The sequence below is a fragment of the Dactylosporangium sp. NPDC000244 genome, assembly GCF_040300725.1.
Lineage (GTDB): Bacteria > Actinomycetota > Actinomycetes > Mycobacteriales > Micromonosporaceae > Dactylosporangium.
Map to the genome: position 1 here is coordinate 1 of NZ_JBEPEH010000055.1, position 86,562 is coordinate 86,562.

Genomic DNA, 86,562 nt, shown 5'->3' on the forward strand with positions numbered 1-86,562 from the left:
ATCGCCGCCGCGGTGTCCTACGCGCTCACCGCCCCCTATCTCACCGGGACCGAACTCGTCCTCGACGGCGGCGCGAGCGCGGCCCAGACCGCCGCGCTGCTGCGCCCCGGCCCACGAGCCAAGCTCGGCCTGCCCCCACTCCAGGAGGGACCGCCATGACCCTGACCCGACGCACCGCCATCGGCCTCGCCGGCGCCGTGATCGGCGCCTCCGCCCTCGCCCGCCCCGCGAGCGCGGCCGCCACCGACTACGTCATCCGCCACGACCAGCCCCGCCAGACGATCCTCGGCCTCGGCGTCGAGATCCAGTCCGACTCGATCGGATCGGGCAACAACGGCCTGCCCGCCGCGACCACCTCGGTGCCGCACGACCTGGTCGCCACCGAGCGCACGCGGATGTACCGCGACCTGCTGAAGATCCGCGACGACCGCGGCTTCCGCTACCTCCGCCTCGCGCTCGGGCTCTACCTGCGGGGCCTGGACCCGGCCCAGAAGCAGATCGTCGGCCGCTGGTCGACGCAGATGAGCGAGCTGGCCGAGCTCGTCGCGCAGTCCGGGATCGAGGGCGTCTCCGCCGAGTACTGGTCGCCGGCCCCCGGCTGGAAGTCCAACGGCAGCTACGTCGGCGGGACCATCGCCTCCACGGACCCGGGCTGGCTGGACCAGTTCGGCGACGCGATCGTGCGCGACCTGACCTACCTGCGCGACAACGGCCTGCCGGTCAAGATGTTCAGCCTGCAGAACGAGCCGAGCGTCGCCGGGGTCGCCTACTCCTGCTGCGGCTACAGCAACGACCAGTACTACAAGGCGTTCAAGGCCGTCGCGCCCAAGGTGCGCGCGGCGTTCCCCGACGTGTTCATCCACGCCGACGCCGACAACGGCCAGCGGGGCCGCGGCGGCGCGCTCATCCGCGCCGACGCGACCGCGCTGTCCTACATCAACGGGTGGTCGTTCCACCGCATCGGCTCCGACAGCAATGACCAGCTGCAGAACGACTACACCAGCGACGCGGCCGGCAAGCCGGTGTTCTCCAACGAGTTCGAGTACCAGGTGCCGACCAGCGACTGGAAGATGGTGAACACCGCCCAGTCCATCATGAACTGGATGACGTTCCAGAACGCGCCGACGTGGTTCTGGCTGCACGCCCTGAAGCCCACCTACAACTCCGAGTCGTCGGGGTACTCGCTGGGCTACTGGCGCCCGTACGACGACGACGATTTCACGAAGTTCGCGGGCATCGCCAAGGGGCACTGGGACTACAACCCGCAGAACTTCAACGGGATCCACGGGTTCGTGAAGTACCTGCCGTGGAACTCGGTGCGCTACGCGGTCGACGAGGCCACGGTGCGCACCGACCAGCGGATCATGGCCTGGAAGACGCCCCAGGGCAAGCTCGTCTTCGCGTTCACGAACCGGGGGACGTCGACGGTGACGTACACCGTCGACACCGGCTCGACGCGGGCGTTCCAGGGGCAGCAGTACACGCCGACGTCCCGCAACGCCAACCTGGTGGACAAGACCGGCCCGGTGCTGACCCTGACCCTCCCGCCGACGTCCGTCCAGTTCTGGATCGAACGACTTTAGTGCTCGATGGTGTACCGCAGGTGCGTCACCATCGACGTCTGCCGGGCCGACACTTGGGTGAGCCCGATCCGGCCGATGCCCTCGAAGAGCCGCTCGCCCCGGCCGAGCAGCACCGGCGCCACGTGCAGCCGCAGCTCGTCCAGCAGGCCCGCGGCCAGGAACTGGTTGACGGTCGAGGCCCCGCCGGCGACGGAGATGTCCCGCTCGCCGGCGACCTTGCGGGCCTGCTCCATCGCCGACTCGACCCCGTCGGTGACGAAGTGGAACGTGGTGCCGCCGTCCATCTCCAGCGACTCGCGCGGGTGGTGGGTGAGGACGTAGACGGGGGCGTGGTACGGCGGCTCCTCGCCCCACCAGCCGCGCCAGTCGAGCTCCCACTCACCCCGGATCGGCCCGAACATGTTGCGGCCCATGATGAACGCGCCCGCGTCGGTGATCTCGGCGAGCTCCGCCGCGTTCTCCTCGCGCGCCTCGAACATCCACTTGTGCAGCACGCTCTCCGGGCCTCCGAAGACGTCGTCGCCCATCGGGTGCTCGAGGGTCTGGTTGAGCCCGGCGACGTAGCCGTCCAGCGACGCCGCGATGCTCGTGAAGACCTTGCTCATCTGGGTGTTCCTCTCCCTTGGGGTGCCGGTTCACCATCCGGTCGGAGCCGCTAGCCGATCCTCGACATGCTCGCGCGGCTTTTTTCGGGCGGCAACTCGGCGCCGCGGCGTTCGGACCATTCGCTGAGGGCCGAGCGGCAGGCATGGTCCAGGTGGTGTACCGCCGAAAGGTCGACCTCCACCGCCCGCCCCTCCGGCACCGAGTCGAGGGTCCGCAGCAGCTTCGGCAGCCGCAGGAACGTCGCGTTCCCGCTCAGCACCACCCGCACCGCCTCCGGGTCGCGCGCGCCGCGGCCGACGGTCACCTGCAGGTGTGACGTCTCCCAGGCGGTCTTCGCGATCGCCAGGGCCAGCCCGATCAGGACGCCCTCGAACATGTTCACGGCGAGGATCGCGCCCGCGGTGACGATCAGGATCCAGGCCTCGCCGCGGTGCGTGCGCCACAGCCGCGCCAGCTGGCCCATCGGCAGCAGTCGCCAGCCCGCGTGGATGAGCACGCCGGAGAGGGCCGCGACCGGGATGAGGCCGAGCACCGCGGGCAGCAGCGCCGCGAACAGCAGCAGCCACACGCCGTGCAGCACCCGCGACGCCCGGGTGCGCGCCCCGGCCTGCACGTTGGCGGCGCTGCGCACCACGACCGCGGTCATCGGCAGCGCGCCGAGCAGCCCGCACACCGTGTTCCCAGCCCCCTGGGCGACGAGCTCGCGGTCGTAGTCGGTCCGCGGGCCGTCGTGCATGCGGTCCACGGCCGCGGCGCAGAACAGGCTCTCCGCGGACGCGATGAGCGTGAGCGCGACCACGGTGCCGGCCAGTGCGAGCCCGTGCTCTCCCACATTGCCGAATTCCGGCAGGTGTACCGCCTGCAGCAGCCCCTCCACCTCGACCATCGGCACCCGCAGCCCCGCGGCGGACACCACCGCCGCGGCGAGCACGACGGCCGCGAGGGGCCCCGGCACCCGCCGGACGGTGGCGGGCATCCGCGGCCAGACGGCGAGCACGGCGATGGTGCCGGCCTCGACCGCCACGGCGGGCAGCAGCGCGTGCCCCGGCACTCCCGGCAGGTGCAGCAGCTTCCCGTGCCCGGAGGCGGGCGCGGCGACGGCGCTCATCGTGTACACCTGCCCGACGATCAGCAGCAGCCCGATCCCGGCGAGCATGCCTTCAACGACCGCGACGGAGATCGCCCGGAACCACTGCCCGAGCCGCAGCGCGCCGAGCGCCACCTGCAGCAGCCCGGCCGCGGTGACGAGCACCCCGAGTGCCGCGATGCCGTACGCGTCCACGGCCTCGGCCACGAGCACCGTCAGCCCGGCCGCGGGCCCGGACACCTGCAGCCGGCTGCCGGGCAGCATCCCGGCGACGAGCGCCCCGACGATCCCGGTGACGAGCCCGACCTCGGCGGGCACGCCCGAGGCGATGGCTACCCCGACGCACAACGGCAGCGCGACGAGGAATACCACCACCGAGGCACGCAGGTCGGCGGGGGAGAGAGCACGCAGGCGCGGCATGACGGGACGGACCTTCCGATCGACGACGACGAGCGACTGGGCGGGTCCGTGCCTCAGCGTCGCAGCACGCCCAGGGCCGCCAGGCTGACCGCCCAGGCGCGCGTTTGAAGCCGACCCTAACGGGGCCGCCGCGGCCGCACGGGGTGATCGGCGGTTTCACACCTGGGCGAGTGGACGATTTGCACAGGTGAACTGCGCAGGTAGGCTGCGGATATGGTCGACGATCACCCCTCCCCGTCCGCCGTGGACGCCTCGCGGGCCGTCCGGGCCGTCATCGGCCGGCTGCGGCGCCGCATCCGGGCCGCCGGGGACACCGGCGACATCAGCCTCACCCAGGCCACCGTCCTCGCCCGGCTCCTGGACCGCGACGGCCTCGCGAACAGCGACCTCGCCGCCGCCGAGGGCATGCGGCACCAGTCGATGGCGTCCCAGGTCGCCGCGCTGGCCGACCTCGGCCTGGTCGAGCGGCGGCCCGACCCCGGCGACGGCCGCCGCCAGCTGATCGCGCTCACCCCCGCGGGCCGGCAACGGGCCGAGGCCGGCCGGCAGGCGCGCGGGGAGTGGCTGGCCGCCGAGTTCGAGCACCGCTGCACCGAGGAGGAACGCCTGACGGTCATCGCGGCCATGGCCGTGCTGGAGCGGCTCGCCCATGCGTGAGCCGGCGAGCGGGCTCGACCGCCGGCTCGTCCTGCTGATGATGCTCGGCTCGATCCTCAACCCGATCAACTCGACCATCATCGCCGTGGCGCTCATCCCGATCGGCGCCGCGTTCGGGGCCCCGCCGTCGCGGACCGCCTGGCTCGTCTCGGCCCTCTACCTGGCCACCGCGCTCGGCCAGCCGATCGTGGGCCGGCTCATCGACCTCTACGGCCCCCGCCGCCTGTTCCTCGTCAGCACCGCCCTCGTCGGCGTCGCGGGCATCGCCGGCACCCTGGCCCCGGACTTCGGCGTGCTCATCGCCGCCCGCGTGGTGCTCGGCTTCGGCACCTGCGCCGGCTACCCCGCGGCGATGGCCCTGCTGCGCCGCGAGGCCGAGCGCACCGGCCGGGACAGCCCGGCGGGCGTGCTCGCCGCCCTCGCCGTGGCCAACCAGACCGTCGCCGTGATCGGCCCGCTGCTCGGCGGCCTGCTCATCGGCCTCGGCGGCTGGCGGGCCACGTTCGCGGTCAACATCCCGCTGTCGGTCCTCGCGGTGACCCTCGGCGCGCTGCGGCTGCCGAAGGAGCGCGGCACCAGGCGCGAAGAGGCCCGCGACCAGGGCAATGCCGACCAGGCCTCGCTGGCCGCCCGGATCGACCTGGCCGGCATGGGCCTGTTCGCGGCCATGCTCGTCGCGCTGCTGCTGTTCCTCATGGATCCGCACCCCGCCGCCTGGTACCTCGCGGTGCTCACCGCCGCCTTCGGCGCCGCGTTCACGGTGCGGGAACTGCGCGCGCGGACGCCGTTCATCGACCTGCGGGTGCTCGGCGGCAACCTGCCCCTGGTCGCCACCTACGGCCGGTCGCTCGTGGCCTACGTCGTGTCCTACGCCTTCCTCTACGGCTTCACCCAGTGGACGGAGGAGGGCTACGGGCTCTCCCCGCTGGGCGCCGGCCTGGTGCAGATCCCGATGTTCCTGGTCGGCATCGGCTTCTCGGTCACCATCGGACGGCGCCCGGGCGTGCTGTCGAAGCTGCTGCTCGGCGGGGCCGGCCAGCTCGCCGCGTGCGCGCTGATGCTCGCGCTCACCGCGGCCAGCCCGCTGTGGATGCTCGTCGCCGTCTCCGTGCTCTTCGGCATCCCGCAGGGCGCCAACAGCCTGGGCCTGCAGAACGCCGTCTACTTCCAGGCCGACCCGGAGCGCATCGGATCGTCGGCCGGGCTGCTGTGAACGTTCGGCTACCTCGGCTCGATGGTCGCCTCGGCCGCCACCGCCGCGTCGTTCGGCCGGCACGCGAGCACCGGCGGCATGCACCACCTGGCCTGGATCATGTTGGGCGCGGCGGTGCTGTTCCTGCTCGTCACGGTGTTCGACCGGAGCCTGCGCCGGGTGGCGGCGTCGTAGCGGCGGCGACCGTCACCGCCTCGATGCCCCGCGCGCATGCCTCCAGCGCCCCCGGCGGGATGTGCCCGGTGTCGCCGCAGATGTCCAGGTGCACGGTGCCCGGCTCGGCGGCGATCGTGACGAACATGCGCTCGTTGGGCCGGTCCTGCTTCGCGATCCAGCGGAACGCGGTCGCGGGCAGCGCCGCGCGGATCTCGGCCGCGGCCGGCACCGGGCCGTCGGCCGGGGCGGGCGGGCGCCGGTCGTTGAAGTAGCAGGCGATGTCGACCTCCTCGCCGCGCTCGGCGTTGACGCGCCGGACGAGCGCGTCGAGGTCATCGGGGTCGTAGTAGGCGTGTTTGTACGCCGTGAGCGTCCGCCGCCCCGTGAGCGCCACGGCCTCGTCGAAGGGCAGGCCCGCGACGTCGAGCACGCACAGGGCGGGCTGGCTCACCGGGCTCACGGAGCCGGCGAGGGCGCCCCGGAAGCGGTTGCTGACCACGACCCGCACGACCACGGGATGGATGCCGGTCTCGGCCGACAGCGCCACGGCGAACGCGGTCAGCAGCACCGTGGTCCGGTCGGTGCCGGTCCGCCGCGCGATCACCTGGGCGGCCAGGTGCAGCGCCGGCGACGCGAGGCCGGCCTGCCAGTGCCGCGGCCGCCGCACGTCGACGGGTCCGGGGAAGCGCCGCGGCGCGATGGCCCGCAGCGTCTTCTCCCAGTGCCGAAGCGCCGAGGCGGACTGCCGCCGCCCGGCCTCCGAGCGCTGCCACCGGGCCTGCTCGAGCGGTGACATCGCGTCCTCGAGCGGTGGCATCGCGTCCTCGAGCGGTGGCATCGCGTCCGAGGGCGCGACGAGCCCGCCGGCGCGGTGCCAGCGGGCCACCTCCTCGGCGAGCACGAGCCCGCCGAAGCCGTCGTTGACGAGGTGGCACACGACGGTCACCTGGTGGGTCAGCGCGCCCCGGTGCCGGACCACGGCGGTGCGCACGGGCCAGTCGCGCTCGAAGTCGAACACGGTCTCGTGCAGGCGCCGGCTCACCTCCGCGGCGACCGCGGCCGGGTCGGCGTCCTCGGCGGCGTCGACCAGCTCCACCGCCACCTCGCCGGCGGCCGCCACCACCTGCTGGGGCGGCCCGTCCGGGCGCAGCCGCAGCCGGGTGCGCATCGACGGGAAGCGCTCGAGGATGAACCGCAGCTCGGCGGCCACGTCCTCGGCGGTCGTCCCGGCGGCCAGCGGCAGCACGAGCCCCATCGGCATCCAGGTGCGCTGCCGGACCATGCCGCCCCACAGCTCGCGCTGGCCCCAGCTGAGTTCCTCGACACCCTCGCCGTCGCCGCGGAAGGCAACGATGAACGTCTCTGGCACGCCGGGAGTCTACGGCGGCCGGCGGGGATCCCCGGCAATCACCGTGAAAACCGGACACCGGTTTTCACGGGCGCGCTCAGGTTTTCACGGGCGCGCTCAGGCCGGGCGGGCGGCGCGGCAGCCGCCCGTCACAGCCGCCACTGTCGCCCGACGTGACGCGGTGGCGCCATCTGGTAACCGGCCGGATTCGCGGCAACCGCATCGCACCGTCGCGCGAACTGCGGTGCGCCGCGCGCGTCCGACGGTTGGTGAGTCCACGCACCGACCGCCCGACAGGAGTCGCTCATGTTCCCCGGAATCCGGCGTACGCTCGCCACCGCCCTCGCGGCGACGTTCGTCTCGCTGACCGTGGGGGCCGGCGTCGCCGCGGCCGCGCCCGCCGACGGCCCGATGTTCTCGTGCCGCTCGCACAGCGGCGACTGCCGCCAGCCGGGCTCGCCGCCGGTGATCCTGCCGGAGCCGAACGGCACCATGGGCCAGGAGGAGTTCATCGCCGCGTCGGTGCCGGGCGCGCAGCAGAGCCAGCGCGAGCACGGCGTGCCGTCGTCGGTGACCCTGGCCCAGGCCATCCTCGAGTCCGGCTGGGGCAAGAGCGCCCTGTCCACTGTGGACAAGAACTTCTTCGGCATGAAGTGCAACGGCCAGGGCTCGTACGCGATCGGCTGCGCGAGCCACAACACGAGCGAGTGCACCCCGGCCGGGCAGTGCTTCCCGACGACGGCGTCGTTCCGCACGTACGGCAGCGCCGCCGACTCGTTCCGTGACCACGGCGCCACGCTCGCGTCGCTGAGCCGCTACAGCGTCGCCTTCCAGTTCAAGAACGACCCGAACCGCTTCGTGGCCGAGATGCACAAGGCCGGCTACGCGACCGACCCGCAGTACACGGTCAAGCTGACCGGGTTGATGGCGAAGTACAACCTCTACCAGTTCGACCTTGCGGCCTGACCTGCCTTGCGGCCTGACCTGCCGAAGCCTGGCTACCGACATGGTGGCCAGGCTTCACCGCGAGCTTCACCGCGAGGTGAGGGACCTACTGGCGCCGGCCCGCGAGGTCATCGTCGTCGGACCACTCGCCGGAGTCCTCCATCGGCTGGGCGGCGGAGTGTGGCTCGCCGCTCAACTCGTGCTCCAGCGCCACGAAGTCGGTCGGCATGCTGAAGTATTTCAGCTCGCGCGCGATCTTCGTCTGCTTGGCCTTGGCCCGTCCGCGTCCCATGGCTGCCCCCATGTGCACAAGTCTCGAAGTCCATTCGTGCCCGCAACAATAGCGCGCCGCTCGCAACCAGGCGACCCGGTCGCCCGGACGTCCCTCGCGGTGTGCGCGGAGGCCCGCCCGGGGAGCCGAGGCGCCGTCCGGGCGCGGTAGGGTCGCCGATGGTGATCAACCGGGTGAAAGGACGGGCGATGGGCTGGCTGGGACGCCGGCGGGGCGAGAACGGGGCGGTACACGCGCCGGGGGCCTTCGCCGGGCTGCGCGCGATCGAGATGAAGGTGCGGCCCGACTTCCGCAAGACGATCGTGTTCGGGACGCTCGCGCTCGCCTTCCTCATCACCGGGCATGACATCGGGGGCGTGCACGACCCCGAGCTGCGGATACGGCTGATCGCCTACGGGTGCGCGCTGCTGACGGCGATCTGCGGGGTGGCCGCCAGCCGTACCGCCGCGCGCGAGGTGCAGCGGGTCGCCGTCGCCCGCGCCGGGAACGCCGCCGGCACGCCGCTGCGCCTGTTCGTGCTGCTCGCCGGCTATCTGATTGCCGTCCTCGCGGTGTGCGACCTGCTCGGGGTGCAGCTTCGGCAGGTGCTCGTCGGCGGGGCGATCACCGGCATCGTCGTCGGGCTGGCGGCCCAGCCGATCCTCGGGAACCTGTTCGCGGGGCTGGTCCTGCTCTTCGCCCGCCCGTACGTGCCGGGCCAGCAGGTCCGGGTCATGTCCGGCGCGCTCAACGGGCCGCACAAGGGGATGATCGTCTCGGCGGGGCTGCTCTACACGATCCTGGAGACCAAGGACGGCCCGCTCAACATCCCGAACTCGGCGCTGCTGGCCTCGGCGGTCGGCCCGGCCCCGGCCGATGAGGACGACGAGGAGGAGCAGCCCGCCGCCGTCTCCGAGCCCGCCCTGGACGGCGCCGCGCTCGCCACCGTCGCCGCCGGGGCGGAAGCCGGCTCCGCCGACGAGCGCAAGCCTCCCGGGATCTGATGACGACCTTGTTGTGGGAGCAGCACTGCTGCCTGCCGCTGACCGTCGGGGCGGACGTCGGCGAGCTCGCCCGCTACGCGCGTCCGGGCGGCAGCTTCGTGTCGGTGAACGTCGGGTACGCGCCGCACAGCGCGGACCTGGTGCTCGCGATCCTCGACGACTGGCGGCGGCGGATCGCGGCCGACGACCGGCTGCGCCTCGTGTCCGGGGTCGGCGACATCGGCTCCGAGGGGGTCTCGGTCGCGTTCGACCTGGAGGACTCCGGGCCGCTCGAGGGCGATCTGGACCGGGTGCGGCAGTACTACGACCTCGGCGTCCGCACGCTGCTGCCGACGTACAACGAGCGCAACGCGGCCGGCTGCGGGTGCCTCGACGCGACCGACGAGGGGCTGAGCGCCTACGGCCGGGACCTGGTGCGGGAGATGAACGCCGTCGGCATGGTCCCCGACGGCTCGCACTGCAGCGCCCGGACCGGCCTCGACCTGTGCGAGGTGTCGGCGCTGCCGGTGGTGTACAGCCACTCGTGCATGCGCGCGCTCTGGGACCATCCGCGCAACATCACCGACGAGCAGGCCCGCGCGTGCGCGGCGACCGGCGGCGTCGTCGGCATCGCGGGCGTCGGGATCTTCCTCGGCCCGAACGACCCCTCGATGGAGGCGCTGATCCGGCACATCGACTACGCCGTGGAGCTCGTCGGCCCCGAGCACGTTGGGCTCGCGACCGACTACTCGTTCGACCACGCGGACCTGAACGCGGAGATGGTCGCGAACCCGTCGCTGTTCCCGGAGTGCTACACCCGCTGGGGCCCGATCAGGTTCATGCCGCCGGAGGGCCTGCTCGGGGTCGAGGCGGCGTTGCTGGAGCGGGGGTATCCGGCGGAGGCGGTCGCCGGGATCCTGGGCGGCAACTTCCGGCGCGTGGCGGAGCTCAGCTGGCGCTAGGCCAGGGGATCTGCGGCGAGCGGTAGAAGTTGATGCCCTGCGCCCGCCAGCGGGGCGCCTGGGCGGCCAGGCGCAGCCGGAACGCGGCCCAGTCGTGGGTCGACGCGGGCGACCAGCCGAGTTCCGCGATCGCCGGCAGGCGCGGGAACGCCATGTACTCGAGGTCGGCCGAGGTCCGCAGCGTCTCGGTCCACAGCGGAGCCTCGACGCCGCGGATCGCGCTCGCCGGCGCGCCGGTCAGGTAGCTGCCGGGGTCCCAGCCGTAGGCGTCGGAGACCTCGATCAGGGCGGCCCAGTCCTGCCCGAGCGGCGTTTCGGCGTTGTACTTCATGTCGAGGTACGCGAGGTTCGCGGGCGACAGGACCACGCCCGTCCCCCGCTGGGCGGCCGCGGCGACCTGCGGGTTGTCGTTGGTCGTGTCCCAGTACTGCGCGACGGTCGCCGGCAGCGGGGTGGCGCTCACGATCTGGTGCCAGGCCAGGACCTGCTTGCCGTGCGCGGCCACGATGCCCTGGACCCGGTTCATGAACGTGATGTAGTCGGCCTGGCTGGTGGAGTGGGCCTCGTCACCGCCGATGTGCAGGTACTTGCCGGGGGTGATGGCGGCGAGCTCGCGGATGACGTCGTCGAGGAAGCGGTAGGTGATCTCCTTGCCGACGCACAACGAGCTGAAGCCGACCTCGGTGCCGGTGTAGAGCGGCGGCGCGACGCCGTCGCAGTTGAGCTCGGCGTAGGAGGCGAGCGCGGCGTTCGTGTGGCCGGGCAGGTCGATCTCGGGGATGACGGTGATGAAGCGGCTCGCGGCGTAGGCGACGATCGCGCGGTACTGGTCCTGGGTGTAGTAGCCGCCCGGGTCGCCGTCGACGGCGGTGCTGCCCCCGTAGGTCGCCAGGCGCGGCCAGCTGTTGATCTGGATGCGCCAGCCCTGGTCGTCGGCCAGGTGCAAGTGCAAAGTATTGATCTTGTACTGCGAGAGCTGGTCGATGTACCGCTCGACCTGCGCGACGGTGAAGAAGTGCCGGGCCACGTCGAGCATGGCCCCGCGGTAGGCGAACCTCGGCGCGTCGCTCACGTGCCCGGCCGGAATGGTCCCGCCGGTGATCAGCTGCCGCAGCGTCTGCACGCCCGCGAAGAGCCCGGCCGCGCGCCCGGCGGTGATCGTGACGGCGCCGGGGGCGGCGTCGAGCCGGTAGCTCTCGTTGCCCTCGTCACGCCCGGCGAGCACGAGCCGGATCGTGTTGCCGCCGCGGCCCGGCCCGCGCACGGGCAGCCGCAGGACCCCGCCGAGGTAGTCGGCGACGCCGCCCGCGCCCGCCCCGGCCGTGATCGTGGTGTGCCGGTCGATCGTGAACGTGCCGCGGTCGGCGCGCGCGGACACGGGTGCGGGGACGATGCCGGCGTAGGCGGACCGGTCGGGCGCCGCGGCGACGGGCTCGGCCACGGCGACGGCGGACATGCCGGCGGCGACGACCGCCGCGAGGGCCACTCGGCCCAGCTTCCACCGCATGGCCCGCCTCCGCACTGTTAACAACGCTATCTAATCGACAAGCGTCACCATATGACCGGCGTCCGCCCAGCGCAAGGCGGTGCTGGAAGTCTAAAGCCCCCGCACGTGGGGCCGGGCCGAACGACCCGCCTCGGACAGGTCGCCCGCCTCCTGCGCCCGGCCGCCCGCGCGGCGCATGGTGAAGGCGAGATGGTGGCGGCGAGGAGGTCGAGGACGATGCGGCAGCGGGACGTGCGGGTAGTGATGTTCGGCGCGGGCGTCGCGGCGCTCGGCGTGGCGATGAGCGAGCTCCTGGCCCGGCTCACCCGGAGCGCCGATGCCGGGGACGCCGGAGTTGCGGCCGCCGCGCGGCGTCAGCGGTAGTACATGTTGTCGGCCTCGGCGGTCTTGTTCTTGGCCGGCCGCTTCGTGGCGAGCGCCTGGCCGTGCCCGGCGAACGTGGTCGTCGCGACGAACGTGGGCTTGTCCTGCAGCTCCATCTCGACGCGGATGGAGGTCACGTTGCCCTGGTCGTCGGTCTCCAGCGTGAACGGCGCGTTCTTGGTGTAGAAGGCGATGACGCTCGGGCGCCCGACCGGCAGGAACTCCTCGCTGCTCTGCATCGGGGCGAAGAGGCCCTTGTACGCGTGCGGGCCGCTCGCCGTCGCCGAGACGACGCTCTTCGTGAACGTGGCCAGGCCGGTGGGGTTGTCCATGTTCACGCCGTCCAGCGCCTGGCTCTTGAGCCTCGACAGATCCAGGTGGACCCACGTCTGCGAGTCCTTGTCGCGGCTGTAGAGGTCGTGACCGAACACGATGCGGTGCCGGTGACCGTCGGTGCTGCCGGTGCCGGTGACCGTGACGTCCTCCTCGAACACCTGGCCCGCGTGGTCGTAGCCGCCGGTCGCGCTCACCTTGCCGGTGGCCTCGTCGGGCAGGTTGCTCTCCACGTGGTACGTGTACTGCGCCTCCATCAGCTTCGTCAGCAGCGCGACGACGTCGTCCTTGGCCGGCGGTGGCAGGGGCGAGCGGCTGGCGGAGGGCCCGGCGGCCGGGCGCGCGGGCTCGGATTCGGGCTCCGGCAGGCCCAGGCAGCCCGAGGTGGCGAGGGCGGCGCCGGCCAGGACGAGGACGGCGAGCAGCGGTGAGCGACGTGGCATGTGACATCCCCCGTGGATCGAAACAGCCGTATCAACGGCCGCGACGATAGCTCAGGTTCGCAACGGCCGCCACGAGGCCCGCGGCGGCGGGACGTTCGACCCTGCCGCGGCGACGGGCCGCGGGGTCACAGTGATCGCGGAAGACAGCGAACCGGCCCGAAGGAGCACGCCATGCCGGCCATCGAGCACCAGACGCAGATCGAGGCGCACGCCGTCGAGCACCTCACCGAGCGGTTGATCCGCCGGTACGCCGCGCGGCACGACGCCGCCGCCGTGCGCGCCACCGTCGAGCGGGTCGCCAAGCGGTATGCGACCGTCGGCGTGCACGCGTTCGTGCCGGTGCTCATCGAGCGCGACGCTCGCCGCGAGCTCGACGAGACGGCGCACGGGCTTCCGCGGGCGTGACGGGCGGGCTGACCGCGATGTCCGCCGGGCCGGGGGAGAAGGAGCCGACGAGGACCGTGACGCCCTCGTGCTCGCCGACGAGCAGCGGGGTGCCGTGACGGGGTCGCGGGGCACGACGTCGTGCGCGGCGCACCACGCGGCCAGCCCCGGCCGGGCGAGCGCGACCCGGCACAGCAGCCTCGTCACTTCTGCCGGACGCTGGGGACGGTCGCGCGCGAGGCGCCGCAGGGCCGCGACGGCCGCCGGGGATCTCCGGTCGGCCGCGGCGCGCAGCCGGCGCCAGGCCGGGCCGGACCAGTCCGCGGGCACCCGGGCGGCGAGCCACCACGCGGCGAGCCGGTTCACGGGCCCAGCTCGATGTCGGTGGGGCCGGGCACGAAGACGCCGAGCCCGACCTCGTCGGCGAAGCGCAGCCGCAGACACTCCCGCAGGGCCTCCAGCAGCGGCCGCGCGGGGAGGCCCGGCGGGCCGGTGTCGAGGACGCGTTCGAGCTCGTCCAGCGCCGCCGGCGCGATGGCGCCCATCGGCGTGGACAGCAGCCGGTACACCGGCGCGAGGCCGACCGTGACGTCCGTGTTCTTGTAGCCGTGCTCGCGGGTGATCGTGAAGCGGCCCCGGGCGCCCCGCGGATAGTGGTCCGGCTCCAGCCCCGCGGCGCCGGGCGGCTCGACCGGCTCGAGCGTGACGCCGTCGCGGAACACGACCGTCGCGCCGTCGGGGCTCTCCAGCGCGAGCAGCGTCGTGTCGTCGACGCCGTCGAGGTTGCGGCCGCCGTCCAGCGCCGCGGCCGCCTCCCGCACCAGCTCCCGGCCGGCGACGCGCCACCGGGTCAGCGACACCGCGGTGCCCTCGGCCGCGCGGGTGCGCTCCAGGACCACGAACGCGTCCGGGGCCACGAACGCGACGCCGGAGAAGCCCTCGTAGCGCTCCTCGTCGCCGTCGGGCCGGCGGTCCGCGTGCGGCCGCGGCAGGAAGGTCGCGACGGGGGCGCCGGACGGGTCCAGCACGGCGAGGGCCTCGGGCACCGACAGGGCGAGGTGGGCGCCGCCAGGGCTCACGGCCAGCCAGTGGCCGTAGGCGTACTCCAACCGCCGCCGGTGCCGCCGCAGCTCCTCGGCCGCGGCGTCGGTGTGCCGGTCGACGCCGGCGGCGGTGCCGAAGTACAGGCGGCCGTCGCCCTGGTCGGCCACGAAGCCGTCGCCGGTCCGCAGCACGTTGGCCCAGACGTCGCCGCGCAGCAGGATGCGCCGCCGGCCGCCCGCGTAGTGGCACAGGCCGGCCTTGTCGATGCCGATGACCGCGTCGCCGAGATGGGCCAGCATCCGGGCGGACGCCTGCCAGTGCGGGACCCGGTACAGGTGGGCGTTGTAGGAGTACTCGAAGCGATACCGGTGCTGCTGGCCCGTCGTCACGTCGATGTCGTACAGCGTGCCGTCGGCGAGCACCGCGACGCGCCCGCCGTCCGGCGCGAGCGCGACGTCCTGCACGTCGGCCGGGAGGCGGCGCTGGAACGGCGCCGGCAGCGGGTCGCCCGCCGCGGCCAGGCCCGCGGTGAGGATGTCGAAGAGCCGCCGGTCGCGGCCCGCGCGGGGTCGCCAGCCGCCGAGCCGCCCGGCCGCGGTCACCGCCTCGGCCGGGGTCAGCCGCCAGATCATGCGCCACAGCTCGGGCTCGGCGCCGGCGACGGTCACGAGGTCGATGTCGTCGGCCGCGGCGACGGCGGCGAGCAGCCGTTCGCGCCGTTCGGGGCCCGCGGCGGCGAACGCGGCCGAGAGGTGGTGGCCGCCGGGGTCGATCGCACGGTACCGCCGCTGCTGCCCGGTCACGAGGAACAGCACGGCGGCCGTCGCCGGGTCGTCGGGGACCACGTCGTTGGCGGCGCACCACGCGGCGAGCCCGGGCCGCTGCGGGGCGAGGCCGCCGAGCGCCTCCAGCACGGCCGGGTCCCGCGACTCGAGGATGCGCCGCCGGGCCGCGTCCGCCGCCGGGTGCCCGTCCTCGCGGCCGGCGAGCTCGACCGCGATCCGGCGGTGCTCGTCGGTGTCGAGCCGCTCGGGCCCGTCGGCCCCGGCGAGCCAGGCGCGCACCCCGCCGGTCCGGCGCATGTTGTGCCACAGCCGCGGGTGCGGGTCCGGCCGCGTGAGCACGAGCGCCCACAGCGCCTCGGCCACGGACTCGGTCGGCGCCGGCAGTCGCCCGGCGAGCCGTGCGATCGCGGCGACGGCCGCCCGGTCGCCGCCCTCGGCCGCGGCGAGCAGCCGCCGCCAGTGCGGCCCGAGCCAGTAGCGCGGCACGCGGGACGCGAGCCACCACGCGGCGAGCCGGTTCACCACCCCAGCGTGCCGGACGGGCGCAACCGCACCGGCTCGGCGGCTTTTGTGCGGTTTCTCTCAGCCGGTCCGACGACGGAGCCGATGGGACGTACGACCTCATTGCCGGGCAACGTGCGAGGAGCGGCGAAGCGATGACGAGCATGTCCACCACGGCCACGGCGCGCCCGCCGCGGGCGACGATCGGGCTCAAGCTGGGCGTCATCTTTGTCGGCATCGCGGTGGTGTTCGGGGCCGTGTGCACGGTGGCGTACCTCTCCGTCGACTCCCTCGTCGAGAACACCGGCAAGGTCCGGCACACCTACGAGGTGCTGAGCCGGCTCGACGCGCTGAACTCCAGCCTCAAGGACGCCGAGACCGGCCAGCGCGGGTTCCTCATCACCGGCGAGGACTCCTACCTGGCGCCGTACACCCAGGCGCTGCAGGACCTCGCGGCCGAGCAGCAGGCCCTGCGCACGCTCACCGCCGACAACGCCCGCCAGCAGCAGCGCCTCGACCAGCTCGCCCCGCTCGTGACCGACAAGCTCAACGAGCTCAAGCAGACCATCGACCTGCGGCGGGCCTCCGGCTTCGACGCGGCCCAGAAGGTCGTGCTCACCAACGCGGGCAAGACCGTGATGGACCAGATCCGCACGATCACCACGGCGATGGGCGGCGAGGAGTCGAGCCTGCTGTCGGTGCGCGCCGCCGCGGCCAGCTCGGCCGAGAACCGGACGAAGACCTCGATCGTGGTCGGCGTACTCGTCCTGCTCATCGGCATGACGGTCGCCGGCGTGATGATCACGCGGCAGACCAGCCGGCGCGTGAACCGGGTGCGGGACACGATCGCGGCCCTCGCCGCCGGGAACCTGACCGCGACGTCGAACCTGTCCACCAACGACGAGTTCGGGCGGATGGGCCAGGACCTCGACACCGCGATGGCCTCGGTCCGCGCGACTGTGCAGGATCTGGCCGGTACCGCCGCCACCCTGACCTCGGCCGCGGCCGAGCTGTCGAAGGTCAGCGGCGATCTGAACCTCGGCGCGACCGAGGCCTCCGGCAAGGCGACCTCGGCCGCGCAGGCCGCCGACGAGGTGAACACCAACGTGCAGTCGGTCGCGGCCGGGGCCGAGCAGATGACCGCGTCGATCCAGGAGATCGCCACCACCTCCTCGCGGGCCGCGGAGGTCGCCAACCAGTCGCTGGAGATCGCTCGCGGCACCACCGAGCAGCTGACCACGCTCGGCCAGGCCAGCACGCAGATCGGCGAGGTCGTCCGGCTCATCACCTCGATCGCCGAGCAGACCAACCTGCTCGCGCTCAACGCCACCATCGAGGCGGCCCGGGCCGGCGACGCGGGCAAGGGCTTCGCCGTCGTGGCGAGCGAGGTCAAGGACCTGGCCCAGGAGACCGCCCGGGCCACCGAGGACATCACGAAGCGGATCGGCGCGATCCAGGCCGGCAGCGACGGGGCGAGCGCGGCGATGGTGCGCATCGAGGACGTGATCGGCCAGCTCACCGAGTTCAGCCACACGATCGCGGCCGCCGTCGAGGAGCAGTCGGCGACCACGAACGAGATGACCCGCTCGATCAACGACGCGGCCCGCGGCGCCGGCGAGGTGCAGGCGAACTTCTCGGGGGTGGCCGAGGTGACCACGGCGACCTCGGGCTCGGCCAAGCACAGCCAGCGCGCCGCCGACGACCTGGCCGGGCTGGCGGTGCGGCTCAACGGCATGGTCGCCAAGTTCACCTACTGAAAACCGAGGCAGCTGTGACCGATGTGACCACGGGGCCGTACGAGATGTCGCGCCCCGATCTCGCCGAGGCCCGCGAGTCCCTGCACCGCCTCTACGGCGCGGGAACCGAGCAGCTGTGGAGCGACCTGCTGCGCCAGGCCCAGCTCACCGGCCGGGAGACGGATCCGGCGGCGCTGGAGCGGCTGATCGCGGCGATGCTCGCCGCCGACCCCGTCACCGCGCTGTGCGGGCGCAGCCTGGCCATCCGCGCGGCGACGTTCGTGCGGCTCTCGGCCGTGCACGACCTGATCCGCGAGCGCGAGCGCGATCTCGACGCGTCGGCCGCGGTTCCGGGCGGCGGGCCGGGGTAACCCTGTGTGAGCAGGCACCGCAGAACGGGGGACGCAGATGGACCGGCACAGTGAGAAGATCGCCAACCTGGAGCGGATGCGCGGGCTGGCCGCGTACGACCTGTTCCATCCCGGCCTGGGCGAGCGCCTGCAGGCCATCTGCCGGCACAGCGCCGAGCGCCTGGGGATGCCCATCGCGGCCGTGCAGGCCGTGCTCGACACCGCGACCGCCACACTGGCCGCCACGGCGACGATCGGCGCCTCCGACGGCGAGCACCTGCTGGTCGCCACCGGCGGCGGGCCGAACGAGTTCGCGTTCTGCCCGCAGGTGGTCCTCGACGGCGCGCCGTTCATCGCCGAGGACCTCGCGCAGGACCCGGCCCACGGCGCGAACCCGATCGTGCGGGCGGGCCTGATCCGCTCGTACGCGGGGGTCCCGCTGCGGCTGCCGGCGGGCCACGTGCTCGGCTCCCACTGCGTGATGGGCGGGGACCCGCACGCGTTCACCGACGCCGACGTGGCCGACCTGACCGCGGCCGGCGACGAGGTGATGGCCGCGATCCGCGACTACGAGCTCGTGCGAGCCTGACCCGCCCGGCCCGGCCTTGCCGGCCTGACCCGCCCGCCCGCCCGCGTCCCGCCGCTGGCATGATCGCGTCGTGCCATTGTTCAAACGCCGTCCGCTGCCGCCCGTCCAGCGGCTCATGGCCGCCGCCGGGCTGCCCACCGCCGGCGGCGAGATCCCGGTGCCGGACGTCGTCATGGAGGTGCTGCGCCGCCAGGGCGGACGCATCGCTCCGGCGCTCGCCGCGGCCGAGGACCTGCTCGGCGGGGACGAGGTCGCCCAGCGCGAGGCGCTGCGCTTCATCGAGGGGCTGCAGAACGCCGCCTCGCACGGGTCCGCGGACCTGCTGAGCACCGACGAGCTGCTGCCGCTGCGCGGGCCGCGGACCATCGAGGCCTGGGCGGCGATCGAGCGGTTCTGGGCCGCCGTCGTCGCCTGGTGCGACGAGCAGGGACACGAGCTGGACTCCAGCGAGTCGCTGCGGGTCGTGCAGAACCCCAGGCTGCGCGAGATCCTGTGGCCCGGGTGCCGGAGCCTCCCCGACGGGCGGCGGGTCCAGCTCGCCGAAGTGCTGCGGTACGAGCTGGCGACGGGCGAGTCGATGGCCTGGCTCGGGCCGCACCCGGCCTGAGCCCGCGCGCGGGCCGTGCAAGAGTAGTCCGATGGAGCTTCAGCCGCTGCTCGCCGCCATCCCCAGCCCCGCGCGGGGCGTGTGGCACCTCGGCCCGGTGCCGATCCGCGCCTACGCGCTGTGCATCATCGCCGGGATCATCGTCGCCGTCTGGTTGACGCAGCGGCGGTGGGTGGCCTCCGGCGGCCGCCGCGAGGACGTCGTGGACGTCGCCATCTGGGCGGTTCCGTTCGGCATCGCCGGCGGGCGGATCTACCACGTCATCACGGACCCGGAGTTGTACTTCGCCGAGGGCCGCAGCCCCATCCGCGCGCTGTTCATCTGGGACGGCGGCCTCGGCATCTGGGGCGCCATCGCACTCGGCGCGGTCGGTGCCTGGATCGGCTGCCGGCGCCTCGGGATCTCGCTGCCGTCGTTCGCCGACGCCGCCGCGCCCGGAGTGGCCCTCGCGGAGGCGATCGGCCGGCTCGGGAACTACTTCAACCAGGAGCTCTACGGGCGTCCGACCAACCTGCCGTGGGCGCTGCACATCGACCCCGCGCACCGCCCGGCCGCGACCCGGGACATCGCCCTGTACCACCCGACGTTCCTGTACGAGGCGCTATGGTGCCTCGGCGTCGCCGCGCTCGTGATCTGGGCCGAGCGCCGCTTCCACCTCACGAACGGGCGCGCCTTCGCCCTGTGCGTGGCCGCGTACACGGTGGGCCGGGGGTGGGTCGAGATGCTCCGCGTCGACACCGTGAACCACATCCTGGGCCTGCGCCTGAACACCTTCACGAGCGCGATCGTCTTCATCGCCGCCGTCCTCGTGCTGTGGCACACCCGCCCCCGGGCCAAGGCGGAGCCCGACCTCGTCGGCGCCCAAAGGTCCGCAGGAGATTCAGGAAGCCCAGACCCAGAATGATCACGACCATGGCCGGCCGGGAACGGTCACGGCCTGAATATGTTCGCCATATGCGCGACCGCGGGGGCGACGATCGTGGTTCCGGTCGCATTCTGGGATAATTCTTGCCATGGGGCAGATGCAGTTGTTCAGCCCGCGGGAATTGGCTGCCATGCGCGATCGAACGAAAGCCAGGAATTGGTGGCCGGGGAAGGACGAGTTCCGGAAGGAAACGCAGCGACGGCGCGACTGGGGGCTGGTGAGACGGCATGCGGAGAAGCTGCGCCGCATCCACGGCCTCGCGGAACCCACACGGACCCCCGTAGAAGCTACCCCCGTCAACACACAGTCCGCCCCCGCCACAAACACCACCACACAACCGGCCGCCGCATTTCCCGAGGGCCGCGGCCGCGCAATTCCACCGACCCATTCCATCACCCGGGCGCATCCCGCAGAAGCGTGGCACCACCCGGCACCGAGGCGCGATCCGGAAAGCGACCGGGACGCCGCCGCCCGCGCACCCGTCCCATTGGCGACCGTCACTTGCCCCGGGCCGGGCAGGCGGGACAGTGGTCCGGTGATGCCTCCGATCGCCAGGCTCAAGGCGGCGCTCAACGGTGGCCGGGCGCCCGGCGAGCGCCCGGGCCTGCCTGCTTCCCCGCCGGGTTCGCCGACGCCGCGCAGCGCGCGGTCGTGGCCGGGGCCGAGGCCGTGCATCTGCGTCCGTGCGGCAACGCCGGGGTGGAGTCGCTGGCGGTGGCCGATGTGGGCGTGGCGGTCGGGGCCGAGGCCGTGCATCTGCGTCCGTGCGGCGATGCCGGGGTGGAGTCGCTGGTGGTGGCCGATGGGGGCGTGGCGGTCGCGGCCGTGCGCCGGACCTGCCCGGACACGCCGGGCGGGGTCACCGCGGGGCTCGACGAGGTCGGGGTGGCCGGCGAGGGTCCAGCGCGGCCAGGCCTGCTCTTCGGCCCGCCGGTGCCGCCCGAGCTCCTGCGCGATGCCTGCCAGCCGGTAGCCGCGGGGTCGGACCTGGTGCCCAAAGTAGTCGGCGGGCGCCGCCGGGGCGCGGGATGCTCTATGGTGACTCATCGTGTTCGATCCCTCGTACCAGCCGCAGCCCTGGGTCGTTCCGGCTCCGGTTCCGCCCGTCGAGGTCGTCGCCGAGCCCAAGCGGGCCGGGCTCGGGCGCCGGCTGCTCGGATGGTGGATCGACTACCTGATCGTCATGGTGCCCGGGCTGGCGCTCGTCGCGTTCGCGTTCTGGGAACTGGTGCGCGGGCTGCCCGAATACGTCGGCGGGGTCGCGGCCCAGGCCGGCGTCACCCGGCTGGTCGGGCTCGTCACGCACCGCGGCGCGGGCGAGGGCGGGCTGCGGGCGGTCGCCTCCGGCCGGTGGTTCGAGCTGGCGCTGCCGCTCATCCTGGCCGTGCTCGCGGTGCCGGTGCTGCAGTTCGCGTACCAGGGGTCGATGCTCGCCTGGCGGGGCGCGACGCTCGGCAAGGTGCTCGCCGACACCAAGGTGGGCGCGGCCGGCGCGGGCGGGCGGTTCGCGCTGCGGCGCGCGTTCGCCACGGCGCTGGTCGAGACCGGGCTGGTCGGGATCGGGCTGGCGCTGGCGGTGTACGGCGAATTCTCCTTCGGTGTCCTCGTGCTCGCCGTCGCCACGCTGGTGTGGTGGGTGAACCTGCTGCCCGCGTTCGGGCCCCGGCACCGCACGCTCGTCGACCGCGCGGCCGGCACGGTCGTGGTCCGGCGCGCCCTCTACGCGCAGGTCGCGGCCCGCACCGCCGAACTGGCCCGGCGCACCTCCGGCGCCGCGCTGGTCGCCGGTCAGCGGGCCTCCGGCGCGGCCCTGGTCGCCGGTCAGCGCGCCTCGGGCGCGGCGGTGGTCGCCGGTCAGCGCGCCTCGGGTGCGGCGGTGGTCGCCGGGCGCATGAGCGCGGACGCGGCGGCGGTCGCGGCTCAGGTCGCGGCGGAGGCGGCGGCCGCGGCCCGGCGCCGCAGCGCGGAGCACCTGCCGGAGGCGGCCCGGCGGACCACGGACGCGGCGGCGGCCGCGGCGCGCAAAACGGCGGCGGCGGCGGCGGACGCGGCGGCGGTCGCGGGGCAGGCGGCGCGGCAGGGCGCGGAGCGGCTCATCCAGACCGCGCCGGTGCAGCAGGCGCTCAACTCGAAGGTCGGCCAGCAGTCGCAGGCCCTCGGCGCGGCGGGGGCGAAACGGGCGCGGGAGCTCGGGGACCGCACGGCCGGGGTCGCGCGCAAGGTGGGCGGCCGGACGCAGCAGCTGTGGCAGGAGCGCCAGGCCGCCCGCGCCGCGGCGGCAGCCCCGACCCCGCCGCCCGACTCGACTCCGGCGCCTTCGGCGAACCCGGCCCCGGACCCGGCGTCCGCCTCGACCCCGGTCCCGCCGTCCGCTTCGACCCTGGACCCGCCGTTCGCTTCGACCCCGGACCCGCCGTCCGCTTCGACCCCGGTCCCGCCGTCCGCTTCGACCCCGGTCCCGGCGTCCGTCTCGACCCCGGACCCGGCTTCGCGACCGGCGCTGCCCGCTCCGGAGCCGCACCCGGCGACGCCGCTGTGGGCTCAGGCCGAGCCGCGGGATCAGCAGCCGGGGTAGGCGTCGGTCGTCCGGGCCCGTCGGAACAGCACGCCGAGCAGGTGCGCGTAACCGCGGGCATCGTCGATCGCGCGGTGGGTGTGCGCGATATCGCCGAACCATGCTGAAGGCAGGTTCTGCGGTGACACGTCGGCGACCGGGCGGCCCGTGACAGCTGCCGCATAGCTGCGAAGACACAGGCCGGGGCCGTTGAAAAGGACGTCCTCTTCGTAGGGACCCTGGACCAGGCCGTAGCGGGTGAAGCGTCGGAGGTAGTAGTCCATCCAACTGCCGTCGAAGGCGATCGGTGAGGCTGCGAACATGCGCGGTCCGGGCAGGTCGCGAACCCAGGCCGCGAACTGGTTCATCACCAGCTGCACGGGCTGCGGGTCGGTCGTCGCCGCGGCCCAGGCCTCGGGCTGGGTCTGAAACCACGCGTACGTGTCGGGGTTCGGGGCCGCACCCGGGAGAGGCTCGAGGACGGCTTCAAAGATGCCGCACTCCTCTCCGTTGGCGGTCACGGCGACGGAAGCGAACGACCGCATCGAGTTCGGACCTGGCCATGGGCCGTCGACCTCGATGTCCGTGACGACGTAAATCCACTCGTCCCGGCCGCCGGTCGTGTCAGTCAAGGCGAGGCTCCTCTCAGCACGTTCAAGGTCGCCGGAAAGTGTGCCATGTCGGCTTGGCTTGGTGATTGACGTACACGACTTTGTGAACGTTTCACGCCGAAAGGTTTTCGGCGCATGCGGGCTGACTTTGGTGGCGGTTAAGTCTTGGCACAAGTCGTCACAAGCATTGACTCGCGGCGATCGGTGCCGCCAGGGTTTTCGAAAAGGGTTTCGTCGATGTCTCCCATATGGGGCAATCGACGTTCGTCTCACCCTGGGAAGGGAGATCGCCTCATGCCCAGATCCGGACCCACACGGATCATCGTCGCCGTGGTCGCCGCCGTCGGCCTCGTCGTCACCGGAGTCCTCGCCGGCACCGCCTACGCCGGCGACCGGACCAGCCGGACCGCCGACCTCACGGCCGTGCCGGCCGACGAGCCCGCGAAGGGGCTTGTGTACAACGGCCTGCAGCGCCGCCCCGCCGGACCGTGCGGCGCCGGCCTGCTCGAGGTCAAGGGGACCAGCCCCGTCATGTGCACGCACGGCCCGGACGCGCCGCCGGCCGGGCTGCAGGTCAAGTCGAGCGTCCAGCCGCTGGCCGCGGCCGCGGCGTCCACCCAGGCGCTCGCCGTCTGCGAGGGCGACGGGACCAGCGGCAAGCGCGTCGAGGTCCTCTACGTCCACGGCTCGACCAGCCGCTACGCGCAGTACCTGGAGACGTTCCGCACCCTGGCCGAGGGCGTCGACACGATCTTCAACGAGAGCGCGAAGGAGACCGGCGGGGAGCGGCACGTGCGGTACGTGACCGAGACCGTCAACGGCGCCTGCCGGCCCGTGGTCCGCGACGTCAAGATCGCCGACTCTGCCCTGAACGCGAACGACTGGGCGCCGCTGCTCAACGCCGTCAAGGCGGCCGGGTACACCCGCACCGACCGCAAGTACCTGCAGTTCGTCGACGCCAACGTGTACTGCGGCATCGGCGGGCTCGCGGGCGACACCACGAAGAGCGACGCCAACCGGTCGAACACCGGCCCGGAGTACGCCCGCGCCGACAACGGCTGCTGGGTCGCCGGCGTGGCCGCGCACGAGCTCGGCCACACCCTCGGTGCCGTCAACAACAACGCGCCCAACGCGTCCGGCTTCGGCCACTGCGTCGACGAGTGGGACGTCATGTGCTACCAGGACGACCCGAGCGTCGTCATCCGCACGGTGTGCACCAACCGGTCCCACGACGACCGGCTGGACTGCAACCACGACGACTACTACAGCACCAACCCGCCGGCGGGCTCGTACCTGTCGAAGTACTACAACGTCGCCGACAACCTGTTCCTGATCAAGGGTGGCCAGTCCCAGCCCGGCAGCAACCTCGCGCGCTCGGCGACACCGTCGGCGTCGTACACCTCGCCGTGGGAGTCGGTGAACGCCATCAACGACGGGATCGACCCGCCCTCGTCCAACGACAGCGTGAACCCGCGCTGGGGGACGTGGCCCAACAGCGGGCAGCAGTGGGCCGAACTGCAGTGGACGGGCGCACAGACGCTCAAGCGGGCGCAGGTGTACCTGTTCGACGACAACCAGGGCATCGACGTGCCCTCGAGCTGGAAGCTGCAGTACTGGACCGGCAGCGCGTACGCCGACGTGCCCGGGGCGAGCGGCTACCCGGTCACCGCGAACGCGTACATCACGGTGACCTTCACCCAGGTCTCCACGACCCGCCTGCGGGTGCTGCTGCAGTCCAACGGCACCAGCTCGGTCGGCCTGCTCGAGGTGAAGGCCTACGCGAGCTGAGCCGAGCTGAGCCGCCGAGCGGAACCAGGGGCGGGCGCGGCGCTCTCCGGCCGCGCCCGTCTCAGGCGTCGGGGAGGTAGTCGTCCAGGTTCAGCTCGGCGTGGGCGAGGTGGCGGGCGAACCACTGCGCCGCCGCGCCCGCGACCTGGCCGAGCGTGCCTGGCTCGGAGAACAGGTGCGTCGCGCCCGGCACGACCCACAGCGCCGACTCGCCGCCGAGCTCGCGATCCGCGGCGCGGTTGAGCTCGAGGACCGCCTCGTCGCGTTCGCCGACGATCAGCAGTACCGGTGCCGTGACCTCGGGCAGGCGGGAACCGGCGAGATCGGGGCGGCCGCCGCGCGAGACCACCGCGCGCACCTGGCCGGGGCGCTCGGCCGCGGTCAGCAGGGCGGCGGCCGCGCCGGTGCTCGCGCCGAACAGCCCCAGCGGGAGCCGGCCCGGCACCGCCAGGCCGGCGACCCAGTCGGCGACGCCGGTGAGTCGCTCGGCGAGCAAGCCGATGTCGAAGCGGGCGTCGAGCGGCGACTCGTCCTCGTCCGCGGTGAGCAGGTCGGTCAGCACCGTGGCGAGCCCGACGCCGTTGAGGCGCTCGGCGACCATGCGGTTGCGCGGGCTCAGGCGCGAGCTGCCGCTGCCGTGTGCGAACAGCACCAGCCCGCGCGAGTCCGGCGGCACGGTCACGTCGGCGTCGAGCACGACCCCGGCGCACTGGATTGCAGTGCTCATGGGATTCCGCCTACCCGCCGGCCGACCGATCACGCATGGCCGCGCCCGGAGCGGGTAGAGGGTTCTGTACCGCCTGAGGAGGCCGCGATGCTGTTCGCCGACCGTACCGAGGCCGGGCGGGCCCTGGCCGTGGAGCTGCAGCGGCAGGGGCTGGCCGGCGATGAGCCGCTGGTGCTGGCGCTGCCCCGCGGTGGGGTACCCGTCGCCGTGCCGGTGGCCGAGCGCCTGGGCGCCGAGCTCGACATCGTCATCGTCCGCAAGATCGGGGCGCCCGGGCACGTGGAGTTCGGCGTCGGCGCGATGGCCGAGGACGGGCCGCCCGTGTTCGACGACACCGCCCTGCGCTACCTCGGCCTGACCGCCGCCGACCTTGCCCCGACCGTCGCCGCCGAGCGGGCCGAGCTGGACCGGCGGGTCGCGCGCTACCGCCGGCGGCGGCCGGCCCCGGCGGTCGCCGGCCGCCACGTGGTGCTCATCGACGACGGCCTGGCCACCGGGGTCACCGCCCACGCCGCCGTGCGCTGGCTCTCGGCGCGGCGCCCCGAGCGGATCGTCCTGGCCGTGCCCGTCTGCTCGGAGCAGGCCCGCGAGCGCCTCGCCGAGGCCGTGACCGTCGTCTGCCTGCACACGCCCGAGAACTTCGCCGCGGTTGGGCAGTGGTACACCGACTTCGCCCAGCTCACCGACGCCGACGTGGACGCGGCCCTGAGCCGGCACGCGCACACCTGAGCCGCACCCGGGCGCGGCCCCGCGGCGGCGCGCGGCGGCGGCAGCGGGCAAACCGGGTCGCGTGCGCGGCCCCGCGGCGGCGCGCGGCGGCGGGAGCGGGCAGACTGGTCGCATGCACGTCGAAGACAAGGTCGGCACCATCGGGCTCGTGCTGCATCCGCGCAAGCCGGTGGCCGACTCCATCGCGGCGATCCTCGCGGCCGCTGGTGACCATCCCGTCCGGGTCGTCGCGCGCGAACGGGACCGGGAGCGGCTGCCCGACGCCGTCGGTACCGTCGCCGACGACGCGTTCGTGGCGGACGTCGACGGGCTCATCGCGCTCGGCGGGGACGGCACGATCCTGGGCGCGATGCGGCTCGTCGTCGACCGGCCGGTGCCGATTCTCGGGGTCAACCACGGCAATCTCGGGTTCCTCGCCGAGGTCTCGCCGCCCGAGCTGCCCGCCGCGCTCGCCCGGCTCGCGGCCGGCGACTTCACCATCGAGCGGCACGCCGGGCTCGAGGCGAGCGCCGACGGGCAGGCGCTGGCGACCGGGTTCGGCTTCAACGACGTGGTCCTCGCGCGGGCGGTGCGCACCGGGGCCGTCTCCGTCGACCTGGCCGTGAACGACGTGCGGTACGGCTACTACAAGGCCGACGCCGTGGTCGTGGCGACGCCGACCGGCTCGACGGCCTACAACTACGCGGCCGGGGGCCCGGTGCTGTCGCCGTCCTCGGACGCCGTCGTCGTCACGCCGGTCGCCCCGATGGCGGGCATCAGCCGCGCGGTGGTTCTCGGCGCCGGCGACCGGGTGAGCCTGACCGTGGCCCCGGACAGCGCACCGATCGCGGTGGATGTCGACGGTACCGCCGCCGCCACCCTCGGCCCCGGCGACCGCATCACCACGACCCTGCGCCGCGCCGCGGCCGAGATCGTGCGCTTCTCCGCCGCCGAGCACGCCAGCCGCAGCCGGGTCAAGCTCAGCCTGCTGGATCTGCCCCTGCGCCCCGACCAGCTCCTGGAACTCATCCCCCCGGCCGTGCGCCAGCGGGCCCACGACGCTCTCACCAGCGGTGATACAGAACGCTGACAGCCGGACAGTGTCCCGTTGCTGACGGCCGGTCACGAATCGGTCAACATAATTGGAGGGCATGTCCGACAATCAGCGACACGCCATCGTGCTCGGGGGCAGCATCGCGGGGCTCACCGCCGCCCGCGCCCTGCTCGACTCCTTCGAGCGCGTCACCGTTTTCGACCGTGACACCCTGCCCGACGGCCCCGAGCCGCGCCGCGGCGTCCCCCAGGCCGAGCACGCCCACGGTCTCCTCGCGCACGGCCGGCAGGTGATCGAGGGGCTCTTCCCCGGGATCGTCGACGAGCTCGCCGAGCACGGCGCGGTTCCGCTCGACCTGCAGCGCGACGGCGTCTGGGTCTTCGGCGACCGGCCCGCACCCCGCGCCGTCTCCGGGCTCGCCGGGCTCTGCGTCAGCCGGGCCCTGCTCGAGTCCGTGCTGCGGCGGCGGGTCGCGGCGCTGCCCGGCGTCGTCGTGCTCGACGGCCACGAGGCCACCGGCCTGCTCTTCGACGGCACCCGGGTCACCGGCGCGACCGTCCGGCCCGCGCACGGCGCCGAGCACGAGGTCCACGCCGATCTCGTCGTCGACGCCACCGGGCGCGGCAACCGGGGCGTGACCTGGCTCGCCGCGCTGGGCTTCGAGCGGCCGGCCGAGGAGCGCATCGACGCCGGCACGGTGTACGTCTCCCGCGAGTACCGCCGCGTGCCCGGGCGCGAGGACTTCGCGGCGATCCTGAACGCGCCCGGCGGGCCCGCGCGGCCCTACGGCGGCATCGCCCTCGGCGTCGACGGCGACCGGTGGATGGTCACGCTGCTCGGCGTCGGTGCCGAGCAGGCCCCGCCCACCGACCCCGACGAGTTCCTCGGGTTCGCGGCCAAGCTGCCCGACCCGCGGCTGCACCGGCTCCTGGCCGCGTCGGAGCCGCTGGGCGACCCGGTGCGGCTGCGGCTGCCCGGCAGCGTGCGGCGGTACTACGAGCGGATGACCCGGCTGCCCGAGCGGTTCGTGTCGATCGGGGACGCGGTGTGCGCGTTCAACCCGGCGTACGGCCAGGGGATGACGGTCGCCGTCGCGCAGGCCCGCGCGCTCGGGCTCGCGGCCCGCGACGGCATCGACGGCCTGCCGCGGCGCTTCTACGCGCGGGCGGGGCGGATCGTCGACGTCCCCTGGGACATGTCGGCCGGCGGGGACCTCGCCTACCCGGACGTGGAGGGGCCGCGGACGCGGCGGATGGAGATGCTGAACGCGTACGTCGCCCGGGTCCAGCGCGCGACCGGCGTCGACGCGGCCGTGGCCCGGCGCTTCCTCGAGGTCTCGAACCTCATCCGCCCGCCGCAGTCGCTGCTGACCCCGGCCATGATCGCGCGTGTGCTGCTGGCTCAGCGCGCCAGCAAGGCCCAGAGCGCGACGAGCGCGAGCAGCAGGGCGACCGCCGCGATCGGCCAGTAGTTGCGGGAGACGTCGGCTTCGGGTGCCGGCTCGGGCTCAGGGGCTCGGACCGGCACCGGAGACGTCTCCACGGGCGGCGGGGGTGCCGGTACCGGGATCGGGATCGGGATGGGCATCGGCGCCTGGGCGGGGACCGGGCCCGCCTCCTGGGCGCGTCTGATCAGGCGCGCCACGCGCTCGCTGGCGGCGCGCAGCCGGGCCGCCTCCTTGCCGGTCAGCTTCCGGCCCGCGATGATGCCGCAGGCCTGGGCGACGGCGACGACCAGCACCGGGTTGCCGACCAGCTCGCGGTGCCCGGTGAACAGCGCGGCGATCATGTTCCGGTCGACCCGCAGGCCCGGCGCGAGGCGGTGCGAGCGGATGACCTCGGCCAGGTAACGGCGGGCGCTCTTGCTGCGCCGCTTCGGCAGGTCCCGGCCCCGCGGGCGCTTGCGGCTGCTGCGGTGCTCGGCCCGGGCGACCAGGGCGCTCAGGGCGGCCACGAGGGACTCGACGGCCTCGTCGGCTTCCTGCCACCGCCGCGTTACAGCATCCGACAACCCCCGTGCCCCCTTTCCCGGATCAACCTTCCAGATTCGGGGGCGTATCGCCAATCGGCAGCCACATCAGGGTGGCGGGGTAGAGGGCCTCGGCGGTGGTGAGGGCGTCCTGCGCGGAGCCGAACACGGCCACCTCGATGCGCCCGTCGGCCAGGAACCAGCTCGTCACCGCGTGCCCGGCCAGCTCGTGCCCCCAGGCGACGACCGATACGTGGCCGTCGTCCTCGGGATCGGCGACGATGCCGAACAGCCGCGGCGCCTTGTCCAGCACGGTCACGCTCACAACCCCTGTTCGTCTCGGCAAGATGCACATGCAAATGCAGAGTACGACGGGAAAAGGCGCGTTGCCCGCCGCGCGGGCGGGACGCGGCGCGCTGGAGTAATGCGTGTCCCTCTCACGTGTCGGCGTATCAGTAATCGCGCCTCCCCGGCTGCGCGCGAGTCAACTTGGCTGCGGAGGGTATCGATGGGTGCATGGCAGAGAGCGAGAGCAGCAGCACCAGGACCGTCGTCGTGGCCGCGGGCGCGAACCTGGCGATCGCGGTGGCGAAGGCGGTGGCGGCGCTCCTCACCGGGTCGGCCGCCCTGTGGGCCGAGACCATGCACTCGGCCGCCGACACCGGCAACGAGGTGCTGCTGTGGCTCGGTCTGCGCCGCTCCAGGCGCGAGCCCGACCGCCGGCACCCGTTCGGCTACGGGCAGGAGCGGTACTTCTGGGCGTTCCTGGCCGCCCTCGGGATCTTCCTCGTGGGCGGGATCCTGTCGATCGCCGAAGGCGTGCGCAGCTGGCTCGTGCCGGAGCCGCTGCAGAGTCCGTGGATCGGCATCGGGGTGCTCGTCGTGTCGGCGGGGTTCGAGGGGTACAGCTGGCTGACCGCACGCCGCCAGCTGCGCTCGGACGCGAAGGCCCGCCGCCGCTCGGTCCGCGATCACCTGAAGCGCGCGTCCGACCCGAGCGCCACGACCGTCTACCTCGAGGACTCCGCCGCGCTCATCGGCATCGCCCTGGCCCTGATCGCGCTGGTGCTGCACATGGTGACCGGCTGGGCCTGGTGGGACCCGGCGGCGAGCATGGCCATCGGCGTGCTGCTCGCGGTGGTGGCGTGGCTGCTCGCCCGCCGCTCGAAGGCGCTGCTCATCGACGCCGCCGCGCCCGACGACGTGATGGAGACCCTGCGCGACGAGATCGGGCCGCAGCCGTGGATTCACGAGGTGCGTGAGCTTCGGGCCGTGTACGTGGGCCCGTCCCAGCTGCTCGTCACCGTCAACGTCGAGCCGTGCCCGGACGTGCGCGCCCGCCCCGGCGCCGAGCTCGTCGACCACGTCACCGACCTGCGCTCCCGGCTCCTGCGCAACCCGGCCGTCGCCGACGCCGTGATCACCGTCGTGTGACCGCCGCGTGGTATCTCTAGCGGATGCCGCAGACGGTCCTCTATCTCGTGCTGCTCATGACCGCCGGCGCGGCGGGCGCCGGCCTGGCCGCCGGTCGGCGTCTCCCGCCCGCGACCGCCGTGCTGTTCGGGCTGGTCGCCGTCGTCTCCGGGCTGCAGCTGACGGTGGCGCCGGGCCTGTTCGAGGCGCTGCGCCGCGACCGGTCCGCGATCGCGCACGGCGAGGTGTGGCGGCTCGTGACGTCGTGCTTCGTCCAGGACGGCGGCTGGCCGGGCACGATTTTCAACCTGCTCGCCCTGGCCGTGCTCGGCACGATGGCCGAGCGGCTCTGGGGCACGGCCCGGTGGCTGCTGCTGGCCCTCGTGGTGCAGGTGCTCGGCGGCCTGTGGGGCCTGGTCGTCCAGCCGGTCGGCGGTGGCACCTCGCTGGTCGACTTCGGCCTGGCCGCGTCCCTGGCCGTCGGGGCCCTGACGCTCGGATCGGGCCACCGGCCGCGCGTGGCCGCCGCCGTGACGCTGCTCGCCGCGCTGGCCCTGCTGGTGCTGGGCGACATCCACGGCGGCGCGGCGACGGCCGGAGCCGCGGGCGGCGCGCTGCTCGCCCTCGAACGCCGCCGCGCTACGCTACCCCGATGGCCGAGATCACCGGGGCGTTCGAGATCCATGTGACCGTCGAGGCGCGGCACGGCGCGGATCTCGCCCGGTTCGCCGAGCGGTACGACGTCAAGTTCGTCCACATTGTCCTGGACCGCGGCCAGAACTCGTCCCAGCCGATGCTCAGCCTGCCCGCGCAGGGCACCCTCGCCCAGGCCCGGAAGACGGCCGCCGAGTGGCAGGAGCGGTTGCGCGAGCGCGGGCTCGTCGCGGCCCGGCTGAAGATCGAGGCGGCGCCGTGGTGCGACGGGCTGCCGCGGACCGAGGACGAGGCCGCCGGGGAGCCCTCGGGGCGCTACTTCGAGCACCACGTGAAGCTCGCCCTGCCGGCCGCGCCGGTCGCGGCCATGCAGACGGCCGCCGAGGTCGGCGCGGCCCACGACGCCCGCCTGTCGCGCAACGCACGCCGCCGCCACGACGGCGGAGGGCAGGAGCGGTTCCTCACCCAGCGCTGCCACCACGTCGGGCTGGACACCGCGACGCAGCGGCTCGAGCGGCTCACCGCCGCGCTGCGCGACGCGGGCCTCGACGTGGTCGAGGTCGAGCAGGAGTACGTCGTCGAAGACTCCAACCTCGGCCACGACCGCGGCTGGATCACGCGCCGGCCCGAGTCGGGGCGCAACCACGCCCGCGAGGCCATGATGCGCTCCGCGCCGGCCGGCTCCGCGGACTACCCGCCCACGTACCTGCCGGTGCCGGAGGACGAGTCGGTGCGGCAGACCGCGGCGTTCGACCCGGCCGTGCAACAGTACCCGAACGCCTACCGGGCCGGTGAGCCCGCCTTCGCCGACGAGGGCACCGGCCGGCGGTGGCGGCGGGCTCGCCGCGCCGCTCTCGAACACGCCCTCGGCGCGATCGCCCGCAGCCGCTGGGCCGGCCACCTCGTGCTGCGCGGCAGCGTCACGATGGCCGCGTGGGTCGGCGACGCCGCGCGCGACCCCGGCGACCTCGACTTCGTCGTCACGCCGCACACCATCACCAGCGGCAGCGATCAGGCGCGGGAACTGCTCGACGGCATCACCGCCGCGCTCGCCGCCGAACCCGGCGCCGGCCTGCGCCCCGACCGCGTCGTGCACTCCGAGATCTGGACCTACGAGCGCGCCGACGGCCGCCGCCTCGCCGTACCGTTCGCCATCGGCGACGGCGGCCCCAGCGGCAGCATCCAGATCGACGTGGTCTTCGGCGAGCCGCTGCCGCTGCCGCCCGAGCCGATGTCGCTGCCCGGCATCGACCGCCCGGTGCTGGCCGCGCCGCTCGGGCTCGCCCTGGCGTGGAAGCTGCTGTGGCTGGCCACCGACGCCTACCCGCAGGGCAAGGACCTCTACGACGCGGTGCTGCTGGCCGAGCTCGCCGCACCCGATCTGCCCTTCGTCCGCGACCTGCTGCGCCCCGAGCTGGGCGCCGAGGCCGACACCTTCTGCGCCGAGAGCGTGCTGGCACTGACCGTCGACTGGCCGAACTTCACGGACGAATATCCCTGGGCCGGCGGTACCGCTGAGCCGTGGCGCTGGCGCCTCGCGCTCGCGCTGGAGCGCGCCTGGGGGCTTCAGGCCTGACGGGTCCCGCTGCCTGATCGCGGCCGACGTGCTGGGATGGATGGGTGCCGGCCACGGACAGGAAGGACGATCCCATGATCGAGCTGAACGCGGAGCACGCCCGGCGAGCGATCGTCGAACACACGCGACGCCTCGCGGAGTCGGCCGCCGCGGCCGGGCCTGACGCCGCCGTGCCGACGACCCCCGGGTGGACCATCGCCGACCTGGTCGAGCACGTGGGCCAGACCCAGCACTGGGTCGCGGAGATCATCGAGCGGCGCATCACCGACCCCACGCAGCTGCCCACGGAGGTTGCCGCACTGCCGGCCGACCCCGGCGAGTGGCCGGCGTGGCTGTCGGAGTCCGCGCAGCGGGTGGCGAGCGCGTGCTCCGACGACGCGCTCGACGCGCCGGTGTTCAACGCCGCGGGGGACGAGCGGACCGGGGCGCGGTTCTGGATGTCCAGCGTCCTCAACGAGTCGGTCGTGCACGGCTTCGACGCCGACAGCGCGGCGGACCGGCCGGCCGACATCGACGCCGGCATCGCGGCCGCGCTCATCGGCAACCACCTCGCGATGCTCACCTCCCCGACGTGGGCGATGCAGCGGTCCGAGTCCGCGCACGCCATCCGGGGCACCGGGCAGACCCTGCAGTGGCTGGCCACCGACGTCGACGGCGACGCGGGCGCGTGGTTCGTCGATCGGCGGCCCGACGGTGCGGCATGGCACCGCGGGACCCGGCCGGCCGATGTGACGGTGACGGGCCCGGCCCAGTCGCTGCTGCTGATCCTGACCCGGCGGCTCCCGCTCGCCGACCGTGAAGCCACCGGCGTCACCGTCGAAGGCGACGCCGACCTCGCCCGGCAGTGGCTCGACAACACCGCCCACGTCAGCAACTGACCGGCACCGAGGCCTGTCGCCGCTTGTGCGATCATGTGCGTGTGCGTCGGGCCTTCATTGCGGCATTGGTACTGCTCAGCTTGGCCGGATGCGACGGTGCCGAACCCGCGGGCACGTCTCCCGCGGCCGCCGCGTCGGCATCGCCGTCGAAGCTTGCCCTGCCGGCTGTGGGCATGTGTCACACGGGTCAGTCGCTGGACATGTACGACTACCGCGCGGTCACGCTCAACCCGATCGACTGCGCCAAGGAGCACCAGGCCGAGATCGTCCGCGTCGGCCGCCTCACGACACCGCCGGAGAACAAGACGCGTGAGGTCTACGGCGACTGCGACACGGCCGCCCGGGAGTACGTCGGCGGCGACTGGCACGAGGGCCGGCTGGGCCTCGCGGTCATCGTCCCGTCGACGGAGGAGTGGAACGCGGGCGCGCGCGAGTACCGCTGCGCGCTGTTCGAGTTCTCCGCCGACGAGTTCACCTCCCGGCAGCGCACCGGCAGCCTGAAGGACGGCCTGCGCGGCACTCGCCCGCTGGCGCTGGCGTGCGTGGACGTGCTCGCGATCCCGGACGGGCAAGGGTGGTACAAGAGCATCGACCGTCTGGTGCCGATCGACTGCACCCAGCCCCACAACGGCGAGTACGTCGGGCTGTACGTCGGCCGCGACATTCCGTACCCGGGCATGACCAAGCTGGTCGACGAGGTGACGCAGGCCTGCGACACGAAGGCCGGGCAGTTCCTGGGCGAGTCGAAGGCGAAGTTCGAGAGCCGCTCCGACCTGCGTGTCGTCCCGACGGGCGGCAATCCGGACCGCTGGGACCTCGGCGATCGCACGGTCCACTGCTACGTCGTGACCCGCCCGGACAACCGCGTGACGAAGTCCCTGAAGGGCAGCCCCTGATCCGCGCCCGCCGATGTCGTCAGTCGAACTCGTCGGGCGGAAGGGCGAAGACGTCACCGCGCAGACAGTCGCGCCGGGGTTCGGCAGACAGCGGACCTGGTTCGTTGAGCACGACCTGGGCCCGCCATCCGCCGACCGTCAGCCCGTCGGCGGCATAGCCGGCGAGTCGGCCGTCGACCGCGTCGCCCAGTATTCCGGCGTGTTCGAGCAGGACGAACAGCGCGTCCGCGGCGCACGACACCATCTCGCGGGCTTCCTCGACGCTCGCGCCCGGGTTGAGTTCCCGGTAGGCGCGACGGGCGGTCGCGAGGAGCCGGTCGGCGTCGGCAACGGAGAAGTCGCGCCGCAGCCGAAGGGACAGGTTCGTGCCATTGACGAGCGGGTCGTTGCCGATCACGGTGCCGTCGCCAGTCACGCCGACACGATACCGGGGCTCTCACATATTGCGGTGGCGCTGGTAGTGGCGGGCGACGCGGGCGCGGTTGCCGCACGACGGCTTGCACCAGGCCTGGCGTGGATCGTCCTGCAGAAAGTAGCGCACACACCGTGGGGCCGGGCACGCGCGCAGCCGGGTGACGTCAGGACCGGCGAGGAACCTCGTGGCGGCCTCGGCCAGTGTGGCGAGCAGGCGCCCCTCCGCCGTGGTCGCGGTGAGTTGATAGCTCAGGCGCGGCGCACCGTCGGGCGGCCACTGCAACGTCGGCGGTCCGAGGCCTGAGGCGGCGGCGTTCAGCCGGGCCAGCGCCGCTTCGACGTCGATCAGGTTGTGGGCGTCGGCCCGGCTCGGCTCCAGCGGGCGGACCGCCCGCGCGAACAGCGATCGGACCGCCGCGCGCAGCTCCGTCACCCGCAGGCGGAGGTCCTCGGTCGCGGGCGCGACGCCGAGATCCGGGGCCGCGGCCAGCCAATCGGCCAGGCCCTCGACGGTGTCGAGGTCGTCCGCCACGCCTCCGTCGCCGTCGTGGCGGATCGTGCTGACCAAGGAGAGCGAGAGATCCCAATATCCCACGCCGACGATGGTACGGTGCCTATCGTTAGATCGCCTCGATCCCATTAGGCAACGGGGGTAGATCGTGCTGCTGCTTGCGCACATCAGTGACCTGCACCTCGACGGCTCCGAGCGCAGCCTCAGCCGGGCCGGAACAGTCATGGACTACCTGCGCGGGCTGCTGCGCCCCGTCGACGCGCTGCTCGTCACCGGCGACATCGCCGACAACGGCGACGAGGCCGAGTACGAGGCCGCCGCCCGGCTCCTGGCCGCACCGTTTCCGGTCCTGACCTGCCCCGGCAACCACGACATCCGCGCCGCGTACCGCACGGCGCTGGCCGGTGAGCCCGCCGCCGACGGCCCGATCAACCGGCGTCACCGTGTCGGTGGCCTGGATGTCCTGATGTGCGACTCGACCATTCCCGGTCGCGACGAGGGGCTCCTGGACGACGAGACCCTCGCGTGGCTCGCCGGGGCGCTCGACGAGCTGGGCGACACCCCGGCGGTGATCGCGTTGCACCACCCGCCGGTGCGGCTGCACCACCCGCTGCCCGACTCGATGCTGCTGCAACAGGAATCCGCGCTGGCGGCCCTGCTCGGCAGCCACCCGAACGTCCTCGCCGTCCTCGCCGGCCATGCGCACACGGCGGCGGCGGCCACCTTTGCCGGCCGGCCGCTGCTGGTCGCGCCGGGCGTGACCTGGACCCTGCGGCTGCCGTGGGAGAGCGAGCACCTGGCGGATCTCGGCGCGCCGCCCGGACTGGCGTTCCACGTCCTCGACGACGCCTGGAACATCGTCACCCATTACCGCGTCGTGCTCTGATGCGCGCGCACGTCGCCGCGTTCCTGGTGGCGATTCTGCCGCTGATCGCCATGCCCGGCGCGAGCCTGACGCTGCTCACCCGGCCGCCACTGCCACCGGTGAACCGGGGGCGGCGCCCAGCCTATCTGCAGGCGCTGCTCGGCAATGTGCTCAACCCGAAGGCCGCGGCGATCTTCCTGACCCTGGTGCCCCAGTTTCTCGACCCCGCCGCGGCCATCCTCCCGCAGATCCTCGTCCTCGCGACCGCGCAGGCCGCCCTGATCACCGTGTGGCTGCTCGGCTGGACGGTGCTGATCGGCCGGGCCCGCCAGTCGCTGCGCTCCGCCACCGCGAGCACCATCGTCCGGCGGATCGCCGCCGCGGTGCTCGTCGGCCTCGGCATCCGTACCGTGGTCGCGTGAGCGCTCCGAACCGCGACCTCACCGGCAGCACAGGGCCGTCACCCGGGACACGTTTCGCCCGCTACCCGTCCGGAACCCGGTCGGACCGGTACGTGGCAGGGGGCAGTTTGACCTGATCGTTGCCGGGTAGCGGCCTTCGACATGGGTGCGATTACGGCTGAGGTACTGATCTCCCGGCTCGCCGAGTGGGGCGTCGACACGGTGTTCGGGCTGCCCGGTGACGGCATCAACGGCATCATGGAGGGGCTGCGCCGCAACCAGGACAAGGTGCGGTTCGTCCTGGTTCACCACGAAGAGGCGGCGGCGTTCATGGCCACCGCCAACGCCAAGACCACCGGCAAGATCGGCGTGTGCCTGGCCACGTCGGGGCCGGGCGGCGTGCATCTGGCCAACGGGCTCTACGACGCCAAGCTCGACCACGTCCCGGTGCTCGCGATCACCGGCCTGCAGGAGTCCAGCGTGCTCGGCACGGCCTACCAGCAGGAGGTCAACCTCGACCGGTTCTACGAGGACGTGGCCGAGTACAACCAGATCATCATGAACCCGGCCCAGCTGCCGACCCTCGTCGACGTCGCGATCCGCACCGCCTACGCCCGCCGCGGCGTGGCCCACCTGACCATCCCGAACGACATCCAGGTCGCACCGGCGGGCAAGGACCCGTACCAGACCGTGGCCCCCGTCGTGCCGCCGACGACGGCGCCCGTCTACCTGGCGCCGGCGGTGCGGCCCCGCGACGCCGATCTGCGCGCGGCGGCCGACCTGCTCAACTCGGCGCGGAAGATCGGGATCCTCGCGGGGATCGGCGCGCGCGGGGCCGGGCCGCTGGTCGAGCGGGTCGCGGACACGCTCGGCGCCCCGATCGTCAAGACGCTGTCGGGCAAGATGGTGGTGCCGGACGACTCGCCCTACGTGACCGGCGGCCTCGGCCTGCTCGGCACCAAGCCGAGCGAGGATCTGATGGAGGACATCGACGTCCTGCTGATGCTCGGCACGAACTTCCCCTACACGAAGTTTCTGCCCAAGCCCGGCAGCGCCAAGGTGGTGCAGATCGAGATCGACCCGAGCCGGGCCGGCACCCGGATCGCCACGGACGTGCCCCTCGTCGGCGACGTCGGGGCCACCCTGGAGGCGCTGCTGCCCCTGCTCGAGCGCAAGGACCAGGAGCATCTGCATCGGTACCAGGAGAAGGTCCGCGACTGGCGGGAGCAGATGGCGTCCCTGGAGTCGCCCGACCGTGACCCGATCGCCCCGCAGTATCTCGCCTCCCAGCTCGACGCGATCGGCGCCGACGACGCGATCCTCACCTGCGACTCCGGCACGATCGCGACCTGGGCGGCGCGGCACTGGCAGATCCGCGGCGGCCGCGAGTTCTACCTCTCGGGCACCCTCGCCACGATGGCGCCGGGGCTGCCGTACGCGATCGCCGCCCAGCACGCCCACCCGGGCCGGCAGGTGATCGCGTTCATCGGCGACGGCGGCTTCGCGATGCTCATGGCCGAGTTCAACACCGCGGTCCGCTACGGGCTGCCGATCAAGGTCGTGGTGAACAACAACAACTCCCTGGGCCAGATCCTGTGGGAGCAGATGGTGCTCGGCTTCCCCGAGCACGGCGTGCGCTTCGGCGAGCCGGCGCCCGACTTCGCCGGGATCGCCCGCGCCTGCGGCGGCTTCGGCGCCCGCGTCGACAAGCCCGGCGACCTGCCCAGCGCGCTGCGGGAGGCGTTCACCCACAACGGCCCGGCGCTGGTCGACGTGGCCGTGGACCCGAACGAGCCGCCGCTGCCGGCCAGCGTCACCTACGAGCAGGCGAAGAAGTTCGCGGCGGCGTTCCTGCGGGGCCAGCCGCATCCGGCCGCGATCGCCACCACGCTGTTCAAGGACAAGATCCAGAAGCTGAAGGGCTGAACGATGGCGGTCGTCGAACTTCCGAGTCCCACTGCGCGCCGAAACGCCCCGCCGCGAGACGCGGCCGGGCTCGAGGAGGCGCTGCGCCGGGCGGTCCGGGGCGATGTGCGCTTCGACGCCGGGGCCCGGGCCGCATACTCCACCGACGGCTCCAACTACCGGCAGGTCCCGATCGCCGTGGTCTGCCCGCGCGACGTCGACGACGCGGTGGAGGCCGTGCGGGTCTGCCGCGAGCACGACGTGCCGATCGTGTCCCGGGGCGGCGGCACCAGCCTGGGTGGGCAGTGCTGCAACGTCGCGGTGGTGCTGGACTTCTCGAAGTACGTGCGGGGGGTGGAGTCCGTCGACGTGCAGGCCCGCACCGCCGTGATCCTGCCGGGCACCGCGCTCGACGATGCCAACGCCGTGCTGGCCCGCCACGATCTCGTGATCGGGCCCAAGCCCGCGACCCACTCGCACTGCACGATCGGCGGCATGATCGGCAACAACTCGTGCGGGGCGACCGCGCAGTGGTCGGGCACCACCGCGGCCAACGTCGAGCGGCTCGAGGTGCTGACGTACGACGGCACCCGGATGTGGGTGGGCGCCGGGCACGATCCGGACGAGGGCGGCATCTTCCGGGCGCTGCACGAGCTGCGGGACCGCTACGCCGAGCAGATCGCGACCCGCTTCCCGGACATCCCGCGCCGCGTCTCCGGCTACAACCTGCCCGAGCTGCGCGACGACCACGGGTTCCACGTCGCCCGCGCGCTCGTCGGCACCGAGTCGACCTGCGTGGTCGTGCTGCGGGCCGAGATGCGGGTGCTGCCGCGGCCGAAGCACCAGGTGACGGTGCTGCTCGGCTTCCCCGGCATCGCCGAGGCCGGGGACGCGGCCCCGCGCGTGGCCCGGCACTCCCCGATCCAGCTGGAGGGGCTGGACGAGAAGCTGCTGCGGTACGAGCGCGAGGAGCACCGGCCGACCGAGATTCTCAAGGTGCTGCCGGACGGGCGGGCCTGGCTGATGGCCGACTTCACCGACCTCGACACGGCACGGGCCGTCGTCGCCGAGCACGACGGGCCGGGCACCATCCTCGAGGACGACGCCATGCGGCAGCGGCTCGCCAAGGTGCGGGAGGCGGGGCTGGCCACCACCGCGCGCACCCCGAACGGCCCCGACGCCTGGCCCGGCTGGGAGGACTCGGCGGTCGACCCGGAGCGGCTCGGCGACTACCTGCGCGCCTTCATCGAGCTGCTGGACGAGTTCGGCTACGGGGCCACCAGCCTGTACGGCCACTTCGGCCAGGGCTGCGTGCACTGCAGCATCCCGTTCGACCTCACCAGCGAGCCCGGGATCGCCCGCTACCGCGAGTTCGTCACGCGCGCCGCGAAGCTGTGCGTCGAGCACCGCGGCTCGTTGTCGGGGGAGCACGGCGACGGGCAGGCCCGCGGCGAGCTGTTGTCCATCATGTACGGCGACGAGGTCGTCCGCGCCTTCGAGGAGTTCAAGGCCGTCTTCGACCCGACCGGCCGGATGAACCCCGGCAAGGTCGTGCACGCCCGGCCGCTCGACGGCGACCTGCGCCTCGGCGCCGACTACGCCCCGGCCCAGCCCGCGACCCGGTTCGGCTACTTCGAGGACGACGGCAGCTTCGCCCGGGCCGCCCTGCGCTGTGCCGGGGTCGGCGACTGCCGGCGCACCGGCCCCGACGGCGGCGTGATGTGCCCGAGCTACCAGGTCACCCGCGATGAGGAGCACTCGACCCGCGGCCGCGCCCGGCTGCTGTTCGAGATGGTCAACGGCGGGGTCGTCGACGACGGGTGGCGCAGCACCGCCGTGCACGACTCGCTCGACCTCTGCCTGGCCTGCAAGGGCTGCCGCAGCGACTGCCCGGTGCAGGTCGACATGGCCACCTACAAGGCGGAGTTCCTGCACCACCACTACAAGGGCCGGCTGCGCCCCCGCGACCACTACTCCCTCGGCTGGCTGCCCCTGATCGGGCGGGCCGCGTCCCTGGCCCCGGACGTGGCCAACGCCCTGGCCAGGGTGCCCGGCGCCAAGCGGCTCGCGGGGATCGACCCGAAGCGTTCGGTGCCGCGGTTCGCCCCCGCCCGCATCGACCGCTGGCTGCGCCGGCGCACCCCGCGCGGCACCGGCGAGCGCGGCCGGGTGGTGCTCTTCCCGGACTCGTTCACCACCGCGTTCGCCCCCGCCATCGCCGCCGCGGCCGTCGGCGTGCTGGAGGCGGCCGGCTTCGAGGTCCTCGTCCCGCCCAAGCCGGTGTGCTGCGGCCTGACGTGGATCTCCACCGGCCAGCTCGGGGTGGCCGAACGGGTGCTGCGGCGCACCGTCGGCACCCTCGCCCCGTACATGCGCGCCGGCCTGCCCCTCGTCGGGCTGGAGCCGTCGTGCACGGCGGTGTTCCGCTCCGACCTCGGCGAGCTCTTCGGCCGCGACCAGGACGCCGACCGCCTCGCGCGGCAGACCGTCACGCTCGCCCAGCTGCTCGCCGAGCGGGCCCCGGACTTCGCGCCCCAGGTGCCCGGCGGGGTGCGCGCGATCGTCCAGCGCCACTGCCACCAGCACGCGGTCCTCGGCGCCGACGCGGACGCCACGGTCATGAAGGCGATCGGGCTGCAGGCCGAGGACCTGGACTCGGGCTGCTGCGGGCTGGCCGGGAACTTCGGCATGACCGCCGGGCACCGCGAGGTCTCGATCGCCTGCGCCGAGCAGGCGCTGCTGCCGGCCGTGCGCGCCGCGGACGCGGGCACGCTGGTGCTCGCCGACGGCTTCTCGTGCCGCACGCAGATCGAGGACGCCGACACCGGGCGCCGGGCCGTGCACCTCGCCGAGGTCCTCAACGCCGCGGTGCACGGCGAGGTCCTCGGCGCCTATCCCGAGCGGCGCATCGCCCACCGGCCCGGCGACCGTGTCCGCTGAGATCGATGGGGTGCGCTGGGCGGCGTACCGCATCCCGACCGACGGCCCCGAGGCGGACGGCACCCTGGAGTGGGACGCGACCACCATGGTCGTCGTGCACGCCACCGCCGAGGGGGTCACCGGCCTCGGCTGGACCTACGCGCCCGCGGCCGCCGGGCACCTGATCGGCGAGATGCTGAGCGCGCACGTGGTGGGCCGCCCAGCGTTCGACGTGCCGGGGATCAACGCGGCGATGGTCCGGGCCGTGCGCAACGCGGGCCGGTCGGGGGTCGCGGGCACGGCCATCTCGGCGGTGGACACGGCCCTGTGGGACCTCAAGGCGCGGCTGCTCGGCGTGCGCCTGGCGACCCTGCTGGGCCCGGCGCGCCCGTCGGTCCCGGTGTCCGCCAGCGGCGGCTTCATCACCTGGGACGACCGCCGCCTGCGCTCGTGGCTGGACGACAACGCGGCGATCCCGCGCGCGAAGATCAAGATCGGCGGCCCCCGGGACCGTAAGCGGATCCGGTTGCTGGTGGACTCCGGCCCGGAGCCGTTCGTGGACGCCAACGGCGCCTACACCGCGAAGCGGGCGATCCGGCTGGCGGACGAGTTCCCGCAGCTGCGCTGGTTCGAGGAGCCGGTGTCGTCGGACGACCTGGACGGCCTGCGCCGGGTGCGCGCCGCCGTCGGGGCCGACGTCGCCGCGGGGGAGTACGGCTACGACCTGCCGTACTTCGCCCGCCTCCTCGGCTCCGTCGACTGCCTGCAGGCCGACGTCACCCGCTGCGGCGGCATCACCGAGTGGCAGCGGGTCGCGGGCCTGGCCGCCGCGCACGGGCTCGAGCTGTCCGGCCACTGCGCGCCGGCCCTGCACGCCGACGCCGCCCTGGCCACCCCGAACCTGCGCCACCTGGAGTGGTTCCACGACCACGTCCGCATCGAGTCGATGCTCCTGGCCGGCATGACCAGCCCGGGCGAGGGCGGCGAGCTGCGCCCGGACCTGTCGGCCCCGGGGCACGGCCTGACGTTCAAAACCGCCGACGCCGAGCGGTACCTGGTCGCCGCAGCGCCGCGAGCGTGACGGCCCCGAACACGAGGTGCGGCACGATGTCGCTCACCCAGTCCTTGACCGTCCACGTCCTCGGGTCGCTGACCCGCAGCACCGTCAGCGGCACGTCGGCGAGGGCCATCGCCACCCCGCCGATGAGCGCGACCTCCAGCGCTGCGGGCATCCGGTGGCCGCGGCGCGCGAGCGCGTGGTGCAGCAGCCCGGCGAGCGCCCCGACGGCGACGCCGGACCCGGTGCCGACGAGCGGCCCGAGCCCCTGCAGCCGGTTCTCGCGGACGTTCTCGTCGCCGGGCACGGACACGCCGGCGTCCTCGGCGAACCGCGCGACGAGTTCCTGCGGCGCGCCGCTGGCGGCCCGCCCGCGCACGGCCATGTCGGCGTAGGTGACGGCGTTGAGCGCGGTGGTCCCGGCCGCGCCGGCGAGCGCCCCGCGAAGCAGTCCAATCGTCATGCCCGGCCCCCTACCCGCCGGGGCGCCCCTCACGCCTCGCGGCGCGGTCAGCTGGGCGCGACCAGGTCCAGGTGGCCCGCGACGAAGGCCTGGACCCGCTCGGTGCGGACCGCCTCGAGCAGGTCCAGCGTCGTCTGGTCGAGGGTCTCGGCGTTGGACACGCCCGGCGCGTTGTTGAAGGTGCCGTTGTTCGTCTTGATCGTGAGCAGGTCGTCGGCGCCGATGCCGCGCATCGCGTAGAGCCAGTCGGCCAGGTCGATGCCGCCGCTGTCGATGGTCATCGCCTTGCCCACGACCCGCAGGACGTCGTTGAGCCGCCCGGGGTCGGTGAGCACGTCGGAGCTGAGGATCTTCTTGAACAGCGCCTTGAGGAACTGCTGCTGGTGGCGCTGCCGGTCGTAGTCGCTGTTGGGCAGTAGCTCGCGCTGGCGGACGTAGTCGAGGGCCTGCCAGGGCTCGAGGTGCTGGTAGCCGACGTGGTACACCTGCGGCGTCACGCCCGGCACCGCGGACAGGCCCTGGCCGCCGTCGGAGCGCGTGAACTGCCGGAACGGCACCGCGTACTCCCCGTTGGCGGTGTGGCCGATATGTACCGAGGTCGTCTCCTCGTCGACGTACATGTCGACGCCCCCGAGCACCTCGACGACCTGCTGGAAGCCGGTGAAGTCGACGATCGCGGCGCCGTCGAAGGTGATGCCCCACAGCGACTTGATGGTCAGCGCGAGCAGCTCGACGGCGTGGGCGCGCTGGCCGGCCCCGGTGAGCCCGTCGCCGCCCCAGGCGTAGGCGCCGTTGATCTTGTCGTGGCCGCCCTCGTACCGCTTCGCGCCGTTGTCGTACGGCGGGATCTTCACCCAGGTGTCGCGCGGGATCGACACCAGGTAGGCCTGGTCATGGCTGGCCGGGATGTGCAGGATGATGATCGAGTCCGCCCGCACCAGCTCGGCCGGGTCCTGGCCGGGGCGCGCGTCGACGCCGATGAGCAGGATGTTCTTGGCCCCGTTGACGTCGACGTGCCCGCGCTGCTCGGCCTGGCGCCCGCTGTCGCCGAGGAGGTTCTCCTGGGCGACGCTGCGGGTGGCGTACTTGAACAGCGCCTCCTTGCCCGCGAGCGCCCCGCCGGCCAGGAGCGTGAACACGAGCCCGACCGCGATGAGCAGCCGCGCCCACACGGGATCCCGGCCGGGCAGGCGCTGGGCGCCGCGTCGGCGGGCGGGTGCATCCGGAGTGGTCACGGGCCGGCTCCTGCTGGTCAAGGGGGATTTCACTGTACAAGATCACTCGCCCAGGTTCCTCACGCTATTGACGGAATCGCGCGCTCCCGCGTTGCATGGGCGTCGTGGGCACTACGGCACGGCGCATCGCCATCGGCGGCGGGGCCGCGGCGACCGCGCTGCTCGGGCTCGCGTACGCCACGACCACCGCGACGCTCGTGCTGGCGGCGGTCGCGCTCGCCGTCGCCGGGCTCGTCACGCTGGCGCCGGGAAAGGACCACGCCCCGCCGCGCCGGGACCGGCTGCTGTTCCCGCTCGCCGGCGCCGTCGCGCTCTCCTCGCTCGCCGCCGTCTCGGTCGTCTGGGCGGCCGTGACGCCCGCGGGGCCGATCCCGTGCGTCGGGCCGTCCAGCACCGCCCGGCTCGCGCTCACCGCCGCGCTCGCCGCGCAGCTCACGGCCGCGGTCGCGATCGGGCGCGCGGCGAACCGGGACCGCGGGGCGGCGTCGTGGCGGGCGTACCTGCGCCACAACCCGAGGATCCGCGCGTCCCTCGGCGTCGCCCTGCACCTGGCCGCGCCCGCCGCCACGCTCGCCGTGCTCGCCGGGGCGACCGCCTGCCACCTGAGCCACACCCGGCTGCTCGACACGGTTGCCGCCGGTACCGTCGCCGCCGCCATCGCCGCCGTCGACCTCGTCCTCGCGGCGCGCCTGGCCGGCCTGGTCACCCTCGCGCCGGCCCGGGCCGCGGACACCGACGGGATCGAGCTCGCGCTGCTGGCGGCCGACATCCGCTCGATCAGCCAGCTCAGCGTCGTGCACCTCGCGCACGACGAGCTCATGGTCACGGCGAGGGTGGGGGTGCCGGCCGGGGCCGACGTCGCCGCGGCGCTGCACGAGGCCCGCGCGCACATCCGCGACTTCGTGCCGACCGCGCGGCACATCTACCTGCAGCCCGAGAGTCCTGAGAGCGTGGGCTGAACGCATTCGGCGGCTTGAATGCCGTGGCCGAACCGCATAACCTGCCCGGGAGTTGACAAATCTGACAAACGGGGAGGACGCATGACGATGGGCATGAGCCGCCGGGCGGCGCTGGCGGCGAGCGCCGGGGCGACCGCGGCGCTGGTCGCGGGCGGGACGGCCGCCGCGGCGCCGGCGAAGGAGGACGACCTCGCGAAGCTGCCGCCGGCCGAGAAGATCCGGCGGGTCTACGCGCGGCAGAAGGCGAAGGCCGGCGGCACCTGGTACTCGCACGTCACGCGGGTCAACGCCGCGGGCGCGATGGAGAACGTGATCGAGGACGACGCCGATCACGTCGTCAACGGGTACAGCGTGCAGAAGCTGGCCGTCGCGACCGCCGTCATGGACAAGATCGACCGGGGTCAGCTCACCCTGGGGCAGAAGCTGGACCTGCAGGCCGACATCATCCTCGGCGGCACCGGGATCTACTTCCTGCACACCGTCTGGGGCGACGACATCACCGTGGCGAACTTCCTCACCGCGATGCTGCTCGTGTCCGACAACACGGCCGTGCGCATGTGCGGGCGGGTGGTCCCGGCGCTGGAGATCAACGACATCCTCGCGGCGAAGGGGTTCGTGCACACCCGGGTCGAGCCGGTGGCCAACCCGAACCGGTTCTTCCTCGGCACCACCACCCCGCACGAGATCACCAACCTGCTGACCCGCCTGGCCAACGGGACGCTGCTGTCGGCGGGCTCGTGCGCGTTCCTGCTCAGCATCCTGCGGTGGATCAACGGCTACCACGACGGCATCCGGCGCGGCATGTCCTCGGAGGAGCGCAGCCGGGTAGCGACCAAGTACGGCGCCGACTTCAACACGCTCGGCGCGGCCCGGCACGAGGCCGGCGTCATGTTCGGCGCGGACGGCTCCCCGGCGCTGGTCTACGGGTTCTTCGCCGAGGGCCTGGGCGACCTCGACAACTACGGCGCGACCCATCCGGCGGTCGAGGCGCACGCGGTGCTCGGCCGCACGATGTTCGACACCATCCAGAGCACCACGAGCGCGGCCGCCCGCACCAAGACCGTGATGCCGAAGTTCCAGCCCAACAATGGCGGCTAATCCTATCTGCTTGATATAGTATCGGCCATGCCGCACCGCGCCGTCCTGCTCGTCTGTCTCGGCGCGGGCTTCACCACACTGCTCGACCAGTCCGTCCTCACGATCGTCGTGCCCGCGCTGCGCGAGTCGCTCGGCGCGGGCCCGGCGGCGCTGCAGTGGATCGTGGCCGGCTACTCGCTCTCCTTCGGCCTGGCCCTGGTCCCGGCCGGCCGGATCGGCGACGTGGCCGGGCGGCGCCGGCTGTTCGTCGGCGGCCTCGCGCTGTTCGCGGCCGGGGCCGTCGTCGCCGGCACCGCCGACGAGGCCTGGCTGGTGGCCGGCGCCCGGCTCGCCCAGGGCGTCGGCGCCGGCACGGTCAACCCGCAGATCATCGGCCTGTTCCAGGACCTGTTCACGGGCCGGGACCGGGCGCGGGCCCTGGCCGCGTACGCCGCGGTCGGCGGGCTCGCCGCCGCGCTGGGCCCGCCCGTCGGCGGCCTGGTGCTGGAGCTGACCGGCCCCGACCTCGGCTGGCGGCTGGTCCTGCTGCTGAACCTGCCCTTCGCGCTCGCCATGCTGCCGCTCGCGGCCCGCCACCTGCCCGCCGCGCGCCGCCCGGACCACCGCACCGACCTCGACCCGCTCGGGCTGGCCCTCCTGGCCGCCGCGATCCTGGCCCTGGTCCTCCCGCTGACCGGCACCGCGGGCGGCTGGCGCTGGCTGCTCGCCGCGGCCGTCGCGGGCACCGCGTTCGTCCTGTGGGAGCGCCGCTACGCCGCGAGCGGGCGGACCGCGGTCCTGCTCCCGGAGCTGATGCGCAGCCGGGGGTACGTCCTGGGCACGCTCGTGGCCATGTGCTACTTCGGCGCCACGCTGGCCCTGGGCCTGGCGCTGTCGCTGTTCCTGCAGCACGGCCTCGGCTACGACCCGCTGATCACGGCCGCCCTGACGCTGCCCGGCGCGGTGGGCTTCGCGGCGGCCTCCTTCCTCAGCACCGCCGTGGTGACCCGCTACGGCCGCGCGGGCGTGACGGCCGCCCTGGGCGTCGCGGCCGCGAGCGTGGCCGCGGAGGCGGCGGCCGTGCGCCTCCTGCCCGTCGGCGGGGCCGTGCTCGCGCTGGCGCTCGCGCAGCTCGTGACGGGCGCGGCCGGCGGCCTGGTCAACGCGCCGAACCAGGCCCTGACGCTCGGCCACGCCCCGCCGGGCGCGAACGGCCTGAGCGCCGCGGTGCTGCAACTGTCGCAGCGGCTGGCCGCGGGCGTGTCGGTCGCGGCGGTGACGGGCGTGGTGCTGGCCGCGCCCCCGAGCCTGGCGGGCCACCGGACGGCCCTCCTGCACGCCGCCCTGATCTGCTTCGGCCTGATCGTGCTGGCGCTGGCGTTCGCCCTCGCCGACCGGGCCGAGCCCGCGCGCGTGCGCCCGGCGCGGACGTGAGGCTCGGCCGGGGCTCACCAGTCGAGCTCGGGGCCGTCCAGCGAGTCGCACTCGGCGAGGGGCCGGCCCGGCGCGCCGACGCCGGCGTTGTTGACCAGCGCGTCGACCGGCCGCCCGCCGATCGCGGCCAGCAGCTCGGCCCCGACCGGCTCGCGCATGTCCTGCACGACGCTCGCCCCGCCGTCCTGGTGCGCGAGCAGCCGACGACGTCCCACCCGCGCTCGGCGAGCACGTCCACGAGCGCCGCCCCGAGCCCCCGCCCGGCGCCCGTGACGACGGCGAGGCGGCTCAGCTGATCGCGGCGGTCGTCGCCGCCGAGGTGGCCGCGGTGATCGCGGCCGTCGACCCGATCACGGCCTGGATGCGCCGCACCGTCTGCTGCACGGCGTCGGCGGCCCGGTTCCCCGCGGTGATCGCGTCCAGGCGAGCCTTCAGCTCCTCCTTGGGCCGGCCGGGGAACACCTCCTCCGCGAGCCCGCTCACCTGCACGAGCCCGATCAGCGCGGCGGCGCGGGCGGGCACCTCGCCGTCCCCGTCGCCATTGCCGTCGATGGCCGCCGTCAGCTCAGCGCGCACCGCGGTCTCGGCCGCCGGCTGCGCACCCGTCGCCGACGCGAACCGGGTGCGCGGGAACACCCACAGCACGCGGTCCTGCTCCTTGCGCAGCACGCCCGCCTCGACCTGGCGGTCGAGCACCTTGGCCCGCAGCCCGTCGGCGAGCGGCTGAATCCACGCGTCGGCCTTGCGCGGCTGCTCCCCGGCCGCGATGCGGGCCAGCGCCTCGTCCACCACCGGGTCGCCCGTCGGCGTCGGGTCGGTCACCGTGACCCGGTCCTCGGCGAGCTCGATGCGCCCGGCGAGGGCCAGGTCGAGCAGGACCGCCCCGGCGAGACCGTAGTTCAGGCGCAGGTCGCCGATCAGGTTCTTGCCGTGGTCGTCGAGCGCGAGGAGCAGGAAGTCGTCAGCCAGGCCGTTGTTCATGGGTCCCACGGTAGCGCTGCCCGGCACTACGCTCGGCGCCATGACTCGGTTCCTGCTGGTGCCCGGCCGCGGCCGGCCGTTGCCGGAACACTGGTCGCGCCGCTGGGCCGAGGACCACCCGGAGTTCTCCTGGGCACCGGAACCGCCGGGCCCGCCGTACGTCGCCGAGGACCGCGTCGCCGCGCTGGACGCCGCGATCGGGTCCGGCGACGAGCCGGCCGTGCTGGTCGCGCACAGCGCCGGGTGCCTGACGGTCGCGATCTGGGCGAGCCGGCACACCGGCCCCGTGCGCGCCGCGATGCTGGTCACGCCGCCGTGGCTGGACCCGGAGTGGGACGGGCCCAGCCCGGACTTCGTCTGCGGCCCGGTGCCCCGCGACCCGCTGCCGTTCCCGGCGCTCGTGGTCGCGAGCCGCAACGACCCCGCCGCGACCTTCGAGCGGGCCGCGGAGCTCGCCCGCGACTGGGGCGCGGAGCTCTTCGACGCCGGCCCCGTCGGCCACCTGGACTCCAAGACCGGCTTCGGGCCGTGGCCGGAGGGCGAGCGCCTGGCCCGCGCGCTCGCCGCCCGGGCCGGGTCCTCCTGACTACTCCGGCCTGACTACTCCGGCCGGGTCTCGCCGGCGTCGTGGTAGGTCTTGGGGTCGCCGCCCACGACCGTCGCCGCCGAGGCCGGCGCGACATCGTCCCGGGCCACGATCGGCGCACCCACCACCAGCAGTGCTGTTCTTTGCCATCCAAGGTGCTCGGGAGCCCAGGTCCGCTGCCTGGGCGGACACGATTGAATGGCACAGATGGATGCTGGAGCCCTTTCACGATGCTGGTTGGGCTGACCTTTGGGGTGGGCATGTGTGCCATCGAAGTTGCCCCGAACTGCGTAGTGCCGGTTCGTGGCCGATCCATGCGCGGCTCATGAATCGGGCACGTTATTGCGCATTTCCGGTAACGATCGGCAAGCGGGCGAGCGGCTGGACCTGCCGTGCCTGGCATCGAGAATTGGGTGCCTGCCGTAGTCTCTGTTGGTGAGCGATAGCAATGACTACGTGAGGTTGCGAGAGACCTTCAATGAGGACGCCGCGCGGTATGACCGTGCCCGCCCTCGGTATCCAGTGCAGATGTTTGATGATCTCGCTGCGGCCGGGGTAGCGCCTGGGGCAAGGGTGCTGGAGATCGGCTGTGGCACCGGGCAGGCGACCGTGCCGTTGGCCGAGCGGGGCTACCGCATCGTGGCTGTCGAGTTGGGCACGGACATGGCGGCTGTGGCTCGGCGAAATCTTGCCGCGTTCGACGCGGTGGAGGTCGTTACGGCGGCGTTCGAGGAGTGGCCCTTGCCCGGTGAACCGTTCGACGTGGTGTTCTCCGCTACCGCGTTTCACTGGATCGACCCCGCGGTGCGGGTGTCGAAGTCTGCTGACGCTCTGCGTCCCGGTGGCCTGCTGGCCACCGTGGGAACCCACCACATCGCTGGCGGCACCTGGACCGAGGCATTCTTCGTTGAGATCCAGAAGTGCTACGAGCGCTTCGATCCGTCGACCCCACCGGGCCTGCGTCTTGAGACTGCTGGTGACATCGTCGAAGACGATCGGGAGCTCACCTCGTCGGGGCGATTCGGGCCTGCGAAGTTCTACCGATACGAGTGGGAGCTGCCGTACTCGACAGCTGACTACCTGGATCTGCTGTTGACCTACTCCGGACACCGTGCCTTGCCGGACGTACAGCGGAGCGCGCTGCTGAACTCCATCGCGCGGCTGATCGACGTGGACTACGGGGGTCAAATTGTCAAGCGCTACCTGACGGAGCTGAGGATCGCCCAACGAGTCCGGTGAATCGCTTCGACCAGTTCGCCGCCGGCAGATGATCATCTACCGCACGCCTGTACGCGATGATGGTGTGATTGCGGGGAGACCGAGCAGGGATTTCTTTGTTGGGCGGTTTCCAGGGTGGGGGTTCGGGGGATGCGATGGCCAGGGCCACGGTCCGGGCGCCGACGCGGAAACGTGTGAAGAGGCTCTTGACGCTGGTGTCGGGCTCGGCGGCCAGGGCGGCGCGGATCGCACGGTAGAGGGCAGGTTTATCGGAGTGGCGGCGGCGGAGCCGGTCGGTGCGTTGCGGCCGGCGGGGCGTGGCGTCGAAATCGGCGAGGGCTCTGGTGAGTGTGTCTGCGGTGCGTCCGGACAGCCCGACGAGACGTTCCGGTCGGACTGCGCTGAGCCCGGGGCGGCCTGCGAGGTAGCGGCGCAGGTAGCTGGGGCGCAGGTGGTTGGCGCGAGCGAGTCTGCGGATGCAGGACTCGACGGTTTCGCCGTGGCGTGGCCGGACCGCGATCGGCAGAGCGCGCAGCTGGTCATGCTCGGCGGTCCGATGGTGGAGGGGAACGGCACGGTCTCGACCAGGCTGAAACGTCCGGCGATCTGCCGGCCGCGGGTGCCGGAGAACAGGCCCTCGCGTTCGACGTCGATCCCGGCATACACGAACGTCGCCGGGATCCGCTCGGAGAAGTACTTCAAGGTGTCCGATACCTCGGCGCCACTGCGGGTCGCCAGCTGCAGATTGTGGATCTCATCGACACAGACCAGTCCGACGCGGGCGTCGACGGCCACGCCGCAGACGGCCTCGATCACGTCCGTCATGTTGGCCCGGTGGGTCATGGGCAGCCCGAGGAACCGGGCGAACTCCACCGCCAGCATCCTCGGCGTGGCCGCCGGTGGGACAGTCACGTAGACCACCGGGATCCGCGCCAGCCCTGGATAGCGCAGCCGGTCGGTGGCCTCGTGGGTCTTGCCGAGCTGGGTGATGGCGGTGGTCTCGCCGGTGCCGGCCGCACCGGACAGGATCAGACCCCGCCGGGCGCTGACCGCATGCCGGTTGAGCAACGCCAGCCGTCGTCCGGCGTTGACGACCTGGCGCAGGGTGCTGGTCGCGACGACCGCCATGTGGGTGTGGCAGTCCAGCCCGCGCCCGCCGTTGCCCCGCAAAACATCCTGCAACCGCCCGGAACGTTCACGAGGGCGCGGCGAGGGGTACACCTGCGACGTGGCCCTTCCCATCGAGGACTACGCGATCATCGCCGACACGCAGACGGCCGCGCTCGTCGGGCGGGACGGGAGCATCGACTGGCTCTGTGTGCCGCGGTTCGACTCCGCCGCGATCTTCGCCGCCATGCTCGGGTCCGAGGAGAACGGGCACTGGGTCATCGCGCCCGAGGGCGGGGTGATCTCCGTCAGGCGGCAGTACCGTGACGACACCCTCGTCCTCGAAACGCTGTTCGAGACCGAGGACGGCGCTGTCCGCCTCATCGACTTCATGCCTCCGCGGGCCGAGGCGCCGCAGGTCGTGCGGATCGTCGAGGGCGTGCGCGGGCGCGTGCCGATGACGATGGACCTCCGGCTGCGCTTCGACTACGGCAAAGTGGTCCCCTGGGTGTACCGCGAGCAGGACGCCCTGGTCGCCGTCGCCGGACCGGACGCGGTGTGGCTGCGCACGCCGGCCCCGACGCGCGGCGAGAACCTCTCGACCCGCGCGGACTTCGTGGTGGAGACCGGCGACCGGGTGCCGTTCGTGCTCACCTGGCGCCCGTCGCACCTGCCCCCGCCCGAGCCCATCGACCCCGTCGAGGAGCTCGGCGTCACCGCCGGTTACTGGCGCGGCTGGGTCTCGGCGTGCACGTACGAGGGAGAGTGGCGCGACGCCGTGGTGCGCTCGCTGCTCACCCTGAAGGCCCTCACGTACGCGCCGACCGGCGGGATCGTGGCCGCCGCGACCACCTCGCTGCCCGAGAAGCTCGGCGGGGTGCGCAACTGGGACTACCGGTTCTGCTGGCTGCGCGACGCCACGATCACGCTGCAGAGCCTGCTGTACTCCGGCTTCCAGAGCGAGGCGACGGCCTGGCGCAAGTGGCTGCTGCGGGCGATCGCGGGCAACCCGGCCGAGCTGCAGATCATGTACGGCGTCGCGGGCGAGCGCCGCCTCGACGAGTACGTCGCGACCTGGCTCACCGGCTACGACGGCAACCCTGTGCGGATCGGCAACGCGGCCGCCGAGCAGTTCCAGCTCGACGTGTACGGCGAGGTCATGGACGCCCTGCACCAGGGCCGCCGGGCCGGGCTCAAGGCCGATGACCCCGCGTGGGGGCTGCAGGTGAAGCTGATGGAGTTCGTCGAGCGGCACTGGCGGGACCCGGACGAGGGCATCTGGGAGGTGCGCGGCGGCCCCAAGCAGTTCGTGCACTCGAAGCTGATGGCGTGGGTCGCGGCCGACCGCGCGGTCAAGGCCACCGAGGAGTTCGACCTCGACGGCCCCGTGGAGCGCTGGACCGAGCTGCGCGAGGCGATCCGGGCCGAGATCCTGCAGAAGGGGTACGACCCCGGGCGGCGGACGTTCACGCAGTACTACGGCTCCGAGGAGCTCGACGCGGCGATGCTCATGGTCCCGCTGGTCGGGTTCCTGCCGGCGAGCGACGAGCGGGTGGCCGGCACCGTCGCCGCGATCGAGGAGCACCTCATGGAGGACGGCTTCGTCCAGCGGTACACCCAGCACGAGCACACCGATCATGACAACATTGATGGGCTGCCGCCGGGCGAGGGCGCGTTCCTGGCCTGCACCTTCTGGCTCGCCGACAACTACGCGCTCATGGGCCGCCACGACGAGGCCCGCGAGACGTTCGAGCGGCTGCTGGCCCTGCGCAACGACGTCGGACTGCTCTCGGAGGAGTACGACACCCAAGAGAAGCGCCTCGTGGGCAACTTCCCGCAGGCGTTCAGCCACGTGCCGCTCATCGACACCGCCCGGACCCTGTCCAGCGCCCTGGCCGCGACCGAGGCGCGGGCCGCGGAAGGACTCAAATAGGGCTACGCCCGCTCACTCCCGCGGTGCGCACCCTTGGCGGCATGGCGAAGATCCTGTTCGTGCTCACGGGGGCGAGCTACTGGACGCTGCGCGACGGCACCCGGCACCCGACCGGCTATTGGGCGGAGGAGTTCGCGGCGCCGTACCGCGCCGTGACCGAGTCCGGCCACACCGTCGAGGTCGCGACCCCGGGCGGCGTGGTCCCGCACGTCGACGCGATGAGCCTGCGCCCGTCGATGGCGGGCGGGGAGCAGGCGGCCCTGGACCAGGAGGGCGTGCTGCGCGCGGCCGAGGAGCTACGCCGCCCGCTGCACCTGGCCGACGCCCGCCTGGAGGACTACGACGCCGTGTACTACCCCGGCGGCCACGGCCCGATGCAGGACCTGTGGGACGACGCCGACTCGGGCCGCCTGCTGACCGCGGCCCTCGCGTCCGGCAAGCCGCTCGCGATCGTCTGCCACGCCCCGGCCGCGATGCTGGCGACCCGGCGCCACGGCGAGTCCCCGTTCGCGGGCTACCGCGTGACGGCGTACACCAACGACGAGGAGAACGCGGTCGGCCTGGCCGCGCGCGCCCGCTGGCTCGTGGAGGACGAGCTGGTCACCCTCGGCGTGCACTTCGAGCGCGGCGAGATCTGGAAGCCCTACGTCGTCGTGGACCGCAACCTCTTCACCGGCCAGAACCCGGCCTCGGCCGCGCCCCTGGCCGCCGAGCTGCTCAAGGCCCTCGGCGCTGCCACCACCGGCGCTTCCGGGTGAGATCGAGCCGGGCAGCCGCAGCTCCACGGTGATCCCCATGCCCCGAACCCTACGGGCCCTGCTCACTCCAGCGCGGTGTCGGCGAGGTGGGCGGCCGCGCCGAGACAGCCGGCCGGGTCGCACAGGGTCTCCAGCTCGGCCGCGGTCAGGTGCTCCAGCAGCAGCGGGTGCCCGGTCAGCGGCTCGTCCGACGCGGTCGCCTCGGCGACGAGCCGGCGCGCCGCGGACCGGCCCAGCCGCGGGGTCAGCGCCGCCGACAGGCGCTCCGAGGCGATGTGGCCGCCGGTGCGGGAGAGGTTCTCCCGCATGCGGGCCGGGTCCGGGCGCAGCCCCTCGGCGAGCAGGGCCGCGGTGTGGGCCGCGCCGCCGGCCAGGCGCAGGGCCTCGCGCAGCAGGAGCCACTCCGCGTGCCAGCCGCCCGCGGAGCGTTCGTCCTCGGCGAGCAGCGCCTGGGTCAGGCCGGTCGCGAGGGCGGGGACCTGAAGGGCGGCGCTGCGCACGAGGGTGGCCAGCACCGGGTTCTGCTTGTGCGGCATCGCCGACGAGACGCCGCCCGGGGGCTCGCTCACCTCACCGATCTCGGTGCGGGCCAGGGTCAGCACGTCCACCGCGAACTTGCCCAGCGCGCCCGTCGTGAACGCCAGCGTCGCACCCAGGTCGGCGACCGGCGTGCGCAGGGCGTGCCAGGGCAGGCGCTGGCGGGCCAGGCCGGTCTCGTCGGCGAAGGCGGTCACCAGCGCGTCGGCGAAGGATGCCTCGCGGTCGGTCAGGTACCCGGCCAGCGTGCCGGCCGCGCCGCCCAGCGACACCGGGAGGCCGCCGTCGAGCAGGCGGGCGAGGCGCGCGTCGGCGTCCAGGACGAGGCCGCGCCAGCCGGCCGCTTTCAGCCCGAACGTCGTCGGCACCGCCTGCAGGGCCAGGGTCCGGCCCGCGATCGGGGTGTCCCGATGCGCAAGCGCCAGCCCGGCCAGCGCCGCCGCGGTCCGGGCCAGGTCCGCGCGGATCAGCTCCAGCACCCGGCTCGCGACCAGCATGGCGCCCGTGTCCAGGATGTCCTGGCTGGTGGAGCCGCAGTGCACGTACTCGGCGGCGGGCGGATCCAGCTCGGCGACCCGGGCGGCGAGCGCCTGGACGAGGCCGACGACCGGGTTCGCGGTCCGCCGGGCGGCCAGGGCCAGGGCCCGCACGTCGAACAGGGCGGCCTGGGCGGTGCGCGTGATGACGGCCGCGGCCTGCGGGGGCACGGTGCCGAGCCGGGCCTGGGCGCGGGCGAGCGCGGCCTCGGCGTCGAGCATCGCCTGCAGCCACGCGCGGTCGGACACGAGCTCCTCCACGGGCGTGCCGGCGCTGACCGGACTCAGCAACCCGCTCATACGACCACCCCCGAGATCGACGGGGCCGGCTTCGGCGCGGGGGCGGGGCCGAGTCCGCGCACGGCGGCCGCGATGGCGTCGGCGTCCCCGACGGTCACGGAGTCGACGCCCGGGCGGATGCCCGCGGCCGTGACCCAGTGCACCGACTCGGTCGGCACGCCGTAGGCGAAGCGGCGCGGGTGCGCCTGGCCGTGGCCGTCGACGATGCGGTAGGGCCGCTCGGTCACCGCCAGGCCGCCGGTGACGTAGTCGCCGCCGTCGGAGCACGGGATGCGGTACGGCCGGCACTGCTCGGTGTCGAGCATGTGGCGCAGCAGCGGGTCGCCGGTGCGGCGCAGGTCGACGTCGTGCAGCCGGGCCTCGATGAGCGCCGCGGCCCGCACGGGCTCGCCGGGCACGGCCGCGGACACGGCCACGAACGCGGGGTCGGCGGTGTCGGCCAGGATCTGCGTGCCCGGGCCGGTGAGCGTGACGATCCCGCTCTCGATCAGCGCGCCGAGCTCCTCGATCCGCGACGCGGGCGGGCCGATCGACAGGAACGCGTTGAACGGGGTGTACCAGGCGGTGAGCTCGTCGCGGTAGGAGGCGCCGTCCAGGCCCCCGTGGTCGACGACGAGCCGCACCTCGTTGCGCAGGTCCCGCAGCACGTCCAGCGCGGCCTTCAGCGGGCCGCCGACGTTGCCCTGCCGGGCCTGCCGCACGTCTTGGGCGAGGTGTTCGAGCACCCAGGCGGTGAACTCGGCGCGGCCCGCGAACCGGCGCCGGCCGGCCGGGCGGGCCAGCTGCTCCCAGTCCCAGCGCTCGGCCGGCTCGACGCCGAGCTCGTCGAGCGCCGCGCGGGGGTCGGCGAGGTACCGGCCGACGAACGCGGCCGGGTCGGGCAGGCCGAGCAGGGTCGTGTAGTACACCGTCTCCACCTCGGCGGCGATGAGCGGCCACACGTCGCGCCCGAAGCGCAGCGTGCCGCGGTGCCGCCGGAGCTCGTCGACGACGGCGGGCGTGAGCACCCGCGGCGTGTGCCGGCCGGACGCGCCCTTCTGGTTCTCGCCGCGCGCGTGGGACGGCACCCCGCGGCGGGAGGTCGCGAAGATCAGCGGCTCCTCGCCGCTGGGCCGGTAGCGCAGCCGGTCGCCGTGGCGCTCGAAGCGGCCGCCCCGGCCCGCGGTGAGCAGGGCGACGTAGTCGAAGAAGTTCAGGCCGAGGCCCCGCACGAGGACCGGGGCGGCGGGCGCGAGCACGGACAGGTCGACGTCGGCCGGGTTGGCCTGGGTCAGGTAGACGAGCCGGTGCACGCGCGCCAGGCTCGCCGTGCGGGCCTGGGCCGGCGGCAGCTGGGCGGGCACGTGGCCCTGGGCGAGCACCACCGCGTCGAGCCGGTGCAGCCGCGTGCCGTCCTCGAGGCGCACGCCCTGCGGCCCGCCGGGCAGGCCGCTGGTGTCCGCGATCGCGACCGCGCGGGAGCGGTGCACCCGGACCGTCACGTGCGCGGGCGCGGCGGCGGCGACGCGGGCGAAGCTGTCGGCGAGGTACCGGCCGTAGAGGGCGCGGCTGGGGTAGTCGTCGGGGCCGAGCCGGGAGGCCTCAGCCATGGTGTCGGGGTCCGCGTCGGCGAGCGGGCCGAGCAGGGCGAGCCCGTGGGCCCAGTCGTAGAGGCTCGGACCGGGCTCGACCGGCCCGGCGATGGCGACGCTGTCGTCGGTGTAGACCGTGATCTGCGCCGCCACCGTGTTGGTCAGCAGCTGCCGCGACTGCCCCGTGCGCCACACCGCGCCCGGCCCCGGCTCGCCGGGCTCGACCAGGTGGACGGTGACGGAGGCGAAGGCGGGGTCGTGGCGCTCCTGCGCGCACAGCCGCTCCAGCACGCACAGCCCGCGCGGCCCGCCGCCGACGATGCACAGCTCCAGATGTCCGCTCATCGGGACGCTCCGATCCGCTCGGCGTGCATCCAGGCCACGGCGTCGTGCAGCTGCGTGGCCGTCATCGCCGCCAGGGCCGCGTTGCGCCGCGCCGCCGCGGCCCCGGCGGCGTGCCAGAGCCGGATGCTGTCGCGGGACGCCCGCTGCACGGCCGCGGTGCGCTCGAGCCGGCGCCGCTGGTACTCCAGCAGCCCGCCCGGCCCGTCGCCGAGCAGCCCGCCGAGCGTCACCGCGTCCTCGAGGGCCTGGCAGGCCCCCTGCGCCGCGTAGTGCAGCATCGGGTGGGCCGCGTCGCCGAGCAGGGTGACCCGCCCGTCGGTCCATCCCGGCACCGGGTCGCGGTCGACGAGCACCCAGGAGCGCCAGTCGCGGCCCAGCTCCAGCAGGTGCCGTGCGGCGGGCAGCGCGGCGAGCTCGGCCCGCACGTGCTCGGCGGTCGCGGGGCGGCCGGCGAACGGGCGCGGGGCGCCGTCGTCGCGGCTGGCGGCGAGGTTCAGGTAGCGGCCGCCGGCGATCGGATAGTGCACGAAGTGGCACTTCGGCCCGCACCACCAGGTCACCGCGCGGGACCGCAGGTGTTCGGGGACCTCGTGCATGGGGATGATCGCGCGGTACACCGTGATGCCCGAGTTGCGCGGCGCGCCGTCGCCGACCAGGGCGGCCCGCACGGCGGAGTGGATGCCGTCGGCGCCGACGAGGGCCGCCCCGCCGACCCGCCCGCCCCCGGCCAGCAGCGCGGTGACGCCGGTCGCGTCCTGGTGGAAGCCCGCCACCGGGCTGGCCGCGCGCAGCGTGATGCCCGCGGTGTCGCGGCAGGCCTCCAGCAGCATCCGGTACAGCTCGCCGCGGTGCACGACGACGTATGGGCTGCCGAAGCGGTCCCGGTAGCCCTCGCCCAGCGGCATGCTCGTCACGTGCTCGCCGGTCACGCCGTCCATGAACCGCAGCTCGTCGATCGGCGTGGCGACGGCCCGGGTCGCGGCGCCGAGGCCGAGCCGGTCGAGCGCGTGCAGGCCGTTCGGGGCGAGCTGGATGCCGGCGCCCAGCTCGGTGAAGGCGGCGCCGCGCTCCAGGACGGTGACCCGGTGCCCGTGCGCGGCCGCGGCGAGGGCGGAGGCGAGGCCGCCGATGCCGCCCCCGGCGACGATGACGTCCGCGCTCACGTCGCGGCCTCCAGACGGCGGGCCAGCTCCAGTCGCTTGATCTTCGTCGTCGCGGTCTGCGGCAGGTCCGCGAGGCGCCACTGCACCGGCTCGGCCAGCGGCGGCAGCCCGGCGACCGCGGCCCGCCAGGCGTCGCGGTCCAGCGGCCGGTCGTGCTTCGTGCACACGACCGGCACCGGGCGCCCGTCGCCGCCGGGGACGATGATGACCTCGGCGAGCTCGTCGAGCCGGGCGAAGAGGCGGTCCTCGGCGGCGAGCGTGCTGCCGAAGCCGGGTATCTCGTCGACCTCGCGGTCCAGCAGGTGCAGGCAGCCCCAGCGGGTGCGGTACCCGAGGTCGCCCATCCGCCACCACGAGCCGGTCCGCTGCCGCTCGTAGCGGCTGTCCTCGCCGAGGTAGGTCAGCACCCGCCCGTCGGTGCGCACCTCGATGAAGCCCGGCGAGCGCGCGCTGACCCGCCCCCCGTCGCGGCTCACCACCCGCACGCCGGTCATGCCGGGGAAGGGCACCCCGACGCAGCGGCCGTCGGCGTCCTCGCGGCGGTGCCGGGTGAACGCCCGCGCGACGACGGGGCCGACCTCGCTCTGGCCGTAGAGCTGGCCGAAGACGGGGAAGCGGTGGGCCGAGGCGGCGAGCATCCGGCGCACGGTGCGCGGGTGGATCGCGTCGAAGGTGCTGCTGAAGTACCGCACCGACGCCAGCGGCCGCCGCGGGTCGGCCGCGAGCTCCTCCCAGCGCATGAACGTGTTCGGGTGGGCCTCCAGCACGCCGGGGCGGACGTCGGCGAAGAGCTCGGCGGCGCGGGCCGGGTCGTCGTCGGCGAGCACGACGAGCGGGAAGCCGCGCAGCAGCGTGATCGCCAGCGCGGTGAACAGCCGCGAGTGGACGAACGACACGTGGATCGCGACCGGCCGGCGGCGGCGCACGAGCGCGGCGACGGAGGCCTGCGGGCGGTACCGCGCCTGCAGCGTCCGTCCGGTGTGGACGGCCAGCTTCGGGGTGCCGGTGGTGCCGGAGGTGTGCGTGACGAGGGCCGGGTGCTCGGGCGGGACGGTCACCGCGGCGATGCGCGGCACGTCGTCCAGCTCGGCCAGGGCGGTCGCGCCGGGGTGCTCGCCCTCGGCCAGCAGCACCCGCGCGGCGAGGTCGAAGACGGCCGCGGGCAGGTGGTCGCGCAGCTTCGCGGCGTCGGTGAGCAGGTAGGGGCGGTCGACCCGGCGGACCAGCTCGGCGACGGTGGCGCCGTCGAGCTTCGGCGACAGCAGCACCGGCACGGCCCCGGCGCGGGCGATGGCGAGGGCCAGCAGCGTGATGTCGAAGCCGTCGGACTTGTGCACCACGACGCGGTCGCCGGGGCGCACCCCGGCCGCCCACAGCCGGGAGGCGGTGCCGGCGACGAGGTCGGCGAGGGCCGCGACCGTCGTGCGCCGGCCCAGCCGGGGGGCGATCGCGAGCGGGTGGTCGAGCACCACGGGGTTGTCCGGGTGCCGGGCCGCGGCCCGCTCCAGCAGCGTGCCGAGCCGGATGCCGCGGTTGCCGATGCGTTGCAGCAGCATGACGGCCCCCTACGCGTCCTTCTCGATGACGAGCCGGATGCGTTGCAGGGTGTCGGCCAGGTCGCCGGCGACCTTCTCGCCCCACTCGGCGAAGAAGCGCGCCCGGGCGGTGTCGTCGAGGCCCGAGACGATCTTGCGGATGCCCTCCGTCGGCCGGCCCATCCGGAAGTGGTGCACGAGGGTCGTGCCCTCGCCGTCCGGGGCCAGCTCGAACGCCCAGACGCTGTCCTGGGCGGCGCCGGTGCTGTCGCGCATCGCCCACCGGAACGCCCGGCCGGGCTCGGCCGCGACGACCTCGGCCTCGGTGCTCCAGTCGCCGCGCACGACGGGCGCCCAGGCGACCACGTCCTCCGCGCGGCGGTTGTCGCCGCGGAAGACCGCGCCGACGGTGCCGGGCGCCCCGGCGACCCACCGGCCGCCGAGGCACTCGGAGCTCCACTCGCCGCTGCGCGGCAGGTCACTGACGACGGCGTACACGCGCGCCGGGCTGGCGTTGACCCGCACCTCGGCGCGCGACTCGAACAGGGGATTGTCGGCCATGCATCCATCGTCGCCAGCGTGATCGATGCTGGTCAAAGCCGCGAATCCAGATCTGTCAGGTCAGAATTCGCCGGCGTGCTCGCGGGCCCACCGCGCGAACGTGCGCGCGGGCCGCCCGGTGATCCGCTCGACGAGGTCGTTCACCGCGTACGGCACCCCGTCGGTCGCGGCCCAGTAGCCGAGGGTCGCGTCCAGCACCCAGTCCGGCACGATCTCGGCGTACACCCGCCGCGCCTGCTCCGGCGTGAGCTCCTCGATCCGGACGGGCCGGCCGATCGCCTCGGCGATCAGCTCGGCCTGGCGGCGCTGGGTCACCGACTCGGGGCCGGTGATGAGGTACCGCCCGCCCTCGTGCCCCGGCCGGGTGAGCGCCGCGGCGGCGACGGCGGCGATGTCGCGCTCGTGGATCGCGTCGCTGTGCGACTCCGGATAGGGCAAGCGCACCACGCCCTCGGCCCGGATGGAGGCCGCCCAGCCCCACAGCAGCACGTTGCTGGCGAAGTTGTCCGGCCGCAGGTACGTGGTCGCGAGCCCCGACGCGTCGAGCGCCCGCTCCACGGCCCTGTGCATGTCGGCGATCGCCCGGCGGGCCGGAATCCGGTCCAGCACCGTGTCGGACGACAGCAGCACCACGTGCTCGACGCCGGCCTCCCGTGCGGCCCCGGCGAAGTGCTCGACGCCCTGCGGCACCGCGTACAGGAACACCTTGCGCACGCCCTTGAGCGCGGCCGGCAACGAGTCCGGGTCGGTCAGGTCGGCGCGGACGGTCTCCACAGTGGACGGCAGCCGCAGCCGGTCCGGGTCGCGGCCGGTGGCCCGGACCGGCACACCCGCGGCGAGCAGCTCGTCGACGACGGCGCGGCCGACCCGGCCGCCGCCTCCGAACACGAGGACGGGAGTGGTCATCGGGAACCTCCTCAGTGGACCGGCTGCGGGGCCGGGGTCGCCGCGGCGGGGTCGCGCCGCGGGGCGGAGAAGCGGCGGGTGATCGGGCGCTCGAACCAGGTGTACAGCGCGGCCGCGGCGGCGGTCGCCACCAGCAGCTCGGCCAGGATGAGCCCGATCGCCGCCGGGGTCGGGAACGTGCGGCCCAGCAGGGTCCGGCCGCCGGTGATGACGATGAAGTGCAGCAGGTAGAACGCGAAGGAGACCTCACCGAGCCAGCGGGCCGGGCGGGCGGCGAACCAGGTCCCGCGGCCGCTCGCGTCGGCGCTCGCGGCCGCCGCCACGAGCAGGGCGATGGGCACGATGGTCACGGCGCGCTGGCCGTAGAGGTACGGCACGAACGAGGCCAGCGGCACCGAGACCGCCAGCAGCAGCGCCGACCAGCCCAGCCCGATGTCCCGCCACCGGCCGAGGGCGACGGCCCGGGCGACCAGGATGCCGAGCGCGAAGTCGAGCAGCCGGACGGGCGGCAGGAAGTAGGCGAACCAGTACTGCGACTCCGACGCCGCCCAGCCGCCCGGGACCCCGGGCGCGTCGGGCAGCAGCGCGTAGGCGAGCGCCGGGGTGGCCACGACGCCGGCGACGGTGGCGGCGATCCAGTACTTCAGCCGCTCCGCCCGGATGCGGTTGACGAGCGGCAGCAGCAGCGGGAAGGCCGCGTAGAAGAACGCCTCGGTCCCCAGCGACCAGCTCGGCGGGTTGACGCTGAGGTTGGTGAAGAAGTCGGGCACCCAGACCTGGAGCATGAACAGGTTGAGCGTCGCCTGGCCGGCCGGGGTGTACGCGGCGGCGAAGACCACCATCGCCAGCACCCACGCGACCACGTAGTTGGGGTAGATCTTCACCAGCCGGCGGCGCCAGAACGCGCCCGGGGTGTCCCGCTCCCGTGCCGACCAGGTCAGCACGAAGCCGCTGAGCACGAAGAAGAAGGTGACGCCGAGCGCGCCGAGCTGGGCCGCGGCCGTCGCGTAGTGTGCGGCGAGCGTCTGGTCCGTGAACAGCGTGGTGCTCGGCAGCTGCAGGGAGGCGTGGTACACGAACACGAGGAGCGCGGCCGGGAACCGCAGGCCGGTGAGCGAGGGGAGCCGGGCGGGGTGGGTCATCGGGCACCGTCTTCCACGATGGGGGGCCGGCCCTGGGGGCCGGGGGGCAGGCTGAACAGGCCGGCGATGTCGAAGTACGCGTCGCGGTGGCGGAACGAGCCCACGTCCGGCCGTGCCACGAACGTGCCGCCGGCGATGACGAGGTCGTCGGCGCGCCACGAGTCCAGCAGCGCGTGCACGGCGGTGACGAACGCCGCGGTCCTGGCCGGGTCGCCGGTCGGCCGCCAGCCGGCCCGGCCGCCGCTGAGGTGGTCCAGGCTGGCGAGCTTGCGGGCGATCTCGTAGGGCTCCCGGCCGTCGGTCGCGACCACGGCCACGAGCCGGGTCAGGTCGTCGCGGCCGGCCACCGACGCGAGCACGGCGAACGGGTCCGGGCCGTCCGGGTCGTCAGGGTCGTCGTCCACCACGAACACGCTCATCGGGCCGCCCCCAGGCCGAGGCGCGAGCGCAGCGTGCCGCCGCCGGGCGGGCGCAGCGCCCCGCGCCGGGCCAGCTCGGCCGGGAGGAGCCCCGCGATGGCGTCCAGGTCGTGCGGCAGCGCGCCGGGGCGCAGCCGGAACCCGGTCACCCCGGCCTCCTGCCACTCGGCCAGCAGGTCGGCGAGCTCGGCGGGCGAGCCGGCGAAGACCAGCGTGTCGGTGTGGAAGACCTCGCCGGCGAGCTCGTCGAGCCGGTCCTTGCGGGCCTTGGCCGCCCCGGTGCCGGCGTCGAGGAAGACCACGAGGTCGCCGAAGATGTGCAGGGTCTCCCCGGCGCGCCCGGCCGCCCGCTGCGCCGCACGCACCTCCGCGACGATCGCGCGGACCCGGGCCGCGTCGAACGCGGTGATCCACACGACGTCGGCGGCGCGGGCCGCGAGCCGGTACGGGACCGTGGCGTGTGCGAGCACCATCACCGGCGGATGGCCCTGCGGCGGCGGCGCGGCGCTCCAGCGGCGCCGGACCGCCTCGACGTGGTCGCCGGCCTCGTCGAAGAGGGCGGCGAACACCGGCGCGATCTCGGGCCGGTCGATGTCGGCGAGGTCGAAGCGCGGCAGCGTGCGGCGGCCGAAGTGACCGGCCTCGTCGGCCCGGTTGGACGCCTGCGGCCGCCAGCCGGCGCGGCCGTCGCTGAGGCGGTCGAGGGTGGCCACGGCCCGCGCGGTGTCCTGCGGCCGGGTGTGCGTGACGGTCGCGGTCGGCACCAGGCCGATCCGGCTCGTCGCGGGCGCGGCGAGGGCCGCGACCTGCACCGCGTCGAGGCGCCCGCGGACCTGGTCGACGCGGCCGTCGGGGCCGTCGTACCGCGACGTCTGCAGCCCGAGCGAGTCCTCGATCGTGACGTAGTCCAGGCCGCCGTCCTCGGCGCGGCGGATCAGGTCGATCCAGTAGCCGGGGCGCAGCAGCTCACGGGGCCGGGCGTCCGGCCACCGCCAGGCGGCCGGGTGCCAGCCCGCGCCGTCGAGGGCGACGGCGAGATGCGGCGGGGGTGGTGCGGTGCCCACACGGCACCTCCTTCGGATGCGGCGCGCCGGCCCCCGGGCGTGTGGAGGCCGGCGCGGGCGGGACGCTCAGCGGACGCTGATCGCCTGGAGCTTCTCGAAGAGGTACTGCGACGCGGAGATCTCCGGATACGCCTCCCGGCCGATCGGCGGCTCGAGCGAGGCGATGCGCGCGTCGCGGTCGCTGACGTAGAAGAAGACCAGCGACACCAGGTCCTCGTCCGGGGCGGTGGCCTGCGGCGGCAGCACCCGGTGCCGGGTGGAGCGCCAGCGGTCGCCGGTCCAGCGGGCCATGAGGTCGCCGATGTTCACGGTGAACGCGGCCGGGTCGTACGGCGCGTCCTCCCACTCGCCCTCGGGCGTGAACACCTGCAGCCCGCCGACGCCGGGCTCGCGATCGAGGACCGTGACCGTGCCGAAGTCGGTGTGCGGGCCGATGCGGAACTGCCCGTCGCCGGGCGCGCCGACCTCGCTGAGCGGGGGATAGCGGTTGATGTTCAGCGTGTACTTCGGGAAGCGCGTGTGCCGCGTGAAGTGATCAGCCGGCAGGTCCAGCGCGGCGGCGAAGATGGTCAGCAGCTCGTCGGAGAGCGCCCGGACGCGGTCCATGTACTCGCGGGCGCTCGCCTCCAGCTCCGGCACCGCGGCCGGCCACACGTTCGCCGGATGCCAGCCGAGGTCCGAGGCCGGGTCGGCCGCCTCGACGGACGAGCCGACCGAGTACGACTCCTTCAGGTCCGGCGGCGACTCCACGCCCTCGAGGTAGCCGTTGGCCTCGGCGCCGGGCGGGATCCAGCCGCGGCCGCCGGGCGCGACGGCGAAGGGCTGCTTCTCGGCCTCCGGCAGCGCGAAGAACCGGCGGGCCGCGGCGCGGGTGCGGTCGCGCAGCTCCTGCGGGACCCCGTGCCCGGTGATCAGCAGGAAACCGGACACCTGCAGGGCCCGGTCGATCTCGGCGGCGACGGCGGCCCGGTCCGCGGGCGATCCGCTGAACCACGGTCGCAGGTCCACCAGGGGGATGCTGCTCATCGTGCTCCCTTCTTAAATTTTCTGTTACTCCTATCGGACAAGTAGTTTTTTGGGCACGCGGGTGCCATGTGCGGCCCGGCTTCGCCGCTCAGCTCGTGAACAGCTCCCGGCCCACGACGCGCAGCAGCTGCAGCTGCTCGGCGCTCTGGGTGCCCGGGCTGGGCGTGAACAGCAGCAGGTGCTGGTCCTCGGCGGGCGAGAGGAGCTGCTCGCAGTTGAGGTCGATCAGCCCGATGGTCGGGTGGACGACCCGGATGTTGCCGCTGCGGCGCACGCCGACCTCGTGGCGCTCCCACAGCTCGGCGAACTCGGGGCTGGCCGCACGCAGCCGCCGCACCAGGTCGAGGGCGGCCTGGTCGCCGCTGCGGCGGGCCAGTGCCGCGCGCAGGTCCGCGGTGTGCAGGCGGCTGTAGTGCTCGCGGTCCGGCTCGGGATATGCGGCTCGCACCGACGGGTCGGTGAACCAGCGCCAGACGATGTTGCGGTTCTGCGGCTGGGTCGAGCACACGCCGCCGAAGAGCGACTCGGCCAGCGAGTTCTGGGCCAGCAGGTCGCCGATGTCGTTGAGGATCTGGGCTGGCGCGTCGGTGAGCCGGTCGAGCAGGAACAGCAGGCCCGGGCGCACGTGGTCGCCCGCGTGTCGCCCCGCCGGCGGGCGGTGCCCGGCCAGCAGGTAGAGGTGGTCCCGCTCGTCGTCGTTGAGCCGCAGCGCCCGCGCCAGCGGGGCCAGCAGCTGCATCGACGGCTGCGGGCTGCGCGCCTGCTCCAGCCGCATGTAGTAGTCGGCGGACATGCCCGCCAGCTGGGCCACCTCCTCGCGGCGCAGGCCCGGCGTTCGCCGCCGCGCACCGCAGGACAGGCCCACGTCCTGCGGCTGCAGGCGCTCGCGGCAGCGGCGCAGGAAGTCGGCGAGCTCGCGACGGTTCATGTCAGCCATCATGGCCTCCCGCGGGGTGGTGTAGCCAAGGATCAGTTGTCCTAGTCAACACATCGGGTGTCCAGGATTTGTAACACGGAGCGTACTTGAGCGACTACCGAGACTGGTGTTAGCTCGAACGGGCCGACGCAGTGACGTGGGTCCATGGAGGTGTGTGCCGTGCAACCGCGTCCCGCCCCGCCCGCCGACGAGCACCGCGGGCTCGCCGCGCTCGTCGACGCCGCCCACGACCTCGCCGGCGCCGGCGACCTGGAGGCGCTCTTACCCGTCGTGGCCCGCCACGCCCGCCGCCTGCTCGGCTGCGCGCTCGCGTTCGTGGCGGTGCTCGACGACGAGCGCGCCGAGTTCGCCGTGCGCGCGGTGGACGGGCTGGCCTCGGGGCTCGCGCCGGGCCATCGCCTGCCGCGCGACGAAGGGCTCGCCGGGCCGGCCTTACGCGGCTCCGGGCCACGCTGGACGTCCGGCGCCGACGGGTCGCCGGCCGAGGGTCTGCCGCCGGCGGAGGGGCTGCGGGCCGTCGTCGTCGTCCGGCTCGGGATCGGCGCCGGGCGCTTCGGGCAGCGGCCGTTCGGGGTGCTCTTCGCCGCCGACCGTCGCCCGCGCGCCTTCACCGCGGGCGAGTGCGCGCTGCTCGCCTCGTTCGCCGAGCTGGCCGGGGCCGCGATCGAGAAGGCGCGGCTGCTGGAGCGCACCGTCGCCCGGCTCTCGGGGCTGGAGAACACCACCGCGCGCACCGCCGCCCGGCTCGGCCGCTCCTGCGAGCTGCGCGCCGCCCACCACGCGCTCGTCGACCTCGCCGTCGCCGCCGGCGATCCGCAGGACCTGGTCGACGAGGCCGCCCGCCGCCTCGACGCCGCCGTCCGGCTCTGCGACGCCGACGGCCGCGCCCTGGCGACCGGCCGCGCGCCGGGCGGGGACGAGGACGGCGCGCCGCCGTGGCCCGACCAGCCGGCCGGTCCCCATCGCGAGCCCCGCGAGCTGGACACCGGGATCTGGGCGGTGCCCGCCCTCGCAGGCGGCCGGCCGCTCGGCACCGTGCTGGTGCGGGCCGAGCGGGTCCTCGGCGCCGCCGACCGGCAGCTGCTGCCGCTGGTCGCCCAGGCGGCCGCGGTCGTGCTGCGCCAGCACGCCGGCGTCGCCGTCGAGGAGCACGCCCGCGACGACCTGCTCGACGACCTGCTGATGCACCCGCCGCGGTCCCGCCGCCGCCTGCAGCGCGCCGCCCACCGGCTCCGCCTGGACCTCGACCGGCCCCACGTCGTGCTGGCCGCCCGCCCGGAGACCCCGGACGCCGCCGCCGGCTGGGCCGTGTCGTACGTGCGCCGCATCGGCGGCGTCGGCGGGGTGCGCGACGGCCGGCTCGTCGTGGTGGCCCCCGGCGCCGACCCGGGCGCGGCCGCACGCAGCGCCGCCGAGGAGCTCTCGGCGCTGCTCGGCGCCCCGGTCACGGTCGGCGCGGCCGGACCGGTCCGCGGGGCCGCCGCCGTCGCCGCCGGGCACGTCGAGGCGCTGCGCTGCCTCGACGCGCTCACCGCGCTGGAGCTCGCCGGGCGCGGGGCCTCGGGGCGGGACCTGGGCTTCCTCGGGGTGCTGCTGTCCGACCGGCAGGGCGTCGACACGTTCGTGGACGCGGTGCTCGGGCCGGTGCTCGACCACGACCGGAGGCGGTTCACCGAGCTGACCCGGACGCTGGACGCGTACTTCGCCGCGAGCGGCAGCCCGACGAACGCGGCCGAGCGGCTGCACGTGCATCCGAACACCGTCGCGCGCCGCCTCGAGCGGGTGAAGGAGCTGCTCGGCCCGGACTGGCAGCGGCCGATCCAGGCGCTGGACCTGCAGCTCGCCCTGCGCCTGTTCCGCCTGCGCGACACCCTGTCAGGCGGTGCGGAGGCCAAGGCGTGAGCAGAGATACAGGCGTGAGCAGAGGTACAGGCGTGAGACATCGGCCGCGCCACGGCGGACGCCGGGATTCCTGACGGGAGCAACGGTCGTGCGCCCGACGGACCGGAGCAGACAACGGCTCAGGGACGAAGGACCACCCGGCGCCCGCGCAGCTCACCCCGTTCGATCATGCGGTGCGCCTCCGCGGTGGCCGACAGCGGCAGCTCCACCGTCGCCCGCGGGCGCAGCCGGCCCGCGGCCAGCAGTCGGTTGATCGTCACCGCCGCCTCCGCGAGCTCGGCCGCGGTCGCGTGCGAGATGACGAACCCGGTCACCGTGCGGTCGTGCATGTAGAGCGCGCCGGCGGGCAGCACCGGCCGCGTCCCGGCGCCCGCCAGCAGCACCGCCCGGCCGCGGAACGCCAGCCGCTCCACGATCGTCTCGAGGTCGTTGCGGCCCGCGGTGTCCAGGTACACGTCGACCCCGTCCGGGCACGCCTCCGCCAGCCGCCCGTCCAGGTCCGCGTCGCGGTAGTCGAGCACCTCGGCCGCGCCCAGCGCCGCGCAGTGCTCGGCGTCGCGCGCCGACGCGATCGCCACGACCCGGGCGCCCGCCTCCGCGGCCAGCACGACCAGCGCGGCCCCGACGTTGCCGGCCGCGCCCGCCACGACGACCGTCTCACCCGGTCGCAGCCGCCCGTGGGTGAACAGCCCGAGGTAGGCGGTGCCGGCCGGATGCACCATGGTCACCGCGGTCTGCGGGGCGACGGCGGGCGGCAGGCGGTACAGCCGCTCGACCGGCACGACCGCGAGCTGCGCGGCGGCCCCCTGCCGGCCCGCGTGGCCGAGGCTGTTGCACCACACCGCGTCGCCGGGCGCGAACCCGGGCGCCCCCGCACCGGCCGCCACGACCACCCCGGCCAGGTCGCGGCCGACCACGAACGGCATCGGCAGGGGCGTGCGGAACAGCCCCGAGCGCACGAACGTGTCGACCGGGTTGACCGTCGTCGCCCGCACCTCGACGAGCACGTCGGTCGGGCCCGGGACGGGATCGGCCAGCTCGCCGAAGCGGATGACGTCCGGCGTTCCCAGCTCGTGCAGGTAAGCGGCGCGCATGAGCCCCGATTCTGCGCCGGGCCCGCTCGGCCGCCAACCCGGTCGCGCGTGTTTCGTCAGGTTCACCCGCTCAGCCCAGGGTTGGCGATCCTAGGCAGAACCGTCCGATTCAAACCCGGCCCCGCCGGTGCCACGGTCGTCTTGTCCGGATTCGACAAGACCGTTCAAGGAGTGACCATGGCCCGTGTCGTGCGGTTCGACCGCTTCGGCGGCCCCGACGTCCTGCAGGTGACCGACGAGCCGGCGCCGGTGCCGGGCGAGGGAGCGGTGCTCGTCCGCGTCCGCGCCGCCGGGCTGAACCCGGTCGAGTCGGGCATCCGCGGCGGGTTTCTCGACAAGGTGTACCCCACCACGTTCCCCTCCCGCCAGGGCCGCGACGTCGCCGGCGTCGTGGAGGGGACCGGCCGCGAGGTCATCGGCTGGACCGACGAGCGCGGCACCCACGCCGAGCTCGTCGCCGTCCCCGCGAGCCACCTGACCGACCGCCCCGCCGGCGTGCCGTGGGAGGTCGCCGGAGCCCTCTACACCGCGGGCGCCGCCGCCTACGCCGCCGTTCGCGCGATCAGCGCCGGCACCGGCGACACGGTCGTCGTCGCGGGCGCCGCCGGCGGGGTCGGCACGATCGCGGTGCAGCTCGCCCGGCTCGCCGGCGCCACCGTCATCGGCCTGGCCGGCGAGGACCACCACGAGTGGCTGCGCGCCCACGGGGTCGTGCCGGTCGCCTACGGCGACGGCGTCGAGGAGCGCGTCCGCGCCGCGGCCGGCGAGAAGGTGGACGCGTTCATCGACGCGTTCGGCGCCGACTACGTCGACCTCGCGCTGCGCCTCGGCGTCCAGCCGGACCGGATCGACACCCTCATCAACTTCGCCGCCGTCGCCCAGCACGGCGTGAAGGCCCAGGGCAGCAACGACGCGTCCCGGCCCGAGGTCCTGGCCGAGCTGGCCGCCCTCGTCGCCGAGGGGCGCCTCGAGGTGCCGGTGCGGGCGTTCCCGCTGGAGCGCATCGCCGAGGCCTATGAGCTGCTCGAGCGCCGGCACACCCTCGGCAAGCTCGTCATCGTCCCGTAAGGAGCCCGATCGTGTCCGAGACCCTCGACCCGTGGGGGATGGCCTGGGTGCACCAGGTGTACCGCCGCGAACTGCGCCTCCTCGCCGGCCTCGTCGCCGGCGTCGCCGACGGTGACCGCGAGCGCGCCGCGATCGTCGCCGAGCACCTGGCCGACATCACCGGCTCGCTGCACGAGCACCACGTCGGCGAGGACGAGCTGCTGTGGCCGCCGCTGCTGCGCCGGGCCCGCCCGCACGCCGAACTGGTGCACCGCATGGAGCGCCAGCACGACGAGCTGCACGGGCTGCTGCAGGAGGCCGCGGCGCTGGGGCCGGTCTGGCGGGCCTCCGCCGCCGCGGCCGACCGGGACCGCCTCGCCGACGTCGTGGCCCGGATCTCGAAGGTGACCGACGAGCACCTCGCCGACGAGGAGGAGCACGTCCTGCCGCTGATCCGCGAGCACATCACCCCGTCGGAGTGGCAGGCGTTCGAGCTGCGCGGCCACGCCTCCATCCCGCCGGAGAAGGCGCTGGTCTTCCTCGGCATCGGCCTGCAGGACGCCACCGACCACGAGCGGGCGCAGTTCACCGGCGGTCTCCCGCCGGAGGTGCTGGGGTTCTGGGAGGGCGAGGGGCGCGTGCGGTACGAGTCCTGGCGCGCCGCCCTGCTCGGCACGGCCTGACCGCGCCATGGGCATCCGGCTCGACCATACGTTCATCCCCGCCCGTGACCCGTTGCGCTCCGCGCTCGACCTCGCCGGGATCCTCGGCCTGGGCGAGCCGGAGCGCTCCGGCCCGTTCCCGGCGGTGCGCCTCGCCGACGGGCTGCTGCTCGAGTTCGCCCCGGCCGACGGCGCCGTGCCCGGCCTGCACTACGCGTTCGAGGTCAGCGCCGGCGAGCGGGACGCGATCCTGGCCCGGCTGCGGGCGGCGGGCCGGCCGTTCTGGGCCGGTCCGCTGCACTACGCCCCCGGCGTCGTCAACCACCGCGGCTTCTACTTCGACAGCCTCGACGGGCACAGCCTCGAGGTCGTCGTCCGAGCGCGGCGGGGCGGTGCGGCCGATCCGCGCGAGCTGGCCGCGGCGGTCGCCCGCGCCTACGCCGAGCGGGACGTCGAGGCCGCCCTGCGGCTCTTCGAACCCGCCGCGCTGCTCGCGACCCGGCCCGGCGAGACCGTCACCGGCGGCGCCCTGCGCGACGCGATCGCCGGGTTTCTCGCCGGGATACGCCACATCGACATCCGTGTCCGGCACATCTACGAGGCCGACGGCATCGCCCTGATCCTCACCGACCACGTCACCGAGCTCGACGGCCCCGGCGGGGAGCCGGTCGCGGTCACCGGCACGGCCACCGACGTGGCCCGCCGCGGCCCCGACGGCCGGTGGCGCTACCTGCTCGACAATCCGTCCGGAGGGTCATCATGACCACTGCACCACGCCGCCGGGGCGGGCTCCTGCTCGCCCTGCTCGGCCTCGCCCAGCTCATCACGTCCATCGACTACAACATCGTCTACGTGGCCCTGCCCCGCATCGGCGCCGACCTCGGGTTCTCGGCGCAGAACCTGCAGTGGGTGGTCAGCGCGTACGCGGTCGCCTTCGGCGGCTTCCTGCTGCTCGGCGGCCGCGCCGCGGACCTGCTCGGCCGGCGCCGGGTCTTCGTCGCCGGGCTGGCGCTCTACGCGATCGCCTCGCTCGCGGGCGGCCTCGCCGGCCACGCGGGGCTGCTCGTCGCCGCCCGTGCCGTGCAGGGCCTCGGCGGCGCACTGCTCTTCCCGGCGACGCTCGCGCTGGTCGCGACCTCGTTCGAGGAGGGCCGCGAGCGCAACCGGGCGTTCTCCGTCTGGGCGGCCGCCGGCGCCGGCGGCATGGTGCTCGGCTCGCTGCTCGGCGGCGTGCTCACCGAGGCGTTCGGCTGGGCCGCGGTGTTCTACGTCAACGTTCCGCTCGCCGCCGCCGCGGTCGCCGGGGCCGTGCTGCTGCTGCCCGCCGACGGCCCGCGCGCGGCCGGACGCTTCGACGTCGCCGGCGCGCTCACCGCCACCGCCGGGGTCACGCTCATCGTGTTCACCCTCGTGCAGGGCCCGGTGCTGGGCTGGGCCTCGCCGCCCCTGCTGGCCGCGGCGGCCGGCGGCGTGGTGCTGCTCGCCGCGTTCCTGGCGATCGAGTCCCGCTCCGGGTCGCCGCTGATGCCGCTGCGCCTGTTCGCCAATCGCAACCTCAGCACCGGGGTGGTCCTGACTCTGCTGTTCATGGCGACGTTCGGGACGCTGCTGTACTTCCTGACCGTCCACTTCCAGCGCGTGCTCGGCTACTCTGCGCTGCAGACCGGCCTCGCGTACGTGATCCCGATGGCCGCGGGCGCGGCCGGCTCCTTGGCCGGGGGCCGGCTCGCGCTGCGCTTCGGCAACCGCGCCACGCTGGTGACGAGCCTGCTCGTGGGCTCGGTGGCGACCCTGGCGCTGGGCCTCGGCATCGGCGCGGGCGGTTCCTACCTGGCGCTGCTGCCGTCGATGGTGGTGCTCAACCTGGCCCAGGGCGTCATCTACACCACGATGTTCGCCGCGGCGACGACGGGCACGGCCCTGTTCGACCAGGGCATCGCGTCGGGGATCGTGTCGACGGGCCAGCAGGTCGGCTCGGCGGTGGGCCTGGCCGCGCTGGTCGCGGTCGCGAACGCGGGCGCGGGTGGCCCGGCCGGGCTGCGCAACGCGGTGGTGATCGCCGCGATCGGCATCCTGCTGACCGTGCTGGTGGGCCTGAACTTCCGCCGATCCACGGCCCCGGCCGAGGATGAGCCGCTCGTGAGCGCCTGACGGCTCAGCCGCGGGAGCGGCGGGCGAGGTGCCGGGCCCGCACGCGGGCCTGGGTGAGGCGTGCCGCCAGGCGGCGCTGCTTGGCCATGCCCCGCTCCGTGCGGTAGTAGCACTGCGGCGGCTGCAGGCGAGCGATCCGCTCCTGGTATCGCAAGCCCGGCCGGGGCGAGGTCATGATCGGCCAGGCCGCCGCTCGCACGGCAAGGTCTTCGGCGGTCCACGGCATCAGCAACTGCGGCCAGCGGTCGGCGAACATGGTGCGCATTCTGCCGCCGCGGCGCCGCCCGCGCGACCCTTTATGCCGAGACGGCGACGTCCGGGGCCAGCGCGGCCAGGAAGTCCGCCGCGTCGAACATGGCGCCCGCCGACGCCGCGCCCGTCGTGCGGGTGCGGCCGGTCAGGATGCGGGTGACGGCCTCAACGGCGAGCGGCGCGGTGACGGCGTAGATGTCCCGGCCGGTCGCCGAGGCGCGGCGCTGTTCCGAGCCGCGGTACACCACCGCGTCGACGACGAAGGACTGGGCGGATCGGCCGCTCGCGTCGGCCGCGACCGGGGCCGGCGTGTCCGGTGCGGCCAGGTCCCGGGCCGCCTCCACCGCCATGGAGGTGCGCACCTCGGGCACGGCGAGATGGCTGGGCACGGTGACGAGGTCGGCCATCGAGAACTCGGCGACGACGTCCCGCGCGCCGGTCGGGGGCGGGAAGGTCCAGCGCTCGATCCGGGGCGCGTCGTCGTGGTACTCGAGGCGGCCGCCGGTGTAGCGGACCCGGCGGCCGCCACGGCGCCGGTGGGACACCTCGCCCGCCTCCCGCGTGCCGGCGGTCGGGTGCCAGCTGTCCAGGCCGTAGGCCACGTGCACGCGGTCGGCGTCGGCCCAGTCGCCCATCGCCGTGGTGACCAGCAGGTCGCCGAGGCCGCCGTAGAACGCCATCGCCGGCACGATCGGCAGGGGCCGGCCGGCGTACCGGCGGAAGGTGTCGGCGTTGGCCTCGATCTCGGCAGCCACGTCCACGTACGGAATCCCGGCACGCAGCGCCGCCTCGATGACCGGGCCGGCCGTCGCGGCGAACGGGCCGGCGCAGTTGATCACCGCGGCCGAGCCGGCCAGGGCGCGGTCCAGCGCCGCGGGGTCGTCGACGGCGGCCGGGCGCACGTCGAGGCCGGGCGCGACCGGGAGGCGGCTCGGGTCGCGGCCGGCGAGCACGGGGACGAGGCCGCGCGCGAGGAGGTGCGCGGTGACGAACCGGCCCGTGTGCCCGGACGCGCCGTAGACGGTGACGGGACTGCCTGCAAGATCCATGCGTTCATCGTGCCGACCGGCGGCGGGGAGCGTGAGTGTCGGAAACGACGAGATGCGTACAGTTTCGGACGTGAGCACAGTCGCGGTGGCCGTGGCCGACGGGGTCCTGCACTTCGAGCTGGCGCTGGCCTACGAGCTGTTCGGCTCGGCCGCGCCGGTGCCGGTCGCGGACTGGTACGAGGTCGTCATCTGCGGGGCGGCGCCGGTGCGGGCCGACGGGCGCTTCCTGCTGGAGCCCGACGCCGGGCTCGAGCAGCTGGCCCGGGCCGGCACCGTGATCGTGCCCGGCTGGGCGGAGCTCGACGCCGACCCGCCCGCGGACCTCGTCGCGGCCGTCCGGGCGGCCCACGAGGCCGGAGCGCGGGTGGCGTCGCTGTGCACCGGGGCGTTCGTGCTCGCCGCCGCCGAGCGGCTGGACGAGCCGCTGACCGTGGAGGACCTGGCCCGCCGGGCCAACCTGAGCAGCCGCCACCTCGCCCGGCACTTCCGGGCGGCGACGGGGACCACGCCGCTGCGGTGGCTGCTGACCGAGCGCATCCGGCGGGCGCAGGAATTGCTGGAGCACACCGACGACGGCCTCGACGCGATCGCGGCCGCCACCGGCCTGGGCACCGCGGCCACGCTGCGCCGGCACTTCCACCGGGTCGTGGGGGTGGCGCCGGGGGAGTACCGCCGCACCTTTCGCGACCGTCGCGACGCGGCCGGGCTCAGCGGATGACGGTCTTGGTGCGCATCAGGAAGTCGGCCAGGTAGCCGTCGTGCGGGACGCCCGGGCGCAGCCAGTGGGTCGGGTGGTCACCGACGTAGACGTTCGCGATGGTCGGCTCGTCCAGCAGGTCGTCCACCAGGCGGTCGTCGCCGGTGAAGACGGTCAGCACCAGGGAGTCGCGCAGCGGGGCCAGGCCGTCCGCCGGGGACCACGGGGCCACCCACACGCACGGGAACGGCACCTCCACGCGCAGCTGGCGGGCGTCCGCGCGCGGGGCCTGGAAGACCGCCGGGCGCAGCACCGCGCTGCCGTCGCCGAGGTCCTCGGCGATGCCGGTGCCGCCCAGCCAGGGGACGGTACCGGCGGACTGGGCGAGCACGAAGGCCGACAGGGCCCGGGCGCCCTCGAGGGACTGGACCGGCAGCACCGCCTTCGGGTCCTGCGGCGGGAGGCTGGGCAGCGCGGCCAGCCGCTCGGCGAGGGCGCGGGCGAGCGGGGCCGGGTCGCCGTCGACGAGCACGGCCGTCGCGTTGATGCACGCCACCCCGCCCTGGCCGGCGACCGAGTCGACGATCGTGTCGAGGTGCCGGCGCCAGTCCGTGCCCGCGGTGAGCAGGATCTTCGCTCGGCCGGGGCCCTGCGGCAGGATCGTGGTGCCCGCGTACTTCGCGACCACGTCGTCGCCGCCGTACACCAGGCCGAGGTCGGCGCCCCGCAGCAGCTCCCCGGCCGCGTCGTGGTCGGTGGGCAGCAGTGCCACGTGCGCGCCGAGGCCCGCCGCGTGCAGGGCGGTGACGAGCCGGTGCGGGGTCAGCGGCTCGCGCCGCGACGGGCGGACCGCCACCCGGTAGCCCAGCGCCACCGCCTCCAGCCACAGCCCGTGCGGGCCAGGATGGTTGCCGGCCGCGTGCACGCCGAAGACGGCGCCGCGGCGGGTCCACACCGCGCTGCCGTCCCGGGTGCGCGGGTCGCGCCAGTCGCCGGCGGCCCCGGCCGGTCGGGGCAGGCCGGTGGTCTCCCCGGCCCGTGCGGCGGTCTCGGCGATGGACGCGGTCGCGGCCTGCACGACCGTCAGCGGCACCCCGGACACCCGCGCCACCGCCCGCTCGTACTCGGCGAAGGACAGCCCGGCGATCTCGTCTCCGGTGAAGTGCCGGGCGGCCGCGGCCAGCGCCGCGATCCGCTCCTCGTAGGGCAGCGGGCGCACCGGCCGCAGCGCCGCCAGGGTCCGGCTCACGTACAGCCGCGGCACCAGGCTCAGCGACGCGACGGGAGCGCCGGTCACGTCGGGGACGGTGAGCGTCCGGCGCGCGCGGTACGGCCCGCGCGGGCCCAGCGCGTCCAGCACGACGGCCATCAGTACACCCCCTCGATGACGACCTCGTCGTCGAACGTGGCGACCGGCGCGACGTCCGCGACCGAGTCGCCCACCTGCCCGTCGACGCCGGCGACGCGGGTCGCGTAGTCGCGCTCGAGGTTGTTGGGCAGCAAGAAGCTCCGGCTCACGTGGTGCATCACGACCTGGCCGCGCTCGCCGAGCGCGACGGGCTCGCCGGTGCCCGGGTCCACGACGCGGAAGCTCATGTGCGGGGAGAACGGGTCGTACACGCACGGGTCGTCGTCGCCGAGCCCGGGCCGCTCGCTGGCGTTGCCCAGGATCATGGTGGAGCCGAAGCCGCTGTACAGCACCACGTCGGGAAACACCTCGGTGCGGTACAGGTGGCGGGTGTCGGGGTCCATCTGCGTGCCGACCCAGTTGATGGCGCGCACCTTCGCGTTGACGAGCTTGACGAGGTCGTCGCGGCGCGCCAGCCGCTCCAGCACCGGCGGCGTGATCATGAGCACGCCGACGTCCTGGCTGTGCAGGACGTGCGCGACCTGCTCGACGAGGTGCTCGCCGTAGGCCGCGGCCGCGGCGGTGTCGCCCGCGGCCACGAGCCGCTTCACCCAGCGCGGGTCGAGGTCGACGGTGAACGTGAGCCCGCCGCGCAGGGCCGCCTGCCGGGCGATGACCGGCCCGACCATGTGCGGGCCGGACGGGACCACGGAGAGCCAGTTGACGCCGTGCGGCACGCCGTGGCGGTCCAGCTGCTCACTGCTCCAGGCGAGCAGCTCGTCGAGCCACTCGGTCAGCAGCACCACCCGCTTCGGCGCGCCGGTGGTGCCGCCGCTGTCGAAGACGCCGAAGACGTCGGGGCGGGGGCCGTACCCCCGCGGAATCAGGTCCTCGACCCGGGCCGTGCGCAGCTCGCCGGCGACGTTCGGGAAGCGGCCCAGGTCGTCGAAGCCGGCGATGTCGGCGATCGGGTCGAAGCCCAGCGAGCCGGCCCGTTCCAGCCAGAAGGGCGAACCGGTCGCGGGGGAGAAGTGCCAGCGCAGCATCGCGCGGAGGTACTCGTCGGGGTGGGTCACGATCGGCTCCCGGGCGTGTCGTCGAGGATGACGCCGGCGGCCGTGGCGAGCGGGTCGCGGGGCAGCCGGTCGAGGTCGATGCCGAAGTGCTTGCGGTAGGCGGCGAACACGGCCGCGTCGCCGGTGAGCTCGGTGGCGGTGCCGTCGACGGTCAGCCGGCGGCCGCGCAGCGTGGCCCGGCCGGTCTCGGTGGGCAGCGAGCAGAACACGTCCTGCAGGAACGGCGAGTCCGGGCTGGTGCGCCACCACCAGAGGGTCGGCCGGAAGTCGTCGAGCTCGGCGGGGCGGTCGTCGACGCGGTACAGCGGCCGGTCGTCGCACGTCACCTCGCCGTCGCGGACGCGGTAGACGCCGTGCGGGTCGGCCTGGGGCCCGGGATCGTCGAGCCGCAGCGGATGACGGCTGTTGCGGCCGAAGCCGGTGTCGACCAGCCACGGCACCCCGCCGACGGTGACCCGCAGCGCGAGGTGGCAGTACGGCGGGCCGAGGCCGCCGGGCCGGAACACCCGTCCGGGCAGGATCGCCACGTCGTAGCCGAGCGCGGTGAGCAGGAGCCCGAACGCGGGGTTGGTCTCGTAGCAGCCGCCGCCGCGCCGCCGCCGGACGATCTTGTCGACGACCGGGCCGCCGAGGTGGATCTCCTCGTCCAGGTGGTAGCCGAGGTTCTCGAACGGCACCGTCAGCACGTGGCGCTCCTGCAGGTGCCGCAGGCCGTCGAGGTCGGGCCGGGCCGGGCGAGCCGCGCCGATGCGGTGGAGGTATTCGTCGACTTCCATGCGGTACACCTTCCTCAGAACCGGAGCAGGGCGAGCCCGGCCGACATGCCCCCGCCGAAGCCCGCCAGCAGGGCGAGGTCTCCGGGATGCAGCCCGGCCCGGGCGTGGTGCAGGGCCGTGGGCACCGATGCGGCGCCGGTGTTGCCGTGCTCGGCGCCGGTGACCACGGTCCGCTCGGGGGCGATGCCCACCGCGGCGGCGAGGTCGGCGACGAGGTTGGGGTTGGCCTGGTGCGGGACGAAGGCCGCGATCTCCCCGGCGTCGCGGACGAAGTCGCGGATGGCCGGCGCGACGGTCTCCAGCACGAAGTCGCGGACCGCGCGGCCCTCCATCGCGAAGTGATGCAGCCCCGCGTCGATCGAGTCGGCCGTCGCCGGGATGCGGCTGCCGCCCGCGGGCACCCGGATCAGCCCGTGGGCCTCGGGGAACGTGGCCAGCCGCGCGGCCACGAGGCCAGCGCGCCCGCCCGGGCCGAGGACCACGGCCCCGGCGCCGTCGCCGAAGAGCACCGCGGTGCGCCGTTCGGTGGGGTCGAGGATGCGGCTGTACACGTCGGCGCCGATCACCAGCGCGTGCCCGCCGGACGCGCGCAGCAGCCGCTCCGCGGTCACGAGGGCGAAGACGAACCCGCTGCACACGGCGTTGAGGTCGAACGCGACCGTGCCCGGGGCCACGCCGAGCTCGTCGGCGACGAGCGACGCGGTCGGCGGCTGCGGCGAGTCCGGCGTGGAGGTCGCCACCAGCACCAGGGACAGGTCCGCGGCGCGCACCCCGGCGTCCTGCAGCGCCGCCCGGCCCGCCGCGGCCGCGAGGTCCGAGGTGGCCTCGTCGGGCTTGGCCCAGCGGCGCAGCCGGATCCCGGTGCGCTCGGTCACCCACTCGGCGGTGACCCCGGCCGGCCCGGCGACCGTGGCGTTGTCGACGATCTGGGCGGGCAGACCCACGCCGGTGCCGAGCAGGGCGATCGGCGATCCGGGGCCTGTTTCACGCAGCGTCAGCACGACGGTCCACTCCCTCGAGGACGAGCACGGCGTGCGCGGCGGAGGCGAGGGTCACGTGGCGGTGCCAGCCCGCGAACGAGCGGCCGGTGTAGTCGCGCAGTCCGACCCGGTCGCCGATCGCGGCCAGGTCCTCGTCGACCCGGGCGGGCAGCGCGGCCAGCCGGGCCAGTTCGGCCGGGCCCCGGCCGGCGAGGTCGGTGAGCCACACCGCGTCCTCGAGCCTCAGCAGCGTGAGGTCGTCGGCGCGACCGGCCACGCGGGCGGGGCGGGCCGCGGCGAACCCGCCGCCGAACAGCGGCCGGCGAATGTGCGGGTCCATCCGGATGAGCCGGGACGCGGGCAGCGGACCGTCGCCGTGCCCCGGCGGCCGAGCGTTCGTCCACACCGGCGTGTCCGGGTCGACCCGGGCCAGCACCGCCGCCCCGCCCGCCCGTAGCCGCCCGATCAGCGCGGCGGCGTCGCACCCGCGGGCGTCGAGCACCACCGGCCGGCGGTCGCCGGCGGCGGCCTGCTCGAGGTAGGCCTCGGCGAGACAGCCGGCCGGCGGGGTCGCGGCGAGGTGGAGCCGCCAGCCGACCGGGGCGGCCCACCCGGCCGTGGCCGCCCACACCCCGACGGCGTGCTGGGCGTTGACGGCGGCGCCGCGGGTGTGGCAGAAGCGCCGCGCCACCCCCACCGAGTGCGCGCCCGCCTTCGGGATGAACATCGAGCGCACGACCCAGGCGTCCGGCGGCTCGACGCCGAGCAGGTGCCGCCGCAGCGCCGCCCGCACCGGCCGCCAGTCCCAGGTGGAGTCGCTGACGAAGTGGTGCAGCCGCTGCTCCCCGGCTCCGCCGGCGATGTTGCGGATCGACTTGCGGCCGGGCGTGCGCAGCAGGCCCGCCACGTACTCGGCGCCGCGGCGGCGCTGATCCCGCCGGGGCAGCCCCGCGAAGAGCTCGGTGCACAGGTGCGTCAGGGGATCGGTCACGGTCCCACCGTGCCGGGCCGGACGGCGCCGCGCCTAGGTGCGCGGGCCACCGTGCTGGGCGCCGCGGCGGTGGTCACGGGCGCACTTGACATACTTGATTGATAGGAATTGAGCCGGGCTGGGGCGGGCGCCGAGGATGGCCGCATGTCCAACGTCGCAGTCATCTACTACTCCTCGACGGGCAACGTGTTCCGGCTCGCGGAGGCGGCCGCCGACGCCGCGCTCAAGGCCGGCGCCGAGGTCCGGCTGCGCCGCGTGCCGGAGCTGGTCGACGAGCCGGCGGTCACCGACCGCGCCGCGTGGCGCCGGCACGCCGAGGCCACCGCCCACGTGCCCGCCGCGACCCTCGGCGACCTCGAATGGGCGGACGCGATCCTGGTCGGCACCCCGGTCCGCTTCGGCCTGCCGGCGCCGCAGCTGCTGCACTTCCTCGACACCACCGCCGAGCCCTCGATCGGCGGCCGGCTGGCCGGCAAGGCGGTCGGCGCCTTCGCGTCCGGCTCGGCCCCGCACGGCGGCCAGGTCAGCGCGATCCTGGCGCTGCACAACACGTTCTGCCACTGGGGCGCGATCATCGTGCCGACCGGCTCGACCGATCCGGTGCTGTTCCGCCCGGGCAACGGCAACCCGTACGGGGCCGCCAACGTCTCGCGCAACCAGCCCGGCAACGTCACCGACGACAACCTCGCCGCGGTGGAGTTCCAGATCCGCCGGACCATCGCGATCGCCCGGGCGCTGACCGATGGCTGACCGCGGGGCCCTGCCGCGGCAGCGACCGGCGCCCCAGCAGCCGGACTGGGGCGACCCGGCCGGGCTCGAGGCGGCCCGCGACCGGCTGGCGGACCTGCCGCCGCTGGTGCGGGCGGCCGACGTGCTGCGGCTGCGGCAGCGGCTGGCGCCGGTCGCCGCCGGCGAGGCGCTCGTCGTGCAGGCCGGCGACTGCGCCGAGGACCCGGCCGAGTGCACCTACGGCGACGTCGTGCGCAAGGCCGGGCTCATCGACATGCTCGCCGGCGCCCTGCAGCAGCTCACCCGCCGGCCCGTGCTGCGCGTCGGGCGCCTCGCCGGCCAGCTCGCCAAGCCGCGCAGCCGCGCCACGGAGGTCGTCGGCGGCCGGGAGCTTCCGGTGTACCGCGGCCACCTGGTCAACGCCCCCGAGCCCGACGAGCGCGGCCGCCGCCCCGACCCGGCCCGACTCGTGGCGGGCTACCACACCGCCCGCGAGGTGCTAGCCCACCTGAGCAGGATCCCGACGACCTGGGCCAGCCACGAGGCGCTGCTGCTGGACTACGAAGTGCCGCAGCTGCGCCGCACCGCCTCCGGCCGCCGGCTGCTCGCCTCGACGCACTGGCCGTGGATCGGCGAGCGCACCCGCGACCCCGACGGCGCGCACGTGGCGCTGCTGGCCGGCGTCGTGAATCCGGTCGCCTGCAAGGTCGGCCCGGCCACCACCGCCGAGGAGCTGCTGGCCCTGTGCGCGCGGCTCGACCCGGATCGCGAGCCCGGCCGGCTCACGTTCATCGCGCGGCTCGGCGCCGGGCACGTCGCCGAGCGGCTGCCCGGGCTCGTCGCGGCCGTGCACGCGGCCGGGCACCCCGTCATCTGGCTCGTCGACCCGATGCACGGCAACACGGTCACCACCGCGCAGGGGCTCAAGACGCGGTACCTCGACGCCGTCGTCGAGGAGGTCCGTGGCTTCCAGTGCGCGGTCCGCGGCGCGGGCGGTACCGCGGGCGGGCTGCACCTGGAGACCACCCCCGACGACGTCACCGAGTGCGCCGCGGACGCGACCCACGCCGGGCGGGTCGGGGACAAGTACACGACGCTGTGCGACCCGCGGCTCAACCCGGAGCAGGCGATGGCCGTCGTGGCGGCCTGGAACGGCTGAGGAGGCCCCGTGCAGGACAAGATCGCGCTCGTGACCGGCGCCGCGGGCGGCATCGGCGCCGCCGTGGTCGCCGCGCTCGCCCGGCAGGGGGCGCTCGTCGCGGCCCTCGACCGCGACGCCCGAGCGCTGCGTGAGGCCACCGCCGGGCTCGTCGCCGAGGGCCTTCGGGTGCTCGCCGTCCCGGCCGACGTGACCCGCCGGGACGAGGTCGAGGCGGCCGTCGCCACCGTCGAGGACCGCGGCGGCCCGATCGACTACCTCGTCAACGCGGCCGGGGTGCTGCGCATCGACAACGCGGCCCGGCTCTCCGACGAGGACTGGCGGGACACCTTCGCCGTCAACACGACCGGCGTGTTCGTGGTCAGCCGGGCCGTCGTGAACCGCATGCTCCCGCGCGGCCGCGGCGCCATCGTCACCGTGGCCTCCAACGCCGCGGACACGCCGCGGCAGGGCATGGCCGCGTACGCCGCGTCGAAGGCGGCCGCCACGATGTTCACCAAGTGCCTCGGCCTCGAGGTCGCCGCGCACGGGATCCGCTGCAACCTGGTCGCGCCCGGCTCCACCGACACGCCCATGCTGCGCGGCATGTGGCACGACGACAGCGGCCGCCGCGCGACGATCGACGGGCGGCTCGACGCCTACCGCGTCGGCATTCCGCTGCGCAAGCTCGCCCGCCCGGACGACGTCGCCGACGCCGTCGTGTTCCTGCTGTCCGACCGGGCCGGGCACATCACCATGCACGCGCTGACCGTCGACGGCGGCGCCACCCTGGGCGTCTAGGAGGACCGTTCCATGGCCATGGCCCCGATCCCGCCCTATCCGCTGCCCGCCGAAGGCGACCTGCCCGCGAACACGGCCGGCTGGCGGCCCGACCCGCGCCGCGCGGTCCTGCTGATCCACGACATGCAGCGGTACTTCCTGCGGCCCTTCGCTCCCGAGTTCCGCGAGCGGCTCGTGGGCAACGTGGCCGCCCTGCACCGCGGGGCCGGGCTGCCGGTGGCGTACACCGTGCAGCCCGGCGGCATGACGAGCGAACAGCGCGGGCTCCTCGCCGACTTCTGGGGACCCGGCATGGCCATGACACCGGCCGACCGCGAGGTGGTGGAGCCGCTGACCCCGGGGCCGGACGACTGGGTGTTCACGAAGTGGCGCTACAGCGCCTTCGTCCGCTCCGACCTGCTCGCACGGATGCGGGCGGCCGGCCGCGACCAGCTCGTCGTGTGCGGCGTCTACGCGCACATCGGCGTGCTCGCCACGCTCGTGGAGGCGTTCAGTCACGACATCCAGCCGTTCCTGGTGGCCGACGCGGTCGGCGACCTCTCCGCCGAGGAGCACCGCCTCGCCCTGACCTACGCGGCCCGCCGGTGCGCGGTGGTCACCACCACGGCGGCGGTGCTGTGATGGAGCCCTTCGCCCTGCTGTACCGCCCAGGCAGCACCGACGGCGTGGAGGTGCTCACCGGCGCGCTGTCCACCGTGGACACGATCGCCGAGCTGCCCGCCACCGGCACGGTCCTCGCGCTCGTGCCGTTCCGGCAGATCCGCGAGCGCGGCTTCGCGTGCGTCGACGACGGCACCGGCCTGCTCGCCCTGCGCGTCGCCGATCGCCAGGTGTTGCCGGTGGGCCTCGCCGCCGCGCTGCTGCCCGACGTCGAGGTGCCCGTCGACGGCGGCTTCGGCGCCGACCACTACGCCGAGACCGTCCGGCGCGTCATCGACGACGAGATCGGCAGCGGCGAGGGCGCCAACTTCGTGATCCGCCGCACGTTCACCGCCGCGATCGCCGACTACCGCCTCGCCCACGCCCTGTCCTGCTTCCGCCGGCTGCTGCTCGGCGAGTCCGGCGCGTACTGGACGTTCCTCGTCCACACCGGCGACCGCACACTCGTCGGCGCCACTCCGGAGCGGCACATCAGCGTGCGCGACGGCGAGGCGGTGATGAACCCGATCAGCGGCACCCTGCGGTACCGCCGCGGCGGCCCGACCCTGCCCGACGTACTCGGCTTCCTCGCCGATGGCAAGGAGACCGACGAACTGGCCATGGTGCTCGACGAGGAGCTCAAGATGATGGCCCGCGTCTGCCCCGCCGGCGGCCGCGTCGACGGCCCATACCTGCGCCCGATGGCGAGGCTGGCGCACACCGAGTACCTCATCCGCGGCCGTACCGCCCTGGACCCCCGGCACATCCTGCGCGAGACGCTGTTCGCCCCCACGGTCACCGGCAGCCCGCTGGAGAACGCCTGCCGCGTCATCGCCCGCCACGAGCGCACCGGCCGCGGCTACTACAGCGGCGTAGCGGCCCTCATCGGCCCGGGCGAGCTCGACTCGGCGATCCTCATCCGCACCGCCGACATCTCGGCCGCCGGCCGCGTGACGATCGATGTCGGCGCGACGCTGGTGCGCCACTCCGACCCGGGCGCCGAGACCGCCGAGACCGAGGCCAAGGCGGCGGCCCTGCTGGGTGCCCTGCGCGGTGCGGGGAGCCCGTCGGGTCCCGCGCCCCTGCACCTGGCCCGCCACCCGTCGGTGCTGGCGGCGCTGGCCCGGCGCAACGACAGCCTGGCCGGCTTCTGGCTCGGCGACCCGCCCACCTCCAGCGAGTTCGCCGGCCGGCGCGCCCTGGTCGTCGACGCGGAGGACACGTTCACCGCGATGCTGGCCCTGCAACTGCGGTCCCTGGGCCTGGCGGTGGACGTCGTGCGGTACGACGAACCGGCCTCCGCCGACCATGACCTTCTCGTCCTGGGCCCCGGACCCGGTGACCCGAGCGACCGGCGCCACCCGAAGATCGCCCGCCTGCACGACCTCGCCGGCGCCGCGCTCACCGCGGGCCGGCCGCTGCTGGCGGTGTGCCTGAGCCACCAGATCCTCGCGGCCCGGCTGGGCCTGCCGCTGACCCGCCGCGCCCGGCCGAACCAGGGCGTCCAGCGCGAGATCGACCTGTTCGGCCGGCCCGAGGTCGTGGGCTTCTACAACACCTTCGCCGCGCAGGCGTCCCCGTCGGCGGCGTTCGAGGTGGCCCAGGACCCGGCGACGGGCGAGGTCCACGCGCTGCGCGGCCCGGCCTTCGCCTCGGTCCAGTTCCACCCGGAGTCCGTCCTGACCCAGCACGGTCCCCGGATCCTCGCCGAGCTCGTCGGCCCGCTGCTTGCCCGGAAACCGGTCGCCGCGATCGGCTCCTAGCGGTTATCGTCGGGCAAGTCTCACGTCTCTTGGAGGTGGCTTGATGCCGGCGCCCGTCCTCACCCTGCCGACCCATTCAACCGACGTGAGGACTCTCCGACGTGGACCTTCCGCGCATCTTCGCCATCCGCGAGGCTGACCACCGCATTCACAACCCGCTCACCGAGCACAAGCTCGCGACCCTCGGCGCCGCCGTCCGGCTGCGCCCCGGCCAGACCCTGCTCGACCTCGCCTGCGGCAGCGGCGAGATGCTGTGCACCTGGAGCCGCGACCACGGCATCCACGGCACCGGCGTCGACATCAGCACCGTGTTCCTCGCCGCCGCCGAGGCGCGCGCGGCCGAGCTGGGCGTCGCCGGCCGCGTGACGTTCGTCCACGACGACGCTGCCGGCTTCGTGCTGCCCGAGCCCGTCGACGTCGCCGCCTGCATCGGCGCGACGTGGATCGGCGACGGCCTCCCGGGCACGCTGACGCTGCTGGAGCGCAGCCTCAAGCCCGGCGGCCTGCTGCTCGTCGGCGAGCCGTTCTGGCGCCTCGACCAGCCCGACCAGGCGATCGTCGAGGGCTGCGGCTTCAAGGACCGCGACGAGTACGACAGCCTTCCGGGGCTCGTCGAGTCGTTCGGGCGGCTCGGCTGGGACGTGGTGGAGATGGTCCTGGCCGACGAGGACAGCTGGGACCGGTACGCCGCGGCCCAGTGGTTCAGCCTGCGCACCTGGCTCGACGCCAACCTGGACGACGAGCTGGCCGGCCAGGTCCGGGCCGAGCTGGACACCGCCGCGCTGCAGTACGTGCGCTATCGCCGCCCGTATCTCGGCTGGGGCGTGTTCGCGCTGCGGCGACGCTGACCGACCGCGGCGTCCGCGGCCACGGGACGGCGACGCCGTCCCCGGGGCGCGGGGCGGGGGGGGGCCGGGGGCGGGAGGGGGGGGGCACCCCCCAACCGCGGGGGGCGCCCCGCGCGGACCACCCCCCGC

Annotated in this window: 85 protein-coding genes; 48 read left to right on the plus strand and 37 right to left on the minus strand. The window is 74.4% G+C overall.

Going from position 1 to position 86,562, the window contains the following annotated elements; genetic code table 11:
• Positions 1 to 155: 155 nt before the first annotated feature.
• Positions 156 to 1,583 (plus strand): glycoside hydrolase, encoded by a 1,428-nt coding sequence (locus ABT369_RS50790; protein ID WP_350624665.1) that lies wholly within the window; start codon positions 156 to 158, stop codon positions 1,581 to 1,583.
• Here the strand turns inward: ABT369_RS50790 and ABT369_RS50795 are convergent.
• Positions 1,580 to 2,188, minus strand: coding sequence for a dihydrofolate reductase family protein (locus tag ABT369_RS50795; protein WP_350624667.1), 609 nt, complete (start codon positions 2,186 to 2,188; stop codon positions 1,580 to 1,582). The two genes, ABT369_RS50790 and ABT369_RS50795, sit on opposite strands and share 4 nt — an antisense overlap.
• 50 nt (positions 2,189 to 2,238) lie before the next feature.
• The gene (locus ABT369_RS50800) at positions 2,239 to 3,696 is read right to left on the minus strand and encodes a SulP family inorganic anion transporter (protein ID WP_350624669.1); all 1,458 of its coding nucleotides are present in this window, start codon (positions 3,694 to 3,696) and stop codon (positions 2,239 to 2,241) included.
• Between the two features lie 213 nt (positions 3,697 to 3,909).
• On the opposite strand from ABT369_RS50800, the gene ABT369_RS50805 reads away from it, so the two are divergent.
• The 3 genes from ABT369_RS50805 to ABT369_RS50815 are packed head-to-tail and all read left to right on the plus strand — an operon-like array spanning position 3,910 to position 5,740.
• A complete protein-coding gene (locus ABT369_RS50805) occupies positions 3,910 to 4,353 on the plus strand; it encodes a MarR family winged helix-turn-helix transcriptional regulator (protein ID WP_350624671.1) in 444 nt (147 codons plus the stop codon).
• The gene (locus tag ABT369_RS50810) at positions 4,346 to 5,566 is read left to right on the plus strand and encodes an MFS transporter (protein WP_350624672.1); all 1,221 of its coding nucleotides are present in this window, start codon (positions 4,346 to 4,348) and stop codon (positions 5,564 to 5,566) included. Before ABT369_RS50805 ends, ABT369_RS50810 begins: the two co-directional genes overlap by 8 nt.
• A gap of 21 nt (positions 5,567 to 5,587) precedes the next feature.
• Positions 5,588 to 5,740: a hypothetical protein gene (locus ABT369_RS50815; protein ID WP_350624673.1), complete on the plus strand. Its 153-nt coding sequence runs from the start codon at positions 5,588 to 5,590 to the stop codon at positions 5,738 to 5,740.
• Here ABT369_RS50815 and ABT369_RS50820 read toward each other — a convergent pair.
• Entirely contained in the window at positions 5,697 to 7,091 is a 1,395-nt protein-coding gene (locus ABT369_RS50820) for a condensation domain-containing protein (RefSeq protein ID WP_350624674.1), read from the minus strand. The genes ABT369_RS50815 and ABT369_RS50820 overlap by 44 nt on opposite strands.
• A 285-nt stretch (positions 7,092 to 7,376) precedes the next feature.
• Between ABT369_RS50820 and gsmA the strand changes: the two genes are divergently transcribed.
• Positions 7,377 to 8,036, plus strand: a complete 660-nt coding sequence (gene gsmA / locus ABT369_RS50825) for a sporangiospore maturation cell wall hydrolase GsmA (protein WP_350624675.1) — start codon at positions 7,377 to 7,379, stop codon at positions 8,034 to 8,036.
• 85 nt (positions 8,037 to 8,121) lie between these two features.
• On the opposite strand, the gene ABT369_RS50830 is transcribed toward gsmA, so the two are convergent.
• A complete protein-coding gene (locus ABT369_RS50830; protein ID WP_350624676.1) occupies positions 8,122 to 8,307 on the minus strand; it encodes a DUF3073 domain-containing protein in 186 nt (61 codons plus the stop codon).
• Between the two features lie 188 nt (positions 8,308 to 8,495).
• Between ABT369_RS50830 and ABT369_RS50835 the strand changes: the two genes are divergently transcribed.
• Positions 8,496 to 9,290, plus strand: a complete 795-nt coding sequence (locus tag ABT369_RS50835; RefSeq protein ID WP_350624677.1) for a mechanosensitive ion channel domain-containing protein — start codon at positions 8,496 to 8,498, stop codon at positions 9,288 to 9,290.
• Positions 9,290 to 10,231 (plus strand): dipeptidase, encoded by a 942-nt coding sequence (locus tag ABT369_RS50840; protein ID WP_350624678.1) that lies wholly within the window; start codon positions 9,290 to 9,292, stop codon positions 10,229 to 10,231. The genes ABT369_RS50835 and ABT369_RS50840 overlap by 1 nt, the downstream gene beginning before the upstream one ends.
• Here the strand turns inward: ABT369_RS50840 and ABT369_RS50845 are convergent.
• Entirely contained in the window at positions 10,218 to 11,738 is a 1,521-nt protein-coding gene (locus ABT369_RS50845) for a beta-N-acetylhexosaminidase (protein WP_350624679.1), read from the minus strand. The two genes, ABT369_RS50840 and ABT369_RS50845, sit on opposite strands and share 14 nt — an antisense overlap.
• Positions 11,739 to 11,954: 216 nt before the next feature.
• Between ABT369_RS50845 and ABT369_RS50850 the strand changes: the two genes are divergently transcribed.
• A complete protein-coding gene (locus ABT369_RS50850) occupies positions 11,955 to 12,101 on the plus strand; it encodes a hypothetical protein (RefSeq protein WP_350624680.1) in 147 nt (48 codons plus the stop codon).
• On the opposite strand, the gene ABT369_RS50855 is transcribed toward ABT369_RS50850, so the two are convergent.
• Positions 12,092 to 12,877 carry a hypothetical protein gene (locus ABT369_RS50855; RefSeq protein ID WP_350624681.1) on the minus strand — a complete coding sequence of 262 codons (786 nt, stop codon included), beginning with the start codon at positions 12,875 to 12,877 and terminating at the stop codon, positions 12,092 to 12,094. The genes ABT369_RS50850 and ABT369_RS50855 overlap by 10 nt on opposite strands.
• Positions 12,878 to 13,048: 171 nt before the next feature.
• Between ABT369_RS50855 and ABT369_RS50860 the strand changes: the two genes are divergently transcribed.
• Positions 13,049 to 13,282 (plus strand): three-helix bundle dimerization domain-containing protein, encoded by a 234-nt coding sequence (locus tag ABT369_RS50860; protein ID WP_350624682.1) that lies wholly within the window; start codon positions 13,049 to 13,051, stop codon positions 13,280 to 13,282.
• Between the two features lie 341 nt (positions 13,283 to 13,623).
• Here ABT369_RS50860 and ABT369_RS50865 read toward each other — a convergent pair whose 3' ends face one another.
• Complete coding sequence (locus ABT369_RS50865; protein WP_350624683.1) at positions 13,624 to 15,612, minus strand: hypothetical protein; 1,989 nt, start codon at positions 15,610 to 15,612, stop codon at positions 13,624 to 13,626.
• 134 nt (positions 15,613 to 15,746) lie between these two features.
• On the opposite strand from ABT369_RS50865, the gene ABT369_RS50870 reads away from it, so the two are divergent.
• The 6 genes from ABT369_RS50870 (at position 15,747) to ABT369_RS50895 (ending at position 22,373) form a co-directional block, all read left to right on the plus strand.
• Positions 15,747 to 17,348, plus strand: coding sequence for a methyl-accepting chemotaxis protein (locus tag ABT369_RS50870; RefSeq protein ID WP_350624684.1), 1,602 nt, complete (start codon positions 15,747 to 15,749; stop codon positions 17,346 to 17,348).
• A gap of 14 nt (positions 17,349 to 17,362) precedes the next feature.
• Positions 17,363 to 17,698, plus strand: coding sequence for a hypothetical protein (locus ABT369_RS50875; protein WP_350624685.1), 336 nt, complete (start codon positions 17,363 to 17,365; stop codon positions 17,696 to 17,698).
• Positions 17,699 to 17,735: 37 nt separating this feature from the next.
• Positions 17,736 to 18,266: a GAF domain-containing protein gene (locus tag ABT369_RS50880; protein ID WP_350624686.1), complete on the plus strand. Its 531-nt coding sequence runs from the start codon at positions 17,736 to 17,738 to the stop codon at positions 18,264 to 18,266.
• Positions 18,267 to 18,336: 70 nt separating this feature from the next.
• The gene (locus tag ABT369_RS50885) at positions 18,337 to 18,873 is read left to right on the plus strand and encodes a hypothetical protein (protein WP_350624687.1); all 537 of its coding nucleotides are present in this window, start codon (positions 18,337 to 18,339) and stop codon (positions 18,871 to 18,873) included.
• A gap of 31 nt (positions 18,874 to 18,904) precedes the next feature.
• Entirely contained in the window at positions 18,905 to 19,777 is an 873-nt protein-coding gene (lgt, locus tag ABT369_RS50890) for a prolipoprotein diacylglyceryl transferase (RefSeq protein WP_502891933.1), read from the plus strand.
• Positions 19,778 to 20,846: 1,069 nt separating this feature from the next.
• A complete protein-coding gene (locus ABT369_RS50895) occupies positions 20,847 to 22,373 on the plus strand; it encodes an RDD family protein (protein WP_350624688.1) in 1,527 nt (508 codons plus the stop codon).
• On the opposite strand, the gene ABT369_RS50900 is transcribed toward ABT369_RS50895, so the two are convergent.
• On the minus strand, positions 22,358 to 22,984 hold the full coding sequence (locus ABT369_RS50900) for a 3'-5' exonuclease family protein (RefSeq protein WP_350624689.1): 627 nt from the start codon (positions 22,982 to 22,984) through the stop codon (positions 22,358 to 22,360). The genes ABT369_RS50895 and ABT369_RS50900 overlap by 16 nt on opposite strands.
• A 273-nt stretch (positions 22,985 to 23,257) precedes the next feature.
• Between ABT369_RS50900 and ABT369_RS50905 the strand changes: the two genes are divergently transcribed.
• Complete coding sequence (locus ABT369_RS50905; RefSeq protein ID WP_350624690.1) at positions 23,258 to 24,751, plus strand: DUF7402 domain-containing protein; 1,494 nt, start codon at positions 23,258 to 23,260, stop codon at positions 24,749 to 24,751.
• 61 nt (positions 24,752 to 24,812) lie between these two features.
• On the opposite strand, the gene ABT369_RS50910 is transcribed toward ABT369_RS50905, so the two are convergent.
• Positions 24,813 to 25,478 (minus strand): dienelactone hydrolase family protein, encoded by a 666-nt coding sequence (locus ABT369_RS50910; protein ID WP_350624691.1) that lies wholly within the window; start codon positions 25,476 to 25,478, stop codon positions 24,813 to 24,815.
• Positions 25,479 to 25,565: 87 nt separating this feature from the next.
• Here ABT369_RS50910 and ABT369_RS50915 point away from each other — a divergent pair, with 87 nt between their 5' ends.
• The 3 genes from ABT369_RS50915 to ABT369_RS50925 all read left to right on the plus strand — a co-directional run bounded on the left by ABT369_RS50915 (position 25,566) and on the right by ABT369_RS50925 (position 28,711).
• Positions 25,566 to 26,207 (plus strand): phosphoribosyltransferase, encoded by a 642-nt coding sequence (locus tag ABT369_RS50915; RefSeq protein WP_350624692.1) that lies wholly within the window; start codon positions 25,566 to 25,568, stop codon positions 26,205 to 26,207.
• A gap of 112 nt (positions 26,208 to 26,319) precedes the next feature.
• Positions 26,320 to 27,276 (plus strand): NAD(+)/NADH kinase, encoded by a 957-nt coding sequence (locus tag ABT369_RS50920; RefSeq protein ID WP_350624693.1) that lies wholly within the window; start codon positions 26,320 to 26,322, stop codon positions 27,274 to 27,276.
• 61 nt (positions 27,277 to 27,337) lie between these two features.
• Positions 27,338 to 28,711, plus strand: a complete 1,374-nt coding sequence (locus ABT369_RS50925) for an NAD(P)/FAD-dependent oxidoreductase (protein WP_350624694.1) — start codon at positions 27,338 to 27,340, stop codon at positions 28,709 to 28,711.
• On the opposite strand, the gene ABT369_RS50930 is transcribed toward ABT369_RS50925, so the two are convergent.
• Together ABT369_RS50930 and ABT369_RS50935 are read right to left on the minus strand one after the other, a co-directional pair.
• Entirely contained in the window at positions 28,642 to 29,250 is a 609-nt protein-coding gene (locus ABT369_RS50930; RefSeq protein ID WP_350624695.1) for a hypothetical protein, read from the minus strand. The genes ABT369_RS50925 and ABT369_RS50930 overlap by 70 nt on opposite strands.
• Positions 29,251 to 29,272: 22 nt before the next feature.
• Complete coding sequence (locus tag ABT369_RS50935; protein ID WP_350624696.1) at positions 29,273 to 29,527, minus strand: hypothetical protein; 255 nt, start codon at positions 29,525 to 29,527, stop codon at positions 29,273 to 29,275.
• Positions 29,528 to 29,724: 197 nt separating this feature from the next.
• Between ABT369_RS50935 and ABT369_RS50940 the strand changes: the two genes are divergently transcribed.
• The 5 genes from ABT369_RS50940 to ABT369_RS50960 all read left to right on the plus strand — a co-directional run bounded on the left by ABT369_RS50940 (position 29,725) and on the right by ABT369_RS50960 (position 34,625).
• Complete coding sequence (locus ABT369_RS50940) at positions 29,725 to 30,642, plus strand: cation diffusion facilitator family transporter (RefSeq protein WP_350624697.1); 918 nt, start codon at positions 29,725 to 29,727, stop codon at positions 30,640 to 30,642.
• 23 nt (positions 30,643 to 30,665) lie between these two features.
• The gene (locus ABT369_RS50945; RefSeq protein ID WP_350624698.1) at positions 30,666 to 31,310 is read left to right on the plus strand and encodes a rhomboid family intramembrane serine protease; all 645 of its coding nucleotides are present in this window, start codon (positions 30,666 to 30,668) and stop codon (positions 31,308 to 31,310) included.
• Complete coding sequence (locus tag ABT369_RS50950; protein ID WP_350624699.1) at positions 31,274 to 32,851, plus strand: nucleotidyl transferase AbiEii/AbiGii toxin family protein; 1,578 nt, start codon at positions 31,274 to 31,276, stop codon at positions 32,849 to 32,851. The genes ABT369_RS50945 and ABT369_RS50950 overlap by 37 nt, the downstream gene beginning before the upstream one ends.
• 74 nt (positions 32,852 to 32,925) lie before the next feature.
• Positions 32,926 to 33,729: a maleylpyruvate isomerase family mycothiol-dependent enzyme gene (locus ABT369_RS50955; RefSeq protein ID WP_350624700.1), complete on the plus strand. Its 804-nt coding sequence runs from the start codon at positions 32,926 to 32,928 to the stop codon at positions 33,727 to 33,729.
• Positions 33,730 to 33,902: 173 nt separating this feature from the next.
• Positions 33,903 to 34,625, plus strand: a complete 723-nt coding sequence (locus tag ABT369_RS50960) for a septum formation family protein (RefSeq protein WP_350624701.1) — start codon at positions 33,903 to 33,905, stop codon at positions 34,623 to 34,625.
• A 19-nt stretch (positions 34,626 to 34,644) separates the two neighbouring features.
• On the opposite strand, the gene ABT369_RS50965 is transcribed toward ABT369_RS50960, so the two are convergent.
• Both ABT369_RS50965 and ABT369_RS50970 read right to left on the minus strand, forming a co-directional pair.
• Positions 34,645 to 35,022 (minus strand): hypothetical protein, encoded by a 378-nt coding sequence (locus ABT369_RS50965; RefSeq protein WP_350624702.1) that lies wholly within the window; start codon positions 35,020 to 35,022, stop codon positions 34,645 to 34,647.
• Between the two features lie 39 nt (positions 35,023 to 35,061).
• Positions 35,062 to 35,634, minus strand: coding sequence for a CGNR zinc finger domain-containing protein (locus tag ABT369_RS50970; RefSeq protein ID WP_350624703.1), 573 nt, complete (start codon positions 35,632 to 35,634; stop codon positions 35,062 to 35,064).
• 64 nt (positions 35,635 to 35,698) lie between these two features.
• Here ABT369_RS50970 and ABT369_RS50975 point away from each other — a divergent pair, with 64 nt between their 5' ends.
• The 5 genes from ABT369_RS50975 (at position 35,699) to ABT369_RS50995 (ending at position 42,721) form a co-directional block, all read left to right on the plus strand.
• A complete protein-coding gene (locus tag ABT369_RS50975) occupies positions 35,699 to 36,436 on the plus strand; it encodes a metallophosphoesterase (protein WP_350624704.1) in 738 nt (245 codons plus the stop codon).
• Positions 36,436 to 36,837 carry a LysE family translocator gene (locus ABT369_RS50980; RefSeq protein ID WP_350624705.1) on the plus strand — a complete coding sequence of 134 codons (402 nt, stop codon included), beginning with the start codon at positions 36,436 to 36,438 and terminating at the stop codon, positions 36,835 to 36,837. The genes ABT369_RS50975 and ABT369_RS50980 overlap by 1 nt, the downstream gene beginning before the upstream one ends.
• A gap of 141 nt (positions 36,838 to 36,978) precedes the next feature.
• Complete coding sequence (locus tag ABT369_RS50985) at positions 36,979 to 38,742, plus strand: thiamine pyrophosphate-dependent enzyme (protein WP_350624706.1); 1,764 nt, start codon at positions 36,979 to 36,981, stop codon at positions 38,740 to 38,742.
• A gap of 3 nt (positions 38,743 to 38,745) precedes the next feature.
• Entirely contained in the window at positions 38,746 to 41,661 is a 2,916-nt protein-coding gene (locus ABT369_RS50990; RefSeq protein WP_350624707.1) for an FAD-binding and (Fe-S)-binding domain-containing protein, read from the plus strand.
• Positions 41,651 to 42,721 (plus strand): enolase C-terminal domain-like protein, encoded by a 1,071-nt coding sequence (locus tag ABT369_RS50995; protein ID WP_350624708.1) that lies wholly within the window; start codon positions 41,651 to 41,653, stop codon positions 42,719 to 42,721. The genes ABT369_RS50990 and ABT369_RS50995 overlap by 11 nt, the downstream gene beginning before the upstream one ends.
• Here ABT369_RS50995 and ABT369_RS51000 read toward each other — a convergent pair.
• Positions 42,669 to 43,160 (minus strand): hypothetical protein, encoded by a 492-nt coding sequence (locus ABT369_RS51000; RefSeq protein WP_350624709.1) that lies wholly within the window; start codon positions 43,158 to 43,160, stop codon positions 42,669 to 42,671. The genes ABT369_RS50995 and ABT369_RS51000 overlap by 53 nt on opposite strands.
• A 47-nt stretch (positions 43,161 to 43,207) precedes the next feature.
• Positions 43,208 to 44,395, minus strand: a complete 1,188-nt coding sequence (locus ABT369_RS51005) for an LCP family protein (protein WP_350624710.1) — start codon at positions 44,393 to 44,395, stop codon at positions 43,208 to 43,210.
• Positions 44,396 to 44,499: 104 nt separating this feature from the next.
• Here ABT369_RS51005 and ABT369_RS51010 point away from each other — a divergent pair, with 104 nt between their 5' ends.
• From ABT369_RS51010 to ABT369_RS51020, 3 genes are all read left to right on the plus strand, one after another.
• Complete coding sequence (locus ABT369_RS51010) at positions 44,500 to 45,354, plus strand: hypothetical protein (RefSeq protein WP_350624711.1); 855 nt, start codon at positions 44,500 to 44,502, stop codon at positions 45,352 to 45,354.
• A gap of 81 nt (positions 45,355 to 45,435) precedes the next feature.
• Positions 45,436 to 46,452, plus strand: coding sequence for a serine hydrolase (locus ABT369_RS51015; protein ID WP_350624712.1), 1,017 nt, complete (start codon positions 45,436 to 45,438; stop codon positions 46,450 to 46,452).
• A 27-nt stretch (positions 46,453 to 46,479) separates the two neighbouring features.
• Positions 46,480 to 47,865 (plus strand): MFS transporter, encoded by a 1,386-nt coding sequence (locus tag ABT369_RS51020; protein WP_350624713.1) that lies wholly within the window; start codon positions 46,480 to 46,482, stop codon positions 47,863 to 47,865.
• A 14-nt stretch (positions 47,866 to 47,879) separates the two neighbouring features.
• Here the strand turns inward: ABT369_RS51020 and ABT369_RS51025 are convergent, their stop codons facing one another.
• Both ABT369_RS51025 and ABT369_RS51030 read right to left on the minus strand, forming a co-directional pair.
• Entirely contained in the window at positions 47,880 to 48,080 is a 201-nt protein-coding gene (locus ABT369_RS51025; RefSeq protein WP_350624714.1) for a hypothetical protein, read from the minus strand.
• Positions 48,081 to 48,153: 73 nt separating this feature from the next.
• Entirely contained in the window at positions 48,154 to 48,846 is a 693-nt protein-coding gene (locus ABT369_RS51030; protein ID WP_350624715.1) for a GOLPH3/VPS74 family protein, read from the minus strand.
• Between the two features lie 40 nt (positions 48,847 to 48,886).
• On the opposite strand from ABT369_RS51030, the gene ABT369_RS51035 reads away from it, so the two are divergent.
• Both ABT369_RS51035 and ABT369_RS51040 read left to right on the plus strand, forming a co-directional pair.
• On the plus strand, positions 48,887 to 49,432 hold the full coding sequence (locus ABT369_RS51035; RefSeq protein WP_350624716.1) for an RBBP9/YdeN family alpha/beta hydrolase: 546 nt from the start codon (positions 48,887 to 48,889) through the stop codon (positions 49,430 to 49,432).
• Between the two features lie 435 nt (positions 49,433 to 49,867).
• Positions 49,868 to 50,671 (plus strand): class I SAM-dependent methyltransferase, encoded by an 804-nt coding sequence (locus ABT369_RS51040; protein ID WP_350624717.1) that lies wholly within the window; start codon positions 49,868 to 49,870, stop codon positions 50,669 to 50,671.
• Between the two features lie 36 nt (positions 50,672 to 50,707).
• Here ABT369_RS51040 and ABT369_RS58095 read toward each other — a convergent pair whose 3' ends face one another.
• On the minus strand, positions 50,708 to 51,778 hold the full coding sequence (locus ABT369_RS58095; RefSeq protein ID WP_502891934.1) for a TniB family NTP-binding protein: 1,071 nt from the start codon (positions 51,776 to 51,778) through the stop codon (positions 50,708 to 50,710).
• Positions 51,779 to 51,878: 100 nt separating this feature from the next.
• Between ABT369_RS58095 and ABT369_RS51055 the strand changes: the two genes are divergently transcribed.
• Positions 51,879 to 53,690 carry a glycoside hydrolase family 15 protein gene (locus tag ABT369_RS51055; RefSeq protein WP_350624718.1) on the plus strand — a complete coding sequence of 604 codons (1,812 nt, stop codon included), beginning with the start codon at positions 51,879 to 51,881 and terminating at the stop codon, positions 53,688 to 53,690.
• Between the two features lie 41 nt (positions 53,691 to 53,731).
• Complete coding sequence (locus ABT369_RS51060; protein ID WP_350624719.1) at positions 53,732 to 54,448, plus strand: type 1 glutamine amidotransferase domain-containing protein; 717 nt, start codon at positions 53,732 to 53,734, stop codon at positions 54,446 to 54,448.
• A 62-nt stretch (positions 54,449 to 54,510) separates the two neighbouring features.
• Here ABT369_RS51060 and ABT369_RS51065 read toward each other — a convergent pair whose 3' ends face one another.
• The 11 genes from ABT369_RS51065 to ABT369_RS51115 all read right to left on the minus strand — a co-directional run bounded on the left by ABT369_RS51065 (position 54,511) and on the right by ABT369_RS51115 (position 66,481).
• The gene (locus tag ABT369_RS51065; protein ID WP_350624720.1) at positions 54,511 to 55,821 is read right to left on the minus strand and encodes a nitrosuccinate lyase; all 1,311 of its coding nucleotides are present in this window, start codon (positions 55,819 to 55,821) and stop codon (positions 54,511 to 54,513) included.
• Entirely contained in the window at positions 55,818 to 57,737 is a 1,920-nt protein-coding gene (locus ABT369_RS51070; protein WP_350624721.1) for an FAD/NAD(P)-binding protein, read from the minus strand. Before ABT369_RS51070 ends, ABT369_RS51065 begins: the two co-directional genes overlap by 4 nt.
• Entirely contained in the window at positions 57,734 to 58,900 is a 1,167-nt protein-coding gene (locus ABT369_RS51075; RefSeq protein ID WP_350624722.1) for an FAD-dependent monooxygenase, read from the minus strand. Before ABT369_RS51075 ends, ABT369_RS51070 begins: the two co-directional genes overlap by 4 nt.
• Positions 58,897 to 60,456: a class I adenylate-forming enzyme family protein gene (locus tag ABT369_RS51080; protein ID WP_350624723.1), complete on the minus strand. Its 1,560-nt coding sequence runs from the start codon at positions 60,454 to 60,456 to the stop codon at positions 58,897 to 58,899. The genes ABT369_RS51075 and ABT369_RS51080 overlap by 4 nt, the downstream gene beginning before the upstream one ends.
• A gap of 9 nt (positions 60,457 to 60,465) precedes the next feature.
• On the minus strand, positions 60,466 to 60,996 hold the full coding sequence (locus ABT369_RS51085; RefSeq protein WP_350624724.1) for an SRPBCC family protein: 531 nt from the start codon (positions 60,994 to 60,996) through the stop codon (positions 60,466 to 60,468).
• Positions 60,997 to 61,056: 60 nt separating this feature from the next.
• On the minus strand, positions 61,057 to 61,902 hold the full coding sequence (locus ABT369_RS51090) for an NAD(P)H-binding protein (RefSeq protein WP_350624725.1): 846 nt from the start codon (positions 61,900 to 61,902) through the stop codon (positions 61,057 to 61,059).
• 11 nt (positions 61,903 to 61,913) lie between these two features.
• Entirely contained in the window at positions 61,914 to 63,044 is a 1,131-nt protein-coding gene (locus tag ABT369_RS51095; protein WP_350624726.1) for an acyltransferase family protein, read from the minus strand.
• Positions 63,041 to 63,463 carry an LLM class flavin-dependent oxidoreductase gene (locus ABT369_RS51100; protein ID WP_350624727.1) on the minus strand — a complete coding sequence of 141 codons (423 nt, stop codon included), beginning with the start codon at positions 63,461 to 63,463 and terminating at the stop codon, positions 63,041 to 63,043. Before ABT369_RS51100 ends, ABT369_RS51095 begins: the two co-directional genes overlap by 4 nt.
• Positions 63,460 to 64,527: an LLM class flavin-dependent oxidoreductase gene (locus ABT369_RS51105; RefSeq protein WP_350624728.1), complete on the minus strand. Its 1,068-nt coding sequence runs from the start codon at positions 64,525 to 64,527 to the stop codon at positions 63,460 to 63,462. The genes ABT369_RS51100 and ABT369_RS51105 overlap by 4 nt, the downstream gene beginning before the upstream one ends.
• Positions 64,528 to 64,593: 66 nt before the next feature.
• Positions 64,594 to 65,553, minus strand: coding sequence for an isopenicillin N synthase family dioxygenase (locus ABT369_RS51110; protein WP_350624729.1), 960 nt, complete (start codon positions 65,551 to 65,553; stop codon positions 64,594 to 64,596).
• An 88-nt stretch (positions 65,554 to 65,641) separates the two neighbouring features.
• Positions 65,642 to 66,481: a helix-turn-helix transcriptional regulator gene (locus tag ABT369_RS51115; protein WP_350624730.1), complete on the minus strand. Its 840-nt coding sequence runs from the start codon at positions 66,479 to 66,481 to the stop codon at positions 65,642 to 65,644.
• Between the two features lie 168 nt (positions 66,482 to 66,649).
• On the opposite strand from ABT369_RS51115, the gene ABT369_RS51120 reads away from it, so the two are divergent.
• The gene (locus tag ABT369_RS51120) at positions 66,650 to 68,392 is read left to right on the plus strand and encodes a helix-turn-helix domain-containing protein (protein ID WP_350624731.1); all 1,743 of its coding nucleotides are present in this window, start codon (positions 66,650 to 66,652) and stop codon (positions 68,390 to 68,392) included.
• 119 nt (positions 68,393 to 68,511) lie between these two features.
• Here the strand turns inward: ABT369_RS51120 and ABT369_RS51125 are convergent, their stop codons facing one another.
• Positions 68,512 to 69,486 (minus strand): zinc-binding dehydrogenase, encoded by a 975-nt coding sequence (locus ABT369_RS51125; protein WP_350624732.1) that lies wholly within the window; start codon positions 69,484 to 69,486, stop codon positions 68,512 to 68,514.
• A gap of 177 nt (positions 69,487 to 69,663) precedes the next feature.
• Here ABT369_RS51125 and ABT369_RS51130 point away from each other — a divergent pair, with 177 nt between their 5' ends.
• From ABT369_RS51130 to ABT369_RS51145, 4 genes are read left to right on the plus strand one after another with little or no spacing between them, the layout of a single operon-like run.
• Positions 69,664 to 70,554, plus strand: a complete 891-nt coding sequence (locus ABT369_RS51130; protein ID WP_350624733.1) for an NADP-dependent oxidoreductase — start codon at positions 69,664 to 69,666, stop codon at positions 70,552 to 70,554.
• Positions 70,555 to 70,565: 11 nt separating this feature from the next.
• Complete coding sequence (locus ABT369_RS51135; protein WP_350624734.1) at positions 70,566 to 71,216, plus strand: hemerythrin domain-containing protein; 651 nt, start codon at positions 70,566 to 70,568, stop codon at positions 71,214 to 71,216.
• A 7-nt stretch (positions 71,217 to 71,223) separates the two neighbouring features.
• Positions 71,224 to 71,958: a DUF4440 domain-containing protein gene (locus tag ABT369_RS51140; protein ID WP_350624735.1), complete on the plus strand. Its 735-nt coding sequence runs from the start codon at positions 71,224 to 71,226 to the stop codon at positions 71,956 to 71,958.
• Entirely contained in the window at positions 71,955 to 73,346 is a 1,392-nt protein-coding gene (locus tag ABT369_RS51145) for an MFS transporter (RefSeq protein WP_350624738.1), read from the plus strand. Before ABT369_RS51140 ends, ABT369_RS51145 begins: the two co-directional genes overlap by 4 nt.
• A 4-nt stretch (positions 73,347 to 73,350) precedes the next feature.
• Here ABT369_RS51145 and ABT369_RS51150 read toward each other — a convergent pair whose 3' ends face one another.
• Entirely contained in the window at positions 73,351 to 73,602 is a 252-nt protein-coding gene (locus ABT369_RS51150) for a hypothetical protein (protein ID WP_350624740.1), read from the minus strand.
• Between the two features lie 40 nt (positions 73,603 to 73,642).
• Positions 73,643 to 74,647, minus strand: a complete 1,005-nt coding sequence (locus ABT369_RS51155; RefSeq protein WP_350624742.1) for an NAD(P)H-binding protein — start codon at positions 74,645 to 74,647, stop codon at positions 73,643 to 73,645.
• 70 nt (positions 74,648 to 74,717) lie between these two features.
• On the opposite strand from ABT369_RS51155, the gene ABT369_RS51160 reads away from it, so the two are divergent.
• Complete coding sequence (locus ABT369_RS51160) at positions 74,718 to 75,365, plus strand: GlxA family transcriptional regulator (protein ID WP_350624745.1); 648 nt, start codon at positions 74,718 to 74,720, stop codon at positions 75,363 to 75,365.
• Here ABT369_RS51160 and ABT369_RS51165 read toward each other — a convergent pair.
• From ABT369_RS51165 to ABT369_RS51185, 5 genes are read right to left on the minus strand one after another with little or no spacing between them, the layout of a single operon-like run.
• A complete protein-coding gene (locus ABT369_RS51165) occupies positions 75,355 to 76,713 on the minus strand; it encodes an aldehyde dehydrogenase family protein (RefSeq protein ID WP_350624746.1) in 1,359 nt (452 codons plus the stop codon). The genes ABT369_RS51160 and ABT369_RS51165 overlap by 11 nt on opposite strands.
• Positions 76,713 to 77,768, minus strand: a complete 1,056-nt coding sequence (locus ABT369_RS51170) for an AMP-binding protein (protein ID WP_350624749.1) — start codon at positions 77,766 to 77,768, stop codon at positions 76,713 to 76,715. Before ABT369_RS51170 ends, ABT369_RS51165 begins: the two co-directional genes overlap by 1 nt.
• Positions 77,765 to 78,544, minus strand: a complete 780-nt coding sequence (locus tag ABT369_RS51175; protein WP_350624751.1) for an arylamine N-acetyltransferase family protein — start codon at positions 78,542 to 78,544, stop codon at positions 77,765 to 77,767. Before ABT369_RS51175 ends, ABT369_RS51170 begins: the two co-directional genes overlap by 4 nt.
• A 14-nt stretch (positions 78,545 to 78,558) precedes the next feature.
• A complete protein-coding gene (locus ABT369_RS51180) occupies positions 78,559 to 79,545 on the minus strand; it encodes a 3-oxoacyl-ACP synthase III family protein (protein WP_350624753.1) in 987 nt (328 codons plus the stop codon).
• Complete coding sequence (locus ABT369_RS51185) at positions 79,529 to 80,515, minus strand: IS701 family transposase (RefSeq protein WP_350624755.1); 987 nt, start codon at positions 80,513 to 80,515, stop codon at positions 79,529 to 79,531. Before ABT369_RS51185 ends, ABT369_RS51180 begins: the two co-directional genes overlap by 17 nt.
• A gap of 144 nt (positions 80,516 to 80,659) precedes the next feature.
• On the opposite strand from ABT369_RS51185, the gene ABT369_RS51190 reads away from it, so the two are divergent.
• The 6 genes from ABT369_RS51190 to ABT369_RS51215 all read left to right on the plus strand — a co-directional run bounded on the left by ABT369_RS51190 (position 80,660) and on the right by ABT369_RS51215 (position 86,433).
• The gene (locus ABT369_RS51190) at positions 80,660 to 81,265 is read left to right on the plus strand and encodes an NAD(P)H-dependent oxidoreductase (protein WP_350624757.1); all 606 of its coding nucleotides are present in this window, start codon (positions 80,660 to 80,662) and stop codon (positions 81,263 to 81,265) included.
• Complete coding sequence (locus tag ABT369_RS51195; RefSeq protein WP_350624759.1) at positions 81,258 to 82,403, plus strand: 3-deoxy-7-phosphoheptulonate synthase; 1,146 nt, start codon at positions 81,258 to 81,260, stop codon at positions 82,401 to 82,403. Before ABT369_RS51190 ends, ABT369_RS51195 begins: the two co-directional genes overlap by 8 nt.
• 9 nt (positions 82,404 to 82,412) lie before the next feature.
• Positions 82,413 to 83,183 carry a 2,3-dihydro-2,3-dihydroxybenzoate dehydrogenase gene (locus tag ABT369_RS51200; RefSeq protein WP_350624761.1) on the plus strand — a complete coding sequence of 257 codons (771 nt, stop codon included), beginning with the start codon at positions 82,413 to 82,415 and terminating at the stop codon, positions 83,181 to 83,183.
• A gap of 12 nt (positions 83,184 to 83,195) precedes the next feature.
• Positions 83,196 to 83,804, plus strand: a complete 609-nt coding sequence (locus ABT369_RS51205; protein ID WP_350624763.1) for an isochorismatase family protein — start codon at positions 83,196 to 83,198, stop codon at positions 83,802 to 83,804.
• Entirely contained in the window at positions 83,804 to 85,585 is a 1,782-nt protein-coding gene (locus ABT369_RS51210) for an anthranilate synthase family protein (RefSeq protein WP_350624765.1), read from the plus strand. Before ABT369_RS51205 ends, ABT369_RS51210 begins: the two co-directional genes overlap by 1 nt.
• Before the next feature lie 101 nt (positions 85,586 to 85,686).
• Entirely contained in the window at positions 85,687 to 86,433 is a 747-nt protein-coding gene (locus tag ABT369_RS51215; RefSeq protein ID WP_350624767.1) for an SAM-dependent methyltransferase, read from the plus strand.
• The last annotated feature ends 129 nt before the right edge of the window (positions 86,434 to 86,562 follow it).

Coding starts and splice junctions, on each gene's coding strand:
- ABT369_RS50905 (WP_350624690.1), top strand. CDS start 23,258: ATGCCCAGATCCGGACCCACACGGATCATCGTCGCCGTGGTCGCCGCC.
- ABT369_RS50800 (WP_350624669.1), bottom strand. CDS start 3,696: ATGCCGCGCCTGCGTGCTCTCTCCCCCGCCGACCTGCGTGCCTCGGTG.
- ABT369_RS50955 (WP_350624700.1), top strand. CDS start 32,926: ATGATCGAGCTGAACGCGGAGCACGCCCGGCGAGCGATCGTCGAACAC.
- ABT369_RS51150 (WP_350624740.1), bottom strand. CDS start 73,602: ATGTTCGCCGACCGCTGGCCGCAGTTGCTGATGCCGTGGACCGCCGAA.
- ABT369_RS51140 (WP_350624735.1), top strand. CDS start 71,224: ATGGGCATCCGGCTCGACCATACGTTCATCCCCGCCCGTGACCCGTTG.
- ABT369_RS50850 (WP_350624680.1), top strand. CDS start 11,955: ATGCGGCAGCGGGACGTGCGGGTAGTGATGTTCGGCGCGGGCGTCGCG.
- ABT369_RS51035 (WP_350624716.1), top strand. CDS start 48,887: ATGACTCGGTTCCTGCTGGTGCCCGGCCGCGGCCGGCCGTTGCCGGAA.
- ABT369_RS51130 (WP_350624733.1), top strand. CDS start 69,664: ATGGCCCGTGTCGTGCGGTTCGACCGCTTCGGCGGCCCCGACGTCCTG.
- ABT369_RS50950 (WP_350624699.1), top strand. CDS start 31,274: ATGGCCGAGATCACCGGGGCGTTCGAGATCCATGTGACCGTCGAGGCG.
- ABT369_RS50790 (WP_350624665.1), top strand. CDS start 156: ATGACCCTGACCCGACGCACCGCCATCGGCCTCGCCGGCGCCGTGATC.
- ABT369_RS51015 (WP_350624712.1), top strand. CDS start 45,436: ATGACGATGGGCATGAGCCGCCGGGCGGCGCTGGCGGCGAGCGCCGGG.
- ABT369_RS50805 (WP_350624671.1), top strand. CDS start 3,910: ATGGTCGACGATCACCCCTCCCCGTCCGCCGTGGACGCCTCGCGGGCC.
- ABT369_RS51205 (WP_350624763.1), top strand. CDS start 83,196: ATGGCCATGGCCCCGATCCCGCCCTATCCGCTGCCCGCCGAAGGCGAC.
- ABT369_RS51070 (WP_350624721.1), bottom strand. CDS start 57,737: ATGAGCGGACATCTGGAGCTGTGCATCGTCGGCGGCGGGCCGCGCGGG.
- ABT369_RS50915 (WP_350624692.1), top strand. CDS start 25,566: ATGCTGTTCGCCGACCGTACCGAGGCCGGGCGGGCCCTGGCCGTGGAG.
- lgt (WP_502891933.1), top strand. CDS start 18,905: ATGGAGCTTCAGCCGCTGCTCGCCGCCATCCCCAGCCCCGCGCGGGGC.
- ABT369_RS50990 (WP_350624707.1), top strand. CDS start 38,746: ATGGCGGTCGTCGAACTTCCGAGTCCCACTGCGCGCCGAAACGCCCCG.
- ABT369_RS51020 (WP_350624713.1), top strand. CDS start 46,480: ATGCCGCACCGCGCCGTCCTGCTCGTCTGTCTCGGCGCGGGCTTCACC.
- ABT369_RS51195 (WP_350624759.1), top strand. CDS start 81,258: ATGGCTGACCGCGGGGCCCTGCCGCGGCAGCGACCGGCGCCCCAGCAG.
- ABT369_RS50985 (WP_350624706.1), top strand. CDS start 36,979: ATGGGTGCGATTACGGCTGAGGTACTGATCTCCCGGCTCGCCGAGTGG.
- ABT369_RS50815 (WP_350624673.1), top strand. CDS start 5,588: ATGGTCGCCTCGGCCGCCACCGCCGCGTCGTTCGGCCGGCACGCGAGC.
- ABT369_RS51100 (WP_350624727.1), bottom strand. CDS start 63,463: ATGAGCGTGTTCGTGGTGGACGACGACCCTGACGACCCGGACGGCCCG.
- ABT369_RS51080 (WP_350624723.1), bottom strand. CDS start 60,456: ATGCTGCTGCAACGCATCGGCAACCGCGGCATCCGGCTCGGCACGCTG.
- ABT369_RS51060 (WP_350624719.1), top strand. CDS start 53,732: ATGGCGAAGATCCTGTTCGTGCTCACGGGGGCGAGCTACTGGACGCTG.
- ABT369_RS51190 (WP_350624757.1), top strand. CDS start 80,660: ATGTCCAACGTCGCAGTCATCTACTACTCCTCGACGGGCAACGTGTTC.
- ABT369_RS50925 (WP_350624694.1), top strand. CDS start 27,338: ATGTCCGACAATCAGCGACACGCCATCGTGCTCGGGGGCAGCATCGCG.
- ABT369_RS51030 (WP_350624715.1), bottom strand. CDS start 48,846: ATGAACAACGGCCTGGCTGACGACTTCCTGCTCCTCGCGCTCGACGAC.
- ABT369_RS50940 (WP_350624697.1), top strand. CDS start 29,725: ATGGCAGAGAGCGAGAGCAGCAGCACCAGGACCGTCGTCGTGGCCGCG.
- ABT369_RS51155 (WP_350624742.1), bottom strand. CDS start 74,647: ATGGATCTTGCAGGCAGTCCCGTCACCGTCTACGGCGCGTCCGGGCAC.
- ABT369_RS50840 (WP_350624678.1), top strand. CDS start 9,290: ATGACGACCTTGTTGTGGGAGCAGCACTGCTGCCTGCCGCTGACCGTC.
- ABT369_RS51085 (WP_350624724.1), bottom strand. CDS start 60,996: ATGGCCGACAATCCCCTGTTCGAGTCGCGCGCCGAGGTGCGGGTCAAC.
- ABT369_RS50910 (WP_350624691.1), bottom strand. CDS start 25,478: ATGAGCACTGCAATCCAGTGCGCCGGGGTCGTGCTCGACGCCGACGTG.
- ABT369_RS51115 (WP_350624730.1), bottom strand. CDS start 66,481: ATGAACCGTCGCGAGCTCGCCGACTTCCTGCGCCGCTGCCGCGAGCGC.
- ABT369_RS51175 (WP_350624751.1), bottom strand. CDS start 78,544: ATGGAAGTCGACGAATACCTCCACCGCATCGGCGCGGCTCGCCCGGCC.
- ABT369_RS50960 (WP_350624701.1), top strand. CDS start 33,903: ATGTGTCACACGGGTCAGTCGCTGGACATGTACGACTACCGCGCGGTC.
- ABT369_RS51210 (WP_350624765.1), top strand. CDS start 83,804: ATGGAGCCCTTCGCCCTGCTGTACCGCCCAGGCAGCACCGACGGCGTG.
- ABT369_RS51000 (WP_350624709.1), bottom strand. CDS start 43,160: ATGACGATTGGACTGCTTCGCGGGGCGCTCGCCGGCGCGGCCGGGACC.
- ABT369_RS50855 (WP_350624681.1), bottom strand. CDS start 12,877: ATGCCACGTCGCTCACCGCTGCTCGCCGTCCTCGTCCTGGCCGGCGCC.
- ABT369_RS50835 (WP_350624677.1), top strand. CDS start 8,496: ATGGGCTGGCTGGGACGCCGGCGGGGCGAGAACGGGGCGGTACACGCG.
- ABT369_RS50870 (WP_350624684.1), top strand. CDS start 15,747: ATGACGAGCATGTCCACCACGGCCACGGCGCGCCCGCCGCGGGCGACG.
- ABT369_RS51065 (WP_350624720.1), bottom strand. CDS start 55,821: ATGAGCGGGTTGCTGAGTCCGGTCAGCGCCGGCACGCCCGTGGAGGAG.
- ABT369_RS50880 (WP_350624686.1), top strand. CDS start 17,736: ATGGACCGGCACAGTGAGAAGATCGCCAACCTGGAGCGGATGCGCGGG.
- ABT369_RS51145 (WP_350624738.1), top strand. CDS start 71,955: ATGACCACTGCACCACGCCGCCGGGGCGGGCTCCTGCTCGCCCTGCTC.
- ABT369_RS50810 (WP_350624672.1), top strand. CDS start 4,346: ATGCGTGAGCCGGCGAGCGGGCTCGACCGCCGGCTCGTCCTGCTGATG.
- gsmA (WP_350624675.1), top strand. CDS start 7,377: ATGTTCCCCGGAATCCGGCGTACGCTCGCCACCGCCCTCGCGGCGACG.
- ABT369_RS50830 (WP_350624676.1), bottom strand. CDS start 8,307: ATGGGACGCGGACGGGCCAAGGCCAAGCAGACGAAGATCGCGCGCGAG.
- ABT369_RS50795 (WP_350624667.1), bottom strand. CDS start 2,188: ATGAGCAAGGTCTTCACGAGCATCGCGGCGTCGCTGGACGGCTACGTC.
- ABT369_RS51095 (WP_350624726.1), bottom strand. CDS start 63,044: ATGACCCACCCCGCCCGGCTCCCCTCGCTCACCGGCCTGCGGTTCCCG.
- ABT369_RS50980 (WP_350624705.1), top strand. CDS start 36,436: ATGCGCGCGCACGTCGCCGCGTTCCTGGTGGCGATTCTGCCGCTGATC.
- ABT369_RS58095 (WP_502891934.1), bottom strand. CDS start 51,778: ATGGCGGTCGTCGCGACCAGCACCCTGCGCCAGGTCGTCAACGCCGGA.
- ABT369_RS51090 (WP_350624725.1), bottom strand. CDS start 61,902: ATGACCACTCCCGTCCTCGTGTTCGGAGGCGGCGGCCGGGTCGGCCGC.
- ABT369_RS51165 (WP_350624746.1), bottom strand. CDS start 76,713: ATGGCCGTCGTGCTGGACGCGCTGGGCCCGCGCGGGCCGTACCGCGCG.
- ABT369_RS50845 (WP_350624679.1), bottom strand. CDS start 11,738: ATGCGGTGGAAGCTGGGCCGAGTGGCCCTCGCGGCGGTCGTCGCCGCC.
- ABT369_RS50945 (WP_350624698.1), top strand. CDS start 30,666: ATGCCGCAGACGGTCCTCTATCTCGTGCTGCTCATGACCGCCGGCGCG.
- ABT369_RS50920 (WP_350624693.1), top strand. CDS start 26,320: ATGCACGTCGAAGACAAGGTCGGCACCATCGGGCTCGTGCTGCATCCG.
- ABT369_RS51110 (WP_350624729.1), bottom strand. CDS start 65,553: ATGAGCAGCATCCCCCTGGTGGACCTGCGACCGTGGTTCAGCGGATCG.
- ABT369_RS50860 (WP_350624682.1), top strand. CDS start 13,049: ATGCCGGCCATCGAGCACCAGACGCAGATCGAGGCGCACGCCGTCGAG.
- ABT369_RS51125 (WP_350624732.1), bottom strand. CDS start 69,486: ATGCGCGCCGCTTACCTGCACGAGCTGGGAACGCCGGACGTCATCCGC.